Genomic DNA, 115343 nt, shown 5'->3' on the forward strand with positions numbered 1-115343 from the left:
ATCCGTGCGTCGCCACGATCGTGTGGAAGCGGACCCCGGAGGGCTGGAAAGAGGCCCGCTGGCACTGCTCCCCCGCCCCGGCCTGACACCCGGCCGGCGGGCGGCGCTCGGATCTACAGGTCTTCGGGCACGAGATCGCCCTGTCCCTCCTCGCCGAGCTCGGCGGCAACCGGGTCCTCCCCCTGCGTCTCGGGCTGGAGGGCCTCATCGAGGTAGGGCTCCTCCGGGCCGTCGGCGGCGACGGTGTCGGCGTCGGGAAGGCGCCCCTCGAACTCGAGCTGGGCGAGGTCGTCCTCGCCCCCGACCGTGGTGTCCGCCACGCCGGGGCTCGTTTCGCCGACGACCTCGAGGCCCGCCTGCTCGTCGCGCTCGGGGGTGGTTTCGCTGAAGCCGCTCATGTGATCCTCTTCTCCTCGGTGGTGGACACCCGAGTACACCGCGGATCGAGGCCTCTCTGCACCGGGGTGACGACGAGCGCGCGCTCGCCTATGCTTCTCCGGGCGGCGCGGTCGTGCCGCGCACGCCGACGATCGCCGAGTCGACGACGCTCGCCGCGAGGGCGTCGACGAGTTCGCGCGGCTGCCAGCGCACCGGGCCGTGCACGGCGATGTCGGCGAAGCCGTGCACCGCCGACCAGCACGGCCATTCGGCCAGGGGGCGGCGCTCAGGGGCGAGCGCACCGGCATCCACCATCTCGTCGAGCACGTCCATCAGCAGCCGGAAAGGCGCGACGATCTCGTCGTCTAGCGTGACGATCCCCTCGCTGGCCCGGGTGTCCTGCGTGAAGAAGGCGGTCTCGAACCAGCCGCGCTCGTCGACGGCGAAGGCGATGTAGGCCAGGCCCACGCGACGGAGCCGCTCGATGGATGCCGCAGCGCGGCCGAGTCCGGACGGGGTGGCCGCGACGCGCTCGGCGATCGCCTCGGCCAGCAGTCGCTGCGCCTGCCCGGCGACCGCGCGGACCAGGTGGTCGCGGTCGGAGAAGTGCCGGTACGCGGCGTTCGGCGAGACGCCGACGGCGCGGGTGATCTCCCGGAGCGAGACGGCGCTCGGTCCTCCCTCCCGCGCTCGCGCGAGCCCCTCGTGGACCAGCGCATGTCGGAGGTCGCCGTGATGATACGTGCGAGCGGAATCGGCCATTGCCTCCTCCGCTCCGGGTGTGTAGATTGGCGCCACCGCCGATGTTCACGGTGTGAACATGAGTCTACCGCAGCAGGCGGGCCGGCCGGCATCACCACGACGGGAACGAGAACGATGAGCACGCAGACCACGGATGCGGCGGCGTACACCCCCGGCCCGCGGACGGTTCGGGCCTTCTACCAGGTGCTCGTGAACACCGCCGTCGCGAACGTGACGTCGAGCTACCTGTGGTGGGCGCTGACCTTCTGGGCCTACCTCGAGACGGGGTCGGTGCTCGCGACCTCCATCATCGGCGGGTCGTACATGCTCCTCGTCGCTCTTCTCGGCGTGGTCTTCGGGGTCCTCGTCGATCATATGAAGAAGAAGGCCGTCATGCTGCTCTCGAGCACCGTGACACTCGTGACCTACCTTCTGGCCGGGGCGCTGTACCTGTCGTTCCCCGAGAGCGTGCTGGTCGACTGGGGCGGACCCTGGTTCTGGTTGTTCGCCGGGGTCATCCTGATCGGCGGCGTGGTCGAGAACCTTCGCAACATCGCACTCTCGACCACCGTCACGCTGCTGATCCCCTCCGACCGGCGCGACCGCGCCAACGGACTGGTCGGAGCCGTCCACGGCATCGCCTTCATGGTCACGAGCGTCTTCTCCGGTCTGTCCGTCGGTCTCCTCGGTATGGGATGGACCGTGGTCATCGCGATCGCCGCGACCGCCGTGGCGCTGACCCACCTGCTCTTCGTGCCGATCCCCGAACGCGGCGTGGTGCACGTCGAAGGCGTCGTACCGCAGACGGGGTTCCGCGGCGTCATCCCCGCGGTCATCGTCGTTCCGGGACTCCTCGCCCTCATCCTTTTCACCACCTTCAACAACCTCGTCGGCGGCGTGTTCATGGCACTCATGGACCCGTACGGCCTGGAACTCTTCTCGGTCGAGGTGTGGGGCATCATCCTCGGCATCACGAGCTTCGGCTTCATCATCGGCGGGGGCCTCGTGGCCAAGTTCGGTCTGGGCAGGAACCCGGTGCGAACTCTCCTCCTCGTCAACGTCGCCATCGCGATCCTCGGGATGACCTTCGCGATCCGCGAGTGGTGGTGGCTGTACGCGCTGGGACTGCTGATCTTCATGTGCCTCATGCCGATCGCCGAGGCGTCGGAGCAGACGATCATCCAGCGGGTCGTGCCCTTCGAGTCGCAAGGGCGCGTCTTCGGCTTCGCCGCCAGTGTCGAGTCGGCCGCAGCTCCCGTGTCTGCGTTCATCGTCGGGCCACTCGCGCAGTTCTGGCTGATCCCCTACATGAACTCCGAGGCGGGTCAGTCCTCCCTCGGCTGGCTGCTCGGACCGGGCGAGGCTCGCGGCATCGCCCTGGTCTTCGTCGCAGCGAGCGCGATCCTGCTGATCGTCGTGCTGCTGGCCTTCGCCTCGGCACCGTACCGACGGTTGTCGCGGGCGTACGCCACAGCGCCGCCCCCCGCCTCTGCCGAGCCGGGCGGAGCGGAGACGGAATCATCCGCAACGGTCGGTGAGGCCGGCCAAGACCTTCGGTCGGCGGTGCGCTGACCCGCGGAATCCGTTCGTCGACGAAAGGAAACCCATGAGCACCACGACATCCGCCCTCCCCCCGGTCGTCACCGAGGACGAGTGGCGCGACGAGCTCGCGGCGCTGCGCGCTCGCGAGAAGGCCGCCACCCGTGAGCTCGACGCGATTGCCGCGCAGCGGCGACGCCTGCCGATGGTGAAGCTTCCCGACTATGTGCTGGAAGGGCCGGCGGGCCCCGTGCGGCTCGTGGACATCTTCGGAGGCAGATCGCAGTTGATCACCTACCACCACATGTGGGAGCCCGGAGCCGAGTGGCAGTGCGGCGGCTGCACGTCCTTCACCTCGCAGTTCACGCGGCTCGGGTTCCTCGACCACTACGACGCGCAGTTCGTCGTCGTGACCCAGGGCGCGATCGAGGAGGCCCTCGCCTACCGCGAGAAGGTGGGCAACCGGATGGATTGGTACTCGACCGCGAACAGTCCCTTCGGGGCCGATATGGATGCTCCGGCCGGGGGCGGGTTCGCCGTGAACGTGTTCCTCCGCGACGGCGACACCGTCTACCGCACGTGGCACACCAACGGACGCGGAACCGAGCAGCTCAGCCACACCTTCGCCCTCGTCGACCTGCTGCCGTGGGGGCGCCAGGAGGACTGGCAGGACTCTCCCGAAGGGTGGCCGCAGGAGCCGACTTACTCACGCTGGGTCGATCCCGGCGAGATCGCCGCGCGGTACGGAGCCTCCTCCGGCCACCAGGACTGAGGGCGGGGTGTCCGCCGCGTCCGACGGTCTTCCATCAGGAATCGGGAGGCCCGCCCTGCGCGCGCTCGAGAGCGCGGGCCTTCGGACCCTGGCGGATGTTGCGGGGCGATCCCGCGACGAGATCGCTGCCCTGCACGGTGTCGGCCCGACGGCGGTTCGCGCGCTCGATGCCGCTCTCGCCGAGGCAGGCCTGCGCTTCACGAGCTGATGCTCGTTTTATCACGAGGAAGCGAGATCCAGCGGCCCCCACATCGGCGGAATCTGGTTCGAGCTGGGGTTGAGGGTTTCGGGTCTCGATGTCGGAGGGTGGTGCCATGATTCATACATGCGTTCGAACCCGCGGCTCACCCTCCTCAGTGACGAGGACCGGTCTGAGCTGACGGGTGTGCTCACGCGGGTGGAGGCCGCGCAGGCGGCGTTGGCGGCGGCGGAGGCGGAGCAGACCCGGGTGTTGGCCGAGGCGGGGGCGTTCGCGGCGCGGCTGGCGGAGGGGTCGACCGCGGTGGTGCGGGATCGGGATATGGCGTTGCGGGGTGTGGCGGCGGAGATCGCGGCCGCGGTGCGACTGTCCGACCGGTCGGTCCAGCGCCAGATTGATAGTGCTTTCGCGTTGGTGAACGACTACCCCGCGACGGTGCACTGCCTGGAGAAGGGGCTGATCACGCGGGCGCATGTGGCGGTGGTGGAGGATGTCGGGCGGCGGTTGCCTCCGGAGGTGAAGGGGGAGTTCGATCAGCTGGCCGCGGAGATCTGTCTGGACGAGACCCCGGGTCGTGCGCGTGCGGATTTGGAGATCATCGCCGAGCGGATGCACCCGCGGACACTGACCGAGCGGCATGCGGGGGCGTTTCGGGAGCGGAAGATCGTCCGGTACGCGATCGGGGACGGGATGTCGGAGCTGCGGGCGGTGCAGTCCACGGTTCTGATCGAGGGGATCTTCCAACGCATCACCGACGAAGCCACCGCGGTCATCACCGCTCGAGAACCGCAGCCGGGCGATGATGTGGCGCCGGACACCCGGTCGATCGATGAGGTCCGCGCGGACGTGTTCGCCGACATGCTCCTCACCGCCGTACCGAGCCTCAACCCGACCGGCTCTGGTGACCTGCCGGGAGGGTTGGGCGCGATCACCGCGAAGGTGCAGGTCGTCATCCCCGTCATGGCCCTCATGGGGCAAAGCGATGTCCCGTGCGATCTTGCCGGGGTCGGGCCGATCGATGCCGAGACGGCGCGGTTGCTTGCGGGGAACAGTGACGGGATGTGGGAGCGACTCCTCACCCATCCGGTCACCGGGTTGACGATGGCAGTGGACACCTACCGCCCGACCGGGGCGATGGTCCGGTTCCTGAAGGGCCGGGACAAGCACTGCCGGTGGCCAGGATGCCGGATGCCCGCCCGAACCTGCGAGATCGACCACAACCACGACGCCGCCCTGGGCGGGAGAACCGAGATCTGCAACCTGTCCTGCCTGTGCCAACGGCATCACAGCATGAAACAGTTCACCGCCTGGAAGGTGAAACAACTCCCTGGTGGAGTCATGGAGTGGACGTCACCGACGGGCAGGATCTACACCGACAATCCACCGGGTCATGGGGTGCACTTCTCCCCGGAGGAGGACGTCCCCGACGACCTGTGGGTGAAATGGACCACCTTCACCGGCGAGTTCCGCATCACCGACGAACCGGCTGACAACCCCCACGAACCCGCACCCTTCTGAGGTCGAACCGGCGCGGCAGGTGACGCGACGACTCGACCCCAGCGGCCGGGCCCGGGGTACGGGGACCACTCAGGCCGTGGTGACGTTCAGGCTCCAGGTCACGCCCAAGCGGTCGGTGAGCATGCCGAATCCGGCGCTCCACGCCGATGCGGCCAGCGGTTCGACGATCGCGGCTCCGGCGGACAGCTTCTCCCAGAAGCCCTGCAGTTCATCGAAGCTGTCGGAGCCGATGGACACGAACATCGCCTGATCGGTGAGGGTGGTGTTGTCCTCACGGCGAGTGGAGCCTCCGCCGGCGATCGAACCCCCGGTGCGACCCGGGATGTCGTAGGCCATGAGCCGGAAGCCGTTCTCGGCGGTGACGAGACCGAAGACGACCTTGTCCGCGCCGGGCACCGCAGACGGCATCCCGAAATCGGCATAGCTGTTGATGACGACGTGACCGCCGAAGACGGACTGGTAGAACTCCAGCGCCGCGCGCGCGTCGCCGCAGAAATTCAGGTGGGTGGTGGTCTGGATCGACATGCCTACTCCTCAGGGATGGTGCCTGGCCTCGCGCCGGCGACATCCAGCCTGGCAACCGTGTAGGTCAGTTTCCGGCCTAGATGCGAACTAACCTCGACCCATGCCCCCGACGACGACCGCTCGGCTGCTTCGCCTCCTGTCGCTGTTGCAGACCGGCCGCGAATGGCCCGGCTCCGTCCTCGCCGAGCGACTCGAGATCGCGCCCCGCACCATCCGCCGCGACGTCGAGCGCCTTCGGGAGATGGGCTACAACATCGAAGCGACGATGGGGCCGATCGGGGGCTACCGCCTGGATGCCGGCAGCGAACTCCCACCCCTCCTGTTCGACGACGATCAGGTCGTCGCGCTCGCGATCGCCCTTCAGGCGGCGACGGGCACCGGTGCCGGGATCGACGAAGCGGCGCTTCGGGCCCTCACCACCCTCCGTCAGGTGATGCCCTCTCGGCTGCGCCATCGGCTGAACGCGCTCGACTTCACTGTGATCCCGCGCCGCCCTGGCACCGCGACACTCGACACGGTCTCGCCGGAGGTCCTCATCGCGCTGTCGTCCGCTGTACGCGTTCGACACGTGGTCCGGTTCGACTACCGCGATCACCTCCGCCGGGTCGAACCGCACCATCTCGTGTCGGTCGAGAGCCGTTGGTACCTCGTGGGGTGGGATCTCGAGCACGGGGACTGGCGCATCTTCCGCGCCGACCTCATCGAACCCCGCACCCCCGCCGGCCCGCGATTCGCCCCGCGCGACCTTCCCGAGCGCAATGTCGCCACCTTCGTGGCCGCCCGGTTCAAGGGTTCCGAGCAGGGCGACCAGTGGCCGTGCGTCGGAAAGGTCATTCTCCACCGACCCGCCCGAGATGTTCTCCCCTTCGCGGGCGACGGCATCGTGGAAGACCTCGGCTCCGACCGGTGCAGCATCGAAGTCGGCTCCTGGTCGTGGATCGCCCTCGCCGCATCTCTCAACCGATTCGACACCGAGATCGAGGTGCTCTTCCCGGCGGAGCTCACCGAGGCCTTCCGAACGCTGGCCGCCCGGAACGCCGCGACGGCGCGTTCGTGGCGCGAATGAAGCGTCGCCGTCGTCATCTCCGGAGTCCCGGCACCGGCAAATCGGCCGTCGCGACCCCTGGCGCCGCGCGAGCGCGGTGGCGGGGGCCGCACGAGCGGATCGCTGCGTCAGCGTCGATCGCCGCGGTCGCGGCATCCGCTCTCCATCGCTTGGAATCAGCCGAGCCGCACACGCCGTAGAGACCGTTCGCGCGTAGGGTTTCGAGCATGGCCGCCGACCCGCCCGCAAAGAAGCCTCAGATCGACCAGCGGCCGTTCCTCGAGGCGACCTCCGAAGCGAAGTCGCGGTACGGCCGCTTCAACCTGGCGGTCATCGGCAATACCGGCGTCGGCAAGTCGTCGCTGGTCAATGCGGTCTTCCAGCGCGACTGGGCCGCGGTCGGCAAGGGCCTGCCCGTCACGAAGGGCGTGCGGTATTACCACGACGACTCCCTCGGCATCTGGGACATCGAAGGCTTCGAGATCGGCTCCGCGGTCCCGCCGCGTGAACAGCTCCGCGACCACCTGAAGACCATCGAGCAGCACCCGCGCAACGAGCAGATCGCCGTGGTCTGGTACTGCGTGAAGGCCAACGACGACCGGCTCACACGCGCCGACATCGAGATGATCCAGGAGCTGGATGCCCGCGGTCTGCCGGTGATCCTCGTGCTGACGAAGGTCGACTGGGAACGCAACGCACTCAAGGGGAGCCGGCGTCCGACGAAGGGCACCCGGGAGTTCATCGAGTGGCTCGAGAACCCCGTCGACGAAAGCGGCCGGCCCATCACGATCCCCTTCGCCCGGGTCATGCCCACCTCCACGCGCGAGAAAGACGGAAAGGGCACGGGCCACGGGCTCGGTGATCTCGTCGCGGAGACCCTCGCGCTGTCGCCCGCCGACGCGAAGGATGCGTTTCGCATCGCCCAGCGACTCAACCTCCCCTGGAAACGCGAGATGGCCCGGCCCATCATCACCGGCGCCGCAGGGCTCGCCGCCGGCGTCGCGGCGACGCCGATTCCCGTCGGTGACGCGCTGGCCCTGGCGCCGATCCAGCTCGGGATGATGGGGCGCATCGCCGCCATTTACGACCTCGAACTGAAGACGATGATGTCGGCCGGCGCGCTCGCCCAGCTCGCCGTGCAGATCTCCGGCCAGGCGCTCGCGCGCAGCTTCCTGAAACTCATCCCCGGCGCCGGCAATGCCGTGAACGCCAGCGTCGCTGCCGCGCTCACGGTCGCGATGGGCGAGGGATGGATGCGCCTGTGCGAACAGGTCCACACCGGCAAGCTCGACCTCGCCAAGGTCGGGGATGCCTGGGGCGAATACGTTCCCGGAGCGCTCGACGTCGTGCGCAAGATGGCCGAGCAGCGGGTCGGGAAGAAGAAGCTCTAGCGAACGGCGGCGTCGGCGGGTCGCATCCGGATCCCCGACGACTTCAGCTCCAGCGCCGCGAGCTGCGCGAGGACGGCGGGGTCGCCGCGGCGCCACGCCCCCGAGGCGTCGACGTGCACCGCCGCCAGACTCGTGAGCTTCTGGTTCGCCAGCGCGCGCAGCGCGAGCAGGTCCACGCCCGCGCCGCTGCGAAGCACGACCCTCGCCCGCCGCGCACGCCGGATGAAGCGGATGCGAGGCAGCAGCCAGATGGCCAGCACGAGCATCGTCGGAATCAGAGCGATCCCCAAGCCCAGCGTCAGCGCCAGCTGCTGCACGAGCACCTGCTGACTCTCGCCCGCCTGCTCGAGCGCCGTCCCCGCCGAACTCGCACCGTCGAACGGCGCACGGACGGTTCCGCCGATGAGCGGGATGCCGGCGAGCTGATCGCCGATGTCGGTCATCGACTCCTGGAACCCGCTCCCCGCCCGCTGCATGTCGACGCCGAACGAGGCGAGGGCCGCGACGGCGGAGTACACGGCGATGCCGAACCAGATCCAGAGGATGATCGCGGCGAGCGCGAGCGTATCGGCGATGATCTGGCGCGTTCGCTGCGGCGCGAAGTCAGAATAGAGTTTCACGGCCCCACCCTGGCATGCGTACAGGAAAACGCGGGGCGGGGCGGTGTCGATCGAGGGAGATACGCATGCCGACAGCCGGAGAGGTGCTCACCCCGACGGCGTGCGCGCACATCGCGGCCATCCTGCACAACGACCCCCGTGCCCGGCTCGACGAACCCGGCGGAGTACATCAGATGCGCGTCGCGACGCGCCGCCTGCGAAGCCTGCTGCAGACCTTCGCGCCGATGTTCCGAGCCGAGGAGGTCGCGCCCCTTCGCACCGAACTGAGATGGCTCGCCGGCGAGCTCGGTGTCGCGCGCGACGCCGAGGTGATGCAGGCGGAGATCGCCACGGCGATCCGTGACGAAGACGCGCCGGCGGACGCCGGCGCCGGCATCGAAGCGAAGATGGATGACGCGCATCGGGCGGCGCACGCGCGGCTGTGCGGCGCGCTGGACTCCGACCGCTACCACCGGCTCGTCCTCGATCTGGATCGCTTCGTCGACGATCCCCCGCTGAGCGCCAAGGCCGGTAAACGCGCTCGACGCGTGCTGCCCCGACGGGCCGACAAGGCCTTCGCCCGCGTGCGGTCCGCCGTCGCGCACGCCCGAGCGGCGGACACACCGCAGGAACGCGACCTCGCGCTCCACGACGCGAGGAAGGCGGCGAAGCGCGCCCGATACGCCGGGGAAGCGTTGGCGGATTCCTTCGGAGAACCCGCGGCTCTCTTCGCGTCGCGGATGGAGGACGTGCAGGAGCAGCTCGGTGAGTATCAGGACAGCGTGGTCATGCGCGCGCGACTGCGCGAGTTGGCGGCCGCCGAGACCTCGCCGACGACCGCATTCCTCTACGGCCGCCTCGATGCCCGCGAAGAGCGGCGGGGGGAGCTCGCTCTCGAACGCTTCGATGGGGCGTGGGAGGCGGCGACGGAGAAGTCGGTGACGGCCTGGACGCACTGACCTCAGGAGAAGCGTGACGCGGCCTCGACGAGCACGTCTTCACTGCCGGCGTAGATGCCGTCGGGCCGCGGCCAGTGCGTGATGACATCGGTGAACCCGAGGGAGGCGGCGCGGCCGGCGGCGTCTTCGAACTTCTGCACGCTCTCGAGGAAGTACGTGCTCTCGGAGTCGAGCGACAGGTACCGATCGAGCGTCTGCGGGTCGCGTCCCTGAGTGGCGAGGGCGTCGTCGAGACGTGCGCCGAGGGCGGCGATCGCCCGCCACCATTCCTCCTCGGGCTTGCCCTCGGGCCCCGTCGTCACCCACGCGTCACCGCGCTCGGCCACCAACGCCAACCCCTTCGGTCCGTTCGCGGCGAGGATGAGGGGCACGCGCGGATGCTGCGCGGGCTCCCCCACCATCCGTGCGTCGTGGGCGGTGTACCAGTCGCCGTCGAAGCTGATCCCACCCGACCCGGGCGTTTCGAAGCGGAGCAGCTCATCGAGCGCGGCGACGAACTCGACGTAGCGTTCGTGGCGCTGACGGGGCGTGTACTCGGGCTGGCCGAGGACGAAGGCGTCGAACCCGGTGCCGCCCGATCCGACGCCCAGCAGCATCCGTCCGCCCGAGATCTCGTCGACGGTCACCACCTCCTTGGTGAAGGGCACCGGATGCCGGAAGTTCGGCGACGCCACGAAGGTGCCGAGCCTGATCGTCGTGGTCGCAAGAGCCGCGGCCGTCAGCGTCGGAATCGTCGCATGCCAGGGCTGGGCGGCGAGCGAGCGCCACGAGAGGTGGTCGTAGGTCCAGGCGTGGTCGAAGCCGAGGTGTTCGGCGGCTTCCCACTTGCGGCGGGCCTCAGCCCAGGGCTCCTGCGGGAGGATGACGATGCCGTGGCGCATGAGCCTGAGTGTAGGAGGCAGAGCGCAGCGTCAGGCGAACTGCGCCGCGGTGGCGCGGACGAAGGCGGCGTAACCGCCGGGCGTCCGCCCCTCGACGCGGCCCGACGTGGTCACCTCGGCGGCATCGCTCGCCGTGACGATCGCGCCGAGCGCCCGCGCCGTCTCGACGAGCCGGACGTCTTCATGCTCGGGCACGTCGGTGAACCCTCCCGCGGCGCGGTACACACTCCCCCGCACCCCGAGGTTGGCGCCGTGGGTGTTCCCAGCCGGTCGACCACGGTGGTGAGTCGCTCGCCAATACGCGACGTGTGCCGGCGCGAGGTCGGCGAAGTCGGGCCGCACGGTACCGAGCACGATGTCGGAACCGGCGCGCATCAGCGCGAGCTGGTGGGTGAGCCAGTTCACGGGCACCGCCGAGTCGGCGTCGGTGTTCGCGATCCACACGTCGGCGAGGTCGACCGGGTCGAGCAGGCGGAGCGCCTCGGCGACTCCCGCTCGGCGGGCGGCGCCCACCCGTGCGGCCGTGACCGCGACCGTCGTCACCTCGAACTCGGCGGCGATGGCGGACGACCGGTCAGTGCAGGCATCCAGCACCAGGGCGACCTCCACGCGCGCCCCCACCCCCTCGGCGGCGGCGACCGCGACGGCGAGCGACTCCAGGCAGCCCGCCAGCAGCTCCTCCTCGTCGTGGACGGGAACGACCACTGCCACGGCGGTCACAGCATGCCCGTCTCGCGCGCGACCGACGGCGCCGGCGGACGCGCGAACACCTCGAGCAGGAAATCGTCCTCCTCGTGCCGCACCACCACCGCGAGATCCTGCTGGGTGCGAAGTGCGATGTGCACCCCGTCGCCACTCACGGGATTGGTGTCGACCGGATGCCGCCAGTGGCATGCGACGAGGTGCCCGTCGGGCCGGAGCGAGGCGATCGCCTGCGCGATGGCACGTTCGAGGTCGGGGGCGTCCCAGAAGTAGCCGACCTCCGACATCACGATCAGGTCGAACGTGCCCGCCGGCCATTCCGCCGGAAGCGTCGCCCGCACGAGCTCGACGTTCTCGCGCTCGCCCAGCCGACCGCGCGCGGTCTCGAGCGCCGCCTCGGCGAAGTCGACGGCGACGAGTTCGTCGCACCGTTCGGCGAGCTGCGCGGTCAGCACCCCGGTCGCACTTCCGAGCTCGACCGCCCGCGCGTACTGTGGCCGCGGCAGCGACGCGAGCAGCACGGCGCGCTTGCGCTCCTCGTACCAGCGGGTCTCGAATCCCCAGGGGTCGGGGCGCCGGGCGTAGAGATCGGCGAAGTGCTCTTCCGGCGTCGACCCGTGCCACGATTCGTCGCGTGCCGGATCGTCGTCGACGCGGATGAGGGTCTCGAAGCCGCGGGTGAAGTGTCGCAGCATCCGTCCGCTCACGATCGCCTCGTCGCCGGGCGCGGCAGACAGCGCCGCTGTCTGGCTGCGGTGGGCGCCGAGCGCCTCAGTCTTCGCCCGGCGGGCCTCGGCATCCAGAGGCACCAGTTCGATGTGACCCCACGGCGGATCATCCGCCGTACCCCAGTGCCAGAGCCAGATCGGGTAGGCCCGGTATCGAACGCCCAGGTGACGGGCGACGGCGTGCGCGGCTTCGCCGGCGATGCGGTGGTCGCGGTGGCCGTCGCCGGTCCACGGTGAGACGACGAGCGTACGCGAGCGCGGTGAGCCGACCGTCCGCACGAGCGCCTCGATCTCGCCGGTGAGACGCGTCTGCACCGCATCGAGGCCACCGTCGGTGTGGCCGAGGAAGGCCACGGATGCTGCGGGGCAGACCTTGGCCAGCGCTTCGCGCACTTCGCCGCGGCGCACCGAACGCAGGTCGTCGGGCGTGTGAGTCGGTGAGGCGGGGTGGGAGTTCTCGCCGTCGGTCGCGACGACGACGATCACGCGACCGCCACCCGCGGCGACGGTGTGCATGAGCCCTGCGACTCCGAGCGTCTCGTCATCGGGGTGCGCCGAGACGACGACGAGGGCGTCGACGTCGAGGTCGGCGTTCGGCAGCCGACGCGCGTCGAACGCGGCCTGCCAGCGCTCCTCGTCGGTGCCGGCATCGAGGTGGCTGAACGTCACCACGGCTGCTCCGATGCCGTGAGGTCGCGCCCCATCCGCGCCGCGTCGCGCGCGCCGTGGTGCTGGCGGAGGTAGAGGTGCAGATCGGCCACGCGCCGCGCATGCGTCTCGTCGGCGACGAGCGGCAGCGGGCCGAGCGCGAGGTCGGCGGTCTCGAGCGCGGTCGTGGCCGCGCGGGCGGTGCCGGTGCGGGCCCGGTTCGCCAGCAGCCCTGCGTCGGCACGCGGACCGGCCGAGAAGACGTCGGCGGTCTCGGCGAGCACCGCGCGTGCCGCCCACAGCGCCGCATCGGCGTCGCCCAGATGCTGATGGGCGATCTGGTCGGCGCGCTCGGTGCTCGCCGCGGCACGGAGCGCCGGCAGCAGCCCCATCGCCCCACCCCACCATGCTGCCGCGACCCCCACGCCGCCGTGCGCGAAGCCCGGGCGGCGCAGGTACCAGCCGTCGTCGCCGACCGGTTCGGCCGGGGTACCCGAGAAGTCGACCGGGGCACTGACGACCTGCGACAGGCCGCGGGCATGCCACGGACCCGCGTGCGCAGTCACGGTGTCGTGACGAAGAGGCACGGCGAAGAGCCGCTGACGTTCGTCGTCGACCCAGGCGGTCACGAGGGCGTGCGAGAGCGAGCCGGCGAGCGAGCACCACGGTTTGGTTCCGCGGAGCGTCCAGCCCGTGGCATCCCGTTCGGCCGTCAGCCGCGTGCCGGCGCCTTCAGCGGCGAAGACGCCCCAGGTCGCGGCGTCGTCCGGCTCGACGCCCGCCTCGTCGAGGATGGCGATTGCGTCGAGGTGCGGTTCGAGGATGCGCGCGGCACCGACATCGAGGAACGCGGCGCCGGCGAGGAGCTGCCAGCGGTCGGTGAGCGAGGCGTCGCGGGGCAACATCCGTCCGACCTCGGCCGCCCACGCGAGGGTCACGGGCACGTCGACACCGAACCCGTCGATCACCGCCGCAGCGGCGAGCGCCGCCTCGACCCACTCCGCCGGCTCGACGAACAGCGACAGGCGCGGCGGCTGTGATGACGTCATCTGGTGCGATCCTCCGAGACCAGTGTGACGGGGCGACCGTTCTCGCGGCCTCGGGGTTGTCGCGTGGACGCGGCCCTGCTATCAGCCGGCTGCCGCGGGCGAGGCGCTGCTCCGTGCGGCGCGGAATCCGATCGCCGCGATCGAGGCGAGGAAGGCGACGAGCGCCAACGCGCTGGCGGCCATCAGGGGTGCCGCCCATGGCGAGTAGTCCGCGCCGCTGATGGCGAAGGTGTCCGCCAGGTTCATTCCCGGTGAGAAACTCGCGACGAACTCGGCGGGGGCGCCGAGCACCAGAATTCCGAGATAGCCCACGACGACCCACTCCGGCTCGTTCCTGAGGAGGATCTGACCGAGCACGAGCAGGATGAGCGCGAGGACGGGACCGACGGCGAGGATCGCCGGAACCACGAACCTGTCGATCGAACCCTGGGACAGTTCGGTCTGACGCCAGATCTCTTCCAGCGGCAGGCCCGGGACGGCGGCGAGCGGGTTCAGCACCATGATGTGGATGTAGGCCCACGCGGCGTACAGCGTCACCACCACCGTCCCGATGATGGAGATGGCGAGCGTGAGCCGGCGGCGAGGATCAGACGTCATCAGCCGGCGACCTGCTCGGTGAGCCACTCGCGCAGCAGGCCGAGGAACGGCTGCGGATACTCGACGCTCGGCATGTGCGCCGTTCCGGGGAAGACGTGGAGTGATGCGCCGGTGACGGCTTCGGCGAGATGCTCGGCCTGCGCCCGCGCGGCGGACGTGTCGTGCTCGCCCACGATGAACAGGGCGGGCACCGTGATCTCACTGAGGCGCCCGTAGGCGCGCGGCTCCATCGGCACGGGCCGGGGATCGCCGTCGAGCAGCGGCTTGTTCGCATCGCCCAGCTCGCGCAGCCGCTGGAGGAAGAGCGGGTCGACGTCGGCCGTTTCGCGCGTCGGGCCGACACCCCAGGAGAGGGCTTCGAGCTCGACGAGGCGATCCCAATCGCGTGCCTCCTCGGCCTGTTCGATCGAATGCTGCAGCTCCTCCTCGCGTCGAGTCGGTTCCACCTCGGGGAACCCACCCGGTCCCGACCCGATCGTCACGAGCCCGGCGACGCGGTCGGGGAACTCGAGAGCGGTGTCGATGGCGACGGCACCCCCGTACGACGCCCCGATGAAGATCGCCTGCTCCACGCCGGCGGCGTCGAGGACGGCGACCGCGTCGTCACGGTTGGAGTACTCCACATCGTCGGAGGGGCTGTTGCCGAACCAGCGGAGGTCGTACCGGATGACGCGGAAATCGCGCTGCAGGTCGGCCCACAGCGGATCCCACATCGCCGAGGTCGCGATGCCGGCGTGGAGGAAGAGGAGCGCGGGCGCGGCGTCGGGTCCGGCGGCCTCCCAGAAGAGGCGGGCACCGTTGTGGCGGAGAGTCGGCATGGGGACACCGTACCCACCACTGTCCGGTCGGGCGATGTGATGCTTCACTACCGGCATGACACTCGGAGCTGTGGGCGGGCAGGTGGCCGACGCACTCGGCTTCGGCGAGCAGGCGCGGGAACTCGTGGCCGAGCCGACCGGCGCATTCCCGTGGGGCGCGCACCTGCCGGTCGGCACCCTGGCGACCGACAGCGTCGCACTGGCATCGCTCGCGATCGCACTCCTCCGGGGCAACCCGTCGCCGGTGCGCGTGGACCGGGCGCGGGTGGCGGCATCCTTCGGCAGCGAGAAGGTGCTGCGCATCCACGGCGCCGCGCCGTCGGCGTGGGCCCCGCTGTCGGGCTTCTGGCGCGCTCGCGACGGATGGGTCCGCACGCACGCGAACTACCCGCACCACGAGCGGGCGCTCCGTCGGCTGCTCGGTCTCGGAGCAGACGTGGAGACGGATGCCGCGGTGGCGGCCATCGCGGCACGAACCGCCGCCGACCTCGAAGACCGCGCCGCCGAGATCGGTGCGATCGTCGGACGTGTGCGGGCTCCCGAAGAGTGGCGAGAGCACGAGCAGGCACGGATCGTCGCGACGGCGCCGATCGTGGAGCGGCGGCGGATCGGCGATGCGGCACCACGGCCCGAGGGTTTCCGGGTGCTCGACCTGACGCGGGTGATTGCAGGGCCCATCGCCACGCGCGACCTCGCACTCGCCGGCGCGGAGGTGCTGCGCGTCGACTCCCCTGCCCTGCCCGAGACGGGGTGGATCCACCTCGACACCGGGCAGGGAAAGCGTTCGACTCTGCTCGACCTTCGACAGGCCCACGATCACGCGACCTTCGAGCGCCTGCTGTCCCGCGCGCACGTCGTGGTCACCGGCTACCGGCCGGGGGCATTGGCGCGGTTCGGTCTCGAACCCGAAGACCTCGCCGCGCGGCATCCGGGACTCGTGACCGCCTCGGTCTCCGCGTGGGGAGCACACGGACCGTGGGCCGCGCGACGCGGATTCGACAGCATCGTGCAGGCGGTGAGCGGCATCGCGATGGTGGAGAGTCCAGACGGCGAGACGCCTGGCGCGCTCCCCGTCCAGGCCCTCGATCACGCGACCGGGCACTTTCTCGCTGCGGGCATCGTGCGGGCGCTCGGCGCTCAGCGGAGAGAGGGCGGGTCGATCGATGTCCGCATGTCTCTCGCCCGCACCGCTCACGCGCTGCTGACCTCGACAGACCCGGCGACCCAGGCGGCGGCGCTCGTCACCGCACCTCCGCCGCTGGCGTTCCCGGGCGCGCCCGATCACTACCCCGTCGTCGGTGGCGAGTGGGGGGCGGATGCGGCGGAGTGGCTGGGCTGATCGCCGGAGCTCAGGGGAACGGTGATGCGCATCACGGTCTTGCTCCTGCCGATGTGCTGTCACGTGGCCGGGCGCCCATCCCCTTCGCCGGAGGGCTCCAACCCTTGCTCAGCAGGCGGCACGGCGGAAGGGACGGCACGCTCGGCCCGTGAGAAGGCGACGCGGCACACGAGGATTCCGAGGACGAACAGCCCGACGACCGACAGGACGTAGAGGGCGTAGACCGACATCACCCAGAAGAGCGGCCATCCCTCCGGCGCGGTGCGTCCGTCGCTGAGACCCGTGGCCTGCGAGACGAGGTCGGTCGCGAAGAAGGTGACGATCGTCGCGGCAGTGAGGATGCCGGCGGCCACCCTCAGCCGTCGGAGGATCACCGTCGCGAGCACGAGGAGGAGCGCTCCGGCGACGACGACGAAGAACAATTCGCCCGGAATCAGGAAATCGAAGAGGAAGCGGCCCGACCCCACAGCGAAGATGACCCCGAGAACGAGCGGCGCCAGCAGGGGGAAGCCTGTGAGGACCGTTCCCGCGACGGCGCTCACTCGCGCGGTGAGGGTTCCCCAGAACATGACTGGCGTCCTCTCCGGGCGGCTCAGCCGAGAACGAGCATCAGGATGCCGCTGACGATGTTGATCACGAGGAAACCCCCGACGGCAGCCGCGCCGATGACGAACGGGAGCCAGGCGCCGTCGATACCGGCCCGCGTCTCGCGGGTGGCGACGAACGCCGTGAGCCCGAGAGGGGCGGCGAAGACCGCCCCGGCAGCCACCAGCACGAGCGCCATCACCCACCAGGGAAGAGTCGCCGAGGGCGCATCACCGCCGGCGAGCAGGGAGGCAAGGCCCTCGCCGACGATGAACGCGAGCGCCAGAGAGGGCACGAGGAGGAGGAGTGACCACCAGCCCGCGCGACGTGGGTGTGGCGTCATCGGCGCCGTCGCAGCGTGACCGTGTCCGGGCATCCCTCCCCCTCGCGCAAGGATCGTCGACGCGGCACCCCCATGCCCCCGTTGCCGATCCGTTACTTGCATGGTTCCGCCGCTCGCGCGCCCAAGGCGGGACCAAGGTCCCGCGCCGTCGCCCGGCAAGTTCAGCTGATCGAGCGGAAGAGACCGGGGTAGTCGAGCACCAGACCGTCGTCGTCGACGGTGAGGAGGGCGCGGAAGTCGGAGTCGCGCGACTCGTACCGCCACTGCCGTTCACCGACGCGGGTGTAGCGCTGCGGATCGCGGACCACGGTGAGTGCGGGAACGGCGATCCACGCGGTGTCGATGTCGGCGCTCTGGCCGATCGGGAGGTCGAGCCGCCGGATCGGGAGGGTGTTGGTCAGCGGGGTCGCGGAGATGTCGATCTCGGTCGCGCCGTCGAGGTCGCCGCGGTGCTCACCGTTCACGAGCCACCGGCCGTCGGAGAACGACAGGCTGAGGGTGCGTCCGCCGATCGCGAGATCGGCAAGCCGGAAGAGACCTCCGGCGTCGGTCTCGACGCGGTACGCGAGGCGTCCGTCCGGAGTGTCGATGTCGCCGTTCGCAACCATGCTGTGCCCTGAGAAGTGGATTTCGCAGGTTTCGGTGCTGGCGGTTTCGAGCCCCTGCCACGTGATGCGCGACATCCGCTTCTCCTCGTTCTGAACATGGGTTCCGATGAACTCCGCCATGGCGGCATCGGTGGGCAGATCCACGCGAAGTCGGATGCTGTCGGTCGCCGGTCCCGCTCCGTTCACGACTGCTGCGCCCCCGAGCGTATCGAGGTGCGGGGCGACCGTCGCCGCCACGCGAGACGGCAGATATCCCACGTCGCGCCCGTTCGAGAAGACCGCGACCCGCGCGGCACGGCGCGAGCGGCGGTCGGTCTCGTGACGGAGGACGTACAACCGCTGACGGCGGTGATGCCGCTCGGGGTCGTTCACGACGTAGTGCGTGCGTTCGAGCGCGACCCGCCGTGTCGGCAGATGACGAAGATCGGGAAGATCGACATGACGACGGGAGCGACCGGTCGCCACGTGGATCAGGTGTTCCCACCATGTCGGCATGGGCGCCCCTCCTTGACTGTGGTGCGCCTTCTTCAAGGCGGAGCGTGCGTCCATTCTTTCACGCCAGTCTGGACATCACCCCGGCGGGCCGCCGTGCGGGAGTGAGCACCGCGACCGGGGTGAACGGACGCCCGTTGAAGCGCGTCGCGGTCACCGACGTGTAGGCGCCCATGACGGGGCTTACCACGAGGTCGCCGACCCGCAGGTCGGGGAGGTCGCAGTCGCGCGCGATGACATCGGCCGAGTCGCACGTGGGCCCGGCGAGGGTGGCGCGGCGGCGTGGCGGGGCGGGCGCGATCAGATCGCGCTCGGCGAACACGAGCGGATGCACGCCTTCGGTGAGCACGTTCGAATACGAGCCGTACAGGCCGTCGTCGAGGTAGTACCAGCGCCCGTCGGGGCGTTCGGCGACACCGTCGACGCTCGTGACCAGCAGCGCCGACTCGGCGACGAGCACCCGGCCGGGTTCGGCGAGGATCTCGTAGCGCGCGGCGAGCGGCTCCAGCACCGGACGAATGACCCGCGCGATCTCCTCGAGCGCCGCGACCGGCCGGTCGTAGGCGATCGGAAACCCGCCGCCGATGTCGAGCAGGGTGAAGCGGCGACCACTCGCGCGCTCGAGGCGCGACATCAGCGCAGCCGTGTCGCGGATCGCGGCGGCGAAGCGGGCGGGGTCGTCGAGCTGGCTGTCGACGTGGAAGCTGAAACCTGCCACGGTGAGGCCCCATGCGTCGGCGCGAGCCACGAGCGCTTCGGCGCGCTCGGCGCTGACGCCGAACTTGCTCGACAGGTCGCTCCCGGCGTGGGGGCTGCGATAGGCCAGTCGCACGAGCAGGCGCACGTCGGGCGCACCGCCTCGGCGGAACTTCTCGAGCTCGATCTCGTTGTCGACGACGAAGGTGCGGATGCCGGCGGCGAGCGCCGCACCGATCTCGGCAGGCTTCTTGACGGGGTGGGTGTGGATGACGCGATGCGGCGCGACACCCTGGCGTTCGAGCAGCGCGATCTCCTCCCCCGAGGCGACGTCGAAGCCGCATCCCTCCTCGGCAAGAGCGGCGATCACCGCGGGGTGGGCGCAGACCTTCACCGCGTAGTGGAACCGCACGAAGGGAAGCGCCGTTCGCAGCCGTGTGTACTGGCGCACCACGATCGCGGGATCCAGGAGCAGCACCGGAGTGCCGTGGAGCGCGATGGCGGCGCGGGCGTCATCCGTCTGCATCACCGCCGCGCACTCGCGCCGGCGACGGTCGATGAGGGTCGCGGCGGTCTCGTTCATCAGTCCTTCTTCGGGTACGCGGGGCGGAGCCGGGTCTTGGTGGTGAGCACGAAGCTCGTCGCGGCCATGGCGTAGAAGACCCCGTCGGCGAGGATCTTGCCGGCGAGCAGTCCCCAGAACGGATCGGGGATCAGCCAGACGCACAGCGAGATCGCCGCCGGGCGCACGACGAGCGAGTCGACCAGCTCGGCGGCGCCGAACTCGGCGACCAGGAGGACGACGGTGAGGGTGAGCACGCGGAAGCCGCGGCGCCCGAGCCGGCGCTGCTCGAGGACGACGATCGTCGCGAGCACGGCGTAGAACCCCAGGCTCTCGCCGATGATCGCCGCGACCGCGACGGCGACGGGGTGGGTGATCCACTCGAGGATCAGCAGTCCGAGAAGAAGGAGGGTGGCGGTGCCGACGATCTCCGCGAGCAGGTAGCGACGGATCCAGAATCGGATGCCGCGACGCGGAGTCGTGGTGATGGTCGGCGGTGTGACGGCGGGGGCTGCGAGAACGGTCATCGGTGCCCTCCTCCCCGTGAGAGAGGGCATCGGCGTGGTGGTGATACGCGCGAGCGCCGATCGGTCGGGCGTCAGACCTCGGCGAGGAGGTGTTCGAGCACCTGGGCGACGCCCTCCTCGGCGGAGGCGGGAGCGGTGCGATCGGCGATCTCACGGACGGACGGATGAGCGCCCGCCATCGCGTAACTCGTGCCGGCCCACGACAGCATCGGGATGTCGTTCGGCATGTCGCCGAAGGCGATGACCTCGGCGGGGTCGACGTCGAGGCGCCCGCAGAGGGTGTGCAGGGCGCTGGCCTTCGTGACGCCGGCCGCGCTGATCTCGACAAGACCCGGCATGGTCCAGGTCACGGTCGCGGCGTCGCCGACGATCGCGGCGATCCTGCCGTGCAGCAGGTCGGCATCGACATCCGGATCCCTCACGAGGAGCTTCACCGCGGGGTCGGTCCAGATCTCGCGGAGCGGTCCGCGCGGCGCACCTGCGACGGCGGTGCGTGCAGCGAATCGCGGGTCGAGACGGATGCCGTCGGCGCACTCGATCGCAAACCGTGCGCCGGGGAGCTCGGCGGAGATGATCGCCGAGAGGGCGAGACCATCCTCGGCTTCGATGCCGGTGAGTGAGATGATCTCGCGCGCGTGGGCGTCGTACGTGATGGCGCCGTTCGAGACGATCGCCATCCCGTGGTTTCCGACGTGCGGCCAGAAGCCGGTCATCCAGCGGAGGGGTCGACCGGTGACGAAGACGACGGCGACGCCCGCGGCGTCGAGGCGGCGCAGGACGTCGGCGGTGTAGTCGGGAAGTTCGAGCGTGCCGTCGGGGACGAGTGTGCCGTCGATGTCGGTCGCCACCAGCGTTCGACGGCCTGTGTTCACAGTCTCAAGGGTAGGTGGCGTGCAGGAGGATCGGGCCTGTGCGGCCATACTCTGGCGGGACCATGACTCACGCCGCCGTCGCACCGATCGTCATCGCGATCGACTCCTTCAAAGGGTCGATCCGGGCGGCCGACGCGGCCCAGGCGATCGCCGAAGGATGGTGGAGCGTCGAACCCGAGCGCGACGTCGTCCTCTGCCCGATGGCCGACGGCGGAGAGGGAACACTCGACGCATTCGCCGCTGCGGTCCCCGGGGCGCGACGGATGTCCTCCTGGCTGCTGCTCCCCGCAACCGACGACGCCCCGAACGGAACGGGCGTGGTCGAGCTCGCGTCCACCTCGGGGATCGAACTCCTCGGCTCGCCGCCGCAGCTGAGACCGTGGGACGCCGACACCCGCGGCTTCGGCGAGGCGATCGCCGCCGCGCTCGCGCACGGGGTGTCACGGCTGATCCTGGGCATCGGCAGCAGCGCATCCACGGACGGCGGCGCGGGGATGCTCACCGCCCTCGGGGCGCGATTCACCGATACCGCGGGCAGGCCGATCGCCCCGGGGGCACGCGGGCTCTCGAGCGTCGCCGACGCCGACCTGCGCCACCTCGCTCCCCTGCCGCCGGGCGGCGTGACGGTTCTCACCGATGTGACCAGCCCCCTCCTCGGCGAGCGCGGGGCCGCGGCGGTCTTCGGGCCGCAGAAGGGCGCGGGGATGACCGACATCCCGCTCCTCGACGCCGCCCTCGCCCGCTACGCCGACCTCTTCACCGTCGACGCCGAGACCCCGGGCGCGGGAGCCGCGGGCGGCACCGGCTTCGGCCTGCTCGCGTGGGGCGCACGCCTCGTGCCGGGTGCGGAGGCGGTGGCGCAACTCATCGACCTGCCGGCACAACTCGCCGCGGCATCCCTTGTCATCACGGGCGAGGGCTCCTTCGACCGGTCATCCGCAGCCGGGAAGACGGTCGCCCACGTGCACGATCTCGCGGCCGCGCACGGGGTGCCGGTCGCGCTCGTTGCGGGCCGCATCGCCGACGACACTGCCACCGACCGGTTCGCAACCGTGGTCTCGCTGACGAAGATCGCGGGTTCCGCCGAGGCCTCCCTCGCCGACCCGCGGCTCCGACTGCGAGAGGCGGGGGCGATTCTCGCGCGATTCGGACCCACCCCCCGCCGGCCGCTGATAGCGTCCCACTCATGACCGTCGCCCGGGAGAGCGCGGCCACGGGAGCACCGCACACCACGGCCGGGCAGCCCGACACGGCCGAAAACCGGCCCGCGGTCACCCGCTTCACCCCTCTCACCTTCATCTGCGTCGGCGTCGCGATGGCGGGCGGGCTCGCCCTCGGCCTTCCGATCGCCGCCGTTCTCGCCGCAGCTTCCGCTCTGATCCTCGCCCTCGTCGGCGCCGCCGTCGCCCTCTCCCGTCACCACCCGTTCGCGCGCCTCGGCGGCGCGAACGTGGTCACCCTCATCCGGCTCACCGTCGTGGCCTTCCTCCTCGCCGTCCTCTTCGCCGGCGGCGGACATCCCGTCGCCGTCATCGCGGTCAGCGTCGTCGCGCTCAGCCTCGACGGCGTCGACGGGTATCTCGCGCGCCGCCAGGGACTCTCGTCACGATTCGGGGCGAGCTTCGACATGGAGGTCGACTCGGCCTTCGCTCTGGTCCTCGCCCTGCTCGCCGGACTCGGGCCCGCCGGGCCCCTCGCGATCCTCCTCGGCCTCCCCCGCTATCTCTTCGGCGCGGCCGCCCTCGCCTATCCGTGGCTGAACGGCCCCATCCGTCCGCGGTACAGCCGCAAGGTCATCTGCGTCCTCCAGCTCATCGCCCTCATCGCGCTGCAGTTCCCGTTCCTGTCGGCTCCGGTCGCGATCGCCATCGTGATCGTCACCGCGGGACTGTTGGCCTGGTCGTTCGGCGTCGACATCCTGGAGCTGCGCCGGAATGCGGATGACTCGGGCCGGCCGGCACTCATCCGCCTCGGGCAGGCTCTCCTCACCGCCCTGATCCTCGCGGTCGTGTGGCAGGTCGCCGGCGGCGTCGACGTGCTCGACATCCTCTTCACCGCGAACCCCTGGTGGCTGCTGGCCGCCTGCGTGCTCCTCGTCACCCACACCGTGCTCTCCGCGCTCCGCTGGCGGGTGACCGCCGCCCCGCTCGGCATCGACCTCTCGGGCGGGCACGCGATCCGCGAGTATTTCCTGGCCCAGCTGGTGAACACCACTCTGCCCGGCGGGGTCGTCGGCGACGCCGCCCGCGCCGCGCGGACCCGCCATCAGGCCACGCTCGGTCGCTCGGTCGGGGCGGTCGTCGTCGAGAGGGGAGTCGGCCAGGTCGCCCTCCTCGCGGTCTTCGCCGTCGCCTTCCTCGCCACCCTCTTCGCCCCCGGCGGCATCGCGTGGCCCCCCGTCCTCGCGGCCGCAATCTCCGTGGCGCTCCTCGCCCTCGCGATCGCCGGGCTCGTCCTCGTCCTTCGCCTGCGGTTCGCGCCGCCCGCCCCCGGCTCGCGGCTCGGCCGACTCGTCGACGGCACCCGTCGGAGCCTCACCGCCCCCGGCGTGCTCCCCGCGCAGCTGGTCCTCAGCGCCGGCGCCACGGTGTGCATCCTCGCAGCCTTCGCCTGCTGCGCCGCTGCAGTCGGAGCCCCGCTCCCCCTCGGCGCGATCTTCGCGGTGGTGCCGCTCGTGCTTTTCGCGATGGTGCTCCCGATCTCGGTCGGCGGCTGGGGTGTGCGCGAGGGTGCCGCCGTCGCCCTGCTTCCGATCGCCGGCCTCACCACCGCTCAAGCCTTCGCCGCGAGCGCCGCCTTCGGGTTGATGGCCCTCGTCGCTTCGCTCCCCGGCCTCGCCCTCGTCTGGACCCGCCGTCGCACCCTGGAGACCACCACATGACAGACCGCAAGACCCTCACCCGCCGCACCCTGCTCGGCGCCGGCATCGTCGGTGTCGCCGGCATCGCGGCGGCCGGCATCGGCCTGAGCACGCGCCCGGGAGGGGTGTTCGGCGGCGGAGACGCTGCACGCGCGGCATCCCTCCAGCTGTCATGGCTGCACTCGGTGCAGTTCGGCGGCAGCTACATCGCACAGGACCGCGGCTGGTACGAGGGTCTCGACGTCACCCTGCTGCAGGGCGGCCCCAACGCCCCCGTCGAGCCCCCGGTCGTATCGGGGTCGGCGCTCATCGGCATCTCTGCCGCCGACTACACCGCCGCCGCCGTCGCCGAGGGGGCGCCGTTCAAGATCATCGGCGTCGCGATGCAGAAGAACCCGTTCGTCATCGCCTCCCTCCCCGGAAATCCCGTGAACGAACCCGCCGACCTCGTCGGCAAGCGCATCGGCATGGCCCTGGCCAACACCCCGGTGCTCGAGACGCTGTGCACCCTGAACGACGTCGATGTCGACGGCATCGAGGTCGTGCCGACGCAGTACTCGGCCCAGCCCCTCCTCGCCGATGAAGTGGACTGCCTGCTCTGCTGGGAGACCGACCTGCCGGTGGCGATGACCGTGCAGGGAGTCGAGAGCGTCACGATGCTGATGGCCGACTACGGCTACGCCCTCCACTCGCAGACCTACATCGCCACCGAGGAGAGCCTCGCCAACCGGCGGGCCGACCTCGTCGCGCTCATGCGCGGCGAGGTGCGCGGATGGGACGAGTATCGCGCCGACACGAATGCCGCCGCCGCCCTCACGCTGGAGATGTTCCCCGACGCGGGCCTCGACCTCGAGACGCAGGAGCTGCAGGCCGAGCGGCAGGTGCCGCTGATGTTCTCGGACGTCACCGACGAGAACGGGTTCGGATGGTGGACCGACGATTCCGTGGCGCAGAACCGCGAGACGCTCGCCCTCCTGGGGCAGGACGTCCCCGCCGACCTCTGGGATCGGTCGGTGCTGGAAGAAGTCCATGGCAGCTGAGCCCCGGGTCCTCGTCGATGGGGCAGGCAAGGTCTACCCCGACGGGCTCGAGGCGGTCGCCTCCCTCGATCTGGAGTTCGCCGGCGGTTCGACGACCGCCCTGGTAGGGCCGTCGGGATGCGGCAAGTCGACGCTCCTGCGCATGATCGCCGGACTCGAAGACCCCACCTCCGGATCGATCACGATCGACGGCGACTCCCCCCATGCCGTCGCCGAGCGCGGCGAGCTCGCCGTCGCGTTCCAGGACCCCTCGCTCCTCCCCTGGCGGAGCGTTCGCCAGAACGCCGCTCTCGCGCTCACCCTCACCCACCGCGACGTCGACGCGGCAGCGATCGACCGCATGATCGCGCGCGTCGGCCTCGACGGCTTCGGCGACGCTCGGCCCGCCGCCCTGTCGGGCGGGATGCGACAGCGCGCCGCGATCGCGCGCGCTCTCATCACCGAGCCCCGCCTCCTGCTCCTGGACGAACCCTTCGGCGCGGTGGACGAACTCACCCGGCAGGACCTCATCGCCGAGCTGCCGCCGCTCTGGCGCGAGAGAGGCACCACCACGCTGCTGGTCACCCACTCCATCTCGGAGGCCGCACGCATCGCCGACCGCATCGTCGTCCTGAGCCCCCGCCCGGCACGGGTGGTGGACGACATCGCCGTCCCGCGCGGCGACGCCGCGGCGTTCGAGCGGGTGGTCGCCGCGGTGACCGAGGCGCTCTCGCGGTCGCGGGCGGCATGACCGTCCGATCTTCGACGGGCCGCAGGGTCTGGGTCGACACGGCCCTCGCCGTCGTTCTGCTGCTCGTCGTGTGGGAGGTCGCCGCACGCCTGCTCACCTCGGCCTTCGTCCTCGCGGCGCCGAGCGAGATCGCCGTCGCCCTCGTCACCCAGGCGGGGCTGCTGTGGCGGGCGCTCCTGGTCACCGGGCAGGCCGCGCTCGCCGGATTCGTCATCGGGAATCTCGCCGCCATCGCCCTAGCAGCCCTGGCGGTGCTGCTCCCGGCGACCGAGCGGGTCGTCACCGCCGTCGCACTCGTGGTGTTCTGCCTGCCGCTCGTCGCGACCGGGCCGGTGCTCCGCGTCATCCTGGGCCCGGGCGACGGTCCGCAGGTCGTCCTCGCCGCCCTCGCGGTGTACTACACCACGATGATCCCGCTCCTCGTGGGGCTTCGCGCGGCGCCCGCCACGTGGTTCGACCTCGTCCGCAGCTACGGCCGCGGGGCGGGGGCGGCCCTGGTGCACGTGCGCGCCCGGGCGAGTCTGCCGTACCTGATCGCGGGGCTGCAGATCGCTGCGCCCGCCGCGTTCCTCGGTGCGATGGTCGGCGAGTTCACCGGTGCGCAGAGCGGGCTCGGGGTGCTGACGATCCGCGCGTCGCGCGACCTCGACATCCAGCTCACCTGGGCGCTCGCCACCGTCGCCACGGTGGTCTCGGTCGTGGCGTACGTCGTGATCGGCGCGATCGGGCGCCGCTTCGTCAGCGAGCGGCCGCCGCTCATCCTCGCACCGGTCCGGCCCCGCCTCCCGCGGCGAGAGCGGGTACGCAGCGCGGCGATCACGACCATCGCGTTCCTCGTCGTCATCGTCGCGCTCTGGTGGGGCGGGATCGCGGTCACCGGGATCAGCCCGTTCTTCGCGCGCACGCCGGTCGACGTCATCCGGATCTTCGCCGGCGTCGACGACGGCGGCGAGGTGCGCGGCATCCTCCTCGCCGCCCTCGGCGAGACCGCGCTGCTCGCGATCGCCGGATACCTCGCCGGGCTCGCCGTCGGCGCGATCGGCGCGATCGCCCTCACTCTCGCCCCGCGGGCGGCGACCGTGTCGATGCCCATCGCCATCGCGCTGCGCGCCGTGCCCATCGTCACCACGGCACCCCTGGTCATCCTGCTTCTGGGGCGCGGGCCCGTCGGCGCGATCTCGCTCGTGGCGCTCATGGTCTTCTTCCCCACGCTCATCGCCTGCCTCGAGGGCCTCCGTCAGGCGCCCGGCCAGGCCCTCGACGTGCTGCGCAGCTACGGCGCACCCGCACGCGTGCAGCTCGTGCGCGTGCGGATCCCCGCGATGCTGCCCGCCTTCTTCGCCGCCGCCCGCATGAGCGTGCCGGCCGCGGTGCTCGCCGTCACCGTGGTGGAGTGGCTCGCGATCGGCACGGGGGTGGGCGCTGCGATGGCCCTCGCCGCCTCGCAGTCGGGGTACGACCTGCTCGCCGTCGCGGTCGTCGCCGTCACCGCCCTGTCGGCGCTCGGGTACGCCCTGGTCGGTGTCGTCGAGTCGCGGGTGCTGCGCGTCTACGCTCCGGAGCAGCAGGCGTGAGCAGGCGGGCGGCCTTCGCCATCCCCGGTGACCTCGACACTGTCACGGGGGGCTACCTCTACGAGAAGCGTCTGCTCCTCGGGCTGCGCGAGGTCGGGGTCGACACCGCGTACGTGCCGCTCACGGGCTCCTTCCCCGATCCCTCCGAGACCGAGGTGGATGTCGCGCTGGCGGCCCTGCAGCAGGTCGATCCGCGGCATCCGCTCATCCTCGACGGCTTCGTGTTCGGAGCGATGCCGACCGCGGCGCTCGCCCGCGTGCGCGCGCCGATCGTGGGGATGGTCCATCACCCGCTCGCCCGAGAGGAGGGCCTGTCGCCGGAGCGACGGGAGTACCTCTTCGCCAACGAACGCGACAATCTCCATCTCGCGGCGGCCGTGCTCGTGCCGAGCCCGCACACCGCGCGCATCCTCATCGACGAGTACGGGGCAGACCCGGGCACGATCACGGTCGCGCGGCCGGGCACCGATCCCGCGCCGGGGGTCCGGCGCGGCGCGGAGCCGCCGCTCATCCTGTCGGTGGGGATCCAGCATCCGCGGAAGGGTCACGACGTGCTGCTGCGCGCACTCGCGCGCCTCACCGACCTCCCCTGGCGTGCCGAGATCGTCGGAACGCCGTGGGACCAGGGGTTCTCCGCCTCGCTGCCGCCGTTACGCGACGAGCTCGGGCTCGCGGGGCGTGTGCACATCGCCGGCGGTATCGGCGACGACGAGCTCGACGGGCTCTGGGCGCGGGCGACGGTGTTCGCCCTCGCGACGCGTTACGAGGGGTACGGGCTGGTGTTCGACGAGGCCCTCGCCTGGGGCGTGCCGATCGTGTCGTGCCGCACCGGCGCAGTGCCCGAGACGGTGCCGGTCGAGGCCGGCGTGCTCGTGCCGCCCGCTGACCCCGAGGCCTTCGCCGCAGCCCTCCGCTCCGTGCTCGCCGATCACGACCTGCGTGACCGGATGACGCGCGCGGCGCGCGCCGCGGGCGCTGCCCTCCCGTCGTGGCTCGACACCGCCCGCACCGCGCAGCAGATGCTGGAGTCGGTCACCCGTCGTTCACTCACCCCACGTTCCCCGTTCATCGACTTCGAGGGGTCGAAACCCGAGCATTGACCAACCGTTGTCTGACGGCTCGGATCGATGAGAGGCGCCACGATGACCGCACCCCTGCGGGTTCTGTCGCTGTACGAAGGGTTCTTCGCCGGAGGCGCGCGGGTGCTCCATACCGACGTCGTCGCCGGGCTGCACGCCGGCGGCCAGAGTCATCGTGTGCTCTCGGTGGCGGCGCGTGCGCGGCGCGAGTCGACCGTGCAGGTGATGTGGGATGACCCGCGCTGCCGTCGCCTCGTCGAGGCAGGCGTGGAGGTGCGCAGCCTCGGGCGCACCGCGGGGGATGCCCCGCTCGGTCCCGAGACCTTCGGCCCGCGGCACCTCCGCCGCGCGGCGGCGATGATCGCGCAGGCCGACATCGTCGTCTCGCTCAAGGAACAGCCGCTGGGGCTGTTGCTCGCCCTCCGCGACCGCGGCATGATGCCCGACGTTCCGGTCGCCGTCTGCCTGCACCGCTCCGACCCGGCGCACGCGGGATCGGCGCGCGACTGGCTCGACGAGGCGGCACGGACGGGACTCGTCTCGGCCGCGATCGCCTGCGCCGCGTCGACCCGCGACGCCTACCGCGAGGTGCTCGGCGGCGGCGTGGAGGGCGGCGTGGAAGCGCAGGTGGTCGCGAACGGCATCGACACGGAGCGGTTCCGGCCGGGGACGGCGCGCGAGCGCGCGGCGATCCGGCGGTCGCTGGAGATTCCCGCCGACGCGCCCGTGGTGCTCTTCGCCGCGCGGTTCGACGCGATGAAGAACCCCGGGCTGTTCCTGCGGGCCGTCGCCGCGCACGCCCGGCGACGGCCCGAGTCGCACTACCTGATGTGCGGGGCGGGGATGTCGTCGGCGAACCCTGCACTGCGTGCCGCGTTCGCGGAGGCCGGCGTCCCGGCATCCGCTCGGGTTCACCTGCTGGGTATCCGCGACGACATGCCGGCCCTGCACCGGATCGCCGACATCGTCGCGCTCACCAGCGCCTTCGGCGAGGCGTCGCCGCTGTGCCTCATCGAGGGCGCCGCGTCGGGCGCCACACCGGTCACGACCTCGGTGGGCGACGCCGCCCGCGTCGTCGAGGGGTTCGGGATCGTCACGGCCCACGACGCCGCGTCGATCGCCGGGGCGTGGGACGTGGTGCTCGCCGAGCGACCGGCGTTCCGGCGCCTCGCGCTCGCGGCGCGGCCGCGTCTGTCGCGCGAGCGGATGATCGAGCAATACCGCGGTGCCATCGAGGCCCTCGCCACACGCCTGCCGCTGGCTGCGTGACACCCGCCCGGCGACCCGCTGTCGGTGGGCGCGGTGGCAGGATACGCTGACCGTGTTGCCCCAGACCTCGGCAGCCTGCTCAGACGATGCGCCGGAGGTGGGGGAATGTCACGGAAGACACCGCCGATCCCGACGGCGCGCTCGACCTGAACACCTGGGGGTGTTCAGCGCCGCGAAGACGTCGCCTCTCGGCGACCCACCGTCCTCGCGGCAGCGCCGTCGGCTGCCCGGCGAGGGGCGGCCGACGGCGTTCGCTCACGAAGACGCCGCCAGGCGCGCGAGGCCCTCATCGATCGACACCGCCGGCGCCCACGCGAGCGCTTCGCGGGTTTCGCGCTGGTCGAACCAGTGCGCGGTGGAGAGCTGTTCGGCGAGGAACCGGGTCATCGGCGGCTCGTCCTCACCCGGCCTCACCGCCCAGATCCGTTCGATGACCGACCCGGCGGCGCGCGCGAGAGACGCCGGAACACTCCACCGCGGCGGAGCGACGCCGGCGGCCAGGCAGATGCCCGCGAGGAGCTCGCCCACAGCGCGGGGCTCGCCGTTGGTCAGCACGAACGCGCGACCGTGCGCGTGCGCGGCGCGCGCGAGGGCGGCGCTGATGCCGGTCGCCGCGTTGTCGATGTAGGTGGAGTCGATGAGCGCGGTGCCGCCGTTCAGGAGCGGCAGCCGCCCGGCGCGGGCACGCGCGACGATGCGCCCCACGAGCTGCGGGTCCCCGGGTCCCCACACCAGATGCGGGCGGATCGCCACGACCGGCATCTGAGGCGTATCGCGCGCGAGGGCGAGGAGCTCGGCCTTGGCCTTGGTGCGGGCGTAGTCGCCGCGCGCGTGCTCGGGTGAGGCGGGCTCGGCCCCGACACCGGCCAGCGCCGATCCGGCGTGGGCGACCGACGGTGACGAGACGAAGACGAACCGCGAGACCCCGGCGCGCTCGGCGGCATCCAGGATCGTGCGGGTGCCGCCGACATTCACCGCCTCGAACTCGCGCGGGTCACCCGCGAGCGACACCTTCGCGGCGAGGTGGATGACCCCGTCCACGCCGTCGAGCGCGCGCGTCGCGGCATCCTTATCCGTGACCGACCCCAGGATGTCGTCGGCTCCCGCCACCCCGGAAGGGCGACGCTGGAGCGTCCGCACCTCGTGTCCGGCGGCGACGAGGTCGGCGGCGACGGCGCCGCCGAGGAAGCCGGATGCTCCGGTGACGACGACCTTCACGGCGTCGTCGGCCTCTCGCCGGCGAGCACGCGCTCGGCCCAGACCGACAGTCGGGTGCGGTCGATCTTGGAGTTGTGACGGATGTCGGTGGGAAGCGCCGGCACGGCGAGCACCGCGACGAGCGAGACGTCGGCGGCTGTCCGGATGCGGGCGGCGAGCTCGGGAGCGGCGAGGCCGGGGGCCTTCGTGGCCGGCGTCGTCTCGATCACCGCGACCGCCTGGCGGAGCCCCTGCGGACCCACGCCGACCACCGCGGCCCGGCGGACGCCGTCGACCTTCTCGACCTGCTGCTCGGGACCCACAGGGGCGAGCGGACCGTCGGCCGTGACAAGCACGTGCGGCACGCGCCCCTCGACCCAGAGGCGCCCCTCGGCGTCGAGGTGTCCGACGTCGCCGGTGCGGTGCCAGCGTCCGCCGTCCACGGGGGTCTCACGGGCGGCCTCGCGGTCGGTGAGCCAGAGACGGTCGTAGTGGTCTTTCAGATGCGGGGCCGAGACGAGGATCTCCCCAAGCACGCCGGGGGCCTCGCTCGGGTTTCCGGTGGCGCGGCCATCGGCGTCGAGGGCGCTGATGCGGATGCGATTCCCGCCGATCGGACTGCCGACGCAGACCCCGGCGTCGGGGGCGTCCGCCGCCGCGCGGATCCCTTCGAGGGTGATGTCGGTGACGAGGAGGCACTCGGTCATGCCGTACGGGGTGTGCGCGGTCGCGTTCGGCATGACGCGCGCGGCGGCGGCGAGAAGGGTCTCGCTGATCGGTGCGCCGGTGGAGAGGAACGTCTCGACGCCGGCGAGCGCGGCGCGGTCGTCGGCGGTGAGGGCGTCGGCGGTGGCGACGACGTTGAGGATCGCCGCCGGCGAGAGGAACACGATGCGCGCCTGCGAGGCGCGCACGGCCGCGGCGACGGCGGTCGCGGTGAGCGTGCGAGGCGCCGAGACGTCCATGTCGGGGGTCACCGAGAGGGTGCCGAGAGCGGGGCCGAGGAGGGCGAAGGGGGCGAAGCCGGTGACGAGGCCGGTGCCTGGCGAGACGTCGAAGTGTGCGGCGAGGATGTCGCGGAGCGCCGAGAGATGCCGATGGGTGTACGCGACGCCTTTCGCTGGGCCCGTGGACCCGGAGGTGAAGAGGATGGCGGCAGGGTCATCCGGGCCGGGAATCGGGGGGAGCTCCGCGGCGGTGCCGGCGCGGGTGACATCGGCGAGGCTGTGGCGGATGCCGAGGGCCCGGGCGCTGACGGACGGCAGGGTCGGCACCGAGATGCGCATTCCCGGCCAGCCGAGCACCCGGGCTGCGGCGAGGCCGGGCAGCTCGCCGATGACGACGTCGGGCCAGGCACCGCGCACCGCGCGGGTGAGGCCCTTCAGACCCAGCCCCGCGTCGGCGACGACGACGACCGCGCCGATGCGGAGGCATGCGTAGATGATCGCCGTCAGGGTGGGGCCCGGGGGAACGAGGAGGGAGACGCGATCGCCCGGGCGCACGCCGACGGCGGTGAGTCCCGCGGCGAGGGTGCGCACGCGGTCATCCAGGTGCCGCCAGCTCACCCGGCGGGTCGCGCCGGTCGCGCCCATCTCGATGACGGCCGTGGCGTCGTCGTCGCGGCGCGCGTCGAGACGCTCCCAGAGCGGCGTCCACTCGGTCAGCGGTTCGGCGTCGGTGTGTGACGTCGGTGCGACCTCGTAAGCGTCGGCGAGCCACGTCAGCACGGCGGAGGCGTAGTCGCGGTCCTCGGCGATGAGGTGCCCGGCGCCTTCGAAGCGGTGGACGTCGGCCTGCGGCATCCGCTCCGCGAGATCGTCGAGATACCGGTCGCCGAAGATCGGATCGCGGGGGCCCCAGAGCATGAGGGCGGGCACCGTGAGTCGGCTGACGCCGTCGGCGATCCGCTGCAGCTCGGCGAAGCTCCCGTGGCGGGCGTCGACAGGGATGTCGGCGACGAACCCGCCGATCGCGCGTCGACGATCGGCGGCGCCGTAGGGCGCGCGGAACGCGGCCTTCACCTCGGGGCTCAACGCCGGCGAGGCGAGGGCGAGGGTGGTGTCGAGGAACGCCGTCGTCTGCACCGTCGACGCGGCGAGGACGCCGCGCGCCCCCGCGAGGCGGAGCGGCGCAGGGATCGGCACCCCCTCGGGGTGATGCACGGCGGTGTTGAGGAGCATGACGCCGGCGAGGAGCTCGGGGTGGTCGATGGCCCACCCGAGCGAGATGACTCCGCCCCAGTCGTGCCCGAGGGTCACGACCGGGCCGTCGAGCGCGAGCGTGTCGGTGAGCGCGGCGAGGTCGCGTACGCGCTGGGCGAGCGGGCGCGGCACGTCGGTGCGCTCGGAGAATCCCATGTCGAGCTGGTCGACCGCGACGACCCGCCATGCGGGCGCGCCCGCCTCGGCGGCCGCGAACGAACGGGCGACGACGCTCCGCCAGAGGTACGACCACGTCGGGTTGCCGTGCACGGCAAGGATCGTTCCGCGTGGGGCGACACCCCGCCTCTCGAGGGCAGGGCCGGTGTCGAGGACGTGCCAGGTGCGCGTCACCTGCTCGTCCACGCCGCGGCCGGGGACGGCGACGAGGCGTGAGAAACGAGGGTCGAGTCCGGGAAGGTCGGCGGGAGGCAGCGCGGCCGGCGAGGTCACCGGTCCGTCACCAGGCCAGTTCCATCATCGCGGTGTTCAGCCCCGAGCCGACACCCATGAGCAGCACGCGGTCCCCGCGCTTCAGCGAGGACTGCTGCTCGGCCAGGGTGATCGGAATGGAGGCGGGCCCCACGTTGCCGTAGCGGTCGTAGGTGACCGGTACCCGCTCGGGGTCGAGTTTCGCGGCCCTCACGATCGCGGTGGTGTGCACCGAGGAGACCTGATGGGTGATGTAGCGGTCCATGCCCGACCACTTCCACTCGGGTGCCGCCTCTTTCCATGCCGAGACGACGAGGTTCAGGCCGCCCTTGAGGAGCGCTTTGGCGTCGGTGAACATCCCGTCGACGCTCCCGACGCAGAGCTCGTGGAACTGCGTGGCCGCGCGAGTCACCCCGCCGAGGAGCCGGTGGCCCTCCGGGTGCTCGTCTGCGCGGCCGAGGACTGCTGCCGCCGATCCCGAACCGAGGGTGAGGGAGGCGAACTCGCTCATGAAGCCGTCGCGGTCGGCGTCGGAGTTCACGAGGCGGTTGATGGTGTTGATCTGGATCTCGTCGGCGTCTTCGCCGTTGACGACGATCGCGTAACGGATCTGGCCCGACTCGATCATGCCCGCGGCGAGGCTCATGCCGTTGACGAACCCGAGGCAGGCGTTGGCGATGTCGAAGTTGATCGCCGAGGTGGGAAGGCCGAGGCCGTGGTGCAGGCGCACCGCCACCGAGGGCTCGAGGTGCTTGCGGGTCACCGAGGTGTTGATGAGAAGGCCCACCTCGCCCGGCGCGACACCCGCATCGGCGAGCGCCTTCGCGCCGGCGGCGATGGTGGCGTCATCCGACGACTCGCCCTCAGCCCAGTTGCGCCGTTCGTTGACGCCGGCCACGCGGCGGAGCAGCCCTGGACGCAGGCGGAGACGGGCAAGCGCCGCGGAGAGACGGTCTTCGATGTCGTCGGACGTCGTCACCCGGCTCGGCAGCACACTCGCCACCGACAGCAATGACACATTGCTGAACCGGGTGGTCGCATTTCCGGCCACGAAACCTCCGTTCGACGGGCTCGAGCACGCCCGCCGGTGAAACCAGAAGTCTACGCGGGCCGTATACGCACCCTGGCATGCAGCTCCCAGGAACGGGCTCGGGCTTGCATGTGCAACCGCGAGATGCAAGGTCTTCATTCCCGGAGCCCATCGACCCACAATCGCGCCATGGATGACGACGAGCAGAAGAAGATCGCGGATGACTTCGCCGAGGCCGTGAATATGACACCGAAGGAGCTGGAGGACTGGCTCGACACCGACGAGTCGAAGGACGTCGGGCAGAAGGACGGCGGCGGCGAATCGACGGGGCACGCCTCGGGGCGGCGGATCGTGACCATTCTTCGGAAGAAGAAGGCCGATCTCACCGACAGCGACTACGCGCACATGAAGAAGGTGTCGGGGTACGTCTCACGGCATTCATCGCAGCGTCCGAGCGGCGATGTGACCGACACTCCCTGGCGCTACTCGCTCATGAACTGGGGCCACGATCCGAAGAAGTGAGGCCGTCCCGGAAGAACTCGACGCCGAGGTCGGCGTGGTCGACGAACACGCCGTCGACGCCCCCCTCGCCGTTCGCACCGTCTCTGATCAGGGCCCACTCCGCCTCGTAGTCACCGAAGGCGGCCTTGCCGCCGGGTCGCCGGAACTCCTTGACGAGGAACGGGTTCTCGGGTCGGCAGGTCCAGGTGAAGACCTGGAGTCCGCGCGCGTGCGCGTCGGCGATGATCCGAGAACGGTCGGTGGCCCGGCCCAGGCGGTCGGGGGCGAGCAGCATCCGTTTATCCACGCTGATGCCGTCGACGCGCCCGATCAGGCGATCGAGCCCGGCGGGGTGGGCGATCGACGGGTAGGTCGGAGCGTCGTCGCCGTGCGCGACCACCAGGTCGAAGGGCTTACCCGCCGCCTCGAGCAGGTAGACATACCGGGCGGGGAGCCCGCGCTCCTGCAGGACGAAGAGGATGCTGGACTCGAACGATTCCACGATGAGCGGCCACTCCCCCGTCGCCCACCCGGCACCGCGCAGCTCGTCGTGGACGATGGCGGCGAGGTCGAAGCCGAGCGAGGCCATGAAGGTGGCGTGCTTGATCTCCAGCACGACGCCGATCTCACGCCCCTGGGCGAGCGACGCATCGCGCACGAGGTCGAGCACGTCGATGAGGCGCAGCACCGGCTGCCGACCGTCGAAGGTCGCGCTCGTCGGGCGGACCTCGGGCAGGCGCTCGCGGCACGTGAGCGTGGCGAGCTCCTCCCAGGTGAAGTCCTCGGTGAACCAGCCGGTCAGGGCGACCCCGTCGACCTCTTTCGTGGTGCGACGATCGGCGAATTCGGGTCGCGTCGCGACATCCGTCGTTCCCGAGATCTCGTTCTCGTGACGCACGACCAGCACGCCGTCCTTCGACAGCACGACGTCGGGCTCCACCGCGTCGACGCCCATCTCGAGGGCGAGGGTGTACGAGGAGCGCGAGTGCTCGGGGCGATATCCGGGGGCGCCCCGGTGGCCGATGACGAGGGGGCGGCGCACGACTTCAGGCTAGACGCTCAAAGTCCCTTCACAGCAGGCCGCCTGCCGGGAATCGGACAGGGTCCGATATCGTTGATTCACAGCACACCGCTGTGGCCCGAATACTTTGGAGTGTGAGAGCAGTGGCCCTCAACAACCCCGCATTCAACAACCCGGCGTTTCAGGACCCTCGCGCCGTGCAGTCATACCCGGGCGGTGCGCGTGCAGCAAGCCTGACTCCGCCGCCCGCCGCCGCCGCAGGGTCCGCCTCGCGCGGTGGCGTCGACCTCGCCGCACAGGCCCAGATGGAGGGCGCCTTCGCCGGCCCGCCCGCCGGCTCGGCCGAGACCGGCCGGATGACGATCGAGGACACCGTCGTCAAGACCGTGTCGCTCTTCGCGATCCTGCTCGTCACCGCCGCCGTCGGCTGGGTCTGGACGCTCGGCGGCCTGACCCCGACGACGACCAGTGTCTCGGCGCTGCCGATGATCGTCGGCGGCCTTGCCGGCTTCGTCCTGGCGCTGGTGATCATCTTCACCTCGCGCAAGAAGGTCCGCCCCGCGCTGATCTTCGCGTACGCCGCGGCCGAGGGACTCTTCGTCGGTGGCATCTCGGCATTCTTCGAGGTGATGTACCCCGGCATCGTGTTCCAGGCGACGCTGGCGACGCTCGTCGTCGTCGGTGTGACCCTCGCCCTCTTCGCCAGCGGCAAGATCCGTGCGTCTGCTCGGGCGACCAAGATCTTCCTGATCGCCATGGTCGGCTACCTGGTCTTCTCGCTGGTCAACGTCGGTCTCATGCTGTTCAACGTCCCGATCGCCGGCGGTGCCTTCGGTCTGCGCAGCGTCGAGGTCTTCGGCATTCCGCTGGGCCTCATCATCGGCGTCCTCGTCGTGATCATGGCCGCGTACTCGCTGGTGCTCGACTTCGACCAGGTGCAGCAGGGTGTCCGCAACGGCGCCCCGCGTCAGTACGGCTGGCTGAGCGCCTTCGGCATCATGGTCACCGTCGTCTGGCTCTACATCGAGATCCTCCGCATCCTCGCGATCCTGCGCGGCAGCGAGTAATCTCCCGCGTCTCGAACGGCCGGCCCGGTTTCGGGCCGGCCGTTCTGCTGTGAGCAGAACGCGTGGCGCAGCGCGGCATCCGCTCTTTAGCCTCGCTTCATGACCGACCGTCTCCCGCCCGAACCGCTCTGGCGCGACGCCCTCGGCGAGCGCCTGCGGCGCCTGCGCCACGAGCGCGGCGAGCGCCTCACCGACACCGCCGACCGCGCCGGGGTGTCGCCGCAATACCTCTCCGAGGTGGAACGCGGCCGCAAAGAGCCCTCGAGCGAGATGATCGCCGCCATCGCCGGCGCGCTCGACACCACCCTCGTCGACCTGACGCTCGGCGTCGCCGACGATCTGCGGAGCGTCCAGAGCGTACGTACCACGAGCATCCGCGGCGCATTCGCCCTCGCCGCCTGAACCGCGCCCGGGTACGGTGGGCCGCATGGCCGCGAAGACACCGCCCGCGATCCTCGACGTCGACGGCGAGGAGGTGCGGATCTCCAGCCCCGACAAGGTCGTCTTCCCCGAGCCCGGGATCACCAAGCTCGCCCTCGTCGAGTACTACCTCGCCGTCGCCGACGGAGCCCTCCGTGGGGCGGGCGGGCGCCCGATGGTGCTCAAGCGCTTCCCGCGCGGCATCGACGCCGAACCGTTCTTCCAGAAGCGCGTGCCCGAGAACCACCCCGCGTTCATCGACACCGCCACGCTGCACTACGCGTCGGGCACGTCCGCCGAAGAGGCCGTCATCCGAAACCCCGCCGGGCTCGCGTGGATCGTCAACCTCGGATGCCTCGACCTGAACCCGCACCCCGTGCGCGCGGAAGACCTCGACCACCCCGACGAGCTGCGGATCGACCTCGACCCGATGCCGGGCGTCGAGTGGTCGCAGATCGTCGACGTCGCCCTCGTCGCCCGCGAGGTGCTCGACGACGTGGGGCTCGTGGGCTGGCCCAAGACGAGCGGGTCGCGGGGCCTGCACATCCTCGTCCGTATCGCCCCGGAGTGGGACTACAAGCAGGTGCGCCTCGCGGCCGAGACCCTCGCCCGCGAGGTCGAGAACCGCGCACCCGGCCTCGCGACGGCGCGGTGGTGGAAGGAGGAGCGGGGCGAGAGCGTCTTCGTCGACTTCAATCAGAACGCCAAGGACCGCACCGTCGCCTCGGCGTACTCGGTGAGGCCCCGGCCCGACGCCCGGGTGTCGGCACCGCTGTCGTGGGACGAGGTGCGCACCGCCCTGCCCGAGACGTTCACCGTGCCGACGATGATCACCCGGTACGCCGAGATCGGCGACCCGCACGCCGGCATCGATGAGGCCGTCGGGTCGCTCGACGGACTGCTGCGGCTGGCCGATGAGCTCGGCCCTGCCGAGAAACCGCCCCGCGGTGGTGACGGATCCGGACGCCGCCAATCGACGATGCCGCTCATCGAGGTCGCCCGCACCAAGACCAAACCCGAGGCGGTGGAGGCGCTGGAGACGTGGAAGGCGCATCACGCCGGCGTCGCCGCGCAGCTGCATCCGGCCGACGTCATGATCGACGGCATGCGCGGATCCTCCTCCCTCTGGTACCGGGTTCGGGTGAACCTGCAGCATGTCGCCGAGGGCGAGCGGCCCCCGCAGGAGGACCTCATCGCCGACTACGACCCGTGGGCCGGGAAGGTCTGGCCGAAGGCCGAGCGGTAGATCACGTCGGTCGCTGGAGCCCCGCGACGATGGTGTCGAGCCCGTACACGTAGGCCTCGTCGAGATCACCGCCCAGGCGGAAGGCTCCGGCCAGCTCCATGGTGAGGAAACCCGTCGCCCACGCCGTGACCACGCGCGCGGCATCGAGACTCTTCGTCGCCTCGAGGATGGGGTCGGCGACGTCGCGGAACGCTCCCGCCGCCGACTCCGAGTCGAGCAGCAGGCGGAAGCTCGCCGGATTCGCTCGCGCGAACGCCCGGTACGCATGGGCGAGCTCGGCGACGCTTTCGTCGGTCGCGGCGAAGCGGCGGGAGAGGTCGGATGCCGCATCCTCGGCTACGAGGCGCAGAAGCTCGTCGCGGCCCTCCACCCGCTTGTAGAGAGAGGGCGCGCGGACCCCCACACGCTCGGCCACAGCCTGCATGGTGACGCCCGCGAGCCCGTTCTTCTCGAGCAGATCACGGGCGGTGGCGACGATCGCCGGGAGGGTGGTGCGCTCAGGGGTGGGCATCGCGTGTCTCCATCGAAGGCGAGGGGCGTGGAATAACGAAGAGCTATTGACGTTAGCCATGAAGGCTATGTATCGTAGCCATCGTAACCCACGCAGAGAGAAGACGGCAATGCGACTCGCACCCCAGCTCCACCGCATCGGCAACGACATCGTCGCGGCGTATTTCGTCGAGACCGCCGACGGCATCACCCTCATCGACGCCGGACTCCCCGGGCACTGGCGAGACCTCCTCCGCGAGCTGCGTGCGATGGGACGCGAGCTCAGCGACATCCGAGGGGTCATCCTCACGCACGGCGACAGCGACCACCTCGGCTTCGCCGAGCGGCTGCGCAGCGAGCACGGTGTGCCCGTCTACATCCACGCCGCCGACGCCGAGCGGGCGAAGGGCGGCTCCAAGCCGCCGACGCCGATGGGACGCAAGCGGCTCGGCGCGCTGGTCGGCTTCTTCGCCTATGCGGCGCGCAAGGGCGGGGCACGTACCCGACACCTCACCGAGGTCATCGCGATCGAAGACGGGCAGGTGCTGCCCCTCCCCGGCGATCCGCAGATCGTCGCACTCCCCGGCCACTCGCCCGGAAGCATCGCGGTGCACGTCCCCGCGGTGCGGGCGGCGTTCGTCGGAGACGCCCTCACCACCCGCTCGGTGCTCACCGGCGAGGTCGGGCCGCAGCCGGCGCCCTTCACCGACGAGCCGGCCGAGGCGCTCGCCTCGCTCGACCGGCTCTCCGGGCTCGACGTCGAGTGGATCCTCCCCGGCCACGGCGCGCCCTGGCGCGGCCGGCCAGCCGACGCCGTGGCCGCGGTGCGGGCGGCGGCGTCGGCCTCACTCCCCGGATTCGCGGGGTGAGGCCGGTCCCTAACTCCTGCACTTCGGCGCCCGGGGCAGCTCAGCGACCCGAAACCGGCGCCCAGCGGCCCGAAATGCAGGAGTTAGGTCCGACCCGATTCCGGCTCCCTCTGCAAGACCGTGTCGGCGAGGCCGTACTCGACGGCCGCGGCGGCCGTGAACACCCGGTCGCGCTCAGTGTCGACGCGCAGCTTCGCCGTATCGACGCCGGTGTGCCGGGCGAGGATCTCCTCCACCTCCCCGCGCACGCGCACCAATTCATCCGCCTGCAGGATGAGGTCGGGGATCGCTCCTCGGCCCTGTCCCGCCGGCTGGTGCAGCACGACGCGCGCGTGCGGCAGCACGGCCCGCTTGCCTGCGGCGCCGGTCGCGAGCAGCACCGCCCCGACGCCGATCGCCTGACCGACGACGGTCGTCGCGACATCAGGCCGCACGTGCTGCATCGTGTCGTAGATGGCGAGCATCGCCGCGGGGTCGCCGCCCTCGCAGTTGATGTAGAGCTGGATGTCGCGTTCGGGGCTGTCGGCATCCAGGTGCAGCAGCTGAGCGATGAGGGCGTTCGCGACGCCCGCGTCGATGCCGGTGCCGAGGTAGACCACGCGTTCTGCGAGAAGGTGCGAGTAGACATCCATGATGCGATCACCCCGGGGATGCTGCGCCACCACGTTCGGGATCGTGTACCCGCTCACGCCGCCACCTCCGATGCGCCGATGCCGAGGCCGGCCGGCCGCCGGCGTCGCGGCACCACCTGGTCGAAGCCGTCGACGATCCCATCGATGAAGCCGTACTCCTTCGCCTCGATCGCGGTGTACCAGCGGTCGTGGAGCGAGTCGTCGAAGACGCGGTCCACGGGCTGACCGGTGTCGTCGGCGATGAGGGCGAGGACGGTGTCGCGGGTGTGGCGGAGGTCGTCGGCCTGCATCTCCACCTCGACCGCCGACCCGCCGATGCCGGCTGAACCCTGGTGCATGAGCACCCGCGCGTGCGGGAGTGCGCGGCGCTTGCCCCTCGTCCCCGCCGACAGCAGGAACTGGCCGGCACTGGCGGCCATGCCGAGGGCGAGGGTGGCGACGTCGTTCGGGATCAGGCGCATCACGTCGCGGATGGCGAGCATCGCCGGCACCGATCCGCCGGGCGAGTGGATCCACAGGGCGATGTCGGCGGCCTCGTCCTCGGCGGCCAGCGTCAGCAGCTGGGTGGTGAGGAGGGTGCCGTTGTCGTCGTCGAGTGCGCCGTCGAGCACGAGCACGCGGTGGTGGAACAGTTCGCGTCGGGTCTCGGGCCCGAACGCCGGAGGGCGGGGTGTGTCTGACATGCATCTCATCGTGCGACGGATGCAGAAGTCGCGGCCGCGCGCGCGGCCCTCGGCGGATCAGCTCACGGCAGAGCGCCGCGAGGGCTTGGCCAGCACGTCGCGCACCGCACCGGCGAGCGCCGACATCACGTGCTCGGGCTCGATGCGACGCGCCGCCTCCACCGCCTCGACGGAGAGCCGGTGCCGCAGGTCGAGGTCGGTGAGCACCCGCACGAGTGCCTGCGTCATCGCCTCGATGTCACCGTTGGGCACGAGCAGTCCCCCACCGCCGGCGAGCGCTTCGGCGGGCCCGAAGGGCGCGTCGTAGGCCACGACCGGGCATCCGCGCACCAGGGCCTCCGCCAGGGAGAGCCCCTGCCCCTCGTGCCGGGAGGTGGAGAGGAAGACGGCGGCCTGGTCGAGCACGCGTCCCGGGTCATCCGTCGGTCCACGCAGCACCACGTGGGATCCGACGCCCAGCTCGTCGATGAGCGCCTGCACTTCTGCGCGCAGCGGCCCGTCGCCGAAGATGTCGAGCCGCGCCTCGGGAAGCAGGCTGATGACGCCGGCGAACGCCCGTACGGCGTGGTCGACCCGCTTCTGGAACGCCAGCCGGTTGAGCATCACGACCTGGTGCGGGTCGCGGCCGGCGAGCGGCGCGACGGCGGAGGCAGCGGGCACCCCGTTCGGCACGACGATGTGGACGTCCGACGCACCGAAGCGCTCCTGGATGGCGTCACGCTGCGCCGCGGTCGGCCAGAGCACCGCATCGAACCGCTCGGCGACGCTGAACCACCTCTCCCACAGGGCGTTCGTCTCGGCGTCGAGGGTGTAGGGCGGCTCCATGTGCACCGTGTGGATCGAGTGCAGTAGCCGCACATCGGGGTCGTCCCACCCGGCGAGAAGCTCGCCGAGCTGCCGCGACTCGCACACGACGATCACCGGCCGTGTCGGGTCATCCGCTCGGAGCTCCGCCGTCACGTGTTCGAGCCATGCGCGGTAGAGCGCGCCGAACCCGGAGAGGATGCCGCGCACCCGCCCGTCGGTCCCGTGCACGGCGATCGGGGCCGAGGTAATGTGCCAGTCGGGGTCGTCGGGGATGACGGGCAGCGACAGCGCCGGGTGCCCCGCGGGCACCGGGCGGTATTCCAGCGCCGGGTCGGGGTCTCCGGGGTGCACCGCATCGAGCAGCCACGCGGCGGCACCGCCATCCGCTCCGCTCGCCTCGTCGAAGAGGTTCCGCATGCGTTCGACGCCGACGATGAGGTCGCGCCCGTCGAAGACGGCGCGGTGGTGGGCGTGCTCTTCGGGCGTGCCGGGGTCGACGGTGAGGAGGAGGGGCCCGCGCCCGCCATGCACGCCGGCGGCGGCCATCTGGCGCGCCCGCGCGAGGGTGGCCAGGGTGTATCCGCCGTCCCGGTCGGGGATCAGACGGCTGGAGAGGATGACGTACTCGGCGTCGGGGAAGACGGTCATCCGCTCAGCTCACTCCCACTCGATGGTGCCCGGGGGCTTGGACGTGACATCGAGCACCACCCGGTTCACCTCGCGGACCTCGTTGGTGATGCGGTTGGAGATCTTCGACAGCACGTCGTACGGCAGCCGCGTCCAGTCCGCCGTCATGGCGTCTTCCGAGGAGACGGGGCGGAGGACGATCGGGTGACCATAGGTGCGGCCATCTCCCTGCACCCCGACCGAGCGCACATCGGCCAAGAGCACGACGGGGCACTGCCAGATCTCGCCGTCGAGGCCGGCCTTCGTCAGCTCGGCCCGCGCGATGGCGTCGGCATCACGCAGAATCTCGAGACGGTCAGCGGTGACCTCACCCACGATCCGGATGCCGAGGCCGGGGCCCGGAAAGGGCTGGCGCGCGACGATCGCCTCGGGGAGGCCGAGCTCGCGACCGATGGCGCGGACCTCGTCTTTGAAAAGGGTGCGCAGCGGCTCGACGAGCTCGAACTGGAGGTCTTCGGGAAGACCCCCGACGTTGTGGTGCGACTTGATGTTCGCCGCCCCCGTCCCGCCGCCGGATTCCACGACGTCGGGGTACAGCGTCCCCTGGACGAGGAACCGGATCGGCTCGCCGTCGGCTGCGGCCTCGGCGACGAGGTCGCGCTCGGCGGCTTCGAACGCGCGGATGAACTCACGCCCGATGATCTTGCGCTTCTGCTCCGGGTCGGAGACGCCCTCGAGCGCAGCGAGGAACTGCTCGCGCGCGTCGACGGTGATCAGGCGCACGCCGGTGGAGGCGACGTAGTCGTTCTCGACCTGCTCGCGCTCGCCCTTCCGCAACAGCCCGTGGTCGACGAAGATCGCCGTGAGCTGGTCGCCGACCGCGCGGTGGACGAGCGCGGTCGAGACCGCGGAGTCCACACCGCCCGAGAGCGCCGAGATGACGCGGGCGTCGCCGACCTGGGCGCGGATCTTCTCGACCTGCTCGGCGATCACGTTCCCGCTGTTCCAGTCGGCCGGGAGCCCCGCGGCCTTGTGCAGGAAGTTCTTGAGCACCGCCTGACCGTGATCGGTGTGCTTGACCTCGGGATGCCACTGCACGCCGTACAGGCGACGGGCATCGTTCGCGAACGCGGCCACCGGGGTCGCGGCGGTGCGGGCGAGCACGTCGAAACCCTCGGGGGCCTTCGCGACCTGGTCGCCATGGCTCATCCAGACGTTCTGCTCGGCAGGCTGACCCTCCAGGAGCGTTCCCTCGGTCACGATCGTGGCGTCGGTGGCGCCGTACTCGCGCAGGCCGGTGTGCGCGACCTCCCCGCCGAGGGCCTTCGCCATCGCCTGGAAGCCGTAGCAGATGCCGAGCGTCGGCACCCCGAGCTCGAGCACGCCCGGGTCGAGGGCCGGCGCGCCGTCTTCGTAGACCGACGACGGTCCGCCCGAGAGGATGATGCCGACGGGCTGGCGCGCGGCGATCTCGTCGGGGGTGGCGGTGTGCGGGACGATCTCGCTGTACACCCCGGCCTCGCGCACCCGTCGGGCGATCAGCTGGGCGTACTGCGCGCCGAAGTCGACGACGAGGACGGGACGCTGGGACGTCTCGGTCTGTTCGGTCACCGGGTGCCTTCCGAAGCGGGGACGGTGGATGAGGCGGACGCCGCAGCAGCGGCCTCGCGCTCGGCGAGGTAGCGGCGGACCTCACGGGCCACCCGCGCCTCCATGAAGAACGACAGCAGCGGCACGACGCCGCCGAGGGCGAGGGTGATGAAGCGCAGGAAGGGCCAGCGCATGAGGCTCCAGATGCGAAAGCACGCGAAGAGGTACACGACGTAGAACCAGCCGTGCGCGACGAGGATGAACAGCGAGATGTTGAACCCATCGCCCGTGGAGATCATCTCGCAGGTGTTCGTCGCCGGCAGGAACAGCGACCACCACTGGCAGTCGGCGCCGGCGATGACGGGAGCGAACCAGAGGAATCCCCCGGAGCCTCCCGCGAACAGCTCGATGTGCAGCGGGGTGTACTTCAGGATCATCTCCGCCACGAGGAGGAGCAGGCCCACACCGGTGATGATCGAGCAGATCTGGTAGAAGGTCAGCGCTCCGCGGATCGCCGGAAATGAGGCGAGTTTCGGGGCACGCGGCATGCCCCGAGTCTACCGGCAGGGCCGCAGCGGCGATTCAGGATGTCTCGGCGCTGAACCAGGCGCGGGGCCGAGTCAGATGCGGGCGGACACGATGCCCCCGTCGACGTCGATCGTCGCGCCGTGCAGGTACGCCGCCTCGTCCGACGCGAGGTAGCGGACGGCGAAGGCGATGTCGATCGGTCGGCCGGGCTTACCCGCCGGGGATCCGGCGGTCATGGCCTCGAGGATCTCGGCGGCGTCGGCGTTGCCGGGAGTCAGGGTCGCGCCGGGCGCGACCGCGTTCACACGCACTCCGCGCGGACCGTACTCCGCCGCCCATGCCTTCGTCAGGTGGTCGAGGGCGGCCTTCGTCGCGGGGTACAGGCCCACCGCCGGAGTTCCGACGTTCGCCATCCACGAGGTGATGTTCACCACCGCGCCCGCACCGCGCTCGGCCATAGCCGGAGCGAGGGCCCCGACGAGATCGTGCGGGACGCGGATGTTGGTGGCGAGGAGTGCGGCGACATCCTCATCGGGAAGATCTGCGGTCGGGCCGACGGGGAAGATCCCCGCATTGTTGACCAGGATGTCCACGCGGCCGCCCAGCGCTTCGACGGCGCGCGCGGCGAAATCCCGCGCGGCGTCAGGGCTCTCGGCGAGGTCGCCGGTGACGACGCTCGCTCGCCCCCCGCGCTCGGTGATGGCGACGGCGACGGCGTCGGCGCGCTCGGCGCTCCGGCCGTGGACGACGACGTGCGCTCCGGAGGCGGCCAGGACGTGGGCGATCGCCTCACCGATCCCGCTCGAGGATCCGGTCACGATCGCCGTTCGGTCGGCGAGCCGCTCATCGCGCGGGAGGGTGGGAAGGGAGGAGGAAGTGGTCATGTCCTCAGACTCCCGCTCGACGACGTGGACGGCTTGATTCTCACCGTCGTGACCTTGACGGAAACCGTCTGGGATTGAATGGTCGAATGGATACCCGCACGTCCGCGACCCTCGAGCGAGCGGCCGAGAAGGCTCGCCGTCACGGCCGCGACACCGCTCGCGCGGAGGCGTTGGGGGTCACGCTCGGGCGCACCACCGCGCCGACGCCGATGCTGTTCGTTCGCTACCCGCCATGCCTGGCGATGGTGCTTCACGGCCGCAAGCAGTCGCTCGACGCCGATGGTGCAGGAGCGGAGTGGGGACCGGAGCACTTCCTCATCACGCCGGTGAATCTGCCGGTGATCGCCCGGGTGATCGAGATCGGCCCCGCCGGCGACTTCCTCTCGCTGAACTGGCGGCTCGACCCGACCATCGTCAGCGAGGTCGCCGCGCACCTGCCGGGAGCCGCGACGAGTGCACCGTCGCCGCGCCTGGGTACGGTGACCGCCGGCATCGCCGACGCCGTCGATCGTCTCCTCGGGATCCTCGACACCCCGGAGGACGCGCCGGTCCTGCTTCCCCTGATCAGCCGCGAGCTCACCCTCCGCCTGTTGCAGAGCGATCAAGCGCCGCGTCTGCACGCCGCCGCGGAGCACGCGCACGCCGATGCGGTCAGCACCGCGATCGACCACTTCGCCGCCGATCTCGCGCGCCCGTGGACGGTCGACGACGCCGCAGCCCTCTGCCATGTCAGCCCCGCGACGTTGACGCGGCGGTTCCGCGAGATCACGGGTCTCACACCGATGCGCTACCTGAAGCGGCTGCGCCTCGGCGAGGCCCGCCGTGTCATGCTGACCGAGGGGCGATCGGCGTCGCAGGCGGCCTTCGCCGTCGGCTACCTCAGCGCCGCCCACTTCTCGCGCGACTACCGCGCGGCGTATCGGCTGCCGCCGACCAGAGACATGCAGCGCGCGTCAGGCGGATGACTCGGCGCGGGCGTCTTCGAGGTCTTCGACCTCTTTCTCCCAGGCGTCCTTGGCCAGGCGGTACCAGAGGTAGAACGCGAAGCCGGCGAAGATGACCCACTCGGCGGCGTAGAAGACGTTCAGCCAGTTCACCGCCGACCCCGCCTCCGGCGGTGCCGAGACGATCTCGTCAAGACCCGCCTGGGGCGCCTCGGCGACGATGTACGAGCGGTAGACCTCCAGCCCCGCGGTGTCGCTCCACCGCGACAGCAGGGCGGCCGGCGACATCCGGATCAGGGTCTGCGGATCCGCGCCCGACGGCGGCGGCACCGCGCCCTCGTCGGAGATGAGCCGCCCCTCGATCGCGATCGGGGCACCCGCCGCCGCGGCGTCGGCGTTCAATCGCTCGGCCGCCGCCTCCGCGGCATCCTGTGTCGGCGCCCAGCCCACGGCAACAGCGATCGAGGTGGGGACGGCGGTGTCGGCTACGCGCAGCTGGCCGGTGACCCAGAAGCCCTCGACCCCGTCGTTGAACCGGGAGGAGACGACGATGAAGTCACCCGGCACCCATGCGCCGCTCACCGTCACGCGCTGCCCGACGAAGGGCTCGGGGAGATACTCGCCGGGCTCGCTCACCTCGGCGAGCGGTCGGACCTGCTCGGTCGCTCCCGGCGGAAGCGGCGCGGTGTCGATCGCCCGGCCGAGCTGCCACTGGCCGAGCCACGCGAACAGGCCCGCGACCACCAGGGAGAGGGCGAGGAGGGCGATCCACTGCGGCCGGATCAGCACCTCGCGCAACGTCGGCGGGAACTCCTGCGTGGGAGCCGGCGGGGGCAGTGGGGCAGGCTGGGTCATCACTGCGGGTACGGCGCGACGACGACCTCCACGCGCTGGAACTCCTTGAGGTCGGAGTAGCCGGTCGTCGCCATGGATTTCTTCAGCGCCCCGATGAGGTTCGCGGTGCCGTCGGCGACGGGCGCCGGGCCGTAGAGGATCGACTCGAGTGTGGTGACCTGGTCGACCTTCACGCGGCGGCCGCGCGGGAGCTTGGCGTGGTGGGCCTCGGGACCCCAGTGGAACCCTCCGCCGGGAGCATCGGTCGCGCGGGCGAGCGCGACGCCGAGCATGACCGCGTCGGCGCCCATCGCGAGGGCCTTGACGATGTCACCGGAGGTGCCGACACCCCCGTCGGCGATGACGTGCACGTAGCGTCCACCCGACTCGTCGAGGTAGTCGCGCCGCGCGCCCGCCACGTCGGCGACCGCCGTCGCCATCGGTGCGTGGATGCCGAGGGTCGCCCGCGTGGTCGAGGCCGCTCCCCCGCCGAAGCCGACGAGCACACCCGCGGCGCCGGTGCGCATGAGGTGGAGGGCCGCGGTGTAGGTCGCCGCCCCGCCGACGATGACGGGGACGTCGAGGTCGTAGATGAACTTCTTGAGGTTCAGCGGCTCGGCGACGCTCGACACGTGCTCGGCCGAGACGGTCGTGCCCCGGATCACGAAAAGATCGACCCCCGCCGCGACCACGGTCTCGTAGAGGTCTGCCGTGCGTTGCGGGGTGAGGGCGCCGGCGACGGTGACGCCGCCCGCACGGATCTCGGCGAGCCGGTCGCGCACGAGCTCGGGCTTGATCGGCTCGGAGTACAGCTCCTGCATGCGCCGGGTGGCGGCGGCATCGGGGAGGCTCGCGATCTCGGCGAGGAGCGGCTCGGGGTCGTCGTATCGGGTCCACAGGCCCTCGAGATCGAGCACGCCGAGACCGCCGAGCTGACCGAGCATGATCGCCGTGCGGGGACTCACGACGGAATCCATCGGGGCGCCCAGTACCGGGATGTCGAACTGGTAGGCGTCGATCGACCACGCCGTCGAGACATCCTCGGGGTTCCTCGTGCGCCGGGAGGGCACGACGGCGATGTCGTCGAACGTGTAGGCGCGGCGAGCGCGCTTGGCGCGGCCGATCTCCATCTCCATGGTCACCGTCCCAGCCTACCCGCCGGGTCTGACGCGGCCGCGGGGGTGGTCTTTCTCAGGCGACCTGGTAGCGTCCCGACGCCACCGCGCGGGCGCGGGCCTTGGCCGCCTCCTCCTCGCGATTCTTCGGGGGCGCGGTGGACACGAGGTCGTCCAGCAGATGCTGCGTGGCGTGGGCGATCTCGGCGACGGCGCGATCGAAGGCCTCCTGGTTGGCCTTCGAGGGCTTGGTGGTCCCGGCGATCTTCCGCACGTACTGCAGGGCGGCGGCGTGCACCTCGTCCGACGAGGCGGCGGGGGCGAAGTTGTGGAGGGTGTGGATGTTCCGACACATGCGAGCGACGATACGCCGGGCTCGCGATGCTCACCAGGGTTCGTCGGCGCGGGGGGCGACGTCGAGGATCTGCGGGAGCTTGGAGGGGAAGCACGTCTGCAGCAGCTCTGCGATGCGCGCGTCGGTGTCATAGCTGTCGACCAGCCGCATCCCGATCATGACGTTGATGAGCATCCCCTGGGCGAGGAACGTGCTCGCCTCATCGGCCGAGAAGCCGACCTCCTCGCGGAAGAACTGCCACACGTCGGCGAAGATCGTGCGCGCGGCCGGCCCGATGACCGGATGACTGCCGAGCAGCCACGCATGCGAGAGGGTCTGGTGCAGCCCCCGCACGCTCACGAGCTGCACGTACGCGTCGCCGATCCGCTGCGGGAGGTCGCGATCGGATGCCTCATCGGCGAGCGCCTGACGAAACGCCGACATGAGGGCATCGGATGACGCGGCGAGCGCGGCGAGGAACAGGCTCTCCTTCGACCCGAACAGCCGCACCACGTAGGGCTGGCTGACACCGGCCGCGCGCGCGACGTCGTCGGTGGTCGTGCCTTCGTAGCCGCGCGCTCCGAAGATGGCGATGGCGGCGGCGACGATCTGCTCGCGGCGCTCGTCCGAACTCATCCGACGGGCGGGGCCGGGCGACGTCGTCGTCGACGAAGAAGAAGCCATGTTGACATGTTATCAGTCGATTACTACATTAGCCTCCAGCAAGTAATCATCCGATTACAACCAAGGAGTCCCGATGTCCCGTCGACCATTCGCGCTCGTCCTCGCCGCGGCATCCCTGCCGATGTTCATGGCGACCCTCGACAACCTCGTCATGACCAATGCCCTGCCCGTGCTGAGCCGCGAGATGGGGGCGAGCGTGGAGGAGCTGCAGTGGTTCGTGAACGCCTACACGCTCGTGTTCGCCGGGGCGATCCTCGTCGCCGCGGCCCTCGGCGACCGCTTCGGCCGGCGCACCGTCTTCGCCATCGGCATCGGCGTCTTCGGGCTGGGCTCCGTGCTGGCCGCTCTCAGCACCGACCCGGGCCAGCTCATCGTCGCCCGGGCGATTCAGGGCCTCGGCGGGGCCGCCGTGCTGCCGCTCTCCCTCGCTCTCCTCAGCGGAGCGGTCACGCCCGCCCGCCGACCGCTCGCCATCGGCATCTGGGGCGGGGTGTCAGGGCTCGGCGTCGCCGTCGGCCCGCTCGTGGGCGGGGCGATCATGGAGGGTTGGTCGTGGCAGGCGATCTTCTGGATCAACGTGCCCGTCGCCCTCGTCGCCATCCCCCTCGCCCTCCTCGTTCTCCCGAACGACCGTGGGGTGCGCGCGCGCATCGACCTCCCTGGCGCGCTCCTCGCCGCGGGCGGCGTGCTCGCCCTCGTGCACGCGATCGTGCGGGCCAACGACGACGGGTGGGACACGATCGGCGTCATCGGCGAACTCGCGCTCGGTGGCATCCTTCTCCTCGCGTTCGTCCTCTGGCAGGCGCGCACGGCGGCGCCCCTCATTCCGCTCCGCCTCTTTCGGGACCGGTCGTTCTCGGTGACGAACCTCGTCGGATTCGCGTTCAGCTTCGGCACGTTCGGCGCGGTGTTCCTCCTCATCCAGTTCCTCCAGGTCGAACAGGGTTCGACACCCCTTGAAGCGGCGCTGCAGACGACGCCCTGGACGCTCGCACCGATGATCGTCGCGCCGATCGCGGGGTTCATCGCGCCCCGCGTCGGCACGCGCGCCCTGCTCGTCACCGGGCTCGCCCTGCAGGGCGCCGCGCTGGCATGGATCGCCGCGGTGATGTCATCCGATGTGGCGTACGCGACGCTTGTGGCGCCCTTCATCACGGCGGGCGTCGGGATGGGACTCGTCTTCGCCCCGTCGGCGACGGCGCTGCTGGCGACCCTCGGCCTCGTCGACCACGCGAAGGCGTCGGGGGTGAACTCCACGGTGCGCGAGCTGGGCGTCGCCCTCGGCACGGCGGTCATGACCGCGGTGTTCGTCGGGGCCGGCGGCGCCCTCGTACCCGGCGAGTACGTGGCCGCGGCGCGCCCGGCGATCTTCCTCGGCGCAGCGGTGCTGGCGATCGCGATGGTGGCGGCGCTGTTCCTCCCCGCCGGGCGGAGCGCGACCGAGGAGGCCCCGGCCGAGATGGACGTCGCCGAGGCCGGCGACGACGTCAGCGTCCCCGCAGCAGTCGGGTGAGCAGCCCGTCGAAGACGAACAGCAGGAAGGCCGCCGAGCCGATCCACGGCGAGATGATCACCACCAGCAGGGAGATGATCACCGCGCTCAGTGCGCCGCGGCCATAGGCGCGGGCGTCGGCCTCGGAAAGATCTGGCATGAGGTCGGCGCGCCGGCGCACCGCCCACGACCACTGCAACCAGCTGGTGAGGATCGCCAGGAAGAAGGTGATCGGCATGAGCACGCGTCCGGCCGTGTACGTCGAGTACTCGGTTGTCAGGCCGGTGGCGAAGGGGACGACGACGATGAAGAGCAGCCGGATGTTGTTCAGCCAGATCACCACGCCGTCGACCCGGACGATCCACTCGAACTGCTCGACGTGGGTCATCCACAGCAGGCACAGCAGCAGGAAGCTGAGGGCGAAGTTGAAGAACTGCGGCACCATCGCGGCCAGCGCCCCCCAGAGCTCGGCGTTGGACTGGACCGCGCCGAACGTGTGGGTGGTGAGATCGAGCACGAGCAGGGTCGCCGCGATCGCGAAGACCCCGTCGGTGAAGGCGGCCAGGCGCGTCGCGCCGACCGTGGCCTCCGGGTGGACCTTCCCCCTGATCACCTCGCCAGGCTAGCGGTGGGCGGTTGGACTTCGGAGAAGCGCATGAGGATCGGAGCCGAGTGCGTCCAGGCTCCGAAGGTGCTGGCCCTCTCCGAAGAAGGTTCATTCACGCGGCGAGGTGAAGGCGGGCGGCGATGGCCCGACGGATGACACGGAGCACCGTCTCCCGGTCGTGCACGACCTGTGCGTAGCCGAAGCGCAGCACCGTGTATCCCCGCAGACGCAGCTCAGCGTCGTGAGCGATGTCCTTCGCGCGCTGCGCGGCCGAAGAATGGAACTGCCACCCGTCGAGCTGGATGACGAGCTTCTCGCCCACCACGATGTCGACGGGCCGCCCCGCGAGCCACACCTGCTGTCGAACATTGACGCCCCAGCGCCGCAGCGGCACGACGAGCAGGGTCTCGAGCCCGGAGTCGGACAGCCCCGTGACAGCCTCGGCCAGTTCGCGCGCCGCCTTCGAGGTCCAGGGCAGCGAGCGCAGGTACTCCGGCGCGAGCTTCTCCACGCGCACGGCCGACTCCCAGAGCACCAGAGCGTCGTCGTTCGGAAGGCAGCCGGCGATGTGCTGCAGCGCATCTTCGACCTCGGCGCACAACGATCGCGGTGCGGGAAGCAGGGGTTTCGTCCAGTGCAACGTCGCGTCGATCGGGCCGGTGAGGTGGGCCGACGCGGCATGCGGGGGGAGGTGCAGGTGCACCCTGGAAGGAGGGGAGGGCAGCCACCATTGGCGACGGTTCGCCAGCGAGACGCATGACACCCGCCCGCCGGCGCGGGCCGCAAGAACGAGAGCGGGGTCGGCATCGGATGTCGCCACCCATGCCCGGCGGATGAGAGTGCCGAAGCCGCTGTGGACGAACGACTGCAGCGACGGGAGGGCGAAACCCGCGGCGAGGATGTCAGCGCGATGAGCGATGCCGTCACGGGAGGCGAGCCACTGCAGGAGGTTCACATCGGCAGTGTGGCCACGTTCGCGGCATCCATCCGCCGGTTCGTTGCATTCCGTGGACAGCTCGACGCACGCCCGGCGTGTGCAGAAGAGGACGGGCGCGCGCGTGCTTCGGAGATCCACGCGCGGTTCGGACCCGAACGCCCGAAGCGCTCCGAAGAAGCGCGAATTCTCCGCAGCTCGGCGCGCCTCGGCGACTCAGCGCTTGTAGTTCGGAGCCTCCACGACGATCTGCACGTCGTGCGGGTGCGACTCCTTCAGCCCCGCAGACGTGATGCGCACGAACTTGCCCTTGGCCTTCAGCTCGTCGATCGTGCGGGCGCCGACGTAGAACATCGACTGCCGGAGGCCGCCGACGAGCTGGTAGGCCACCGCCGACACCGGGCCGCGGTAGGGAACCTGGCCCTCGATCCCCTCGGGGATGAGCTTGTCGTCGTTGGGCACATCGGCTTGGAAGTAGCGGTCCTTCGAGTACGACGTCTTCTTGCCGCGCGTCTGCAGAGCGCCGAGCGACCCCATGCCGCGGTACTGCTTGAACTGCTTCCCGCTCTGGAAGACGATCTCGCCCGGCGACTCGTCGGTGCCGGCGAGGAGCGAGCCGAGCATGACGGTGTCGGCTCCGGCGACGAGCGCCTTGGCGATGTCACCCGAGTACTGCAGGCCGCCGTCGGCGATGATCGGCACGCCCGCCGCGCGGGCGGCGAGGGATGCCTCGTAGATCGCCGTCACCTGCGGCACGCCCACCCCAGCGACCACCCGGGTGGTGCAGATCGAGCCCGGCCCGACACCGACCTTGACCGCGTCCACGCCGGCGTCGATGAGAGCCTGTGCACCCTCCCGCGTCGCGACGTTGCCGCCGATGACGTCGACGCCCGCGAACGACGGGTCGGCCTTGAGGCGCCGCACGATGTCGATGACCCCGGCCGACTGGCCGTTGGCGGTGTCGACCACGAGCACGTCCACGCCCTTGTCGCGGAGCGCCTCGGCACGCTGCCACGCGTCGCCGAAGAAGCCGATCGCGGCCCCGACGCGCAGGCGCCCCTGCTCGTCCTTGGTCGCGAGGGGGTACTTCTCGCTCTTGTCGAAGTCCTTAATGGTGATGAGACCGGCGAGCTTGCCGTCGTCGTCGATGAGCGGCAGCTTCTCGACACGGTGTTTTGCGAAGAGGGCGATGACGTCGTTCGCGCCGATCCCGACGCGCGCGGTGATGAGCCCCTCGGTCGTCATCACATCTTTCACCAGCGTGGTCTGACGCTCGAAGCCCGAGACGAACCGCATGTCGCGGTTGGTGACGATGCCGACGAGCTGCCCCTCGGCGTCGACGACCGGCAGCCCCGAGATGCGGTACTTCGCGCACAGCGCGTCGACCTCTTCGATCGTGGCGTCGGGAGTGGTCGTGATGGGGTCGGAGATCATCCCCGACTCGCTGCGCTTGACCCGGTCCACCATCGCCGCCTGCTCCTCGATGGAGAGATTGCGATGGATGATGCCGATCCCGCCCTCACGCGCGATGGCGATCGCCATGCGGGCTTCGGTGACGGTGTCCATCGCGCTCGAGAGGAGCGGAGTGGCGACCGTGATCCGACGGGTCACACGCGAGGACGTGTCCGCCTCGCTCGGGATGACATCGGTGTGACCGGGAAGCAGCAGCACGTCGTCATAGGTGAGACCGACGAAGCCGAAGGGATCGTTTTCCATGGGGGCTCCTGCGCGCGAGAGGGGTGTGCTGATTCTAAACGCGGGAGGCTGCGACCTATTCCGACCGATCGGTCACTTATGCTCGACCGACACTGTTTTCAAATGCCAAGTCGGTTCGTAGGTGAAACACGCCCGACACATTACGCTCATACCGTTCATCAATGCCGATGCACCCCGATGTCGGCATTGGCGCCGGACTGGAGGATCTGTGAGTCCCACCATCGCTGCGGCTCAGCGGACGAGACGCAGGGCGATCCCCGCGATCATCGCCCTGTTCCTGATGCTCATGGGCATCTTCGTGTCATCCGTTCCCGCCTTCGCCACGGATTCCGAGAACCCGTATCGCATCAGCGGAAACGTCCAGCTCGACGGCGAACCCCTCGAAGGGGTGCGCCTGGTCATCGACGGGCCCGGCGGCGAGCAGGAGGTCGAGACCGACGAGAACGGCCAGTGGCGTGTCGGGGTGCCCGAGCGGGGTGAGACCTACACCGTCACCCTCGACGAAGAGACGCTGCCCGAGGGCATCGCCGTGGTCGACCCCGAAGACGACTCCCCCAACATCAAGGAAGTGGAGATGGGGCAGGGTGGCCGCGCGACGGTCAACTTCTTCATCGGCGAGGGTGAGCGAAACGTCACCGGCTTCTTCGACCAGTTCGTCCAGCGCATCATCCAGGGTCTGAGCTTCGGCCTCATGCTGGCCCTCGCGGCCATCGGGCTCTCCCTCGTCTACGGCACCACCGGCATCTCCAACTTCGCCCACGGCGAGATGGTGACCTTCGGGGCGGTGATGGCCGCGGTCCTCGTGGGGCCGGCGAGCCTGGCGCTGCCGTGGTGGCTCGGGTTCCCGGTCGCGGTGGTGCTGAGCGCCCTCCTCGGCCTCGTGATGGACATGGCGCTCTGGCGACCGCTGCGGCGCAGGCGCGTGGGCATCGTGCAGCTCATGATCGTCTCGATCGGTCTGTCGCTGGCGATGCGCTACACCTTCCAGTTCTTCATCGGCGGTGGCACCATCCAGCTCCCGGGCTCCAACGCCCCGCGCATTCCGCTCTTCGGCACGGTGGAACTCAGCGTCATCGACATCGCGTCGCTGGCGATCTCGATCATCGTCATCGTCGCCTTCGCGCTGTGGCTGACCCGCTCCCGGATCGGCAAGGCGACACGGGCGATCTCGGACAATCCGTCACTGGCGGCGGCATCCGGAATCGATGTGGACTTCGTGGTCCGCATCGTCTGGATCCTCGCCGGCGCCCTGGCCGGCCTCGCCGGCATCCTGTACGCGTATTACCGTCCGGGCATCCGCTGGGACATGGGAGCGCAGATCCTGCTGCTGATGTTCGCCGCCGTCATCCTCGGTGGCCTCGGCACCGCCTACGGCGCGCTCGTCGGCGCGATCATCGTGGGCATCGTGGTCGAGGTCTCGAGCCTGTGGATCCCGTCGGACCTCAAGTACGCCAGTGCGCTGTTCATCCTCATCGTGATCCTGCTGTTCCGACCACAGGGAATCCTGGGCCGGCGAGAGAGAATAGGTTAGGGCCCGGCAATGGACTGGCTGCAGATCCTCTCCAACACCGCCTCCTCGATTCTGAGTCCGGCGACCATCGGCTACGCCCTGGCGGCGCTCGGTCTCGCGGTGCACTTCGGCTACACCGGCCTGATCAACATGGGCATCGCCGGGTTCATGGCGATCGGGGCATACGGCTACGCGATCGGCGTTCTCACCTTCGGACTGGAGTGGTGGCTCGCCGCACTCCTGGGCCTCGTGGCGTCGGCCGTCTTCGCCGTCATCCTCGGCATCCCGACCCTGCGACTGCGCGGCGACTATCTCGCGATCGTCACGATCGCGGCGGCCGAGGTGGTGCGTCTGCTCTTCCTCACCACCGCATTCGACGACGTCACCGGCTCGGCCGACGGGCTCAGCGGGTATCACGCGAGTTTCCGCGGGGCGAACCCGATCCCCGACGGCACCTACGGCTTCGGACCCTTCACCTACAACGAGACCCAGTGGTGGGTGCGGATCATGGGGCTTCTGACCCTCGCGTTCGCGGTGCTCGTGGTGTGGATGCTGACCCGCAGCCCCTGGGGCCGGACGATCAAGGGCATCCGCGAGGACGAAGACGCCGTGCGCGCGCTCGGCAAGAACGTCTACGCGTACAAGATGCAGTCCCTCATTCTGGGTGGTGTGCTCGCCGCGGCGGGCGGCATCGTGTACGCCCTTCCCTCGGCGGTCAGCCCCGGTGTGTACGTGACCTCGCTGACGTTCTTCGTGTGGACGGCGCTTCTGTTGGGCGGTGCGGCGACGGTGTTCGGCCCGCTCCTCGGATCGCTGATCTTCTGGGTGCTCCAGACCTTCCTCTCCAACGTCCTCCCGGCGTTGGTGGCGGCGGGCATCCTTCCCTTCATGACCCAGATCCAGGCGGGAACGCTGCGCTTCATCATCGTGGGCGTCGCGCTCATGCTCCTCGTGATCTTCATGCCGCAGGGCATCCTCGGCAACAAGAAGGAGCTGACCTTTGTCCGATAACCAGCCCTCCAACGAGCCCGTCGACGATGTCGATCCGATGGCCGCCCCCACGCCGCGCGCGAAGACCACCGGTCTCCACGTGGGCGAGGTGCGGCCCGGAGTGCCGAAGGTCGACCCGATCCTCGTCGCCGACGGCGTGCAGCGCTCCTTCGGCGGTGTCAACGCCGTCGACGTCGAGCATCTCGAGATCCCGCGGGGCGCCATCACGGCGCTCATCGGACCCAACGGTGCCGGCAAGACCACCCTGTTCAACCTGCTGACCGGCTTCGACAAGCCCAACACGGGCACGTGGAGCTTCGAGGGGAAGAACCTCTCCGGCATCCCGGCCTATCGCGTGTCGCGCATGGGACTGGTCCGCACCTTCCAGCTGACCAAGGCCCTCGGCCTCCTCACCGTCATGGAGAACATGAAGCTCGGCGCGACCGGGCAGCGCGGGGAGAAGTTCTGGGCCTCGCTCTTCCCGCCGCTGTGGCGCAAGCAGGACGCCGAGATCGAGCAGCGCGCCGAGGGTCTGCTGAAGAAGTTCAAGCTCGACGCCAAGTCGGCCGACTTCGCCGCGAGCCTCTCGGGCGGTCAGCGCAAGCTCCTCGAGATGGCCCGGGCCCTCATGACCCAGCCGACGCTGGTCATGCTCGATGAGCCGATGGCCGGGGTGAACCCGGCGCTGACCCAGTCGCTCCTCGATCACATCCTCGACCTCAAGGACGAGGGGATGACGGTGCTCTTCGTCGAGCACGACATGCACATGGTCCGGCACATCGCCGACTGGGTGGTCGTCATGGCCGAAGGACGTATCGTCGCCGAAGGCGACCCGGCATCCGTCATGAAGAATCCCGCGGTCATCGATGCCTATCTCGGCGCGCACCAGGAGCTCGATCTCGGTGTCGTCACCGGCCGGATCCCGGTCGTCGACGCCGATGCCGGAACGGATGCCGCGGCCTCGGCGTCGTACAGCGCCCAGACGCTCGTCGAAGAAGGCCTGGCCGAGGAAGAGCAGGAGGAGCAGAAGTGAGCACTCCCACCGAGGCCGGCGCGGCCACCACCACCGGCACCCCCGTCGTCTTCGTCGATGACGTTCACGCCGGATACCTTCCCGGGGTGAACATCCTGAACGGATGCTCACTGGTCGCCCATCAGGGCGAGCTGATCGGCATCATCGGGCCGAACGGTGCAGGCAAGTCCACGCTCCTGAAGGCGATCTTCGGGCAGGTGAACATCCGGAAGGGCACCGTCACGCTCGAGGGCGACGACATCACGGGACTCAAGGCCAACAAGCTCGTCGCACGCGGGGTCGGCTTTATCCCCCAGACGAACAACGTCTTCCCCAGCCTCACCATCGAGGAGAATCTCCAGATGGGGCTGTATCAGCGCCCGAGTGCCTACAAGGAGCGCCTGGAGTTCGTCACCGGCATCTTCTCCGAGCTCGGCAAGCGGCTGAAGCAGCGCGCCGGGTCGCTCTCGGGTGGTGAACGTCAGATGGTGGCGATGAGCCGTGCGCTGATGATGAACCCCAAGGTGCTGCTCCTCGACGAGCCGTCGGCGGGTCTCTCCCCCGTGCGGCAGGACGAGGCGTTCATCCGGGTCTCGGAGATCAACAAGGCCGGGGTCACCTGCATCATGGTGGAGCAGAACGCCCGCCGCTGCCTGCAGATCTGCGACCGCGGGTACGTCCTCGACCAGGGACGCGACGCGTACACCGGCACCGGCCGCGAACTGCTGAACGACCCCAAGGTCACCGAGCTGTACCTCGGCACGCTGGGCGCCTGACGCGCGCAGCGCGTGCACCCTCGCGCGCAGCGCGTGCACCCTCGCGCCGCATGGAGAACGGGCCCCGGAGTCGATGACTCCGGGGCCCGTTGCCGTATCAGGCTGAATCAGCCCTCGTACGCCGAGTAGGTGTTGTCCTCGCCGTACTGGTAGATGCCGATCGACGCCTCGGTCGGGTCGCCGACCTCGTCGAAGGTGATCGGACCCGAGATGCCGTCGTAGTCGGCCGTCCCGCCACCGAGGATGATGTCGGCGCACTCCGCGTAGCTGGTGCACTTCTCGCCTTCGCCCTCGCCACCGGACACGGTGATGAGGTTCTCAGCGATGTCGGCGGGGTCGGTCGAACCCGCCGCGAGCGACGCGAGAGCCAGCAGCACGACCGCGTCGAACGACTCGGCGGCGTAGCTGTACTCGGTGAGCTCGGGCAGGCCCTCGGCCGAGACCCACTCGTCGAGCGACGCGGTGAAGTCACCGATCGAATCGATCGAGAGACCGGGCAGCGTTCCCTTGGCACCGGTGAGGGCACCGGGCTCGAGCTCCTCGCTGAAGTCGGACAGGTTGCCGTCGACGAAGTACAGCTTGTCGGCGGGGAACGAGCCGAGCAGACCCGGGAGGATCGTCGTGACCTCTTCGAACGTGATCAGGGCGATCGCGTCGGGGTCGGCGGCGAGCACCTCAGAGATCTGCGCGTCGAAGTTCGTGTCACCGGTGTTGTACGTCGGCTGGGCCACGACCTCGCCGCCGGCCGCCTCGAACGCCTCGGTGACGTAGCCGGCGAGGCCGGTGCCGTACGAGTCGTTCAGGACGATCATGCCGAGGGTCTGGTTGCCGTCCTCGGCGATGAGGTTGCCGAGCACCTCACCCTGCAGGACGTCGGACGGTGCGGTACGGAAGTACAGCCCGTTGTCGTCGTAGGTGGTGAACGCGTCGGAGGTGTTGGCCGGCGAGAACTGGATGACGCCCGCGCCCACGACCTGGTCGATGAACTGCAGCGAGGTGCCCGACGAGGCGGCGCCGATGATGGCCGAGACGTCCTCGCCGAGGAGGCGGGGGATCTCGGTCTCATAGGCCTTGTTGTCGGTGTCGCCCGAGTCGCCGTAGACGACGTCGATCGTGAGACCGGTCTCTTCGGAGACTTCGTTGATCTGCGAGGCGGCGTAGCCGACACCGGCTTCTTCCGGCGGGCCGAGGAAGGCGAGGTTACCGGTCTGCGGCAGGGCCGTACCGATCTTGAGGGCGAGTTCTTCGCCGGGTGCCGCGGCTGACGGCTCAGCGCTGTCGCCGCCGGTGTCGCCACCGCCGCCGGAACATCCGGCGAGGACGAGGGCGCTGGCGCCTGCGAGCGCGACGGCACCGAGGACGGTGCGCTTGCGCGAGCGAGTGAAGACGCTCATGTTGCTCCTTGCTGTGTAAGGGTGCGAAACGGCTCGGGAAAGCCGCTTCCAGTGGGACAAACCTAATCGCGATCCCGTCTCGCCAATGTTGCCGTTCGTTAACGATCTGTAACGCTTGCGCAGGCTCCCGGCGGCACTGTGCGAAAAGAGGTCGCGAATCGCACAACAGGGTGGAGGATGACACCCGTGGCACGCATCACGGTCGTCGGCGGCACCGGTCTCATCGGACGCAAGCTGATGGCGCGGCTGCGAGCCGACGGGCACGAGGCGCGTGCGGCCTCCCCCTCCACCGGAGTCGACCTCGTCACGGGGACGGGCGTGGACGACGCCCTCGCCGGATCATCCGTCGTCATCGATGTGTCCAAACCCCGCACCTACGACCCCGATGCGGTGTGGCGGCATTTCGACCTCGCCACGCGCACTCTCGTCGCAGCGGAGTCGCGCGCGGGCGTCATCCATCACGTCGCCCTGTCGGCGGTGGGAACCGAACGGATCCCGCAGCCGATCCCCTTCTACCGGGCCAAGGCGCACGGCGAGGCGATTGTGCGCGACTCGGGGGTGCCGTTCTCGATCGTGAGGGCGACGCAGTTCTTCGAGTTCGGTGCGCAGATCGGCGCGCAGGCGCGCGCCGGAGGGACGGATGACGCGCGCGTCGCCGACGTGGAGGTCGAGCCGATCGCGGGCGACGACGTCGCCGCTGTGCTCGCAGGTCTCGTGGACGAGTCGCCGTCGGGCGGCGCCGCCGAGATCGCCGGGCCGGAGGTGATGCCCCTCGCCGATTTCGTCGCGCGCTGCCTTGCGGCGACCGGTGACGACCGACCCGTCGTCGCCGACCCGCGTGCGCTCTACTTCGGCGCCGTCATCGACCGGGGCGAACTGCTCCCCGGGCGGGACGCGTGGATCGCGCCGACCCGGCTGAGCGACTGGCTCGCGTGACCCTCAGGTCACCGCGCCGACATCCGACACTCCGCGGCGGGCATGACGGATCGAGTCGACGGTCAGCACGATGAGAGCGATCCAGACGAGGCTGAAGCCGATCCAGCGCTCGAGCGGCATCGGCTCGCCGAGGAGGAACGCACCGGTGAGGAACTGCAGGATCGGCGCGACGAACTGCAGCAGACCGATCAGGCTGAGGGGGACGCGCCGCGCGCCGGCGGCGAAGAAGAGGAGGGGTGTGGCGGTCACGACGCCCGCCAGCGACAGCAGCACGGCGTGCCAGACGCCCGCCGTGCCCATCGTGATGCCCGAGGTGAGCCCGACGCTCACCAGCACGACGAGGGCGACGGGCGTCAGCCAGAGGGTTTCGAGGGTGAGTCCGCTCACGGCGTCGACGGCGGGGCCGATCTGCTTCTTCACCAGGCCGTACAGGCCGAACGAGAACGCCAGAGAGAGCGCGATCCACGGGAAGGCGCCGTAGCCGACCGCGATGACGATGCAGGCGACGGCGGCGATCGCGAGCGCGATCCACTGCGTGGTCCGCAGGCGCTCGCGCAGCACCACGACACCGAGCAGCACGGTGACGATCGGATTGATGAAGTACCCCAGGCTCGTCTCGATCACGTGCCCGGTGAGGGCCGCGATCAGGAACACCTGCCAGTTGATGTAGATGAGGATGCCGGCGACCGCCGTCCACAGCAGCAGTCGCCGGGCGCGCAGGATGACGAGGAACTTCCCCCAGCCACGCGTGACCGCGAGCAGCAGCGCGCAGAAGAGCAGCGACAGCAGGATGCGCCACGCGACGACCTCGAACGCGCCGGTCGGTTCGAGCAGGAGGAAGTAGAGCGGCAGAAAACCCCAGATGAGGTAGGCCGCGAGCGCGTACACGGCGCCGAGAGTGCGTTCCCGCGTCGGGTCCGCGGGTGGGGCGACACCCCCGGTCGTCTCGGTCGTCTCACGCGTCACCGGCTCAGCCTACGCGCGGGTGGTGGCGCGGATGTCGGGCCGATCGGTCATCCGTGGCCTGTTCGATGTCGTGCGTACACACGAAACGGGGGCCGGATGCCGAAGCATCCGACCCCCGTGGAGTGTGTCGCCGAGATGGACTCAGCGGACGACGACCGCCAGCACGTCGCGAGCGGAGAGGACGAGGAACTCGTCCGCGCCGAACTTGACCTCGGTGCCGCCGTACTTGGAGTAGATCACGCGGTCGCCGACGGCGACGTCGAGCGGGATCCGGTTGCCGTTGTCGTCGATGCGGCCGGGGCCCACGGCCACGACCTCGCCCTCCTGGGGCTTCTCCTTGGCGGTGTCGGGGATGACCAGACCGCTCGAGGTGGTCTGCTCGGCCTCGACCTGCTTGATGACGATGCGGTCCTCGAGCGGCTTGATGGAAACCTGAGTGGAAACCGTCACGGTCTACCTCTTCTTTCTTGAGATGAAGACTGGTTAGCACCCACACCTTGAGAGTGCTAATCCAGTGTAGGCAAACCGTTGGCACTCCCGCAACGTGAGTGCCAGATTCGGGGCGCGCACAGTAGCAGATCGCGACGCACGGGGAAACGGTCGCCCGCCACCTACCGGAGGTCCGAGGAGGTGTGTATCATCCGAGGTGGGACGCCGCTCTCACAGCTGAGACCACTCAGTGACGAACAACGCGGCAAAGAGAGTCGAATTGGGGCGGAACCTGGGGAGGTTCCGGAATCGACTCTCTTGGGGGAGATGAGATCTTGGCTACTGGGGCTACGTATTTTTTGGGGATCGACGTCGGAACGACGCGGATCGCTGCGGCAACCGCGCGGACCGCGCCCGACGGCAGTATCGTCGCGGCACCGTTCCCGTTGGGACGACGCAATGACAGCGCCGCGACGGTGGTGTTCGTCGCCGACGACGGCGAACTGCTGATCGGAGACGCCGCCGAGCGTCGTGGCATCACACAGCCCGAGCGGCTCGTGCGCGAGTTCAAGCGCAGCATCGGCGACGATGTTCCGGTGGTCGCCGGTGGACGGTCGATCCCGGCAGAGAAGCTGTGGGCGCACACCGTCGCGGCCGTCGTCGACGCGGTCGTCGAGCGCGAAGGCTCCCGCCCCGCCGCCGTGATGCTCACCCACCCCACGGCGTGGGGTCCCCACCGCATCGGCCTCATCCTGTCGGCGCTCGACAAGCTGGGCGTCAAAGACGTGCACCTGATCACCGAGCCCGAAGCGGCGGCCCGTCACTACGAGTCCGGTCGGGTGATGGCGGCCGGGCAGGCTCTCGCCGTCTACGACCTGGGCGGCGGCACCTTCGACTCCGTCATCCTGCGCAAGAGCGCCGACGGCTCCTTCGCTCCCGTGGGCATCCCGGTCGGGATCGACAACCTCGGCGGCGCGGACTTCGACGACGCCGTGTTCCGTCATGTCCTGCGCTCCTCGGGTGTCGCTGAAGCCGACCTCAACGACGTCGACCCCGACATCCGTCTCGCGTTGGCGCAGCTGCGCCGCGAGTGCGTCGAGGCCAAGGAAGCCCTCTCGTTCGACTCCGACGTCACCGTGCCGGTGCTGCTCCCCTCCGGGGCGACGAGCGTGCGCCTCACGCGCCAGGAGTTCGAGGAGATGATCGACGGCTCGATCGAGCGCACGATCGACACCCTCGAAGACGGGCTCGACTCGGCCGGTCTCGAGCCCGAGGCCCTGGAGAGCATCCTCCTCATCGGCGGTTCCTCCCGGATCCCGCTCGTGGCCGAGCGGCTGTCCGAGCGTCTCGACCGACCGATCGCGATCGACGCCGACCCGAAGTCCTCCATCGCCCTGGGCGCCGCCCGCGCCCTCGTTCCTGTCGCGGCGGAGGAGTCGGCCACGACGCTCGCGCTCGTTCCCGCAGGGGCTGCGGTGGGCGCTGCGGGTGCGTTGGCGACGACGGATGCCGCGGCTGCCGCCACGACCGACCTCGCCGTGTTCGACCCCAAGGGTCCGGCCGAGCAGAAGGCGGCGCGTCGCTGGTACCAGCGCGTGCCCGCCGTCGCCGCGGCCGGAGCGGGCGCCCTCGTCATCGCCACGGGCCTGGTCTTCGCCAGCGCCGGGGGGCTGGGTGCGGGCACCTTCGACACCACCGCGTCGACCGAGAATCTGCGCGAGTGGGTCGACGTGGAGCTCACGCCGTCGCCGGCGGCTGTCGCTGATCTTCCGACATCCGACCCGGTCGCCGTAGGCCCAGTACCGCAGGCACCGCAGGCCAAGCAGGACCGCGGCTCGAGCCCGTCGAAGCCGAAGGCCACCAACCAGCGCAAGCAGGCGGCCGAGCGCAACGCCGCGGTGCGGCCGCCCGACCCGAAGCCGGCCGCGACCCAGTCGCCGACCTCGGGTAAGCCGTCGTCGCCGAAGCCCTCGCAGTCGAGCGGCGGCGGGAGCACGAGCTCGCCGGCTCCCGGGACGAGCACGCCTGCGCCGGGAACGAGCACCCCGGCACCGGGAACGTCGACACCTGCCCCCGATCCGAGCACGTCTTCACCGAACCCGACGCCGACCGAAACCACACCGGACCCGACGCCGACCGAGACGACGCCGGACCCGACGCCGACCGAAACCACACCGGACCCGACGCCGACGGAAACGACACCGGACCCGACGCCGACCGAGACGACGCCGGCTCCTGAGGTCACGCAGACACAGGAGCCCACACCCGACCCGCCAGCGGACACACCGCCGGCCGATTCCACCCCGAGCCCCGACAACCCGGCTTGACCCGGTGAGCACTCCGATGACGACTCTGCTCAACAGTTCGTCGGACACCCGGACCGCCTCGATGATGCCCCGTGCACTTCACGCGCTGAGCGCGCTTCACGCCATCGTCGCGACGGATCGGCCCGTCCGCGCCGCCATTGTGGGGGGCTCCGGCTCCGGAAAGACCGACGCCCTCCGCTTCCTCCACTCTCAGCTCGAAGCCGATGACCGGCCGGTCAGGCTGCTGTCCGCACGCGATCGCATCTCGACGATCCCCGACGACGTCGCGCTCCTGGTCGATGACGCCCACACGCTCGACCCGGCACGTCTGTCTCAGCTGATCGATCGCGCCCACCGTCCCGACGCGGCCGTGGTGATCGCGTACCGCTCCTGGCCGGCCTCGTCGGAACTGGTCGAGCTGACCCGCGCGGTGGAACGCAACGCGCCGGCGGTCCTCCTCGGTGAGGTGACTCACGCCGAGCTGCGGGAGCTCCTCCCCGACGCCTCGGTGGAGTGCGAGGAGCGCATCCTCGGTGCCACCGGCGGTATCGCCTGGCTCGTGTTCGAGTGCGCGCAGGCGCACGCCGCCCTCGCCTACGACGGGCGCGACTGCGGTGACGACGACGCACACGCCGACGTGACGCGCGCCCTGATGCGCCGGATCAGCCACCGCCTCGAGACCGTCTCACCGCGCCTCCGGCGCCGGATCGAATCGCTCAGCCTGGGCCTGAGCGACAGTGAGGGCGATGACCGCGAGGCTCAGGCCGAGCTCTCTGCCGAAGGCCAGGCGGAGGGTCTGCTCCTGCACAACGGACGTCCCGCTCCCGTGGTGGCGTTGACCGCCCGCGCCAGCGTGCCGGTCGACCGGCTGGTCGATCTCGTCGAGGTCGGGACGGTCGACCTCGTTCCCGGCTCCGACATCGCGGCGAGCCTCGACGGGATCATCGATCCGCTTCTCGGCGACCGGCTCGCTGCCCGCGCGCGACGCGAGGTAGGTCGCGATCCGCGCCTGGCCGTGACGCTCTTCGAATACGCGGTCCGGTGCGGCTCCGACCCGCGCGTCCTGGCCGCGTCGCACGCCCACGCGCTGTGGGCCGCAGGCGACGTCGACGCGGCAGGGTCCCTCCTCGACGAGGTCGCCGCCGATGGCGGCGGTTCCGACCTGTCACCGTCCGACCGTGATCTTCTTGCCGACGCGGTCGCCGCCACCTGGGCTGACCGCGGCCTGATGTCGCTCGCGCACCGCAGTTACCTCGCCGTCCCTCCGCTCTCCCCCGCGGCCAAGACGAGAGCTCTGGTCACGGCGGCAGGCGCCGGGTCGGCCGGCCACGACGAGGATCCGGCGCCGGATGCCTCGGGCGCGGCCGGCTCGGCACCATCGGCGAACGGTGTGGCGATGCAGCTGTGGGCACGGGGCCTGTGCGCGTCACTTCAGTCGACGCACTCCCGCAGCGCCCTCGATGATCTCCGCCGTGCGTCGGAGCTGGCCAACGCTGGCCATGATGCGTCACCCACGACGGAGCTGCCCGCCGTCGTTGCCGCGATCGTCGCAATCGGCCTGGGCGATGTCGCCGCTGCGCACACCATTCTCGACGAGGCGCAGAGCGCTCGACAGGGTGGTGCCCGCTGGCTCCCGCATCTCCAGCTGTGGAATGCGTGGGTCGCCCTGCAACGCGAGCAGCCGGTCGAGGCGCGCACCCTTCTCGCAGCCGCGACGCAGGGCACCCGCCTGTCGCCGCGCGATGACCTGATCGCCGCTGCGGTGACAGTGGGCCTCGCCCGCCGTTACGACGACACACCGACGCTCGAGGCCACATGGGAAGCGGTCAAGTCACGCGCGACGCGCCCCGAAATCGACCTGTACCTGCTGCTGCCCCTCGGTGAACTGGTGATCGTGGCGGCTCGCCTCGGCGACATGCACTGGACGCAGACGGCCTTCGAACGTGGTCTGGCGCTCGTGGCCGAATTGGGCGAGCCGGCGCTGTGGTCGGCTCCCCTGCACTGGGCGGGGATCCAGCGGGGCATCATGTTGAACCACCCCGACGACCTCGCGCCTCACGCCCGAGCGCTGGTCGCCGCGTCCGCCCGCAATCCTCTGGCGGCGAAGATGTCACAGGCGGGCCGAGTATGGACCTCGGTCCTCGCCGGACAGGTTGACCCGGACGCCGTGGAAGAGGCGGCGCGCGGGCTCGCGTCCGTGGGCCTCGCGTGGGACGGAGCCCGGCTCGCGGGCCATGGTTCGCGCCGATCGGACGACCGAAAGATCAGCTCGCGCCTCCTCGCCTGTGCGCGGGAGCTGCACCCGCGCGAAGCACCGCGCTCGACGGATGCGGAGTCGCACACGGCAGCCATCCGAACGGCGACGCCGAGCGTCCTCAGCGAACGAGAGCGCGAAGTCGCCGAGCTCGTCCTGCAGGGGAAGACCTACGCCGAAATCGGCAAGGAGATCTTCATCTCGCCGCGAACTGCGGAGCACCATATGGCGCAAATCAAGCGGCGCCTGGGCGCCTCTTCGCGGTCGGACCTCATCGCGAAGTTGCGCGTCACGTTGGGGGCGGCCGGATGAGCGGTGACCCATCGGGGCAACCCCGTAGTACCCCCACGACTTTTCGGGCTAACCCCCGATTCCAGACCGAAGACCAACGCATAGCCTCTGAAAAGAGTCTCGCAGAGACAGGAGCCGACTTATGACTACCCCGCTGGCGACCATCGCCGATGCACTGATCGAGTTCATTTTGAGCCTGCTGAACGATCCTGACGCAGCAGCTGAATATGACGCCAACCCTGAGGCCGCTCTCGCCAGCGCCGGCCTCGCCGAGTGCACAGCGGAGGATGTCCGCGCTGTCGCGCCGATCATCGTCGACCGCCCCGACGTGCACCCGACCCCGCACCCGAACCCTCCCGGCCCCGGCCCCAAGCCGCCGGTCGAGAAGGAGATCTGGAACATCGCGAACAACTTCCACATCGACAACCGGGCGACCATTGTCGACCAGTCAGTGAACCAGAACATCTGGGCCGAAGGCGACGTCAACCAGATCTTCGACCAGGAAGCCAACGTCGCCTCCGGCGATGAGTCGATCGCGGCGGGCAACGACGCCAACGTCGACAACTCCGACACCGATGTGACCGTCGGCGACGTGAACATCGGCAACGAAGAGACCAACGTCGACATCACCGACTCGTTCGACGACGAGTCGACGAACACGGAGACCGACACCACGGTGGTGGCCGACGGTTCGTTCAACGACGGCTCGACGAACGTCGACGCGGACGTGTCCGCCGACAACTCGTTCAACGAGTCCAGCGAGGTCGTCGTCGAGGAGTCGTACGACTACGACAACAGCGGCAACATCGCTTCTGACGACGCGATCGTCTACACCGAGGAGACCGACCAGCCGTAACGGTCTCCCCCGTAAGGTTCTTCTGTGACCGACGATCAGAAGCCCCCTCAGCCGCGCGCCGATGCCCCAAGCCGGCGCGCGGCTGAGGATTCTTTCGTGGACGATGTCCTCGCGCAGCACGCGGCGACGGAAAAGAAACGCCGCGACCGCCAGCGTCCGGCGAACACGGTGCCGACACAGGCGCCGACGCCGGAGGGTCAGATGCAGGGACAGGTGCCCCCACAGGGCAGCGGTACGCCGCAGCAGGCCGGACAGGTCGTTCCTCCTGGGGATCAGCGACGGCCGCACCCCCAGGGTCAACCGCGGCCGAACCAAGGACAGCAGCGCCCGCAGGGGCAGCAGGCGCCCAGCCAGACCCAGCAGCGCCCGCAGGGGCAGCAGGCGCCCGGCCGCGCTCAGCAGGGGCCGCAGCGCCCGCAGGGGCAGCAGGCGCCCAGCCAGGGGCAGCAGCGCCCGCAGGGGCAGCAGGCGCCGCAGCGCCAGCAGGGGCAACCCCCTCAGCGACCGCCGCAGGGCGCGCAGCCGTATCCTGGTCAGCCTCCGACTCGGTCCGGGGCGACACTCGGCCGCATCCAACCGGTGCAGGTTCCGGTGAGCCAGGCGAAGTTCGCGCCCGGCTCCGGGCCGCAGCAGCCGGTTCCGCTGTACACCGATCCCGAACCGCAGCAGCCGCAGGGTCCGGTCGTCTCCACTCCGAGACGAGGTTTCCAGCCGAAGCGGGACGCCCCCGAGCGTCCCGCACTGGTCAATCCCTCCGCAGCGCCCGTCATGGCGAAAGCTCCGCCGCCCTTCACGGTACGGATGTCGCAGTTCCTCTGGGTGCTGAGCTTCGCCGTCGGCGCAGTGGCCGTGGTCTTCTACTTCGTCATCCGCGAAGACCAGCTGCCGTTGATCCAAGACGTCATCCGCGGGGTCAACGAGGGCCGCGACGACGCGACCTACGAGTCGGCAGCCGACATTCTCTTCTGGTCGGTGTTCGGCATCATGGTGACGCTGCTGCTCCTCCAGATCGCACAGTTGGTGTCGTTCTCCGGACGCAAACCCAACATCCGCTGGTGGCAGCTGGGGACGACCCTGGTCATGGGCGTCGTCTATCTGATCGCTCTAGAGTTTGTCGGGACCGGAGAGTACGGAGCCATGCTCGAGCAGCTCTTCATCGCGCAAGCCGGACTCGCTGTCCTCGCCCTGCTCTTCAGCACGTTCCCCAACGCTCTGCGCTGGACCGCTCGCCGCGTCGACGTCCGCCCCGCGGGCGGCGCGGAGGACTTCTGAGGCGATCTCTTCGAGGCTCCGGATGACCACGCGGCAGACCTCGACGGCCGCCCGCTCGGTGAGCGGGGACTGACTCAGCGAACGCCAGTAGGCGAGCTGCGCGTCGACCTCTTCGCGAATTGCCGCGTCGGTCGCCTCGTCGTCGAGTCCGAGTCGGGCGGTGGGCGTCACTCCCTGACCGCCGATGATGCGCTCGGCCGTCGTTGAATCCGTCGGACGCAGGGGAAGACCCGAGGCTTTGGCCTGCGACAGGAGCGACAACTCCCGCAGGGTGTGGGCCGTCGCGCGGATTCGCTCGATCCCGGCGAGGATGGACTGCGTCCCCTCGCGAGGGTCGTCCCGAATCGTCTGCTCCAGACCGTCGAGCACGCCGCGCACCTTCAGGTCTGCCCCACGCGTGCGGAACTGCTCGCGTACGAAGCCCTGAAGTTCATTCAGGCCGCTGTGCTGCACCAGCTGCTCTGCCAGATCGGTGGAGGTAGACGCGCCGCCGCGGATCAATGCCACCGCGAGCCGGACACCGAAGATGCCGAAACGGGCGAGGAGGTCCTTCCGCACCTTCTCGCTCAGCGTCGTCACCTCAGACGGGCGGGCGAAGCGATCGGCCGACACCATCAGGCGTTCGCGATCGTCACGCGGCAGGGCGGCGAGTTCTTTGAACGCCGCGTACTCGCCCTCACGGAGCGTTTTGGCACTCTCGGCGAGAAGGCCGGCCACGGGAACCACCCCGAGCGACAGCGAGGCCAGGTCGCCGTCCTTCTCGTACCGGCGGGCGACCTTCTGCGCCGAGAGCATCGAGTCGATGCGTCCGGAGCCGATCTCGTCGGCGCGCGAGAGCACCGCCACCGCATTCACAGTCTCGGACGACCCCGCCGCGGTGTCGCGGAAAGACTCGAGAAATTTCAGGTCGGAGGCGTGAAGGTGCCGCATGAGGTAGATGATCGCGTCAGCCGACGACGGACGCGCTTCGGGCACGAGGAAGGCCGTCGACCGGGCGGAGACGTCCGTCGACAATGAGGCGATGCCGGGGGTGTCGATGAGGATGACGGAGCGCAGACCGGTAGACGGCCATCCGACGTCGATCCAGGCGACCTCCTCGGCCGCGACGCCGTCGAGCTCGAGCACGAGGCGCCCCGCCTCACGCTTGATGGGCATCCGTCGCGGCTCTCCCTCGTGCGGGTGCAGCGTGATGCTCGGGGTTGTGGAGTAGCGGTACCAGGTCACCACCCGGGTGCACTCCGCCGCATCCGTGGGAGCGAGTTTCTCGCCGAGGATGGCATTCAGGAGCGTGGACTTGCCCGCCTTGACCATGCCGGCCAGGGCCAGCCTGAGCGGTTCGTGCAGGCGGCGGTGCAGGTCATCCAGAGCCGTCCGAGTGGCGGACGTCTCATCGTAGAGCTCCAGAGCCGATGCGAGCAGCTTCGCCGCATCGTCGCGTACCGAACTTGTCACCGCCGCACGGTCTCCAGCTGTTTGATGGCCGGCACATTCGGGATCTTGGAACGCACCGTTTCGATCTGGGCGATCTGCGCCTGCAGCTGCTTGACCCGCTGGTCTTGGTTCGCCGAGAACGAGCCCGCAGCCTGCTTGGCCGCGAGCACGGCCTCGGACAGCGAGCGATGGAGCTCGTCGGCGATGCTGCCGAAGTGGTCGCGCGCCGCGCGCTGCACCATACGAAGGCGGTCCTTCAGCTGCTTGGAGACCTGGAAGATCACCTCGTCGATGTGTCTGCGGACGATGTTCTTCGCCTCGAAACGGCGGCGCGACAGGCGGTTGCCCATGTCTTCGCGATACGCGCGACGTCCCACCAGCACACCGGCGAGGAGGGAGAGCGGGTTGATCAACGAGAGGCCGATGAGGCTGGTCGCAAGCCCGACCATGAGCACCCCGCCATAGGATCCGCGGACGCCGATGAAGATCTTCTCGCCCGCCCCGAGCGTACCCGCATCCAGATGAGAGATCTGGTCGATCGGATCGAGCACACCCGACGTGTCGGCCACGTAGACGAGAGGAATCTCGGTCTCGCCCTCTTGGAACAGATCCGCGACCTCCTCGCACAGCCAGCGTGAGCGCTCGTCGGTCCAGACGAAGGTCTCGGACACCGCGGCCGAGACGCGCTGGTCAAGCCAGTCCGTCATCTGCTCCCAGATGGGGCCGGGGTCACCCTCGTCGATGGCGTTCTCAGCCTCGCGCTGCACCCGGCGGAGGCGGTCGCGCAGGTCGTGCTCCATGTCGGAGATGAGGTCGGCGACGCCGTCGTTGAGCGCCGTCTGCCATTTCGACGAGCGCCCACGGAACTCTTCTGCGCGCGACTTGGCGTCTTCGAGCTGCGCGATCATGCGAGGGGTGTCTTCAGGATGCAGGATGGCGCTCAGTTCGGTGTTGAGCGACATCTGGAGCTGGTCGACGACGGAGACGAGATCGTGCACCGCTGAGCGAGCCTGGATGTCCTCCGCGCGACCGAGCACATCACGGCGCAGGTGCGAGACCAGGGCGGGGAAGCCCGACTCGTCGTTGAGTTCCCGATCCTGCATCTGCGCGGCCATCAGCCGCAGGTCACTCGAGACGGAGAAGACGGGAACCTCACCGACATCGCCGAGGTGGCCCCGATCGATCTGCTCGATCTCACGCCAGTGCGGGTAGAGGTCCGTCTTGGCGATGACCGCAGCCACGTTGGGTGACACCCGCATCGCGTGACGGAGGAACTGCACCTCGGGCTCGGTGTACTCCTGGGACGCGTCCGACACCAGGAGCACCGCGTGCGCGCTGGAGAGCGCCGCGAGGGTCGTCAGGGCGTTCGTCGAGTCCAGACCGCCGACACCCGGAGAGTCGACGAGGCGCAACCCACCCTTGAGCAGCTCGCGCGGCAGCGCGACCTCGGCACCGACGATGTGCTGTTCGTTCTGCGGGTTGCCTTTTTCCGACACGAAGTCGGCCAGCTTCTCGAGCGGAACCTCGAGCCGTTCGACGACACCGGGCTCACCATCCTTCTGCGTGACGACCCAGGCGCCGGGTGTTTCGGCATAGCCCACCGCCGTCGGCACACTCGTCGCGACGTCGTCGTCCACGGGGCACACCGGGGCGTTGACGAGGGCATTGATGAGTTTGCTCTTGCCCTTCTTGAACTCCCCCACCACGATGACGCGGACGTTCGGGTCCTTCAGGCGATCGCGGGTGTGGTGGAGCCGGTCCGCGAGGTCGCCTCGCCCGGCGGATTCCGCAAGCGTGCCAATGCTGTCGACCAGGGTGACGAGCGTCCTCCCGGTCTCACTCTGTGCCAGCGCCGGCAGTGCGACATCCTGACCCTGCTGCTCCTGTCCCTGCAAGCCCTGACCCGCCGCCACACGGCCGCCGTTCGTCTTCTCCGCCACGCATCCCCCTTGGTCGTGCATCCCCACTCACACGGTACGCCAATCTCCCCCGTGCGAGAACTGCCGCCCAGCCGGGCGGTAAACGCGCCTTGCCCGGCCACTCCCCAAGGGGTGGCCGGGCAAGGTGTGTTCGTTACAGAACCGCGTCAGATCAGAGGTTGACCTCGTCGATGACGGCGCTGCCGTCGCTGAAGAAGTTGCCGCTGTTCTCCCAGTCGAGATCGTTGTTGGTCTCGGTGTACTCGTACTCGTTGAACGCGTTGTCGAGCGCAACATCGATGTCGGTGTTGGTCGACGAGTCGTTGAACGAGTCGTCGATGTCCAGCTCGTACTCGTTGACCTCGGTCGAGGACTGGTCGTTGAACGAGTCGCTGATCGAGAGCGAGTTCCACTCGTTGCCGATGTAGACGTCGCCCACGGTGGTCTCGGTGACCGAGTTGTCGACGTCGACGTCGCCGCCGGCCGCGATGGACATGTCACCCGAGGCCACAGCGGCACCCTGGGCGAAGCCCTGGGTGACGTCGCCACCGGCTGCGATGTTCTGGTTGACCGACTGGTCGACGACCGTGGTGCGGTTGTCGATGGCGAAGGTGCCACCGGCAGCAGCAGCAGCGGCCGCGCCACCGGCGCCAGCGCCGTGGAACGCGTAGTCGTTGCCGACGTTGGTGTTGTACTGACGCATGCCGACGTTGATGGACTCGTCGGTCAGGTTGTAGTCGTTGTACGAGTCGGTGTTGCCGGAGTCTTCCCAGCTGTTCTCCGAGTTGTCGTTGTACGAGTCGTTGACCGAGTTGTCCGAGTTGTCGGAGTTGTCCGAGTTGTCCGAGTTGTCGGTCAGCTCGACGTCGAGGTCGACATCGATCGAGTTGTCCGAGTTGTCGGAGTTGTCGGAGTTGTCGGAGTTGTCGTTGAACGAGTCGTCCGCGTCGTTGTCGACCGAGTTGTCAGAGTTGTCGGAGTTGTCCGAGTTGTCGGTGTTACCCGAGTTCTCGTTGCCCACGATGCCGATGTTGTTGTCGTCGTTGTCAACGATGTTGTCGTTGAAGTTGTCTTCGATGTCAGGCATTCGCCCATCCCTTTCGCTGGAAGCCTTTGGCCTTGCTCCATCAGTGTCAGCCTCAGGTGCCACCGCTGGCATCCGGGATGACCCCGGAGCCTTCCGCGTTTCCCCTAGGGGTCCGGTGCGGGGTTTCGGGGTTCGGAGTCTCAGGGGTTTCGGGCCGGCGCACCCCGCCGCACCTAGGCTTACCGGGTGGACAAGGCCGAACTCGCCGCCCTCCTGACCCCCGAGGGACTGCGGCTCCTCGACGATCTGCCGCCGGTGAAGTCAGCGGCAGATGTCGCCGCCACCGTCTCGCGCCTGCGCATGGCCGGCCACTCCCCCGACCTCGTGTCCGCCGTGGTCGGGCAGGCCCGCCTTCGCGTACGCGCGACGACGAAGTTCGACGCCTTCGCTTCGGGCATGCTCTTCACCCGCGCAGGGCTCGAGCAGGCGACACGTCTGTCGGTTGCCGCGCACCACGCGCACCGCTTCCGCGCCGCGGGGATGGCGTCGGTCGCCGACCTCGGCTGCGGGATCGGCGGCGACGCAATGGGGTTCGCCGCTCTGGGCCTGCGGGTCACCGCGGTGGACGCGGACGAGGTCACCGCGGCGATCGCGGCCTACAACCTGGCTCCCTTCGGCGACCTCGCGACGGTGCGTCATGCGACGGCGGAGGACGCGGCATCCGATCTCCCGGCCCTCGGAAACCCGGATGCCTTCTGGCTCGACCCCGCCCGCCGCACCGCCGGCCACGGTGACACGACCCGCACCGCCTCCTCCGAGTGGTCGCCGCCGCTGGACTGGGTGTTCGACCTCGCCTCGCGCCACCCCACCGGCGTGAAGCTCGGACCGGGGATGGACCGCGACCTCATCCCCGACGATGTCGAGGCGCAGTGGGTGAGCGCCGACGGGTCGACGATCGAGCTGGTGCTGTGGTCGGGCGCACTCGCGCGCGAGGGCGTGCGCCGGGCGGCGCTGGTGCTCCGCGGCACCTCGGCGGTCGAACTCACCGCGCCGGCCGACACCCCGGACGAGCCGGTGCGGGCGCTCGGCGCGTTCATCCACGAACCCGACGGCGCCGTCATCCGCGCCCGCCTCATCGGCGAGGTCGCCCGCGCGCTCGGAGCGGGGATGCTGGCCGATCGCGTCGCCTACCTCACCTCCGACGCAGAGCTCACGAGCCCGTTCGTCTCGACGTTCCGGGTGCGTGAGACCCTGCCCACCGACATCCGGAAGCTCGGTGCGGCCCTCCGCGAGCGCGGAATCGGGCGCCTGGAGATCAAGAAGCGGGGCGTGGATGTCGACCCGGCGGCGCTTCGCACGAAGCTGAAGCTCCGGGGTGACGGTGAGGCGACCCTCATCGTCACCCGCGTGGCGGGTGCCCGCGTCGCGATCCTCGCCGATCGCGTGCCCGCCGCCTGAGTCAGGCGAACAGCTCGGCCTGCGTCGCGGCGAACCACAGCCAGCCCGCGCTGTAGACGAGGGACAGGATGCCGAGGGCGATCGCCCATCCGGCCATGCGGCGGCTTTCGAGCGGACGGAAGAGGGCCACGATCGCGGTCACCACGCCGACGAGTCCGAGCAGGAACCCCCACCCGACGAAGAGCGACACGACCAGTCCGACCACGGAGAAGAACAGAGCCCACGCGGCGAGCGCCGCGCGCGGCGGGGGGTCTTCCTGGGGCGCCCACATCACGAGCGGCTCGGGATCGGGGCTCGGCCCTGTCGCGGTCACCGCGACATCGACCGGCGCGGTCGGCGCGCGGTGGAAGCCGCCCCGGTGGTGACCGGGGAGCACCGACTCCTCACCGACGGGCGCGACGTCGTCGGTCGGAGGCTCGATGCGGGGGCTGCTGCCCTCGGGCGTCGTCACGGCCGCGCCCCTCCGGGCCTTGCCGCCACCTGGATCTCGATGACCGGCAACGTCGAATCCGCCCCGAACGCCAGGGTCGAGGGCTCGGCTCCGGAGGCGATCAGCTCAGCGGCGAGCGCGGCGATCATCGCGCCGTTGTCGGTGCAGAGCGAGAACGGCGGGATGCGCACCGCCACCCCGGCGGCCGCGGCGCGTTCGAGCGCGACCTCGCGCAGGCGCCGGTTGGCGATCACCCCGCCGCCGAGGAGAAGACGGGGCACCCCGTGATCGCGGCAGGCGTTGAGCGCCTTCGTCACGAGCACATCGACCACCGCCTCGCGGAACGATGCGGCGATGTCGGCGCGCCCGGCGTCATCCGCCAGCATTTCAGGGTTCGCCTCGGCGAAGCGGGCGACCGCGGTCTTCAGCCCCGAGAAGGAGAAGTCGTAGCGGTGCGCCGCCATGTCGGACGCCCGCGACAGCCCGCGCGGGAACGCGATGGCCGTGGGGTCTCCGGATGCCGCGGCCCGGTCGATCTCCGGACCACCGGGGTAGGGAAGCCCCAGCACCCGTGCCACCTTGTCGAAGGCCTCGCCGGCGGCGTCGTCGACGGTCTCGCCCAGCAGTGCGACGTCGCTGGTGAGGTCGCGCACCAGCAGAAGGGACGTGTGACCTCCGCTGACGAGCAGCGCGACGGTCGGGTACTCGAGGGGACCGGCGTCGTGATCGAGGATGTCGGCGGCGATGTGCCCCACGAGGTGGTTGACGGCGTACAGGGGTTTGCCGAGCGAGACAGCGAGGCCTTTCGCCGCCCCGATCCCGACCATGAGCGCCCCGGCGAGTCCCGGTCCCGACGTCACGGCGACCGCGTCGAGGTCGTCGAGGCCCACCTCAGCCTCGGCGAGCGCCGCTTCGATCGCGGGCTGCAGCGCCTCGAGGTGCGCGCGGGCGGCGACCTCGGGGACGACCCCGCCGTAGCGGGCGTGCTCGTCCATGCTGCTCGCGATCGTGTTCGACAGCAGGGTTCGCCCGCGGACGATCCCGATCCCGGTCTCGTCGCAGCTCGTCTCGATGCCGAGGACGAGGGGTTCGCGCCGGTTCATGCGGCACCCCCTTCCCGCGCCGCCAGCCGCAGCCGCATCACGATCGCGTCGACCCCCTCGCCCGGGTAGTAGTTGGGGCGGCGTCCGATCGCCTCGAACCCCTCCGAGGCGTAGAGGCTCTGGGCGGGGGCGTTGTCGGCGCGGACGTCGAGGAACACCTCGCTCACTCCGCGGCGAGCGGCCTCGTCGAGCAGCGCCTGGAAGATCGCGCGCCCGAGCCCGCGCCCGCGCACGCCCTCGTCGAGCGCGATGGTCTGCACGTCGGCATCCTTCGATCCCGCCGGTGCGCGCAGCCCCGCGTATCCGACCAGGCGTCCGTCCTCTTCAGCGACCACGTACCAGGTGTGGGGCGAGGCGAGGTCGGCGCGCATGACGTCGTCCGACCACGCGTCGCCGCCGAAGGCGGCGCGCTCGAGCACCATGATCGCGCCGAGATCGTCGACGCTCGCCGGGCGGAGGCTCACGCGGTCACCTTCTTCGGGGCGCCGGGGAGGGTCACATCCGGCGAGCGGAGATAGAGCGGCTCGGATGTCGCGAGCGTGCGCCCCGCCACCAGGGCCCGGGATGCCGCAAGCGCGACCATCGCGGCAGGAACAGCGGCCACATCCCGGCGCGCCGCGCCGAGCGCGGCCAGCCGGTCGTCGAGCTCGTCGCGCGGAGCGAGCAGGGGTCCGGTGGTGCGGACGGCCAAGCCGTCGTCATCCATCCCCTCGAACACCGAGTACGCGAACTCGCGCCGGCGCGCGTCGGTGACCACGGCGAAGGGCGCGGTGTCGTCGGAACCGGCGACGGCATCGGCGAGCAGCAACCCCAGCGCGGCGGCGTCGTGGCTGGGCACCGGGACGAGCGGGATGCCGCGCCCCAGCGCGAAAGCGCGCGCCGTGGCGATGCCCACGCGGAGCCCGGTGAAGGGGCCGGGGCCCATGCCGACGGCGACATGCGTGAGCGCTCCCGCGGAGGCGAGCACGTGCTCGAGAAGACCGCCGATCGCCTCGGCGTGTCCGAGCGGGTTCGGGCTGTCGGCCACGGCGAGCACGACGCCGTCGGGTTCGATCACCGCGGCCGCGGTGCCGAGAGACGTGTCGATGCCGAGAATCACCTCTCCAGGGTAGTCGGGCGAGCCGTGGCGCCCGCGGGAGCGGGGGCGCTACGGTGTGGGCAACAACGGTGTCAGCAGCAACACAGGAGAGTGTCATGGCCGCGTCTCGTCCCGTCGGAGTCACGATCGTCGCCGTCCTCGCGTGGATCTCGGGGTTCTTCAACATCCTCGGCGGCGCGCTGATCCTCATCGGCGGGGCCCTGGGGCAGGGGCCGCTGCTGCACCTCGTGCTGATCGCCATCCTCACGATCATCCTCGGGGTGATCATCATCGCGGTGAGCGTCGGGCTGCTGCGCGGCAGCCCCGGGGCGCGCCTGGTCGTCACGATCGTGTTCGTGCTGAACATCGTCAGCGCCGTGCTGCTCATCATCGGCGGCGCCGAGACGTTCTGGACGGGCTTCTTCTCCGCCCTCCCGGCGATCATCGGCCTCATCCTGCTCTACACCCGCCGCGCGAACGCGTTCTTCGGCGGCTGAGGCGCCCGCCGCGCGTCAGGGACGCCGGCTGATCGTCACGAACCGCGGCGCCTCCGCGTCGAGCTCCTCATCGGCGCGCGAGGGGCCGCCGCACATCGTGTCGGCGCCTCGTCCGCCGAGCTCGCGGTCGAGCTCGACCTCCCACCAGGTGTCGCGCAGGCCCTCGACCATTCCCCGACCCCACTCCACGACCACGACCGAGCGCTCGACATCGAGGTCGAGGTCGTCGAGCTCCAGCGCCGAGCCGAGCCGGTAGGCGTCGACGTGCACGAGCGGGGCGCCGCCGACGAGCGACGGGTGCGTCCGGGCCAGCACGAACGTCGGACTCTGCACCGGCCCGCGCACCCCGAGACCCCGGCCGATCCCCCGGGTGAGCGTGGTCTTGCCCGCTCCCAGTGCGCCGGTGAGGACGATCAGGTCGCCGGGGCGCAGCATCCGTCCCATCTCCTCGCCGAGCGCTTCCATCTCGGCCGACGAGGCGATCTCGCGTCGCCCGACGAGGGCGTCGAGTCCCGTCATCCGTCCACCTGCCGGCGGGGCACGCGCGCACCGATGCGTGTGACGATCTCGTAGTTGATGGTGCCGGCGGCGACGGCCCACTCATCGGCGGCGGGAGACCCGAGCGTCGGGTCGCCGAAGAGCACGACCTCGTCGCCGATCGCGACAGGGGCATCTCCGACGTCGACGACGAACTGGTCCATGGCGATACGCCCGGCGACATCGAACCGGCGGCCGCCGATCGTGACCGGTCCCGCTCCCGACGCCTGCCGGGGCACGCCGTCGGCGTACCCGAGGGGCACGAGCGCGAGGGTCGTCTCGCGGCGCGTGCGGTAGTCGTAGCCGTAGGAGACCCCCGTGCCGGCCGGCACGCGGCGCACGTTCGCAACCGCGGCGCGCAGCGTCATGGCGGGGCGGAGGCCGAGGTCAGCCGACCCGCGGTCGGCGAAGGGCGACAGACCATAGATGCCGATGCCGATGCGCACGCAGTTCAGGCGGGTCTCGGGGAGCGCGATGGCCGCGTGGGTGGCTGCGAGATGGCGGAGGGGCGGGGCAAGACCCACGGATGCCGCGGCACCGAGCGCCTCCTCGAACCGCGCGAGGGCGGCGCGGTCGTCGTCGGCGGAGGCGTTGGAGAGGTGGCTGAAGATGCCGATGACCCGCAGCTTGCCGATGCGCTCGAGGCGGGCGGCCTCGGCGAAGGCGACGCGGGCGTCGGAGGGGGTGAGGCCGTTTCGGGAGAGCCCGGTCTCGACCTTCAGATGCACCGCGACCGAACGCTCGCCCGAGGCGGCGGCCGCCGCGGCCTGCAGCTGATCGAGGGTGGAGATGCCGAGCTCGATGCCGTGCGCCGCCGCTTCGGCGAACGACGCGCCGGGCGCGTGCAGCCACGCCAGGATCGGGGCGCGGATCCCCGCGCGACGAAGAGCCAGCGCCTCGGTGACGTCGGCGACGCCGAGCCGGGTCGCCCCGCCCTCGAGCGCCGCGGTCGCGGCGCGGACCGCACCGTGACCGTAGCCGTCGGCCTTGACCACCGCGATGACCTCGGCGCCGGTGAGGTGGCGGAAGTGGCGGACGTTGTCGGCGATCGCTCCGACGTCGATGACGGCCTCGCGCATGGTGCCGGCGGCGCGCCTGGTCATCCGATCATTCCTTCGTTCTTCTCGACGATCACGTACGCCACGGCGAAGCCGGCGTCGTGCGACATCGACAGGTGCACCGACGAGATCCCGCGGTCGACGATCACGTCGGCGGTGCTTCCCGACAGGGTGAACTGGGGGCGGCCCGACGACTCGTTCCACACTTCGATGTCGGTCCAGTACACGCCGTCCGAGCCGCCGAGCGCTTTGATGAGCGCTTCCTTCGCGGCGTAGCGGGCGGCGAGCGACCGGGGCTTCAACGCCCGCTCGGCGGGAGAGAAGAGGCGCTCGAGAAGGCGCGGGGTGCGGTCGAGGGTGGCTTCGAAGCGGGAGATGTCGACCAGGTCGACGCCGATGCCGGCGATCATCCGCTCTCCTCTCCCGCGGCTGTCACCCTATCAACGGCGGCGTGGTGTCGAGCGCGGGGCCGCGGCAGCCGGCGGGTGTCCCCAACTCCTGCAGAATGGCGCCCGGGCGGCTCCAGGGCCCGGAATCAGACCCGTGCGGCCGATTCTGCAGGAGTTGGGGACGATCAGCGTCGGCGATCAGGCCTTGCGCTGACGCCGGAGGACAAGCATCACGCCCGCGACGAGGAGCAGGAGAGCGGTCGTTCCCGCGGCGAGGAGCGGCGCGGCCTCTCCCCCGGTGGCGGGGAGCGGACCCGACGAGCCGGATGACGCGGTCGAGCCCTCATCCCCCGCTCCCGAGCCGGGGCCATCGCCTCCACCGGTTCCCGGCAGCGGATCGACCGGCGCTTCGCCGGGCGCCGCGGCGACCTGCAGCGTCGTCCAGCCCACGGCGCCGTCGACGTCCTGAGCCACGAGCACGTGGTCGCCGAGCGTGGTGCCGGTGGGGACCACCACGCGAACGGTGCCGTCTGCGCCCACCTGGGTCCAGGTCCCGAGCGCGGTGGGTGCGGAGTGCAGCCAGAACTGCACCCACGTGCCCGGCGCCGCGCCGCCGACCTCAACGGTGAACGGGTCGCCGATGCGCACGCTCGCCGGTGCGGTGATCGCACCCTGCAGTGCGGGGTCGAGCTGGTCGGGCATCACCGGCACCGACGGCTCGGTGGGTCGCCCGTCACCCGGCTCCTCGCCGTCACCCGGCTCCTCGCCGCCCCCCGTCCGCACGACGACCGTGCGCACCTCGGAGTCGGTGGTGGCGCCGTAGGGGTCCATCGAGGTCACGAACCAGCCGTGGGTGCCCTCCCCCGGCTCCCACGCCGCGGTCAGGTCGGTGCCGCTCTCGACATCGTCGAAGTCGGCGATCGGGCTGGTGGTGAGGATGTCGGCGCGGAACGCATCGGTGGCGAGCACCTTCTGCGCCGGCGCGATGCCGAGGGCGGTGTAGGGGATCGCGAACTCCTGGTGCTGCACCTCGAGCGTCGGATCGTCGGCGTTGTAGTCGGCGAGCGAGGGGCTGTAGGTGCGGGAGAGGATCTGCCCCGTCTGATTGTCGAAGTGCATCAGGCGGAGGTAGCCGAGGCCTCCCTCGGCGAGGCCCTGGTAGTCGAAGAGCACCTGGTAGACCTGGCGCTCGGCGACTCCGTCACCGTCGTCGTCGAACCCGTCGACCCGGGTGAACGCGTCGTGGTAGTGGCCGGAGAAGACCGTCCGCACGTTCGGGTTCGGGGCCACGACCTCGTCGTAGATGCGCTGCGGAATGGGCCCGAGGCCGCCCGTCGTCAGCATGTACTCGTGCAGGTTGAGCATGACGGTGCGCTCGGGATAGCGGGAGATGACGTCGTTCATCCACGCGATCTCCGCATCGCCCGGGCCCCATCCCATGTAGAGCATCAGGAAGTCGATGCCACCGGCGGTGACGAGATCGTAGTGTCCGCGGTTGTCGAGGTAGTCGCCGCCCCACCACGGGTTGTCGGCGAACCGCCACGCGCCGAAGAACGCGCTGAAGTTCGTGTAGTTCGCGTCGAAGGCTCCCACGTCGTGGTTGCCGGCGAGCACCCCGTAGGGCAGACCCGCCTCATCGAGTGCGGCATACGCGGGGTCGGCCCGCTCCCACTGCGCCAGGTCCTCGGCGATGTTGACCACGTCGCCGGTGTGGAAGAGGTACTGCAGGTTCAGGTCGCTCCGCTCCGCCAGCAGGTAGTCGTGGATCGCCACCTGGTGGTTGTAGAACGTCTCGTTGTAGTACTGGGTGTCCGACTCCCACGCGAAGGTGAAGTCGTACGCCGATCGAGGCGTGTCCTCAGGGTGGGCGGGCTCCACGACGGTGTCGCGGGTGGAGAGGTTCGAGCCGGCGAAGCCCTCCGAGTGCTGCACGAGCACGGTCACCGTCCCCTCGGCCGCGAAGCCGTCGACGGGCACCATCGCCTCGAGCGTGAAGGACGTCGGCGCGCCGTCGGTCGTCACTGCGCGGTCGAATTCCTGCCAGGCGCCGTCGGTCCCGAGGGCGTAGAGGAGCACCTTCGCGTCGGCGTTGGCCGACCCGTCCCACCTCACCCTCACGCGGGCGTCGTCACCGGCGTCACCGGGGACCGCCACCTCGAACAGCTGGTACGGGAAGGCGGTGTCGGATGTCTGCGTGAGCGCGCTCTCGTCGAGCCGGCCGATGGCGCTCACCTCCTCCGCGGTGAGCCCGCGCGCGCCGGTGCGGTCGGTCGACAGCGCCGTGCCGATCTCACCGGTCGTCGCCTCGATGCCGGCACCGGGCACCGTGCGGACCGCTTCCCGGAACGACACGTCCAGGCGGTCGCCGGTCGGATCGGTCGCGCGGGCGGTGAGGTCGATCGGGTCGCCGGTGTCGAACTCGGCGCCGTCCTCGGGCGAGAGGAGCTCGTTGCCGGGCTCTTCGACCGGGGTTTGGAACGTCACCGTCCGCTCGGCACGGTTGCCCGCGGCATCCACCGCAGTGAAGACCACGGTGTGCGCGCCGTCGGCGAGGAGGAGCGAACCGGTGGTGTAGGGAAGCTCGATGGCTCGGCCGTCCAGCGTGGCCGTGAGCGCGGACACCCCGGCTCCCGCATCGCTCGCGGCGGCGTCGATGGTGAACTCGCCCTGGTAGAGGCGCCCCTCCTCGAGGTCGGTCGTGACCGCGGGCGCGGTGTTGTCCACGTTCACGGCGACCTCGACGGCGTCGTCACCGGCGCTCGCCCGGACGCGGTGGGCGCCGTCGGCGGCGGCCGTGGTCTCCCACAGGTGGCCCACGGCCGTGCGCGCGTCGCCGGGGAGAGCGAAGCCGGCCTCGAAGACGTCCAGACGCCCCTGGCTGTCGCCCATCGGCACGATCGCGGTCGGGTCGGTGTATCCCTCGGGGGCGAGGGTGCGCCCGTCGGGGAGGATCAGGCGGATTCCGCGGATCGTGAAGTCGTCGTTGTTCTCGTTCGGGTCACGGTCGGTCTTGGCCTTGGTCCCCGCCCAGACGCCGAGGTCGACGCGCTCTCCGGTGAGGTACGACACCGGGACGGGCACCGTGATGGTGGCCCAGTCGGCGTAGGTACCGCGGTCGAAGACGTGCAGCACCTCATCGCCGATACGCACGCCATTGCGGAACAGGGCGTCGGTGCCGCTCGCCTCGAAGGCGAAGACCGCCGGGTTCTCCAGGCGCGGGGTCGTTTCGACCTCGACGCCGTCGATCGACAGACGGATGTCGGAGGGGAAGGTGTTGCCGCCCGCGACGATCTCGGTCGCACCCGACACCCACTGGCCCTCCTGCAGCTGCAGCCGCACCGGCGAGGAGTCGACACCGGCCACTGCGACGCGCCGGACGTCGGTGACGGTCTCGTTCGCGCCGTCCCTGGCGATCACGCGGTACTCGAACCACGTCTTGCCGGTGAGGTCGACGGCGGGGATCACATGGCGGTAGGTCACGCCGTCGGCGCCCGCGAGCAGCGTGTGGCGCAGCGGCGCGGCGTCGAGGTTGCTCGCGACCTCGATCTCCACCGTCCGCACCTGCCGATCGTCGGTCACCGTCATCTGCAGCGGGAAGTCCGCGCCAGGGGTGATCTCAGGCGCGGTGGCGTCGGTGACGGCCGGGGCCGCGGCATCCATCGGGGTGACCATCAGCCCACCGGGCACCTGCTCCCGGTAGATCGCACCGGGGGTTGCGGGCGCCGTGCCGAGCTTCTTCTGCACCAGGAGGTCGTCGGGGTTCACCGCGTACTGCACCGGCTGGTCGGCGGTGACATCGTCGACGCCACCGAGGTTGTAGTAGGCGCGGTTCATCGCGAAGCCGGTGTTCGTGACGATCTCGAGACCTCGCGGCGAACCGTTCGCCATGCCGCCGCTGGCGATCTCGAACAGGTCCTGCCCGGCGACGAGGGCGCTGCCGAAGTGCCTGTTGAAGTCGTCGGCGGTGAGGGCGTCGTTGGCGCCGTTCTTGATCCAGAACACCAGGGTGGCGCCGGGGGCGACGACGGAGTCGCGCACGGTGGCGGGCCACAGCACGGTGTTGGAGTTGGTGAGGTCCTCGAGCGGGTAGAGGTATTTCAGCGTGAAGTCTCGGAACGCGATGGGTTCGGTGGTGGCGTTGTAGATCTCGATGAACTCGTACCCGTCGGCACCTGCGACGTTGGCGGTGTCGGGGGCGATCTCGGTGATCTGCAGCGGTGCGGTCACCAGCTGCGGGTCGGCGACCGGAACGAACGGCGCGGGCACGAAGGCCGCCGGATCCACGACGCCCGGGGTCGGTGCGGCGAGAGCGCGGAGCACGGTCATCTGGGTGGCGGTCGACGCCTCGGGGAGCCGGTAGTCCACGCCGAGTCCGGCGCCGACCTCGTCGGCCCGGTAGCGGGCGGCGGAGATCTCGACCGGGTCGGCGCCGTCCGAGGCCGGGGCGAGAAGACGGATGCCGCGCTCGGCGCTGTTGGCGAAGCCGGCCTGTCCCGCGAGGGGGACGACGACGACATCATCACCGGCGCCGTAGAACGCCCGGAAATCCCCGGCGGTCAGCCCGTCGGTGTTGGGCGCGTACTGGAGCCACAGCACTGCGACACCGTTCGCGGGGATGATCGAGCCGGCCGGTACCGTGAGGTCCTTCTGGCCGGAGAGGAAGTCGTAGCTGATGCGGACGTCCGTACCGAGATCCACCGCGCGGTCGGTGGTGTTGGCGATCTCGATGTACTCGAACCGGTCGGTGCCGGTGGTGTCGGGCGCGAACTCGGTGATCAGCAGATCGCGGGCTGTCAGCGGTGCAGCGGGTGCGGTCTCGGTGGGGCCGGGGGTCGGTTCGCTCGTCGGCTCCGGCGTCGGCTCGCTCGTCGGCCCCGGCGTCGGTTCCACTTCCGCGAGCCGGCCGGGGGTCGCGGGCGCGAGGGTGGCGAGGGGCAGGGCGCTCGTCCCCGACTGCGGCGGCCCGAACGTTGCGGCGAGGTCGGCGCCGAAGGCGCCCGCCGCGGCGAAGGAGTGGCTCATCTCCGTGCCCGCCGCGGTGACACGGATGCCGCGCGAGCCGCCGTTGGCGATGCCGGGCTGTCCTTCGACCCGGACGACGTCGTAGTCGGTCTCGGGCTGCGTCGCGGCGAAATGCGCCCGGAAGTCGTCGACCGATCGGGCGAAGCTGTCGACGCTCCCCGAGGTGTAGCTGAGCCACAGGGCCACCGTCGCGCCCGGGGCGATGACGGTGCCCGCCGGGGTGGTGAGCACGACATCCCGCGCGGTGTCCGACGCGTCGGCATAGGTGTAGGCGAAGTCGATGCTCTCAGCGTCGAGGTCGATCGCCCGATCGGTGGTGTTGTGCACTTCGAAGAACTCGAAGTGATCGGCGCCGACGTTGTCGGCGACGATCTCGGTCACCACGAGAGCGGGTGACGGCAGAGATTCCGCGGCGGCGACAGGCGCCGCGAGAGCTACGGAAGCAGCGGCGAGGACGGGGACGAGGACAAGCGCGGGCAAGGAACGGCGTCGGCGAGGCATGGATCACTTTCGAGTTGAGGCCCCCGTCGTCAGAGGGCCTCGGCCACGCTAGGGATGCCGCACAGCGCCACGGGTCGCACCGGTGAACGGCTGCTGAACGGGGCGGAAAAGCTTTGCCCGTCAGCCCGCGGCGTACGCCGACCGCAGGAGGCGTTGACCGCCGGCGGGTGTCCGCAACTCCTGCAGAAGTGCGCCCGGGCGGCTCCAGGCCCCGAGATCACACCCGCGCGGCCGATTCTGCAGGAGTTGCGGACGACGGGACGCCGCGAGCCGGCCGCCCGCCGCTACTCGACCGTGACCGACTTGGCGAGGTTGCGCGGCTGGTCGACGTCGAGGCCCTTCGCCGTGGCGAGGCCCATCGCGAAGATGTGGAGCGGCACGACGGCGAGGAGCGGCTCGAAGAGCGGGCCGGCGAGCGGGATGCGCAGCACCTCGTCTGCGGAGGGCAGCACCGCGACATCCCCCTCCTCGGCGATCGCGATCACGCGCGCACCGCGGGCCTTGATCTCTTCGATGTTCGACACGACCTTCGGGTGCAGCACCGCCGACCCGCGCGGCGACGGCACGATGACGAACACCGGCTGTCCCGGCTCGATGAGCGCGATCGGGCCGTGCTTGAGCTCGCCGGCGGCGAATCCCTCGGCGTGGATGTACGAGATCTCCTTGAGCTTGAGCGCACCCTCGAGGGCGATGGGGTACCCGACGTGGCGGCCGAGGAAGAGCACCGATCGGGTGTCACCCATCCAGTGCGCGAGATGTTCGATGCGCTCCTGCTCGGTGGCGAGGATGTGCGCGATCTTCTCGGGCACGGACTCGAGCTCGTGGGCCTGCTCGGCGATCTCGGCGGCGCTCAGCGTGCCACGCAGGCCCGCGATGTGGAGGGCCAGGAGGTACAGCGCCGTGATCTGCGCGACGAACGCCTTCGTCGAGGCGACGGCGACCTCGGGACCCGCGTGGGTGTAGACGATCGCGTCCGACTCGCGGGGGATGGTCGCACCCTGCGTGTTGCAGATCGACACGGTCTTCGCCCCCTGCTCGCCGGCGTACTTGACCGCCATGAGGGTGTCCATCGTTTCGCCTGACTGGCTGATCGAGACCACGAGCGTGTCGGGGGTCAGCACCGGGTCGCGGTACCGGAACTCGTGCGCGAGCTCGACGTCGACCGGCACCCGCGCCCACTGCTCGAGGGCGTACTTGCCCGTCATCCCCGCGTAGGCGGCGGTGCCGCAGGCGATCACGATGATGCGAGAGATGCCGGTGAAGAGGGCGTCGAGTCCGTCGAGCTCGGGGATGGTGACGGCGCCGTCACGGATGCGACCGCGCAGCGTGTTCGCGACGGCCTCGGGCTCCTCGGAGACCTCCTTGGCCATGAACGACGACCAGCCGCCCTTGTCGGCGGCCGAGGCGTCCCAGGTCACTTCGAACCGCTCGACCTCGACCGGGTTGCCGTCGAAGTCGGTGACCTCGACGCCCTCGGGCGTGATGGCGACGATCTCGTCCTGCCCGATCGCGAGGGCGTCGCGGGTGTGCTCGACGAAGGCCGCGACGTCGGAGGCGAGGAAGTTCTCCCCCTCGCCGAGGCCGATCACGAGCGGCGAGTTGCGGCGCGCACCGACGACGAGTCCCGGCTGGTCGCGGTGCATGGCGAGGAGGGTGAACGCACCTTCCAGGCGCGCGGCGACGTCGCGGAACGCGGCGACCAGGTCGCCCCCGCGTGCGCGGTACGCACGACCGAGGAGCACGGCCGCCACCTCGGTGTCGGTCTCGCTCTTGAAGGTGAAGCCCTCGGCGAGCAGCTCGGACTTCAGGGCGGCGTAGTTCTCGATGATGCCGTTGTGGATGACGGCGAGCCTGTCGTCATCCGCCAGGTGCGGGTGGGCGTTGTCGTCGGTGGGTCCGCCGTGGGTCGCCCAGCGGGTGTGCCCGATGCCGGTGGTGCCGTCGGCGAGGGGGTGGGTCTTCAGATCGTCGCGGAGGATGCCGAGCTTGCCGGCGCGCTTGCGCATACCCAGATCTCCGCCACCGTCGATGACCGCGATGCCGGCGGAGTCGTATCCGCGGTACTCGAGACGGGCGAGGCCCGAGAGGAGGATGGCCTGGCTCTGACGCGGGCCCACGTATCCGACGATTCCACACATGGGCTCCATCGTACGAGCCGGGGTATGTGAGGCCTCTGAACGAATCCGTGTGGAAGAAGCGGGAAAACAGGGGGCCCGACAGGGGGTTTATCCCCCTTGCCATTCATGGAACCGCGGACGTATGCTTCCCGCACCCCCGCTCGGAACCCGATCCGACGAGGGAATACCGAACAGCTCTGGGAAGCCTCCATCACTGGGGTTTCGCTGACTCGCGCACGGTGGCTCATGCCGCCGCATGCGTGGCTTCGCGGGCATGGTGAAGCCTTCCCCGAGGGAGGTGATGCCGCGCCATCGTGCGCTCAACGGGGTGTGCGCGTGCGCACGCCATGCGACTGGGGAGAAGCAGTCCGTCCTCGCTTTTGTGTGTCGCCGTGCCCGACGGTGACGCCCTCGCCATACAGCCCTGCTCGCCGACCTTCCGTTTGCCGAACCGGAGAGAGCAGGACCCGTGAGTATTCACACCCTGAGCGTCGTCATCCCGACGCTCAACGAAGCCAGAAACATCGAACACGTCTTGGGGCTCCTTCCCGACACCGTCGACGAAGTCATCCTTGTCGACGGCGGATCGACGGACGCCACGGTCGACATCGCCCGTGAGGTACGACCCGGCATTCGCGTCCTCGGTCAGACCCGGCCGGGAAAGGGCAGCGCGCTGGTCACCGGCATCCTCGCCGCCACCGGCGCCGAGATCGTCACCATCGACGCCGACGGCTCGATGGACCCGCGCGAGATCGATCGTTTCGTCGCCCCCCTGCATGCCGGCGCCGACTACGTCCGGGGCAGCCGTTTCTCCCCCGGTGGCGGAAGCGCGGACATCACGGCCGTGCGGTTCATCGGCAACAAGATGCTCAACGCTCTGGCGAACCTGTTGTTCGGAACCAGCCACAGCGACCTCTGCTACGGCTTCAATGCGATGACCCGCGAGGCCGCGTGGGCGCTGCACCTCCCCGATCCGGCCGACGGCACACGTCTGCGGCACTGGGGAGACGGGTTCGAGATCGAAACGCTCATGCACGTCCGTGCGGCGAAAGCGAACCTTCGCGTGGTGGAGGTGCCGAGTTTCGAGGCATCCCGCCGCTTCGGCGAAAGCAACCTCTCCGCTGTCCGCGACGGACTGAGGTGTCTCCGCACGCTGCTGTTCGAGCGCTTCGTCGGCGCCTCGATCGCCTCGGTCGTGGGCACCGAGAGGCGCACCCGCGCGAAGGTGACCGCCGAACTCGCAGGTGAAGGCGAATGAGGCACTCCCATGCCCCCGCCGACCCGCACCGCGGTGGTCATCTGCTGCTTCACACCACAGCGCCTCGATGACCTCCGCGCCGCTCGCGCCTCCCTTTCCCACCAGACCATGCGGCCGGCGCTCGTCATCGTCGTGGTCGATCACCACGACGACCTCTTCGCCCTGCTCAGCGCTGAGCTCGAGGCCGACACCGTCGTCGTACGCAACTCGGGGCGCCAGGGGTTGTCCGATGCACGGAACACCGGCCTGCGAGCCGCCGCCGACGCCGACGCCGACATCGTGATGTTCCTCGACGACGACGCCGTCGCGGAGACCACGTGGGTGGAACGGATGACCGCGCCGTTCGCCGCCCCGGATGTCGTCGGCGTGAGCGGGTTCGCTGTCCCGGTGTGGGATGCTCCGGGGCGCCCCGGGTGGTTTCCCGACGAGTTTCTCTGGGTGGTCGGCTGCAGCCACCGGGGGCTCCCGGACGACGGCGGAGCAGTTCGCAACCCCGTCGGCTGCGCGATGGCCTTCCGCGCGGAGGCCCTCTCCCTCGCGGGGGGATTCGTCACCGAGCTGGGTCGGGTCGGGTCGTCGACGGCCGGTTGCGAGGAGACGGAGGTCTCGCTGCGGCTGACCGCGCAGGCATCCGGCTCCGTCATCGTGCTCGCCCGCAGCGCCCGGGTACACCACCGCGTCACCTCCCACCGTCAGCGCCTGGACTACTTCCTGCGGCGTTGCCGCGGCGAGGGGCGCAGCAAAGCGGCCGTGTCGCGCCGGCACCCGGGCGCGGCGACGCTGCGCACCGAACGGCGATTCGTCGTCGTGACCCTTCTCGACGCGACGATCCGCGCCCTCGGCGAGGGGCTGACGCATCTCCGGCCCGCCGCCTTCGCCCGCGCCGGCGTCGTCGTCATCGGGCTCGCCGCAACCGTCGTCGGGTATGTCGGCGCTCGCATCCGGCCGGAACGCCGGCCTCTCACGACGCCGACCGCGATGTCGCATGCCCACGGGTACCGGGCGGGAGCGGCCGGATGATGGCCACCCACCGCACGACCAGCGAGCGCCGCGGGCTCTCGGCGCTGCTCGCCCGCGAGTGGGCCGATCCTGCGCTGCGCGGGAGCCACCTGATGCTCGTCAACACCGTGGTCACCGCGGCGCTGGGCTTCGCCTTCTGGGTCGTCGCCGCGCGCCTCCTGCCGGTGGAGGCGGTGGGGACGGGAACGGCCACGGTCGCGATCGTTTTGACGATCGCCGGCCTCGGCCAGATGAATCTCTACCAGTCGGCCGGCGTTCTCCTCGCCCGCGCGTCGGGAGACGGCCGCACCGCGGCGTTCGGCCTGTGGGCTCTCGCCGCGGGCGCGACGCTCGCCGTCGGAACGGTGGTGAGTGCGGTCGTCGTGACGGTGGACGCCCTCGCGGCTCGCACGGCGATCGTTCCCGCGACGCTCCCCCTCCTCGTGACCTGCGCGGTGGCGTGGACGACGTTCGCGGTCAAGGACGCCCTCCTCATCGCCCGTCGGCGCACGGCACTCGTCCCCGTGCTCAACGGCGGATACGCCGTGCTGAAGATCGCTGTGCTCGGCGGCGCGGTCGCTCTGCTGCCCGCCACGGCACGACCCGGCGCCGTCCCGAGCGGCGACGCCATCGTTCTCGCGACCTTCGTGCCCATCGTCCTCGTGGTACCCGTGGCGGCCCTCGTGATCGCCCTCCCCCGCATCGCCGCGCCCCGGGCGCCGGACATCGCTGTCGGCACTCGCCGTGGCCAGGATGCGCGCTTCCTCGCGACGGACTACATCGGGGTCGTCGCGCTGCAGTCATGCACGACGCTTCTGCCTTTCATCGTCTTCGCCTGGTCGGGGGCCGAGATGGCCGGCGTCTTCGCGGCGGCGTGGGCGATCGTGCTGGTGCTGGACACCCTCGCCCACAATGCCGCCGTTCCACTCGCGACCGAGCTGGCCCGCACCCCGGAGCGCGCAGACGAGCTGTCGCGCCGGGTGACCCTCCGCACCCTCGTCGTCGTCGCCGTCGGCGCCACCGCCCTGGCGGTGTTCGCGCAACCGATCCTCGCCCTCCTCGGTCCGACCTACGCCGTGCAGGGCACACCGGTGCTGCAGGTCTTCGCCGCGGCATCCCTCCTTCGCGCGATCCTCATCCTGCGCCTGGCGAGGCTTCGCGCCGCACGGCGCACCGGGCGCATCGCCCTGGTCGAGGTCATCCACGCAGCGGCGGTCCTCGGGATCGCCGCCTGGACCGTGCCGGGCGCCGGCGCGCTGGGCATGGCCTTCGCGTGGGCGGCGGGACAGCTGGTCGCCCTCGCCGCGGTGCTCCTTCTCTCCGGAAGTCGCCGCACAACGACCCGGGCGGTGACCCATGGTCCTTGAGTCTTCGCGCGACACCTCGCCTTCCCGCGCCCGGACGACGTCTGCGGGGTCTCCACCGTCCGCGCCGGAAGAACGCCCCCGCGGGCCCCGCGGTGCGATCATGCGGCGACCGCTGCTGTTCACCACCGCGGCCCTCACGGTGACGGCGCTCCATTTCGCCGTGGTGACGGTGTGGCCCGCTTCGCTCCTGGTCACCGTCCTGTGCCTCGTCGGCGCTTTCGTCTTCGTGCTCCGCCTGCCCGAGGAGCATCCGTGGACGCTCGGGCTCCTGGCGGGCGCCTTCGCCGTCGTCGTGCACGGCACGATGATCGTGCTCGAGCAGCTCGCCCGCTTTCCCACCGCGTGGTTGCACGCCGGGTACACCGCACACGTCATGGAGCATCACGACGTGCTCCCGAGCCTGGGCGCACGCTTCAGCTGGCCGGCGTTCTTCGTCGTCACCGCGTCGGCATTCTCGCCCGCCGGCGATTCCGTGCCCGAGCCGGTGCTGCGGTTCGCGCCGCTGTTCTTCGTGCTGGCGATGCTTCCTGCGATCCTCGTCATCGCCCGGCGCTGCGTGGTCGTATGGCGCGGATCTTGGCGGGCTCCCTGGCTCGCGGTGTGGTTCTTCCCCCTCATCGACTGGTTCGGACAGGACTACTTCGCGCCGCAGTCGCTGGCGCTCCTCCTGGGGCTGTCGATCATCGCGATCGTGCTGACCCTGTCTGATCGACCACCGACGCTGTGGACGACGCGCGACGGGGTGCTTCGGCGCGGCGGGCTGCTGTGGCCCCGCCGACCCGGAATCCGGGACGCCGCTCTCGTGCGCGCGCGCATCCCGGATGCACTGCTGCTGGTCGGATCGGTCGTGGTGCTCTGCGCCGCAGTGGCGATGACCCATCAGCTGACACCGTTCGTGATCGCTGTCCAGCTGGCCGTGCTGTGGTACGCGGGACGCCTCCCGTGGATGCTGCCGGCCTGGATCGTGGGGGTCACCGCCCTCGTCTGGGTCTCGTGGGGGGCGTCGGATTTCTGGATCCCGTTCATCGCCGACGTCTTCGGCGGAGTCGGCGACCCCGTGGGCAATCTGTCGGCAGGGATCGTCGAGCGCACCGGCGGCTCCGCCGAGCACCAGACGGTCGTCGCGGTACGACTGGGCTTCACGCTCGCCGTCGTCCTCGCCGCCGCCGGCGGTGTCATCGCGGAATACGTCCGCGATCGACGCATCGAGCTGTCGCTGCCGCTCCTGGCCGCCGCCCCGGGCTTCCTCCTGTTCGCCCAGAGTTACGGCGGCGAGGGGGTGCTGCGCGTGATGGTCTTCGCGACGCCGTTCCTCGCCATGCTCGTCACCAAGCTCTTCATCACCCGGCGCGGACTCGGTCGCGCCGCGGCGGCGGCCGTCGTCATCGTCAGCGTCGCCTGCGTGCCGCCGTTCCTCGTCGCCCGCTACGGCAACGAGCCGTTCGAGCGCGTGAGGGCCGACGAGATCGCGCTGGCCGGATGCCTGTACGACCGCGCCCCGGCAGGGTCGACGATCCTGTCGGTGAGCCCTCACCTCGCATGGCAGTTCCGCGACATCGCCGACCACCTGCATCTCTCGGCCAACGAGCGTGTCTTCGACGCCGAGACCGCCGACGATCTGAGAGCCCGGCTCGAGCAGACCCCCCGACCGAGGTATCTCATCTTCACAGAGCCTCAGCTGCAGTTCGTCGTGCGCTCTCTGGGCGCCCCGGCCACCTGGCCTACGGCTCTGCAGCGCGAGCTGGCCGCGGATCCCGCAATGACCGTGGTGTGCGAGAACTCCGGCGGAGTCGTGTACCGCGTGGGGGGTGCCGGATGATCCGCGAACTGTCCACCGTTTTCCTGCTCGCCTGGGCCCTCGGCGCCGTCGTCCTCTCCGCGAGCGGAGCCGAGGGAGTCGGCCCCATGCTCGTGGTCGCGCCGTTCACCCTCTTCGGTGCAGGGATGGCCGTCGCCCTCGCGCTGCCCGGCGATCGCCCCGCGGCGCAGACGCTCGTGCTCGTGGTGGCGCTGGGCCTCGGGACGGCGACTGTCATCGCGCAGGCGCTCCTTCTGGTGGGCCTGTTCCACCCGGCGCTCGTCGTCGGAGTCGTCGCCGTCGTCGCGTCGGCCGCGCTGGCAGTGCGGGAGGTGTCGCGATGAGCGAATTCCTCCTCTCCCCCGCCCTCCTCGCCGCGAGCATCTCGGCGGTGGTGCTCGCGATAATCAGCTGGACGGTCAGCGTCGTCGGGCTCTTCTCCGCACGCACGCGCGTGGCGCTACGCATCGTCGCCGGGGCGGCGATCCTCCTGGCCCTCGTCGTCATCGCGGCCCGCTTCGTGGTGCTGGGAGGCTGACATGCGCATCGTCCACGTGGATCTGGCCACCTCCCCCTCACCGCTCGACGGCATCGGCGCGGTGGTGACGACCCTCGCCCACGCACAGCGGAAGGCCGGTCATTCGGTCGCGGTGCTCGACGCCGCCTGGCGAGGTGGCGCACCTCTCCCGATCGCGGCGGTCCGCGTCATCCGCGTGCTGGCACGTCTCCGGCCCGACATCGCGCACTTCCACTCGGTGTATCGTCCGCTGAACGCCGTCGGCGCGATGACGTGCCGACTGACCCGCACGCCGTTCGTTCTGTCGCCCCACTCGGGGCTCGCACCCGCCGGGCGAGCACGCGACCGGTGGCGCAAGGCGGTGTGGATCCGGCTGTTCGAACGCCCGGCGCTGCGGGCGGCGGCACGGGTGGTGTGCCTGTCGGCGGTCGAGGAGCAGGACGTCCGGGCGATCGCGCCGCGCGCGCGGACGACGATCGTGCGCAACCCGCTGCCGGATGCCCCCGACCATGCGCCCCGGCACACCGGTAGCCGCGCCCTGACTCCGATTGCCGTGACGCTCGCGCGGTTCGACGTGTACCAGAAGGGCCTGGACCGCGTCGCCGCACTCGCACACGCCCTTCCCGAGTTGCGCTTCGAGGTGCACGGCGAGCTCGACCACAACGACCCCGACCAGGCGCGACGGCTGATCGCCGACGCCCCGCGGAACCTCCGCTTCCTCCCGCCGGTGTTCGGCGACGACAAACGACGTCTCCTCGCCCGTGCCGACCTCTACGTGCAGCTCTCCCGGTGGGAGGGGCAGTCCATCGCGCTGCTCGAGGCGATGACGGCCGGCGTCCCCTGCGTCGTGTCGGAGCCGGTCGCCCGGACGCTGGGACCGGTCGGTCACGACCTGGTCGTCGCCGTCCCCGACGATCCCGCCGCCCAGGCGCGCGCGGTGCGCGGGCTCATGGCCGCGCGTGAGCGCCGCATCCGGCTGTCGCGCCAGAGCGCCGCATGGGCGCGGGAGGCGACCGACCCCGCGGCGATCCGCGAACGACTGGACGCCGTCTATACCGCCGCTCGTCGAGCACGCGGTGCACGGCCCGCAACCGAGGAGGCGACATGACCTCGACCACGCCACGCGCAGATCTGCGCGCAGACCTGCACCCGAAGCGGCGGCGCGTCCGCCGTGCCGTGACGACCGTGGCGATCACCGCCGTCACCCTCGCCGGTCTCGCCCTGACCGCCACCCTCCCCTCCGCCACCGCCGCGCTCGGAGACCTCCCCCCGGGCTTCGTCGACGAGTCGGTGGTGACGGGGCTGCCGTATCCGTCCGCGATCGCCTTCACACCGCAGGACGACATGTTCATCGCCCTGAAGGGCGGCGTCGTGAGGGTGAAGGGGCCGGACGGCCTCGCCCCTGAGCCGTTCGTCGACATCTCCGAGAGGGTGCATGACAACGACGACCGGGGCCTGCTCGGATTGGCGGTCCATCCCGATTTCCCGGCTGAGCCGTACGTCTACCTCCTCTACACCTACGACCCGCCGGGGGTTCTGCTCGATCAGGGGTGGCCGATCCCGGGGCGGGTGAGCCGTCTGGAGCGGTTCACCGCCGACCCAGCGTTCGACTACCGCCGCGCACTTCCCGATTCGGGCGTCGTGCTGCTCGGCACCGCCAGCACCCGGGAGAACATCGGCAATGAGGATGACGGTCGCGACACGTCACGGGTGTCGTGCATGATCGGCGGCACCCTCGAGGGCGAGCCAATCCGCGACTGCCTGGGGTCGGATGAGAACTCCCACACGATCGGCACGGTCGGCTTCGCGCCCGACGGGTCGCTGTTCGTCACCAACGGCGACGGAGCGAACTACAACGGCCCCGATCCGCGCGCGATCCTCGCGCAGGACCTCGACTCGCTCTCCGGCAAGGTTCTGCGCATCGATCCCGTCACCGGCGAGGGGCTCCCCGACAATCCCTACTTCCGCGCCGACGACCCCGGGGCGAATCGCTCGAAGGTGTGGTCGTCGGGACTTCGGAACCCGTTCCGCATGGCGATCCACCCTCAGACCGGTGCCGCCTGGGTCGGGGATGTCGGCTGGGGCACGTGGGAGGAGATCAACACCGGAAAGGGGGCGAACTTCGGCTGGCCCTGCTACGAGGGTGGACTGGCCGCCGGGTCGGAGGGCATGTCGACGGTGAGCCGCCGACAGGACACCTATGCCGCCAACACCGGCACCGCGTCGGCCTGCGCGGCCCTCTACGACCGGGGGCTCGAGGCGGTGACCGCGCCGGTGTACACCTACGACCACTCCGCGGGCGGCGCCGCGGCCAACGCCGGAGCGTTCTACGAGGGTGAGGCGTATCCGGAGGCGTATCACGGCGCGCTGTTCATCGCCGATTACAACCGCCGGTGGATCCGTGCGGTGCACTTCGACGCGCAGGGCGCCGCGAACAACGTCTCCCAGTTCGGCGTCGACACCGGAGCCGGCTCGGGCCCGGTGCAGGTCGTCGCAGGGCCGGACACGAATATCTACTGGGTGAAGTACGCCAGTGCGGGGGGCGAGATCCGTCGCATCCGTTATCTCGACGCGGATGCCCCGCCGGTGGCGATCGCGACCGCTTCCGCCACATCGGGGGTCGCACCGCTGGAGGTGGCCTTCTCGTCGCGGTCGTCGTACGACGCCGGCGGCGCGCCGCTGCGGGTCGCGTGGGATTTCGGAGACGGCTCCCCCGTGTCCGCCGACGTCGAGCCGACGCACGTCTTCACCGAGCCCGGCGCCTACGACGTGCGGTTGACCGTCACGCAGGACCGGCCGGGAGGGCTGTCGTCGACCACGACCACGCGCGTGACCGCCGGGAACGATCCGCCGCTGGCGGAGGTGGACCCGCTCCTTCCGTCGCCGTACGCGATCGGCGACGAGCTGGTGTTCCGGGGGCGCGCGTCCACACCTGACGGTCCGATGCCCACCACCGGGCACCGGTGGGAGGTGCGGCAGTGGCACAACCAGCACAGCCACTTCGGAACCCCCTCGTGGACCGTCGACCCCGCCGATTCCACGGCGACCACCGGTGTCGTCACGGTCGATGAGCACGGTGACGACACCTTCTACGAGGTGTGCCTCACCGCCACCTCGCCGTCGGGGCTCACCGACGTCCGCTGCGAGGCGGCGACCCCAGATCGCCTTCCGTACACCGTCGAGACCGAGCCGGCCGGGCTCGGGGTCATCTACGAGGACGAGGGTCTGCGCATCGACGGGCCCGCCATCATCCGCCCGATCCGCGGGTCGACCCAGACGCTGACCGCTCCCCTCGTACAGGCGCGCCGCACCTTCGCGGGGTGGTCGGACGGCGTCGCCGAGGCCTCCCGCACGTTCGTCGCGGGCGAGGGCGCCTCGACCTTCCGGGCGGTGTACGAGAATCTTCCGCCGGCCGTGGCCATCGAGCTTCCCGGCGTCGCCTCGGGTCCGGCACCGGTGACCGTCGAAGCGGTCGCGCGCGGGAGCGACCCCGAGGGCGACACCCTCACCTACGAGTGGTTCTTCGACGGCGTCCCGATCGGCACCGATGCGACGCTCGTGACCACCGTCACCGAGCCGGGCTCTCACACCCTCCGCGTGGTCGCCACCGACTCGCTCGGCGCGACGGGCGACGCCGAGACGACGCTCGTCATCGACGAGCCCGCCGGCGGCGGCGACGAGGTGTGGCTGTCGCAGCTGCCGCTTCGCGATGTGTCCAACGGCTGGGGTCCGGTGGAGATCGACATGACGAACGGAGAGGATGCCGCCGGAGACGGCGCACCCATCGTGCTCGCCGGCATCGGGTACTCCTCCGGTCTCGGTGTGCACGCGGCCTCGTCGGTCACCGTCGATGTCCCGGAGGGATGCACGAGGTTCGTCAGCGCGGTCGGCGTCGACGACACCGTCGGGACGAACGGGTCGGTGACCTTCGAGGTGGGCGGCGCGCAGGGCGCGCTCGTCACCTCCGAGGTGCTCACCGGCGGCGGCGGCGCGGGAACGGTGGACGTGGATGTCTCCGCCGAGGCCTTCCTCACCCTCGTCGTCACCGACGCCGGCGACAACCCCTGGTGGGACCACGCCGTCTGGGCGGGGGCGCGGTTCGTCTGCGGCGACACCGCACCGACTCCGACCCCGACGGCCTCCGAGACCGGGACTCCGACACCCAACCCGACTCCTCCGCCGGATCCGGCAGAGATGTGGGTGTCGGAGCTCCCGCTCACCGACGCCGCCAACGGGTGGGGGCCGATCGAGCTCGACACCACCAATGGCGAGGACGCTGCGGGAGACGGGGCGCCGATCGTGCTCGACGGCGTCGAGCACGGACGCGGCCTCGGTGTCCACGCCGCCTCGACCGTGACGCTCGCGGTGCCCGAGGGCTGCACCCGCTTCCGGTCCGCCATCGGTGTCGACGACACCGTCGGGCTGAACGGCTCGGTCGTGTTCGAGGTGCTCGCCGACGGAGAGGCCCTGTACTCCTCCTCGGTGCTGACCGGTCGCGGCGGAGCCGCACAGGTCGATCTCGACGTCGCCGGCGCGGCATCCCTCACTCTGCGCGCGGGCGACGCCGGTGACAACACGTGGTGGGACCACGCGGTCTGGGCGAGCGCCCGGTTCGCCTGCGGGGGGTCGGGCGGCGGCCCCACGCCGACCCCGACGCCCACGGCCACGCCGACACCCACGGCCACCCCGACACCCACGCCCACGCCGACACCCACGCCCACGCCGACACCCACGCCCACCCCGACCGGGGGCGACGTCTGGGTCTCCGAGCTGCCGCTGCGCGACGAGAGCAACGGGTGGGGTCCGATCGAACGTGACACCACCAACGGCGAGGACGGCGCCGGCGACGGCGCCCCGATCGCCCTCGGCGGAACGGCGTACGAGCGGGGGCTCGGAGTGCACGCCGCCTCGGCGGTGACGGTCGACGTGCCGGCCGGATGCACTCGGCTGGTCAGCGCGATCGGCGTCGACGACACCGTCGGCGCGAACGGTTCGGTCGTCTTCACCGTCCGAGACGGCGGAGGCACGGTGCTGTTCACCTCCGACACGCTCGTCGGCGGCGGAGCGCCGGGGGCCGTGGACGTGGATGTCTCCGGTGCCGGCTCCCTCGTGCTGGAGGTCTCGGACGCCGGCGACAACCCGTGGTGGGACCACGCCGTCTGGGCCGGAGCGCAGCTGCGCTGCGGCGGCGGGTCGGGAACGCCGAGCCCGACGCCGACGCCCACGCCCACCCCGACGCCCACGCCCACCCCGACCGAGACGCCGACGCCCACTCCGACACCCACACCGACGCCGACCGGGCCGTTCACCACAGCGGCATCCGTCCCGACCGGACCCTTCACCCACTCGGTGAGCGCGGCTGATCTGAACGGCGACGGCATCCTCGATCTCGCCGCCGCGGTGGCCGGAGCGAACGCGGTCGCGGTCGCCTTCGGCAACGGAGACGGATCCTTCGGCGGGATGACCTCCTACCCGACGGGAGCGGGGACCTTCCCGAAGTACGTGGCCGTGTCCGATCTCGACGGCGACGGCATCGACGACCTCGTCACCGCGAATCAGGATTCGCCCGCGGGTGAGGATGTCACGGTCTTCCGCGGCACCGGAGGCGGCGGCTTCTCGGTGGTCGGCGCCTTCGAGGCGTGCGATCGCACCCACGAGGTCGAGATCGCGGATGCGACGGGCGACGGGATCCGCGACGTGGTCGCCGCCTGCTGGGGCGGCGATGTGATGGCGGTGCTTCCGGGCGATGGAACGGGCGCCCTCGGCGCTCCGGCATTCTTCCCGGCCGGCAACGCCGGGCACTCGCTCTCGGCGGCCGACTTCGACGGCGACGGTGACACGGATGTGGCGGTCGCCGCCTACGGCTCCAACCGTGTGATGGTGCTCCTCGGCGACGGGGCCGGCGGCTTCGCGCCGCCGGTGGAGTACTGGTCGGGCCTCGGGCCGCACAACCTGCAGCGGGGCGACGTCACCGGCGACGGTGTCGACGATCTCGTCGTGACCGCCGAACTCTCCGACGCGATCGGGGTGCTCCGCGGCCGCGGCGACGGCACCTTCGCCGAGACCGAGTTCCATGCCGTCGGGCCACGCCCGAAGGCCTCTGTCCTCGCCGACATGAACGGCGACGGCATCGTCGACATCGTCTCGGCCAACACCCACGGCAACTACCCGAACGGCTCGACTCCCACGAGCGTGACGCTGTTGCGCGGAACCGGCGGCGGCGCCTTCGCCGCCGGGGAATCCATCCCCGTCTCGCTCACGCCGTTCGCGGTGGCCGCCGGCGACCTCAACGGCGACGGCCGTCGCGACCTGCTGACCGCGAACTGGCACTCCGGAGACGTGGCGGTGCTCCTCGGCGTTCCCTGAGTCGCCGCCCGGGTACGCGGGCGGGGCTATAGTTGCGGCACGGTCGTGCGGCGGGTTCGGCGTCGCGGGCCGCGTCGAGGGGTCGGATGAGGGAACTGAAGATCGCCATCAGACAGCTCGAGCGCGCACACCACCGCTCGCTCCGCTTCGCGCGCCGCGTCGAGGCGCGCGACCCCGAACTCGCCGCGCGCGCCCGCCGGGAGGCGGAAGACCTCGCGCGCGTGCTGTCGGAGTATCGCCTCCTCGTCACGCTCGAAGGCGCGCCGTCAGCCGAGAGGGCGTCGACCTGGTCGTCCCCCGCTTCCGCCGACCCCGCGGACGCCGTGCCGGGAGCGGCCGAGCCCGACCGCGACTCCTCGCGGTGACCGCAGATCAGAGCTTGCGCAGCAGCACGCTCTCCACCGCGTGCGACGCCGCCTTTCGCAGCACGAGTGTCGCGCGGTGCCGGGTGGGCAGCACATTCGCCTCGAGGTTCGGCAGGTTGATGTCGTTCCAGTAGCCGAGCGCGGTGGTCACGGCTTCCTCGTCGCTCAGCTCGGCGAAGACGCGGAAGAACGAGTTCGGATCGCTGAACGCCGCATGGCGGAGGGCGAGGAAGCGCTGCACGAACCACGACTCGATGTCTTCGGTCTCGGCGTCGACGTAGATCGAGAAGTCGAACAGGTCGCTGACGGCGACGTCATTCGGCGCCGGCGGGGGCTGCAGCACATTCAGCCCTTCGACGATCACGACGTCGGGGCGGCGCACCGTCACGTGCGCGTCGGGGACGATGTCGTACTTCACGTGCGAGTAGAACGGCGCGCGCGCCTCGACCGCCCCGCTCTTGACGTCGGTGAGAAACTCCACGAGTGCGCGTCGGTCGTAGGACTCCGGAAAGCCTTTGCGCGCCATCAGCCCGCGGCGCTCCAGCTCGGCGTTGGGGTGGAGGAAGCCGTCCGTGGTGACGAGCTCCACGCGTGGCGTGCCGGGCCATCGGCTCACCAGTTCCCGCAGCAGGCGTGCGATCGTCGACTTGCCCACCGCGACCGACCCGGCGACGCCGATGACGAACGGGGTCGTGGTGTCGGCCTCGCCGAGGAACGCGCTCGTCTCGGCGCCGAGGCGCTTGGTGGCCTGGGCGTAGAGCGACAGCAGCCGGGACAGCGGCAGGTACACCTCGGCGACCTCGGCGATGTCGAGCCGGTCGCCGAGCCCGCGCAGCTGCACGACCTCGGTCTCGGTGAGGGGCTGCGGGATCCCCGCAGCCATCCGCGCCCAGTCGTCGCGGGCGATCTCCCGGTACAGCGAGAGTGCCAGGTCGGTGGTCGCTTCGTCGACAGACATGGCGCTCATCGTAACCACCGGCCGCCCCGATCCTCGGGCGCCGCGGGGTCGGCGGCGTCACAACTTGCGCCGCGCCGCCCGTCCCGAACTCCTGCAGAACCGGCCCAGCACTGCCGAAAACGGCTCGGCTGGGCGCCCCGCGCCCCGGATTGCAGGAGTTCGGCACCGCGACCGCACCACACCGCCCGGCACCCGCCGCCCGCTAGCCTGAACCCGTGCGCCTCGGAGTCCTCGACATCGGCTCGAACACCGTCCACCTGCTGGTCGCCGACGTCCAGCCTGGGGGCCGGCCGCTCGGCACGACCAGCCGGCGCACTGTGCTGCGCCTCATGCGCTACCTCGCCCCCGACGGCTCCATCACCGAGGAGGGCGTGACGGCGCTCATCGACGCCGTGGCCGAGGCACGAAAGGTCGCCGCCGACGAGAACGTCGAAGAGCTCCTGGCCACCGCCACCTCCGCCGTCCGCGAGGCGGCGAACGGTCCCGAGGTCATCGCGCGTCTGGAGTCCGCGCTCGGCGCGCCGCTGCAGGTGCTCGGCGGCGAGGCCGAGGCCCGGTACACCTTCCTCGCCGTCCGGCGCTGGTTCGGCTGGTCGGCCGGGCAGATCCTGCTCTTCGACATCGGCGGCGGTTCGCTCGAGATCGCGGCCGGATCCGACGAACTGCCCGAAGCCGCGGCATCCGTCCCGCTGGGTGCCGGACGGATGACGGTGCAGTTCATGCCCGACGACCCGCCCGGCGGGGACGCCGTCGAGGGCCTGCGCGCCCATGCGAAGGCCACCCTCGAGCCGGTGATCGGTCGCTTCCGCTCCCTCGACAAGCCCGATCACGTGGTGGGGTCGTCGAAGGCGATCCGCTCGCTGGCGAAGCTCGCCGGCTACCCCGCCCCCGGCTGGACAGGAAGCGAACGGATGCTGCTCCCCCGCGCCTCGCTGGCGTCGTGGATCCCGCGGCTCGCCCGCATCCCCGCAGCCGCACGGCAGGAGCTTCCCGGCATCACCGCCGACCGCACGTTCCAGATCGTCGCGGCCGCGGTCGTGCTCGACACCGCGATGGCGATGCTGAAGATCGATGAGCTCGAGATCTCGCCCTGGGCCCTCCGCGAGGGCGTGCTGCTGCGCTACATCGAGTCGCTGTCGTGGAGCACGGCCCCTACCGGCGGCGACGGCGTCTGACGCTCAGCCGCAGTTGGCCAGGTCGGTCTCGGCCAGCGGCTCCCCCTCGGGAATCACGTACGTCACCCACAGCACGACGGGGATGTCGCCCTCGTTGACGCCCTGGTGCACGTATTCGGCGCCCTCGATGATCGCCTCGCCGGCCTCGTAGACGCGCACGCCGTCGGGGTGGGTCGGGGCGTAGTGGGTGAGCGCGCCCTCCTTGACCACCGCGATCAGCTGGCCGGCGTGACAATGCTCGCCCGTGCCGGCGCCCGGCTGCAGCGTGATCTCGCGGAACGTCACCCCCACACCTTCCGCGCCGGGCGCGACGGCGACCTCCACCGCTTCGTCGATCTCTCCGGCGGCGACGTCGACCGCCGAAACGGCGGGGACGACGGATGCCTCGGGGGTCGCCTCCACCGACAGGGTCGGCGCGTCGACCGTGACCGAGGTGGCGGTTGCCTCGGCAGCGCAGCCTCCGAGCAGGAGGGTCAGGGCGGCGACGGTCGTCGCGAGGACAGCGTGGCGGAGCGAGGCGTGTCGGGTCACGTTTCGAACGTAGCGCCCCGCGCGCTCGCATCGTAGGGTGGGCCGGACGAAGGCGGACGGCGTGGGCGTGGGGCCCGGCGGCAACGGAAAGGATCGGGTCATGACTGACGCTGCGATGGTCAACGTGCGGCGCGGCCGCTTCGGGCGGAAAACGGGTCTCCTGGCGACGCTCGTCGTCGTGACGGGCCTGATCTTCGCCTCCGTGCTGCCCGCAGGCTCCGCCACGGCCGCCACCGCGACCGACACCGTCGACTGCGACTTCAGCTCGGGCACGTGCCTGGTGACCGGCGCGCCCGGCGAGGAACAGGTCGTCGCCGTCCCGAAGGGAACGAGCCGCATGACCGTCGTCCTCGTGGGCGGACGAGGTGCGGCAAGCTCCGACGGCATCCCCGGCGGACAGGGCGGCATGACGGTCGTGACCTTTCCCGTCAGCGAGGGCGACCTGCTGGGGATCGAGCTCGGCGGCGGCGGTAGCGGAGCGACTCCCGGCGTCGGCTTCAGCGACGGCGGACGCGGCGGCGGCGGGGACGCGGTGGTCGACGGCACGCCGACGGGCGGCGCGGGCGGGGGATCATCGGCGCTGTACGACGCCGGGTCATCCGCCCTCATCGCCGTCGCGGGCGGCGGAGGCGGTGGCGGCGGCTCGAGCGTCGGCTTGGCCGACGCGGGCGGCGCCGGCGGCGCAGGGGGTAGCCCGGCGAAGGACGGGTACACCGCCGCCGCCAGCGATGGCCCCGACGGCGCCCCCGGTGGCGGCGCGGGAGAGTCCGACACCAACGACGGCAAGGAGCGCAGCGCCCTCGGGCCGCTCCCGACGTCGGGCGGCGGAGGCGGCGGCTACTCCGCCGACGAACGCGGCGGAGGCGGCTCGGGAAGCGTCGGAGTCCCCGACGGCGACGAAGAGTATCCCGCGGCCGGTGGGGGCGCGGGTGGCACCTCGTACGCGAGCTCGGTGGCGACGACAGCCGCCTTCACCTCGTCAGGGCCGTGGAACGACAGCGGGAACGGCGTGGCGATCGTCATCCCGAACGGCGAAGCGACGGTCTTCGGATGCCACGGCTCTACCCAGGACCTCGACATCCCCGAGGGCGCGACGGGCGCCTTCGCGATCGCCGGCGGCGCAAGCGGCGAATCGACGGAGGACGAGGGTCAGGGCGGGAGCGGGGGCGTGGTGACCGGGCGATTCGACGCCTCCGCCGGCACCCAGCTGCAGATCGTGACCGGATGCGGCGGCGAGAACGGCGGGTACGGCTGGGCCTCAGGCGGTCGGGGCGGCGAGCGCGGTGCACTGTCCGACGATGGCGGAACCGGTGGCGGGTCGACAGCTGTTCTCATCACGGGCGAGGGCGAGCCCCGCGTCGGCGCCGGCGGTGGCGGCGGCGCGGGAGGCCCGATCTTCGACGCCATCTGCACGTGCCCGGGGGGCGCGGGCGGCAACGCCATCGACACCCTCGTTCCGGGCGGTATCGGGGACGCCGGCGCCGGCGGCGACGGTGGCGGCGATCTCGGTGGCAAGGGCGGGCCCGGCGGCTTCGCTGACGGGGCCGGCGGTGACAGCGGCGAGAACCACAGGGACGGCGCGGCGGGCGGTGGCGGCGGTGGTGGCATCCTGAACGGCGGAAGCTTCGGCCGCGCCGGCGGGTTCTCCTCGGCCGGAGGTGGCGGCGGCGCGGGCTCGTCGAACGTCGACAGCGCGACGACCCTCGTGTCGGCGGGGAACCTCGATCCCCGGTACGACACCGACGGGCTCGCGATCGTCATCCCCGTCTTCGGGATCGCCGACGACCTCGAGGAGTCCCCGACTCCGGTCCAGCCGGGCAGTCCGGGAGACGGCTCTGCGTCATCCGGGGACTCGGACGGCACAGCCCGGCTCGCCGACAGTGGCGGCGGAGGTGCCGCGCTCCTCGGCATCGGCGCTGCCGCGACGCTGATCACCGCGGGCATCGGCCTTCGGGTGCGACGGCGCGCCGCCGTGTCATCCTGATCTGATCCGGAGTCAGCGCTCGTCCTGGCTGACAGCAGCGCGCCCCGACCGCCCGCGCGAGCCACCGCGATCGCGTCGAGCCACCGCGGCGGGCACGCCGGCTCGACGCAGATGCGGTGGCTCGGCGAGGCGCGCGGTGGCGCCCCCGCTCGCGCGGGCACGTGGCGCGCGCGGTGCGCGCTAGAGCGCCAGGCGCTCCCGCACGACCTCGGCGAGCTGTTCGGCGTGCCGTCGCGCGGTCACCTCGTCGGCGGCCTCGACCATCACGCGCACGAGCTGTTCCGTGCCGCTCGGGCGCAGGAGCACGCGGCCCGAGTCGCCGAGTTCGGCGGCCACCGCGGCCACGGCCGCCTGCACGCCCTCGTCGTCCGCGGCGCGCGATCGGTCGACATCCTTCACGTTCACGAGGATCTGCGGGTAGACCGTCATAATCGACGCGAGCTCGGCGAGGGACTTCCCGGTCCGGGCCATCTCCGACACCAGCTGCAGGCCGGTGAGGAGACCGTCGCCGGTCGTGGCGAAACGGCTCATGATGACGTGGCCCGACTGCTCTCCGCCGAGCGAGTAGCCACCCTCGTTCATCGCCTCGAGCACGTACCGGTCGCCGACGGCGGTCTGCAGCACACGGATGCCGTGGTCGGCCATCGCGCGATGCAGGCCGAGGTTGCTCATCACGGTCGCCACGAGCGTGTCACGCGCGAGCGCGCCGCGCTGCTTCATCGCCACCGCGAGGATCGCCATGATCTGATCGCCGTCGATGACGTTGCCCTCGGCGTCGACGGCGAGGCAGCGGTCGGCGTCGCCGTCGTGCGCGATGCCGAGGTCGGCCCCGGCGTCGCGGACAGCCGCAGCGAGCTGTGACAGGTGCGTCGAGCCCACGCCGTCGTTGATGTTGAGTCCGTCGGGGTCGGCGCCGATGACGGTGACGCGGGCACCGGCGTCGCGGAACGTCTCGGGCGAGACCCCCGAAGCCGCGCCGTGCGCGCAGTCGAGCACGACGTGGATGCCGTCGAGGCGGTGCTCGAGCGAGCCCAGCAGGTGCACCACGTAGCGGTCCTCGGCGTCGGCGAACCGGCGGATGCGGCCGACGCCGGCGCCGGTGGGCTGGAGCTTGTCCCACTCCATCGCCGACTCGATGCGCTGCTCGACGATGTCGGGCAGCTTCACACCGCCGCGGGCGAAGATCTTGATGCCGTTGTCGGGCGCGGGGTTGTGCGACGCCGAGACCATCACACCGAAGTCGGCGTCGATGTCGGCGATGAGAAACGCCGCGGCGGGCGTGGGCAGCACACCGGCATCGAAGACGTCGACTCCGGATGACGCGAGCCCGGCCTGAACGGCCGCGGAGAGGAACTCTCCCGAGACGCGCGGGTCGCGGGCGACCACGGCGGAAAGGCGCTTGCCGGCGGCGCGACGCGCCTCGGCAGTGCGGCCCTGGCCCAGGACGACCGCGGTCGCCTGGGCCAGGGTGAGTGCGAGATCGGCGGTGAGGGGGCCGTTGGCCAGCCCCCGCACCCCGTCCGTGCCAAAGAGCGGCATACGGCGGGAGGTTTCCGCGATCAGCGCTTGGAGTACTGCGGAGCCTTGCGGGCCTTCTTCAGACCCGCCTTCTTGCGCTCGATGACGCGGGCGTCGCGCGAGAGGAAGCCGGCCTTCTTCAGGGTGGGGCGGTTGTTCTCGGCGTCGATCTCGTTGAGCGCACGAGCGATGCCGAGGCGCAGCGCGCCGGCCTGACCCGAGGGGCCACCACCCGAGATGCGGACGATGACGTCGTACGCACCGGTGAGGTTCAGCACCGTGAAGGGGTCGGTGATCAGCTGCTGGTGGAGCTTGTTCGGGAAGTAGTCCTCGAACGTGCGGCCGTTGACCGTGATGGTGCCCGAGCCCGGGATGAGGCGCACGCGGGCGATGGCCTGCTTGCGGCGGCCCACGGCCGAGCCGGGGACCGAGAGCACGGGGCGCTCGACGGCTGCGGCGTCGGTGTCGACCGGGGTCTCGGTCGAGAAGTTGGAGTCGGTGTCGATGGAGTCGGAGATCTTCGCCACGAGTCTGTCCTTAATGTGTGCGGCGCTTACTGGGCGACCTGGTCGAAGGTGTACGTCTTAGGCTGCTGCGCGGCGTGCGGGTGCTCGGCACCCGTGTACACCTTGAGCTTGGACAGCTGGGCACGGCCGAGGCTGTTCTTGGGGAGCATGCCGCGAACGGCCTTCTCCACCGCGCGGACCGGGTTCTTCTCGAGAAGCTCGGTGTAGGTGACGGCCTTCAGACCGCCCGGGTAACCCGAGTGACGGTAGGCCATCTTCTGCTCGCGCTTGTTGCCCGTGAGGGCGACCTTGTCGGCGTTGACGATGATGACGAAGTCACCGGAGTCGAGGTGGTTGGCGAAGCTCGCCTTGTGCTTGCCACGCAGGAGGGCGGCGGCGTGCGAGGCGAGGCGGCCGAGAACGACGTCGGTGGCGTCGATGACCAGCCAGTCGCGCTGGATCTCGCCAGCCTTGGGAGTGAAAGTACGCGTCACAGTAGTGCTGCTTTCTTGATCGAACGGAGTGGTTCGTGAATCCCGCTCCGGTGGTCGTTATCCCGGCGGATGCCGGGGGAAACAGGCCGGTGGAGGGCTCACGTTCGCGGTGCGCTGCCAGCAGACTTCGCACCAAAGGGTTAGCTTACGTCATCCGGATGCCACGGCCAAACCCGCCCTCCACGCCCACCCGCGAGGGTGCACTCCCCACCCGCGAGGGTGCACCCCAACACCCGCGAGGGTGCACTCGTCAGTTCTCGCTGCGCGCGAGGTGAACATGGTCGTCATCGGCCGGCTCCGCGGCGTCCGATTTCTCCACACCGTTCTCGGAGACCTCGCCGGCCGCGACGGGACGGCCGGTGAGCCGCGACGAGACGCGCCGGAGCCACGACGGCTCGCGGACGACGCCCCCCGAAGAGGATTCTTCGACCTCGAGGCCGTAGTACTCGCCGATCTGGTCGACGAATTGCGTGCGCGCTGCGCGCTCGTAGGCCCGCCGCTCGCGACTGAAGGCGACGACGGTCGACCAGCACATCATGAGCATCACGACGCTGAAGGGCAGCGCGATGATGATCGCCGCGGTCTGGAGGGCCTGCAGGCCTCCGGTCACGAGCAGCGCGCCTGCGAGGACGGCGGTGGTGAGGGTGAAGAACACCCGCACCCAGCGCTTCGGGTTGATGTCGCCGCCGGTGGCGATCATGCCCATGACGAGGGCTCCGGAGTCGGCCGAGGTGACGAAGAAGATCGTGATCAGCAGCAGCACACCCGCGGTGAGCACCGGGGTGCCGGGGAGGAACTGCAGCAGCTGGAACAGCGCGGTGTTGACATCGACCGAGCCGTCGGCCGCGGTGAGCGATCCCGGCTGAGTGAGTTCGAGGTAGATCGCCGACCCGCCGAGGACGGCGAACCACAGCAGCGTCACGAGCGTCGGCACGATGATGACGCCCATCACGAACTGACGCACGGTTCGGCCTCGCGAGATGCGGGCGATGAAGATGCCGACGAACGGCGCCCAGGCGATCCACCAGCCCCAGTAGAAGGAGGTCCAGCTGGCCTGCCACGACTCGCCCGCCTCGCCCTGGAAGGCGGTGACGTTGAACGACAGTCCGACGAAGTTCTGGATGTAGTTGCCGATCGACTGCACCCACTCGCGCAGCAGGAACTCGGTCTGCCCGAAGACGAGCAGATAGAGAACGAGGATGCCGGCGAGGATGAGGTTGAACGACGACAGCCACTTCATTCCCCGGGTGACGCCCGAGAGCACCGAGATGAGCACGAGCACCGAGATGACGCCGATGATGGCGAGCTGGATCGGCTCACTCGGTTCGACCAGGCCGGCGAAGTCGAGGCCGGCGGAGATCTGCAGCACACCGAGGCCGAGCGAGGTGGCGACGCCGAAGAGGGTGCCGACGAGGGCGATGGCGTCGATCGCGTTCCCCCAGCCGCCGCGCACCCGGTCGCCGAGAAGCGGCTCGAGGGCCCATCGGATGGAGATCGGGCGCTTGCGGCGGTGGATCGCGTAGGCGAGGCTCAGCCCGACGATCACATAGATCGACCAGGCCTGCACGCCCCAGTGGAGGTAGGTCTGGCTGAGGGCGGCCTGCGCGAGCTGTTCAGGGGTGCCAGTGACGCCGGGCCGGGGTGAGACGAAGTGGCTGAGGGGTTCGCTCACCCCGTAGAACACCAGCCCGATTCCCATCCCGGCGGCGAAGAGAAGCGAGAACCAGGCGCCGAGGGAGAACTCCGGCTCATCGTCGTCGCGACCGAGGCGGATGTCGCCGAACCGGCTGAATCCGAGAAAGAGCGCGAACGCGACGAAGAAGGCCGCGATCAGCACGTAGTACCAGTTGAAGGCGTTGACGATGCTCGTCTGGATGGCGCCGAACGACGCCTCCGCAAGATCGGGGGCGAGAAGCGCGAAGGCACTGAAGGCCAGGGCGATCGTTGCAGCGGGCCAGAAGACCCATCGTTCGATGGTCGAGCGCCGGGCGGGGTCGGCCGTCATGGCCTTTCGGGTGTCAGCCATCCGTCCAGGCTAGCCAGGGCGACACGCCGGCCGCCAGTTGAGCGGGTGCGCGGACGGTGGGCGGACGGCGGGTGGGCGGAGGCCGGGCCGAGCCGCGAAGCGAATACGAGGTCGCTCAGCGCGTCACCGAAATCGCTCACACAACAGACCGAACCATTCGCGGGGTTCGTGGACACTACTGATCATGGGCGATGAAGACGGCGATGACTGGATGCGTGTGCTCGCTGGGGACGCGGACGCGCTGCGTCCTCTCCTCGCGCGCCACGGCCCGCGGCTCTTCCGGCACGCATCGCGCTTCCTGAGCACACGCGAAGACGCGAAGGACGCCGTCACGATCGCCTTCTTCGAGTTGTGGCGGCACCGCCGGACCGTGCGCCTCGTCGACGGATCCCCGCTTCCGTGGCTTGTGAATGCCGTCACGAACTCGGCTCGCAACCTCGAGCGCTCGGCGCGCCGGTACCGCACGCTGCTCGACCGGGCCGAGCCGCGGCGCGACACCATCGACCCGATCGAGACCATCGATCAGACCGGCGCCCTCGCGGCTCTCGACCGGCTTACGGCGCGCGAGCGCAGCGTCATGGTCCTGACCGTCCTCGCCGGATTCACCGAGCGCGAGGCGGCCACGGCCCTGGGCGTTCCGGTCGGCACCGTCAAATCCCGACTCGCCCGAGCGAAAACACGGCTCCGCGGCGAACTCGCCCACCTGCAGGAGGCCTGAGATGGCGAACGACGACACACTCCGCCCCGACGAACTTCGGGACATGTCCAACCGCGTCATCGGTGGCGCAGAGCGGCTCTCGGCAGCGCGCGCACGACGCGGCCGGATCGGTGCCGTCACGATCGGGGTCGTTCTGGTCGCGGGAGTCACGGCGGTCGCCCTCAGCTCCCAGTTCTGGAGAGCCCCCGAGGTCGCGGCTCCCAGCCCAACCGCCTCGGCCACGTCGTCCCCCACACGCACGCCGACGCCCCCGCCCACTCCGACGCCCACCTCCACTCCCACCCTCACCCCCACCCAAACACCGAGCCCCATACCGACTCCGAGCCAGACCGAGACCGAACCCCCCTCGCCGCCTTACGCGCCTGCGGATGCGCAGGCGGAGCTGGATGCCATCGGTCCGGATGCCGCGGGCGACGACCCGGCCCGCAACAGTGAGCGGTCCGCCCGGACCGATGCGCTCGCCGCATACGCAGCGTGGCAGCTCGGCACGAAGGTGGCGCTCATCCGGCCGACGTACGTCGGCTTGCCGGACGACCAGTCCGACTCGCCGAACAGCGTGCTGTGGTGGGTCGTGACCAGTGAGCCCACCGGGCTGCCCCACTCGTACGTCCACACCGTCGACGGGATGGAGTGGACGGGGTGGGGTCAAGGCGATCGCGATCTCGCCGCCCTCCAGGCGCGGCTGTCCGCGTTCTTGGCGAGCGAGTACCCCGGCGAGTCGTGGGTCGTGCTCACCCAGGGCCAGTGACTCGGGAATCGCGCTCCACCCCCACTGCGACCGCTGATCCCGCCTTACCCGGCGACCACCAGGTGCTCGCCGTCGGCGGGCAGCTCTGCCGATCCATCGACGGCGAACGCCATGGGCACACCCTGCCCCGTCCACGCCGACGCACGGTCCATGAGCTGAGCGTGCACGTGCGGCTCGCTGGTGTTTCCGGAATTGCCGCACCGGGCGATCACGTCGCCCGCGCGCACCCGGTCGCCCACCTTCACGGCGACCGATCCGCGCTGCAGATGCGCGACGACCGCGCACACGCCACCTTCGCCGCGGATGACGACGTGGTTGCCGAGGATGAAGCGCGCACCGCCGAGTTCTCGCAGCATCCCCTCGACCATCATGTAGACGAAGGCGAGCAGGCTCGATCGAGACCGGTGGTCGCGCATGCCGTCGACGCGCCGCACCACGGTGCCGTCGATCATCGCGAACACCGGCGCACCGAATGCGGGGTAGTCCTCAGGCGGGCGCATGGCAGGTCCCTCGCCGAAGGCGGGGCGTGCACCGTCGGTCGGCTCGCTCACCAGGTCGATCGCGTACGCCTGCCCCCACGCGCGAACGCCATGGCTCGGCACTTTGGTGGCGGGGCTGTTGACCGCCAGCCAACGTCCGCGGACGGGCGGGGCCAACGTCATCCGCTCCCGTTCGGGAAGAAGACGCGGCGCCAGCACCGAGAGGAGGACGCACAGCACCGCGACGACCACCGCCGGGAGCGCGAGCACCCCCAGCGCCGCGACGACGGCACGCACCGCCGGCGCCTCGACGTCGCGGAAGAGCGCGGCCGACAGTGCCAGGAGGACGAGCACTGCGGCGGCCGGATAGTAGAGGACGCCCCGAACGCGATAGAGGGCGAGGATGACGCGGGTCACCGCTCCGCCCCCGCGATGACGGCGAGGAGAGGCACGACACGTGTGGCCGGCACCTCGTAGCTGCCGCGGCCGCTCTGACGCACCCAGCCGGTCGCGACGAGCTGGCGGAGGTGGTGGTGGAGCTGGCCGGTGGTCCCGAGATCGTCGAGGGTGGCGAGGTCGGCCGTGGTGTGACGGCCGGCGAGGATCTGCCGCAGCAGTTCGAGGCGGACCGGATGCCCCAGCGCGGCGAGCGTGGCGGCGTGGGCGGACCACTCCGCAGCGAGGAGCCCCTCGGCGCCGAAACCCTGCTGCCAGACCACGTCGCCGCCGCCGCCGGGCAGGCGGACCGAACCGACGAGCATCACCGCACCGTCGGTGGTGCTCGGGTGGTCGGCGAGGCGGGCCTGAAGTCCATGGAGGGCCCAGAAGGTCTCGGGGTCGAGGCCGGGGCCGGGGCCGGGGGCCTGGGCGTCGCCGGGCGCGGGGGCCGGGGCGGCCGGGGCGCCGGGCGCCGCGGGGGCGGCTTCGGCTTCTAGAGCGGTGAGGCGAGCGGCGAGCGCAGCGACCTCCTGGCGCAGATCATCGAGCGCGGTCGCATCCATTCTTCAATACTACGTACTTACGTAGTATTCATCACCGTCTGTCGGAGACGAACGGCAGTGACGCGTCGATGATCCGCTGGAGAAGGGAGACCGCCGTCGACCGACGGGCGACGCCGGCGGGTCCGGTCGCGGCGGTGAGCGCGTCGGCGTAGGCCCCGACGGCCAGGTCGGCATCGGCCGACCGCGCCGAGGAGGAACTGTCGCCGATGGGGGTCGCGACGAGATCGGCGCACCGGCGGATCGCGACGGCGAGCGCGCCACGCGCCTCGAGTCCGACCGCGGCATCCTTCTCGCGGTCGAGCGCGGAGAGGACATCGGCGAGGTCGCGGCTGTAGAACGCGATGCGCTCGAGCGCGCGCATCCGCTGCAGATTCTCGCGCTGCTCGGCGCGGTGCCGGCGACCCCGCGGGTTGCCGCGCAGGCTCTCGTCGGCCTCGCGCACCTCCTCATGGACGTCGGCGATGACGGCGTCGAGGCCGGCGTCGGGCTCGGACACCTCGGCCGCGTCGATGTTCCCCTCGGCCACACGGTCTGCGAGCACGCGCAGGAGCTGGGCGATCTCGTCGCGCAGCTCCGACAGTCGTCCGCTCGCGGTGTCGAGGTAGACCGGCGGCACGATCAAGACGTTGATGACCACCCCGACGAGCACCCCGAAGCCCACCGTCAGCAGGTATGACACCGAGAAGTCGTCGGCCTGCGAACCGCTCAGCAGCAGCACGAACAGCGCCGCGATCGCCACCCACTCCCGGCCGACACCCAGCGCACGGATGCCGCCGATGATCACCCCGATCGCGATGACGAGGGCGAGCGTCAGCACGGCGGGAAGCCCTGCGAACAGGGCCACGATGCCGAGGAGACCGAGGCCGATGCCGACGGCGAGTCCGAGCAGTGCCTGCGCACCTGACCTCGCAGACGCTGCGACCGTCGGATACATGCTCACCAGCACGCCCAGCGGCGCGTAGTAGGAGTACTGGTCCTCGGTCGGCAGCAGGGGCGCGAGCACCCACGCCAGCGCACAGCCGATCGCCGTCTTGGCGGCCATGAGGAGCCGCGGGGGTGCGGTCATCTCCCGCCACCAGTGCGCGGAGACCTCCGAGACGCGTTGTGCCATGGGGTGCCTCATTCCGGGGGGCGAGGGGGGCATCACTGCTCGCGACTGTAGGCGAGCGCCGGGCCTCACTCAACGGCGTCCCCGACCCGGCCGGGGGCGGTTACTCTCGCGACCCGCCCCCACCGAGCTCAGCGCGGGGCAGCGCGGCTATGCGTCTCGCTCGACGGCGAGCCAGAGCTCGGCACGGCCGGAGTCGCCGTCATCCGACCGCTCATGCACCGCGAGGATCTCGGGTGCTGCGACCGTCCGATACGGATGCGAGGGGAACCAGTCGCCGTAGGCGTCGGCCCACACCTGCTGGAGCGCATCGAAGAAGCCGGTCTCGGCCGCCACGTCGAACACCACCCACGTCTGTGCGGGCACCTCGAGCGTGTCGAACGACTCCGGGATGTCGCCTGCCGGCCGCCGGGTCGCGACCCCGTAGACGTAGTGGAACTCGCTGCCGTCCGCGCGATCCGGCGCGAAGTCGGTGGACACCGAGAAGGGTCCCGCCGGGTCATCCATGTCACTGATCGCGGCCAGCTGATCGGCGATCGTCGGCGGCAACGAGCGGTGGAACGCGATCATGTCGGGGTTCGGCCCGCGGTACACCAGCGGAATCCTGGCGCCGGGCCCGGCGATGCGGAACGGTTCGAGGTCGACGATGCGGTGGCGCATGGGGGAGCTCCCTTCGATGGTGAGACGCAGCCGCAGACGAGGCTGAGCCGTGAGGATGGCGCCGGGACGGCGGGCCTGCTCAGGCGTGAGCCCGTGCACGGCGACGAACGCGCGGCGGAACGCATCGGCGGAGCCGTACCCGAAACGTAGGGCGACGTCGATGAGGGGCTTGCCCTCGAGCACGTCGGCGGCGGCGACGCTCATCCGACGTCGCCGGACGTATTCCGACAGCGGCATCCCGGCGAGCACCGAGAACACGCGGCGGAAGTGGTACTCCGACGTGACGGCCGCGCGGGCGAGCGCGGCGACGTCGATCTGCGTTTCGAGGTTCTCCTCGATGAGGTCGATCGCGTCGTTCCACCGTTCGAGCATCGCGTTCCTTCCCGTGTCATCCTGCCGACCGGATGGCCGACGTGTCGATGCTAGGAAGGGCGGGCGGCGTCACGCCCGACAATCGATGCCCGGGTCGGTCGGCGCGCGCGAGGGTGCACGCGCAGCCCGCCAGGGTGCACGCGCAGCCCGCGAGGGTGCACGCGCAGCCCGCGAGGGTGCACGCACCACGCCCGAGGGTGCACGCGTTGCCCGCAGGTGCGCACCACCGGCGGGCACGGAGGACACCCTCGCGGGGAGGGAGCGCACCCTCGCGGGGAGGGAGCGCACCC

Annotated in this window: 104 protein-coding genes (1 of these 104 cut by a window edge); 45 read left to right on the forward strand and 59 right to left on the reverse strand. The window is 70.6% G+C overall.

The window, feature by feature from the left end:
* Positions 1-86: the 3' portion of a nuclear transport factor 2 family protein gene (locus tag DT073_RS15080; protein WP_164478216.1), read on the forward strand. 316 nt of this gene lie to the left of the window's left edge; the window shows 86 of its 402 coding nt (coding positions 317-402); its start codon lies beyond the left edge, outside the window; it ends in the stop codon at positions 84-86.
* Positions 87-113: 27 nt separating this feature from the next.
* Here the strand turns inward: DT073_RS15080 and DT073_RS15085 are convergent, their stop codons facing one another.
* Together DT073_RS15085 and DT073_RS15090 are read right to left on the reverse strand one after the other, a co-directional pair.
* Positions 114-398, reverse strand: a complete 285-nt coding sequence (locus tag DT073_RS15085; protein ID WP_124294132.1) for a hypothetical protein — start codon at positions 396-398, stop codon at positions 114-116.
* Between the two features lie 88 nt (positions 399-486).
* Complete coding sequence (locus DT073_RS15090) at positions 487-1140, reverse strand: TetR/AcrR family transcriptional regulator (RefSeq protein ID WP_124294133.1); 654 nt, start codon at positions 1138-1140, stop codon at positions 487-489.
* Positions 1141-1254: 114 nt separating this feature from the next.
* On the opposite strand from DT073_RS15090, the gene DT073_RS15095 reads away from it, so the two are divergent.
* The 3 genes from DT073_RS15095 (at position 1255) to DT073_RS15110 (ending at position 5147) form a co-directional block, all read left to right on the forward strand.
* Positions 1255-2691 carry an MFS transporter gene (locus DT073_RS15095; protein WP_124294134.1) on the forward strand — a complete coding sequence of 479 codons (1437 nt, stop codon included), beginning with the start codon at positions 1255-1257 and terminating at the stop codon, positions 2689-2691.
* Positions 2692-2725: 34 nt separating this feature from the next.
* Complete coding sequence (locus tag DT073_RS15100) at positions 2726-3430, forward strand: DUF899 domain-containing protein (protein ID WP_124294135.1); 705 nt, start codon at positions 2726-2728, stop codon at positions 3428-3430.
* 325 nt (positions 3431-3755) lie between these two features.
* On the forward strand, positions 3756-5147 hold the full coding sequence (locus DT073_RS15110; RefSeq protein WP_124294137.1) for an HNH endonuclease signature motif containing protein: 1392 nt from the start codon (positions 3756-3758) through the stop codon (positions 5145-5147).
* Between the two features lie 69 nt (positions 5148-5216).
* Here DT073_RS15110 and DT073_RS15115 read toward each other — a convergent pair whose 3' ends face one another.
* Complete coding sequence (locus DT073_RS15115; protein ID WP_124294138.1) at positions 5217-5672, reverse strand: VOC family protein; 456 nt, start codon at positions 5670-5672, stop codon at positions 5217-5219.
* Positions 5673-5772: 100 nt separating this feature from the next.
* Here DT073_RS15115 and DT073_RS15120 point away from each other — a divergent pair, with 100 nt between their 5' ends.
* Entirely contained in the window at positions 5773-6738 is a 966-nt protein-coding gene (locus DT073_RS15120; protein ID WP_124294139.1) for a helix-turn-helix transcriptional regulator, read from the forward strand.
* Between the two features lie 206 nt (positions 6739-6944).
* On the forward strand, positions 6945-8108 hold the full coding sequence (locus tag DT073_RS15125; RefSeq protein WP_124294140.1) for a GTPase family protein: 1164 nt from the start codon (positions 6945-6947) through the stop codon (positions 8106-8108).
* Here DT073_RS15125 and DT073_RS15130 read toward each other — a convergent pair.
* A complete protein-coding gene (locus DT073_RS15130) occupies positions 8105-8728 on the reverse strand; it encodes a hypothetical protein (protein ID WP_124294141.1) in 624 nt (207 codons plus the stop codon). The genes DT073_RS15125 and DT073_RS15130 overlap by 4 nt on opposite strands.
* A 65-nt stretch (positions 8729-8793) precedes the next feature.
* Here DT073_RS15130 and DT073_RS15135 point away from each other — a divergent pair, with 65 nt between their 5' ends.
* Positions 8794-9666, forward strand: a complete 873-nt coding sequence (locus DT073_RS15135) for a CHAD domain-containing protein (RefSeq protein WP_164478217.1) — start codon at positions 8794-8796, stop codon at positions 9664-9666.
* A gap of 2 nt (positions 9667-9668) precedes the next feature.
* On the opposite strand, the gene DT073_RS15140 is transcribed toward DT073_RS15135, so the two are convergent.
* The 6 genes from DT073_RS15140 to DT073_RS15165 form a co-directional block, all read right to left on the reverse strand.
* Positions 9669-10547 carry an LLM class flavin-dependent oxidoreductase gene (locus DT073_RS15140; RefSeq protein WP_124294143.1) on the reverse strand — a complete coding sequence of 293 codons (879 nt, stop codon included), beginning with the start codon at positions 10545-10547 and terminating at the stop codon, positions 9669-9671.
* Between the two features lie 30 nt (positions 10548-10577).
* Positions 10578-11267: a glycosyltransferase family 2 protein gene (locus DT073_RS15145; RefSeq protein ID WP_240638636.1), complete on the reverse strand. Its 690-nt coding sequence runs from the start codon at positions 11265-11267 to the stop codon at positions 10578-10580.
* Entirely contained in the window at positions 11264-12646 is a 1383-nt protein-coding gene (locus DT073_RS15150) for a bifunctional PIG-L family deacetylase/class I SAM-dependent methyltransferase (protein WP_240638637.1), read from the reverse strand. Before DT073_RS15150 ends, DT073_RS15145 begins: the two co-directional genes overlap by 4 nt.
* Complete coding sequence (locus tag DT073_RS15155; RefSeq protein WP_240638638.1) at positions 12643-13674, reverse strand: acyl-CoA dehydrogenase family protein; 1032 nt, start codon at positions 13672-13674, stop codon at positions 12643-12645. The genes DT073_RS15150 and DT073_RS15155 overlap by 4 nt, the downstream gene beginning before the upstream one ends.
* An 81-nt stretch (positions 13675-13755) precedes the next feature.
* Complete coding sequence (locus DT073_RS15160) at positions 13756-14271, reverse strand: hypothetical protein (protein WP_124294145.1); 516 nt, start codon at positions 14269-14271, stop codon at positions 13756-13758.
* On the reverse strand, positions 14271-15089 hold the full coding sequence (locus DT073_RS15165) for an alpha/beta fold hydrolase (RefSeq protein WP_164478218.1): 819 nt from the start codon (positions 15087-15089) through the stop codon (positions 14271-14273). Before DT073_RS15165 ends, DT073_RS15160 begins: the two co-directional genes overlap by 1 nt.
* A 55-nt stretch (positions 15090-15144) precedes the next feature.
* On the opposite strand from DT073_RS15165, the gene DT073_RS15170 reads away from it, so the two are divergent.
* Positions 15145-16428, forward strand: coding sequence for a CoA transferase (locus DT073_RS15170; RefSeq protein WP_124294147.1), 1284 nt, complete (start codon positions 15145-15147; stop codon positions 16426-16428).
* 59 nt (positions 16429-16487) lie between these two features.
* Here DT073_RS15170 and DT073_RS15175 read toward each other — a convergent pair whose 3' ends face one another.
* The 6 genes from DT073_RS15175 to DT073_RS15205 form a co-directional block, all read right to left on the reverse strand.
* Positions 16488-16997: a hypothetical protein gene (locus tag DT073_RS15175; RefSeq protein ID WP_124294148.1), complete on the reverse strand. Its 510-nt coding sequence runs from the start codon at positions 16995-16997 to the stop codon at positions 16488-16490.
* 23 nt (positions 16998-17020) lie between these two features.
* Positions 17021-17356, reverse strand: a complete 336-nt coding sequence (locus tag DT073_RS15180) for a hypothetical protein (RefSeq protein WP_124294149.1) — start codon at positions 17354-17356, stop codon at positions 17021-17023.
* A gap of 161 nt (positions 17357-17517) precedes the next feature.
* On the reverse strand, positions 17518-18459 hold the full coding sequence (locus DT073_RS15975) for a putative glycolipid-binding domain-containing protein (RefSeq protein WP_205782954.1): 942 nt from the start codon (positions 18457-18459) through the stop codon (positions 17518-17520).
* A gap of 58 nt (positions 18460-18517) precedes the next feature.
* The gene (locus tag DT073_RS15195) at positions 18518-19735 is read right to left on the reverse strand and encodes a type III PLP-dependent enzyme (protein ID WP_124294150.1); all 1218 of its coding nucleotides are present in this window, start codon (positions 19733-19735) and stop codon (positions 18518-18520) included.
* Entirely contained in the window at positions 19735-20241 is a 507-nt protein-coding gene (locus tag DT073_RS15200; RefSeq protein ID WP_124294151.1) for a hypothetical protein, read from the reverse strand. The genes DT073_RS15195 and DT073_RS15200 overlap by 1 nt, the downstream gene beginning before the upstream one ends.
* A gap of 71 nt (positions 20242-20312) precedes the next feature.
* Positions 20313-21113, reverse strand: a complete 801-nt coding sequence (locus tag DT073_RS15205) for an HAD-IIB family hydrolase (protein ID WP_141937266.1) — start codon at positions 21111-21113, stop codon at positions 20313-20315.
* 62 nt (positions 21114-21175) lie between these two features.
* Here DT073_RS15205 and DT073_RS15210 point away from each other — a divergent pair, with 62 nt between their 5' ends.
* The 7 genes from DT073_RS15210 to DT073_RS15240 are packed head-to-tail and all read left to right on the forward strand — an operon-like array spanning position 21176 to position 29665.
* Positions 21176-22303 carry a glycerate kinase gene (locus tag DT073_RS15210; protein WP_124294153.1) on the forward strand — a complete coding sequence of 376 codons (1128 nt, stop codon included), beginning with the start codon at positions 21176-21178 and terminating at the stop codon, positions 22301-22303.
* A complete protein-coding gene (locus DT073_RS15215) occupies positions 22300-23994 on the forward strand; it encodes a lysylphosphatidylglycerol synthase domain-containing protein (protein WP_124294154.1) in 1695 nt (564 codons plus the stop codon). Before DT073_RS15210 ends, DT073_RS15215 begins: the two co-directional genes overlap by 4 nt.
* Positions 23991-25013, forward strand: coding sequence for an ABC transporter substrate-binding protein (locus DT073_RS15220; protein WP_124294155.1), 1023 nt, complete (start codon positions 23991-23993; stop codon positions 25011-25013). Before DT073_RS15215 ends, DT073_RS15220 begins: the two co-directional genes overlap by 4 nt.
* Positions 25003-25743 carry an ABC transporter ATP-binding protein gene (locus tag DT073_RS15225; protein ID WP_124294156.1) on the forward strand — a complete coding sequence of 247 codons (741 nt, stop codon included), beginning with the start codon at positions 25003-25005 and terminating at the stop codon, positions 25741-25743. The genes DT073_RS15220 and DT073_RS15225 overlap by 11 nt, the downstream gene beginning before the upstream one ends.
* Positions 25740-27317 carry an ABC transporter permease gene (locus DT073_RS15230; protein WP_124294157.1) on the forward strand — a complete coding sequence of 526 codons (1578 nt, stop codon included), beginning with the start codon at positions 25740-25742 and terminating at the stop codon, positions 27315-27317. The genes DT073_RS15225 and DT073_RS15230 overlap by 4 nt, the downstream gene beginning before the upstream one ends.
* A complete protein-coding gene (locus DT073_RS15235; RefSeq protein ID WP_124294158.1) occupies positions 27314-28417 on the forward strand; it encodes a glycosyltransferase family 4 protein in 1104 nt (367 codons plus the stop codon). The genes DT073_RS15230 and DT073_RS15235 overlap by 4 nt, the downstream gene beginning before the upstream one ends.
* 42 nt (positions 28418-28459) lie before the next feature.
* Positions 28460-29665, forward strand: a complete 1206-nt coding sequence (locus DT073_RS15240) for a glycosyltransferase (RefSeq protein ID WP_124294159.1) — start codon at positions 28460-28462, stop codon at positions 29663-29665.
* Positions 29666-29920: 255 nt separating this feature from the next.
* Here DT073_RS15240 and DT073_RS15245 read toward each other — a convergent pair whose 3' ends face one another.
* From DT073_RS15245 to DT073_RS15255, 3 genes are read right to left on the reverse strand one after another with little or no spacing between them, the layout of a single operon-like run.
* Positions 29921-30883: an NAD-dependent epimerase/dehydratase family protein gene (locus DT073_RS15245; RefSeq protein ID WP_124294160.1), complete on the reverse strand. Its 963-nt coding sequence runs from the start codon at positions 30881-30883 to the stop codon at positions 29921-29923.
* Positions 30880-33513: an alpha/beta fold hydrolase gene (locus DT073_RS15250; protein ID WP_124294161.1), complete on the reverse strand. Its 2634-nt coding sequence runs from the start codon at positions 33511-33513 to the stop codon at positions 30880-30882. Before DT073_RS15250 ends, DT073_RS15245 begins: the two co-directional genes overlap by 4 nt.
* A 7-nt stretch (positions 33514-33520) precedes the next feature.
* Complete coding sequence (locus DT073_RS15255) at positions 33521-34543, reverse strand: 3-oxoacyl-ACP synthase III (RefSeq protein WP_240638639.1); 1023 nt, start codon at positions 34541-34543, stop codon at positions 33521-33523.
* 168 nt (positions 34544-34711) lie between these two features.
* Here DT073_RS15255 and DT073_RS15260 point away from each other — a divergent pair, with 168 nt between their 5' ends.
* A complete protein-coding gene (locus DT073_RS15260; RefSeq protein WP_124294163.1) occupies positions 34712-35044 on the forward strand; it encodes a DUF3140 domain-containing protein in 333 nt (110 codons plus the stop codon).
* Here DT073_RS15260 and DT073_RS15265 read toward each other — a convergent pair.
* Positions 35013-36065, reverse strand: a complete 1053-nt coding sequence (locus DT073_RS15265) for a glycerophosphodiester phosphodiesterase family protein (protein WP_124294164.1) — start codon at positions 36063-36065, stop codon at positions 35013-35015. The two genes, DT073_RS15260 and DT073_RS15265, sit on opposite strands and share 32 nt — an antisense overlap.
* A 122-nt stretch (positions 36066-36187) precedes the next feature.
* Here DT073_RS15265 and DT073_RS15270 point away from each other — a divergent pair, with 122 nt between their 5' ends.
* The 3 genes from DT073_RS15270 (at position 36188) to ligD (ending at position 38777) form a co-directional block, all read left to right on the forward strand.
* Complete coding sequence (locus tag DT073_RS15270) at positions 36188-37111, forward strand: Bax inhibitor-1/YccA family protein (RefSeq protein WP_124294563.1); 924 nt, start codon at positions 36188-36190, stop codon at positions 37109-37111.
* A 99-nt stretch (positions 37112-37210) separates the two neighbouring features.
* Positions 37211-37513 carry a helix-turn-helix domain-containing protein gene (locus DT073_RS15275; protein WP_124294165.1) on the forward strand — a complete coding sequence of 101 codons (303 nt, stop codon included), beginning with the start codon at positions 37211-37213 and terminating at the stop codon, positions 37511-37513.
* 25 nt (positions 37514-37538) lie between these two features.
* The gene (gene ligD, locus DT073_RS15280; RefSeq protein ID WP_124294166.1) at positions 37539-38777 is read left to right on the forward strand and encodes a non-homologous end-joining DNA ligase; all 1239 of its coding nucleotides are present in this window, start codon (positions 37539-37541) and stop codon (positions 38775-38777) included.
* 1 nt (position 38778) lies between these two features.
* Here the strand turns inward: ligD and DT073_RS15285 are convergent, their stop codons facing one another.
* Complete coding sequence (locus DT073_RS15285) at positions 38779-39288, reverse strand: TetR/AcrR family transcriptional regulator (RefSeq protein ID WP_124294167.1); 510 nt, start codon at positions 39286-39288, stop codon at positions 38779-38781.
* 109 nt (positions 39289-39397) lie between these two features.
* Between DT073_RS15285 and DT073_RS15290 the strand changes: the two genes are divergently transcribed.
* Positions 39398-40135 (forward strand): MBL fold metallo-hydrolase, encoded by a 738-nt coding sequence (locus tag DT073_RS15290; protein ID WP_124294168.1) that lies wholly within the window; start codon positions 39398-39400, stop codon positions 40133-40135.
* Between the two features lie 83 nt (positions 40136-40218).
* Here the strand turns inward: DT073_RS15290 and DT073_RS15295 are convergent, their stop codons facing one another.
* From DT073_RS15295 to DT073_RS15320, 6 genes are all read right to left on the reverse strand, one after another.
* A complete protein-coding gene (locus tag DT073_RS15295) occupies positions 40219-40824 on the reverse strand; it encodes a ClpP family protease (RefSeq protein ID WP_124294169.1) in 606 nt (201 codons plus the stop codon).
* Complete coding sequence (locus DT073_RS15300) at positions 40821-41450, reverse strand: ClpP family protease (protein WP_124294170.1); 630 nt, start codon at positions 41448-41450, stop codon at positions 40821-40823. The genes DT073_RS15295 and DT073_RS15300 overlap by 4 nt, the downstream gene beginning before the upstream one ends.
* 57 nt (positions 41451-41507) lie before the next feature.
* Complete coding sequence (locus tag DT073_RS15305; protein WP_124294171.1) at positions 41508-42905, reverse strand: glycosyltransferase; 1398 nt, start codon at positions 42903-42905, stop codon at positions 41508-41510.
* Positions 42906-42914: 9 nt separating this feature from the next.
* Positions 42915-44495 (reverse strand): glutamine-hydrolyzing GMP synthase, encoded by a 1581-nt coding sequence (guaA, locus tag DT073_RS15310; RefSeq protein ID WP_124294172.1) that lies wholly within the window; start codon positions 44493-44495, stop codon positions 42915-42917.
* Positions 44492-45022: a DUF3817 domain-containing protein gene (locus tag DT073_RS15315; protein ID WP_124294173.1), complete on the reverse strand. Its 531-nt coding sequence runs from the start codon at positions 45020-45022 to the stop codon at positions 44492-44494. Before DT073_RS15315 ends, guaA begins: the two co-directional genes overlap by 4 nt.
* A 72-nt stretch (positions 45023-45094) precedes the next feature.
* On the reverse strand, positions 45095-45886 hold the full coding sequence (locus tag DT073_RS15320) for an SDR family NAD(P)-dependent oxidoreductase (protein WP_124294174.1): 792 nt from the start codon (positions 45884-45886) through the stop codon (positions 45095-45097).
* A gap of 86 nt (positions 45887-45972) precedes the next feature.
* Here DT073_RS15320 and DT073_RS15325 point away from each other — a divergent pair, with 86 nt between their 5' ends.
* Entirely contained in the window at positions 45973-46851 is an 879-nt protein-coding gene (locus tag DT073_RS15325; RefSeq protein ID WP_124294175.1) for an AraC family transcriptional regulator, read from the forward strand.
* Here DT073_RS15325 and DT073_RS15330 read toward each other — a convergent pair.
* Genes DT073_RS15330 through DT073_RS15345 form a run of 4 tightly spaced genes read right to left on the reverse strand, consistent with a single transcriptional unit; the run spans position 46840 to position 49797 of the window.
* Positions 46840-47685 (reverse strand): SURF1 family protein, encoded by an 846-nt coding sequence (locus tag DT073_RS15330; RefSeq protein WP_124294176.1) that lies wholly within the window; start codon positions 47683-47685, stop codon positions 46840-46842. The two genes, DT073_RS15325 and DT073_RS15330, sit on opposite strands and share 12 nt — an antisense overlap.
* Positions 47685-48800: a GuaB3 family IMP dehydrogenase-related protein gene (locus DT073_RS15335; protein ID WP_124294564.1), complete on the reverse strand. Its 1116-nt coding sequence runs from the start codon at positions 48798-48800 to the stop codon at positions 47685-47687. The genes DT073_RS15330 and DT073_RS15335 overlap by 1 nt, the downstream gene beginning before the upstream one ends.
* Before the next feature lie 55 nt (positions 48801-48855).
* Positions 48856-49134 (reverse strand): DUF2277 domain-containing protein, encoded by a 279-nt coding sequence (locus tag DT073_RS15340; RefSeq protein ID WP_124294177.1) that lies wholly within the window; start codon positions 49132-49134, stop codon positions 48856-48858.
* Between the two features lie 30 nt (positions 49135-49164).
* Entirely contained in the window at positions 49165-49797 is a 633-nt protein-coding gene (locus DT073_RS15345; RefSeq protein ID WP_124294178.1) for a TetR/AcrR family transcriptional regulator, read from the reverse strand.
* A 73-nt stretch (positions 49798-49870) separates the two neighbouring features.
* On the opposite strand from DT073_RS15345, the gene DT073_RS15350 reads away from it, so the two are divergent.
* Entirely contained in the window at positions 49871-51310 is a 1440-nt protein-coding gene (locus DT073_RS15350) for a DHA2 family efflux MFS transporter permease subunit (RefSeq protein ID WP_124294179.1), read from the forward strand.
* On the opposite strand, the gene DT073_RS15355 is transcribed toward DT073_RS15350, so the two are convergent.
* The 3 genes from DT073_RS15355 to guaB form a co-directional block, all read right to left on the reverse strand.
* Positions 51285-51902: a TMEM175 family protein gene (locus DT073_RS15355; RefSeq protein WP_124294180.1), complete on the reverse strand. Its 618-nt coding sequence runs from the start codon at positions 51900-51902 to the stop codon at positions 51285-51287. The genes DT073_RS15350 and DT073_RS15355 overlap by 26 nt on opposite strands.
* A gap of 106 nt (positions 51903-52008) precedes the next feature.
* Positions 52009-52851 carry an endonuclease domain-containing protein gene (locus DT073_RS15360; protein WP_240638640.1) on the reverse strand — a complete coding sequence of 281 codons (843 nt, stop codon included), beginning with the start codon at positions 52849-52851 and terminating at the stop codon, positions 52009-52011.
* A gap of 195 nt (positions 52852-53046) precedes the next feature.
* On the reverse strand, positions 53047-54546 hold the full coding sequence (gene guaB, locus DT073_RS15365) for an IMP dehydrogenase (RefSeq protein ID WP_124294181.1): 1500 nt from the start codon (positions 54544-54546) through the stop codon (positions 53047-53049).
* 280 nt (positions 54547-54826) lie between these two features.
* On the opposite strand from guaB, the gene DT073_RS15370 reads away from it, so the two are divergent.
* Genes DT073_RS15370 through DT073_RS15385 form a run of 4 tightly spaced genes read left to right on the forward strand, consistent with a single transcriptional unit; the run spans position 54827 to position 58834 of the window.
* Positions 54827-56077, forward strand: coding sequence for a branched-chain amino acid ABC transporter permease (locus DT073_RS15370; RefSeq protein WP_124294566.1), 1251 nt, complete (start codon positions 54827-54829; stop codon positions 56075-56077).
* A 9-nt stretch (positions 56078-56086) separates the two neighbouring features.
* Positions 56087-57067: a branched-chain amino acid ABC transporter permease gene (locus tag DT073_RS15375; protein WP_124294182.1), complete on the forward strand. Its 981-nt coding sequence runs from the start codon at positions 56087-56089 to the stop codon at positions 57065-57067.
* A 37-nt stretch (positions 57068-57104) separates the two neighbouring features.
* The gene (locus DT073_RS15380) at positions 57105-58079 is read left to right on the forward strand and encodes an ABC transporter ATP-binding protein (RefSeq protein ID WP_124294567.1); all 975 of its coding nucleotides are present in this window, start codon (positions 57105-57107) and stop codon (positions 58077-58079) included.
* Entirely contained in the window at positions 58076-58834 is a 759-nt protein-coding gene (locus DT073_RS15385) for an ABC transporter ATP-binding protein (protein ID WP_124294183.1), read from the forward strand. Before DT073_RS15380 ends, DT073_RS15385 begins: the two co-directional genes overlap by 4 nt.
* 107 nt (positions 58835-58941) lie before the next feature.
* Here DT073_RS15385 and DT073_RS15390 read toward each other — a convergent pair whose 3' ends face one another.
* Entirely contained in the window at positions 58942-60228 is a 1287-nt protein-coding gene (locus tag DT073_RS15390; RefSeq protein WP_124294184.1) for an ABC transporter substrate-binding protein, read from the reverse strand.
* A 186-nt stretch (positions 60229-60414) separates the two neighbouring features.
* On the opposite strand from DT073_RS15390, the gene DT073_RS15395 reads away from it, so the two are divergent.
* Positions 60415-61164 (forward strand): SDR family oxidoreductase, encoded by a 750-nt coding sequence (locus DT073_RS15395; protein WP_240638641.1) that lies wholly within the window; start codon positions 60415-60417, stop codon positions 61162-61164.
* A gap of 3 nt (positions 61165-61167) precedes the next feature.
* Here DT073_RS15395 and rarD read toward each other — a convergent pair whose 3' ends face one another.
* Both rarD and groES read right to left on the reverse strand, forming a co-directional pair.
* On the reverse strand, positions 61168-62130 hold the full coding sequence (gene rarD / locus DT073_RS15400; RefSeq protein WP_124294186.1) for an EamA family transporter RarD: 963 nt from the start codon (positions 62128-62130) through the stop codon (positions 61168-61170).
* A 141-nt stretch (positions 62131-62271) separates the two neighbouring features.
* The gene (gene groES, locus DT073_RS15405; protein ID WP_124294187.1) at positions 62272-62580 is read right to left on the reverse strand and encodes a co-chaperone GroES; all 309 of its coding nucleotides are present in this window, start codon (positions 62578-62580) and stop codon (positions 62272-62274) included.
* Between the two features lie 314 nt (positions 62581-62894).
* On the opposite strand from groES, the gene DT073_RS15410 reads away from it, so the two are divergent.
* The 3 genes from DT073_RS15410 to DT073_RS15420 all read left to right on the forward strand — a co-directional run bounded on the left by DT073_RS15410 (position 62895) and on the right by DT073_RS15420 (position 68266).
* Positions 62895-64886: an Hsp70 family protein gene (locus tag DT073_RS15410; protein WP_164478219.1), complete on the forward strand. Its 1992-nt coding sequence runs from the start codon at positions 62895-62897 to the stop codon at positions 64884-64886.
* A 16-nt stretch (positions 64887-64902) separates the two neighbouring features.
* Positions 64903-67431: a LuxR C-terminal-related transcriptional regulator gene (locus DT073_RS15415; protein ID WP_124294189.1), complete on the forward strand. Its 2529-nt coding sequence runs from the start codon at positions 64903-64905 to the stop codon at positions 67429-67431.
* A gap of 121 nt (positions 67432-67552) precedes the next feature.
* Positions 67553-68266, forward strand: coding sequence for an IniB N-terminal domain-containing protein (locus DT073_RS15420; RefSeq protein ID WP_124294190.1), 714 nt, complete (start codon positions 67553-67555; stop codon positions 68264-68266).
* Between the two features lie 1104 nt (positions 68267-69370).
* On the opposite strand, the gene DT073_RS15425 is transcribed toward DT073_RS15420, so the two are convergent.
* The 3 genes from DT073_RS15425 to DT073_RS15890 form a co-directional block, all read right to left on the reverse strand.
* Positions 69371-70990, reverse strand: a complete 1620-nt coding sequence (locus tag DT073_RS15425) for a dynamin family protein (RefSeq protein WP_124294191.1) — start codon at positions 70988-70990, stop codon at positions 69371-69373.
* Entirely contained in the window at positions 70987-72909 is a 1923-nt protein-coding gene (locus DT073_RS15430; RefSeq protein WP_240638642.1) for a dynamin family protein, read from the reverse strand. Before DT073_RS15430 ends, DT073_RS15425 begins: the two co-directional genes overlap by 4 nt.
* 151 nt (positions 72910-73060) lie before the next feature.
* Positions 73061-73975 carry a hypothetical protein gene (locus DT073_RS15890; protein ID WP_164478220.1) on the reverse strand — a complete coding sequence of 305 codons (915 nt, stop codon included), beginning with the start codon at positions 73973-73975 and terminating at the stop codon, positions 73061-73063.
* A gap of 186 nt (positions 73976-74161) precedes the next feature.
* On the opposite strand from DT073_RS15890, the gene DT073_RS15445 reads away from it, so the two are divergent.
* Positions 74162-75373 (forward strand): class I SAM-dependent methyltransferase, encoded by a 1212-nt coding sequence (locus tag DT073_RS15445; RefSeq protein ID WP_124294194.1) that lies wholly within the window; start codon positions 74162-74164, stop codon positions 75371-75373.
* A 1-nt stretch (position 75374) separates the two neighbouring features.
* On the opposite strand, the gene DT073_RS15450 is transcribed toward DT073_RS15445, so the two are convergent.
* The 4 genes from DT073_RS15450 to tsaB are packed head-to-tail and all read right to left on the reverse strand — an operon-like array spanning position 75375 to position 78005.
* On the reverse strand, positions 75375-75824 hold the full coding sequence (locus DT073_RS15450; protein ID WP_124294195.1) for a hypothetical protein: 450 nt from the start codon (positions 75822-75824) through the stop codon (positions 75375-75377).
* Positions 75821-76906 (reverse strand): tRNA (adenosine(37)-N6)-threonylcarbamoyltransferase complex transferase subunit TsaD, encoded by a 1086-nt coding sequence (gene tsaD / locus DT073_RS15455; protein ID WP_124294196.1) that lies wholly within the window; start codon positions 76904-76906, stop codon positions 75821-75823. Before tsaD ends, DT073_RS15450 begins: the two co-directional genes overlap by 4 nt.
* On the reverse strand, positions 76903-77370 hold the full coding sequence (gene rimI, locus DT073_RS15460) for a ribosomal protein S18-alanine N-acetyltransferase (RefSeq protein WP_124294197.1): 468 nt from the start codon (positions 77368-77370) through the stop codon (positions 76903-76905). Before rimI ends, tsaD begins: the two co-directional genes overlap by 4 nt.
* Positions 77367-78005: a tRNA (adenosine(37)-N6)-threonylcarbamoyltransferase complex dimerization subunit type 1 TsaB gene (gene tsaB, locus DT073_RS15465; RefSeq protein WP_124294198.1), complete on the reverse strand. Its 639-nt coding sequence runs from the start codon at positions 78003-78005 to the stop codon at positions 77367-77369. The genes rimI and tsaB overlap by 4 nt, the downstream gene beginning before the upstream one ends.
* A 95-nt stretch (positions 78006-78100) precedes the next feature.
* Between tsaB and DT073_RS15470 the strand changes: the two genes are divergently transcribed.
* Entirely contained in the window at positions 78101-78481 is a 381-nt protein-coding gene (locus DT073_RS15470; RefSeq protein ID WP_124294199.1) for a hypothetical protein, read from the forward strand.
* Between the two features lie 15 nt (positions 78482-78496).
* Here the strand turns inward: DT073_RS15470 and tsaE are convergent, their stop codons facing one another.
* From tsaE to glmS, 5 genes are all read right to left on the reverse strand, one after another.
* Complete coding sequence (gene tsaE, locus DT073_RS15475) at positions 78497-79000, reverse strand: tRNA (adenosine(37)-N6)-threonylcarbamoyltransferase complex ATPase subunit type 1 TsaE (RefSeq protein WP_124294200.1); 504 nt, start codon at positions 78998-79000, stop codon at positions 78497-78499.
* Positions 78997-80121, reverse strand: coding sequence for an alanine racemase (gene alr, locus DT073_RS15480; protein ID WP_124294201.1), 1125 nt, complete (start codon positions 80119-80121; stop codon positions 78997-78999). Before alr ends, tsaE begins: the two co-directional genes overlap by 4 nt.
* Positions 80118-80486 (reverse strand): holo-ACP synthase, encoded by a 369-nt coding sequence (locus DT073_RS15485; protein WP_124294202.1) that lies wholly within the window; start codon positions 80484-80486, stop codon positions 80118-80120. Before DT073_RS15485 ends, alr begins: the two co-directional genes overlap by 4 nt.
* 177 nt (positions 80487-80663) lie before the next feature.
* Positions 80664-85868, reverse strand: a complete 5205-nt coding sequence (locus tag DT073_RS15490) for a lamin tail domain-containing protein (RefSeq protein ID WP_124294203.1) — start codon at positions 85866-85868, stop codon at positions 80664-80666.
* Positions 85869-86272: 404 nt separating this feature from the next.
* Positions 86273-88126, reverse strand: coding sequence for a glutamine--fructose-6-phosphate transaminase (isomerizing) (gene glmS / locus DT073_RS15495; RefSeq protein WP_124294204.1), 1854 nt, complete (start codon positions 88124-88126; stop codon positions 86273-86275).
* Positions 88127-88574: 448 nt separating this feature from the next.
* Here glmS and DT073_RS15500 point away from each other — a divergent pair, with 448 nt between their 5' ends.
* From DT073_RS15500 to DT073_RS15545, 9 genes are all read left to right on the forward strand, one after another.
* Positions 88575-89363, forward strand: a complete 789-nt coding sequence (locus DT073_RS15500) for a glycosyltransferase family 2 protein (protein WP_205782956.1) — start codon at positions 88575-88577, stop codon at positions 89361-89363.
* 9 nt (positions 89364-89372) lie between these two features.
* The gene (locus DT073_RS15505; RefSeq protein ID WP_124294206.1) at positions 89373-90383 is read left to right on the forward strand and encodes a glycosyltransferase family 2 protein; all 1011 of its coding nucleotides are present in this window, start codon (positions 89373-89375) and stop codon (positions 90381-90383) included.
* Complete coding sequence (locus tag DT073_RS15510) at positions 90380-91729, forward strand: lipopolysaccharide biosynthesis protein (protein ID WP_124294207.1); 1350 nt, start codon at positions 90380-90382, stop codon at positions 91727-91729. The genes DT073_RS15505 and DT073_RS15510 overlap by 4 nt, the downstream gene beginning before the upstream one ends.
* Before the next feature lie 100 nt (positions 91730-91829).
* Positions 91830-93548, forward strand: coding sequence for a hypothetical protein (locus DT073_RS15515; RefSeq protein WP_124294208.1), 1719 nt, complete (start codon positions 91830-91832; stop codon positions 93546-93548).
* A complete protein-coding gene (locus tag DT073_RS15520) occupies positions 93545-93871 on the forward strand; it encodes a hypothetical protein (protein WP_124294209.1) in 327 nt (108 codons plus the stop codon). The genes DT073_RS15515 and DT073_RS15520 overlap by 4 nt, the downstream gene beginning before the upstream one ends.
* Complete coding sequence (locus tag DT073_RS15525) at positions 93868-94065, forward strand: hypothetical protein (protein ID WP_124294210.1); 198 nt, start codon at positions 93868-93870, stop codon at positions 94063-94065. Before DT073_RS15520 ends, DT073_RS15525 begins: the two co-directional genes overlap by 4 nt.
* A gap of 1 nt (position 94066) precedes the next feature.
* Complete coding sequence (locus tag DT073_RS15530; RefSeq protein WP_124294211.1) at positions 94067-95152, forward strand: glycosyltransferase family 4 protein; 1086 nt, start codon at positions 94067-94069, stop codon at positions 95150-95152.
* Positions 95149-100410 (forward strand): NPCBM/NEW2 domain-containing protein, encoded by a 5262-nt coding sequence (locus DT073_RS15980; protein WP_205782959.1) that lies wholly within the window; start codon positions 95149-95151, stop codon positions 100408-100410. The genes DT073_RS15530 and DT073_RS15980 overlap by 4 nt, the downstream gene beginning before the upstream one ends.
* Before the next feature lie 86 nt (positions 100411-100496).
* On the forward strand, positions 100497-100775 hold the full coding sequence (locus DT073_RS15545) for a hypothetical protein (protein ID WP_124294214.1): 279 nt from the start codon (positions 100497-100499) through the stop codon (positions 100773-100775).
* Between the two features lie 7 nt (positions 100776-100782).
* Here the strand turns inward: DT073_RS15545 and coaA are convergent, their stop codons facing one another.
* On the reverse strand, positions 100783-101733 hold the full coding sequence (gene coaA / locus DT073_RS15550) for a type I pantothenate kinase (RefSeq protein WP_124294215.1): 951 nt from the start codon (positions 101731-101733) through the stop codon (positions 100783-100785).
* A gap of 215 nt (positions 101734-101948) precedes the next feature.
* On the opposite strand from coaA, the gene DT073_RS15555 reads away from it, so the two are divergent.
* Positions 101949-102908, forward strand: a complete 960-nt coding sequence (locus DT073_RS15555; RefSeq protein WP_124294216.1) for a Ppx/GppA phosphatase family protein — start codon at positions 101949-101951, stop codon at positions 102906-102908.
* A 3-nt stretch (positions 102909-102911) separates the two neighbouring features.
* Here the strand turns inward: DT073_RS15555 and DT073_RS15560 are convergent, their stop codons facing one another.
* On the reverse strand, positions 102912-103439 hold the full coding sequence (locus tag DT073_RS15560) for a cupin domain-containing protein (RefSeq protein WP_124294217.1): 528 nt from the start codon (positions 103437-103439) through the stop codon (positions 102912-102914).
* 100 nt (positions 103440-103539) lie between these two features.
* Here DT073_RS15560 and DT073_RS15565 point away from each other — a divergent pair, with 100 nt between their 5' ends.
* On the forward strand, positions 103540-105423 hold the full coding sequence (locus tag DT073_RS15565; RefSeq protein ID WP_124294218.1) for a hypothetical protein: 1884 nt from the start codon (positions 103540-103542) through the stop codon (positions 105421-105423).
* Between the two features lie 180 nt (positions 105424-105603).
* Here the strand turns inward: DT073_RS15565 and glmM are convergent, their stop codons facing one another.
* From glmM to DT073_RS15585, 4 genes are all read right to left on the reverse strand, one after another.
* The gene (glmM, locus tag DT073_RS15570) at positions 105604-106962 is read right to left on the reverse strand and encodes a phosphoglucosamine mutase (protein ID WP_124294219.1); all 1359 of its coding nucleotides are present in this window, start codon (positions 106960-106962) and stop codon (positions 105604-105606) included.
* A gap of 20 nt (positions 106963-106982) precedes the next feature.
* Positions 106983-107468 (reverse strand): 30S ribosomal protein S9, encoded by a 486-nt coding sequence (gene rpsI, locus DT073_RS15575; RefSeq protein WP_124294220.1) that lies wholly within the window; start codon positions 107466-107468, stop codon positions 106983-106985.
* A 26-nt stretch (positions 107469-107494) separates the two neighbouring features.
* Entirely contained in the window at positions 107495-107941 is a 447-nt protein-coding gene (gene rplM, locus DT073_RS15580; protein ID WP_124294221.1) for a 50S ribosomal protein L13, read from the reverse strand.
* Between the two features lie 250 nt (positions 107942-108191).
* On the reverse strand, positions 108192-109967 hold the full coding sequence (locus DT073_RS15585; RefSeq protein WP_124294222.1) for a BCCT family transporter: 1776 nt from the start codon (positions 109965-109967) through the stop codon (positions 108192-108194).
* Positions 109968-110151: 184 nt separating this feature from the next.
* Here DT073_RS15585 and DT073_RS15590 point away from each other — a divergent pair, with 184 nt between their 5' ends.
* The gene (locus tag DT073_RS15590; protein ID WP_124294223.1) at positions 110152-110685 is read left to right on the forward strand and encodes an RNA polymerase sigma factor; all 534 of its coding nucleotides are present in this window, start codon (positions 110152-110154) and stop codon (positions 110683-110685) included.
* Position 110686: 1 nt separating this feature from the next.
* Complete coding sequence (locus DT073_RS15595; RefSeq protein WP_124294224.1) at positions 110687-111433, forward strand: hypothetical protein; 747 nt, start codon at positions 110687-110689, stop codon at positions 111431-111433.
* A gap of 44 nt (positions 111434-111477) precedes the next feature.
* On the opposite strand, the gene DT073_RS15600 is transcribed toward DT073_RS15595, so the two are convergent.
* The 4 genes from DT073_RS15600 to DT073_RS15615 all read right to left on the reverse strand — a co-directional run bounded on the left by DT073_RS15600 (position 111478) and on the right by DT073_RS15615 (position 115053).
* The gene (locus tag DT073_RS15600; RefSeq protein WP_124294225.1) at positions 111478-112329 is read right to left on the reverse strand and encodes a M23 family metallopeptidase; all 852 of its coding nucleotides are present in this window, start codon (positions 112327-112329) and stop codon (positions 111478-111480) included.
* The gene (locus DT073_RS15605; protein WP_124294226.1) at positions 112326-112913 is read right to left on the reverse strand and encodes an ArsR/SmtB family transcription factor; all 588 of its coding nucleotides are present in this window, start codon (positions 112911-112913) and stop codon (positions 112326-112328) included. The genes DT073_RS15600 and DT073_RS15605 overlap by 4 nt, the downstream gene beginning before the upstream one ends.
* Before the next feature lie 31 nt (positions 112914-112944).
* Positions 112945-114024, reverse strand: a complete 1080-nt coding sequence (locus DT073_RS15610; protein WP_240638643.1) for an FUSC family protein — start codon at positions 114022-114024, stop codon at positions 112945-112947.
* Between the two features lie 147 nt (positions 114025-114171).
* Positions 114172-115053, reverse strand: a complete 882-nt coding sequence (locus DT073_RS15615) for an AraC family transcriptional regulator (RefSeq protein ID WP_124294227.1) — start codon at positions 115051-115053, stop codon at positions 114172-114174.
* Between the last annotated feature and the right edge of the window lie 290 nt (positions 115054-115343).

Source organism: Microbacterium sp. ABRD28 (assembly GCF_003850245.1).
Lineage (GTDB): Bacteria > Actinomycetota > Actinomycetes > Actinomycetales > Microbacteriaceae > Microbacterium.

Bases quoted from the DNA above. Each gene is read 5' to 3' on its own strand.
- DT073_RS15085 (WP_124294132.1), bottom strand. From the start codon at position 398: ATGAGCGGCTTCAGCGAAACCACCCCCGAGCGCGACGAGCAGGCGGGC.
- DT073_RS15090 (WP_124294133.1), bottom strand. From the start codon at position 1,140: ATGGCCGATTCCGCTCGCACGTATCATCACGGCGACCTCCGACATGCG.
- DT073_RS15095 (WP_124294134.1), top strand. From the start codon at position 1,255: ATGAGCACGCAGACCACGGATGCGGCGGCGTACACCCCCGGCCCGCGG.
- DT073_RS15100 (WP_124294135.1), top strand. From the start codon at position 2,726: ATGAGCACCACGACATCCGCCCTCCCCCCGGTCGTCACCGAGGACGAG.
- DT073_RS15110 (WP_124294137.1), top strand. From the start codon at position 3,756: ATGCGTTCGAACCCGCGGCTCACCCTCCTCAGTGACGAGGACCGGTCT.
- DT073_RS15115 (WP_124294138.1), bottom strand. From the start codon at position 5,672: ATGTCGATCCAGACCACCACCCACCTGAATTTCTGCGGCGACGCGCGC.
- DT073_RS15120 (WP_124294139.1), top strand. From the start codon at position 5,773: ATGCCCCCGACGACGACCGCTCGGCTGCTTCGCCTCCTGTCGCTGTTG.
- DT073_RS15125 (WP_124294140.1), top strand. From the start codon at position 6,945: ATGGCCGCCGACCCGCCCGCAAAGAAGCCTCAGATCGACCAGCGGCCG.
- DT073_RS15135 (WP_164478217.1), top strand. From the start codon at position 8,794: ATGCCGACAGCCGGAGAGGTGCTCACCCCGACGGCGTGCGCGCACATC.
- DT073_RS15140 (WP_124294143.1), bottom strand. From the start codon at position 10,547: ATGCGCCACGGCATCGTCATCCTCCCGCAGGAGCCCTGGGCTGAGGCC.
- DT073_RS15155 (WP_240638638.1), bottom strand. From the start codon at position 13,674: ATGACGTCATCACAGCCGCCGCGCCTGTCGCTGTTCGTCGAGCCGGCG.
- DT073_RS15160 (WP_124294145.1), bottom strand. From the start codon at position 14,271: ATGACGTCTGATCCTCGCCGCCGGCTCACGCTCGCCATCTCCATCATC.
- DT073_RS15165 (WP_164478218.1), bottom strand. From the start codon at position 15,089: ATGCCGACTCTCCGCCACAACGGTGCCCGCCTCTTCTGGGAGGCCGCC.
- DT073_RS15170 (WP_124294147.1), top strand. From the start codon at position 15,145: ATGACACTCGGAGCTGTGGGCGGGCAGGTGGCCGACGCACTCGGCTTC.
- DT073_RS15175 (WP_124294148.1), bottom strand. From the start codon at position 16,997: ATGTTCTGGGGAACCCTCACCGCGCGAGTGAGCGCCGTCGCGGGAACG.
- DT073_RS15180 (WP_124294149.1), bottom strand. From the start codon at position 17,356: ATGACGCCACACCCACGTCGCGCGGGCTGGTGGTCACTCCTCCTCCTC.
- DT073_RS15975 (WP_205782954.1), bottom strand. From the start codon at position 18,459: ATGCCGACATGGTGGGAACACCTGATCCACGTGGCGACCGGTCGCTCC.
- DT073_RS15195 (WP_124294150.1), bottom strand. From the start codon at position 19,735: ATGAACGAGACCGCCGCGACCCTCATCGACCGTCGCCGGCGCGAGTGC.
- DT073_RS15200 (WP_124294151.1), bottom strand. From the start codon at position 20,241: ATGACCGTTCTCGCAGCCCCCGCCGTCACACCGCCGACCATCACCACG.
- DT073_RS15210 (WP_124294153.1), top strand. From the start codon at position 21,176: ATGACTCACGCCGCCGTCGCACCGATCGTCATCGCGATCGACTCCTTC.
- DT073_RS15215 (WP_124294154.1), top strand. From the start codon at position 22,300: ATGACCGTCGCCCGGGAGAGCGCGGCCACGGGAGCACCGCACACCACG.
- DT073_RS15220 (WP_124294155.1), top strand. From the start codon at position 23,991: ATGACAGACCGCAAGACCCTCACCCGCCGCACCCTGCTCGGCGCCGGC.
- DT073_RS15225 (WP_124294156.1), top strand. From the start codon at position 25,003: ATGGCAGCTGAGCCCCGGGTCCTCGTCGATGGGGCAGGCAAGGTCTAC.
- DT073_RS15230 (WP_124294157.1), top strand. From the start codon at position 25,740: ATGACCGTCCGATCTTCGACGGGCCGCAGGGTCTGGGTCGACACGGCC.
- DT073_RS15240 (WP_124294159.1), top strand. From the start codon at position 28,460: ATGACCGCACCCCTGCGGGTTCTGTCGCTGTACGAAGGGTTCTTCGCC.
- DT073_RS15260 (WP_124294163.1), top strand. From the start codon at position 34,712: ATGGATGACGACGAGCAGAAGAAGATCGCGGATGACTTCGCCGAGGCC.
- DT073_RS15275 (WP_124294165.1), top strand. From the start codon at position 37,211: ATGACCGACCGTCTCCCGCCCGAACCGCTCTGGCGCGACGCCCTCGGC.
- ligD (WP_124294166.1), top strand. From the start codon at position 37,539: ATGGCCGCGAAGACACCGCCCGCGATCCTCGACGTCGACGGCGAGGAG.
- DT073_RS15285 (WP_124294167.1), bottom strand. From the start codon at position 39,288: ATGCCCACCCCTGAGCGCACCACCCTCCCGGCGATCGTCGCCACCGCC.
- DT073_RS15290 (WP_124294168.1), top strand. From the start codon at position 39,398: ATGCGACTCGCACCCCAGCTCCACCGCATCGGCAACGACATCGTCGCG.
- DT073_RS15300 (WP_124294170.1), bottom strand. From the start codon at position 41,450: ATGTCAGACACACCCCGCCCTCCGGCGTTCGGGCCCGAGACCCGACGC.
- DT073_RS15305 (WP_124294171.1), bottom strand. From the start codon at position 42,905: ATGACCGTCTTCCCCGACGCCGAGTACGTCATCCTCTCCAGCCGTCTG.
- DT073_RS15315 (WP_124294173.1), bottom strand. From the start codon at position 45,022: ATGCCGCGTGCCCCGAAACTCGCCTCATTTCCGGCGATCCGCGGAGCG.
- DT073_RS15320 (WP_124294174.1), bottom strand. From the start codon at position 45,886: ATGACCACTTCCTCCTCCCTTCCCACCCTCCCGCGCGATGAGCGGCTC.
- DT073_RS15325 (WP_124294175.1), top strand. From the start codon at position 45,973: ATGGATACCCGCACGTCCGCGACCCTCGAGCGAGCGGCCGAGAAGGCT.
- DT073_RS15330 (WP_124294176.1), bottom strand. From the start codon at position 47,685: ATGACCCAGCCTGCCCCACTGCCCCCGCCGGCTCCCACGCAGGAGTTC.
- DT073_RS15335 (WP_124294564.1), bottom strand. From the start codon at position 48,800: ATGGAGATGGAGATCGGCCGCGCCAAGCGCGCTCGCCGCGCCTACACG.
- DT073_RS15340 (WP_124294177.1), bottom strand. From the start codon at position 49,134: ATGTGTCGGAACATCCACACCCTCCACAACTTCGCCCCCGCCGCCTCG.
- DT073_RS15345 (WP_124294178.1), bottom strand. From the start codon at position 49,797: ATGGCTTCTTCTTCGTCGACGACGACGTCGCCCGGCCCCGCCCGTCGG.
- DT073_RS15350 (WP_124294179.1), top strand. From the start codon at position 49,871: ATGTCCCGTCGACCATTCGCGCTCGTCCTCGCCGCGGCATCCCTGCCG.
- guaB (WP_124294181.1), bottom strand. From the start codon at position 54,546: ATGGAAAACGATCCCTTCGGCTTCGTCGGTCTCACCTATGACGACGTG.
- DT073_RS15370 (WP_124294566.1), top strand. From the start codon at position 54,827: ATGCTCATGGGCATCTTCGTGTCATCCGTTCCCGCCTTCGCCACGGAT.
- DT073_RS15375 (WP_124294182.1), top strand. From the start codon at position 56,087: ATGGACTGGCTGCAGATCCTCTCCAACACCGCCTCCTCGATTCTGAGT.
- DT073_RS15380 (WP_124294567.1), top strand. From the start codon at position 57,105: ATGGCCGCCCCCACGCCGCGCGCGAAGACCACCGGTCTCCACGTGGGC.
- DT073_RS15390 (WP_124294184.1), bottom strand. From the start codon at position 60,228: ATGAGCGTCTTCACTCGCTCGCGCAAGCGCACCGTCCTCGGTGCCGTC.
- DT073_RS15415 (WP_124294189.1), top strand. From the start codon at position 64,903: ATGACGACTCTGCTCAACAGTTCGTCGGACACCCGGACCGCCTCGATG.
- DT073_RS15420 (WP_124294190.1), top strand. From the start codon at position 67,553: ATGACTACCCCGCTGGCGACCATCGCCGATGCACTGATCGAGTTCATT.
- DT073_RS15890 (WP_164478220.1), bottom strand. From the start codon at position 73,975: ATGCCTGACATCGAAGACAACTTCAACGACAACATCGTTGACAACGAC.
- tsaD (WP_124294196.1), bottom strand. From the start codon at position 76,906: ATGAACCGGCGCGAACCCCTCGTCCTCGGCATCGAGACGAGCTGCGAC.
- DT073_RS15470 (WP_124294199.1), top strand. From the start codon at position 78,101: ATGGCCGCGTCTCGTCCCGTCGGAGTCACGATCGTCGCCGTCCTCGCG.
- tsaE (WP_124294200.1), bottom strand. From the start codon at position 79,000: ATGACGGGACTCGACGCCCTCGTCGGGCGACGCGAGATCGCCTCGTCG.
- alr (WP_124294201.1), bottom strand. From the start codon at position 80,121: ATGACCAGGCGCGCCGCCGGCACCATGCGCGAGGCCGTCATCGACGTC.
- DT073_RS15485 (WP_124294202.1), bottom strand. From the start codon at position 80,486: ATGATCGCCGGCATCGGCGTCGACCTGGTCGACATCTCCCGCTTCGAA.
- glmS (WP_124294204.1), bottom strand. From the start codon at position 88,126: ATGTGTGGAATCGTCGGATACGTGGGCCCGCGTCAGAGCCAGGCCATC.
- DT073_RS15505 (WP_124294206.1), top strand. From the start codon at position 89,373: ATGCCCCCGCCGACCCGCACCGCGGTGGTCATCTGCTGCTTCACACCA.
- DT073_RS15510 (WP_124294207.1), top strand. From the start codon at position 90,380: ATGATGGCCACCCACCGCACGACCAGCGAGCGCCGCGGGCTCTCGGCG.
- DT073_RS15515 (WP_124294208.1), top strand. From the start codon at position 91,830: ATGCGGCGACCGCTGCTGTTCACCACCGCGGCCCTCACGGTGACGGCG.
- DT073_RS15520 (WP_124294209.1), top strand. From the start codon at position 93,545: ATGATCCGCGAACTGTCCACCGTTTTCCTGCTCGCCTGGGCCCTCGGC.
- DT073_RS15525 (WP_124294210.1), top strand. From the start codon at position 93,868: ATGAGCGAATTCCTCCTCTCCCCCGCCCTCCTCGCCGCGAGCATCTCG.
- DT073_RS15530 (WP_124294211.1), top strand. From the start codon at position 94,067: ATGCGCATCGTCCACGTGGATCTGGCCACCTCCCCCTCACCGCTCGAC.
- DT073_RS15980 (WP_205782959.1), top strand. From the start codon at position 95,149: ATGACCTCGACCACGCCACGCGCAGATCTGCGCGCAGACCTGCACCCG.
- DT073_RS15545 (WP_124294214.1), top strand. From the start codon at position 100,497: ATGAGGGAACTGAAGATCGCCATCAGACAGCTCGAGCGCGCACACCAC.
- coaA (WP_124294215.1), bottom strand. From the start codon at position 101,733: ATGTCTGTCGACGAAGCGACCACCGACCTGGCACTCTCGCTGTACCGG.
- DT073_RS15565 (WP_124294218.1), top strand. From the start codon at position 103,540: ATGACTGACGCTGCGATGGTCAACGTGCGGCGCGGCCGCTTCGGGCGG.
- glmM (WP_124294219.1), bottom strand. From the start codon at position 106,962: ATGCCGCTCTTTGGCACGGACGGGGTGCGGGGGCTGGCCAACGGCCCC.
- DT073_RS15585 (WP_124294222.1), bottom strand. From the start codon at position 109,967: ATGGCTGACACCCGAAAGGCCATGACGGCCGACCCCGCCCGGCGCTCG.
- DT073_RS15590 (WP_124294223.1), top strand. From the start codon at position 110,152: ATGGGCGATGAAGACGGCGATGACTGGATGCGTGTGCTCGCTGGGGAC.
- DT073_RS15595 (WP_124294224.1), top strand. From the start codon at position 110,687: ATGGCGAACGACGACACACTCCGCCCCGACGAACTTCGGGACATGTCC.
- DT073_RS15605 (WP_124294226.1), bottom strand. From the start codon at position 112,913: ATGGATGCGACCGCGCTCGATGATCTGCGCCAGGAGGTCGCTGCGCTC.
- DT073_RS15610 (WP_240638643.1), bottom strand. From the start codon at position 114,024: ATGGCACAACGCGTCTCGGAGGTCTCCGCGCACTGGTGGCGGGAGATG.
- DT073_RS15615 (WP_124294227.1), bottom strand. From the start codon at position 115,053: ATGCTCGAACGGTGGAACGACGCGATCGACCTCATCGAGGAGAACCTC.